The organism is Sulfurimonas crateris, assembly GCF_005217605.1.
Taxonomy (GTDB): domain Bacteria; phylum Campylobacterota; class Campylobacteria; order Campylobacterales; family Sulfurimonadaceae; genus Sulfurimonas; species Sulfurimonas crateris.
Genome location: NZ_SZPX01000001.1, coordinates 1 through 115343, shown reverse-complemented (window position 1 = coordinate 115343; position 115343 = coordinate 1). Strand labels below are relative to the sequence as shown.

Annotated in this window: 111 protein-coding genes, 1 tRNA gene and 1 CRISPR repeat array (1 of these 113 running past the window's edge); of the genes, 39 read left to right on the top strand and 73 right to left on the bottom strand. The window is 38.7% G+C overall.

Annotation, left to right across the window (positions count from 1 at the left end; translation table 11 throughout):
* Nucleotides 1-717: the 5' portion of an MFS transporter gene (locus tag FCU45_RS00545; protein ID WP_137011223.1), read on the bottom strand. 399 nt of this gene lie to the left of the window's left edge; 717 of the gene's 1116 nt are visible here — the first part of the coding sequence; it begins with the start codon at nucleotides 715-717; its stop codon lies beyond the left edge, outside the window.
* 141 nt (nucleotides 718-858) lie between these two features.
* On the opposite strand from FCU45_RS00545, the gene FCU45_RS00540 reads away from it, so the two are divergent.
* From FCU45_RS00540 to FCU45_RS00510, 7 genes are all read left to right on the top strand, one after another.
* Nucleotides 859-1350, top strand: a complete 492-nt coding sequence (locus FCU45_RS00540) for a PAS domain-containing protein (protein WP_137011221.1) — start codon at nucleotides 859-861, stop codon at nucleotides 1348-1350.
* Nucleotides 1316-2626 (top strand): methyl-accepting chemotaxis protein, encoded by a 1311-nt coding sequence (locus FCU45_RS11760; RefSeq protein ID WP_281276857.1) that lies wholly within the window; start codon nucleotides 1316-1318, stop codon nucleotides 2624-2626. The genes FCU45_RS00540 and FCU45_RS11760 overlap by 35 nt, the downstream gene beginning before the upstream one ends.
* Before the next feature lie 189 nt (nucleotides 2627-2815).
* Nucleotides 2816-3301: a PAS domain-containing protein gene (locus FCU45_RS00530; protein WP_137011219.1), complete on the top strand. Its 486-nt coding sequence runs from the start codon at nucleotides 2816-2818 to the stop codon at nucleotides 3299-3301.
* Complete coding sequence (locus FCU45_RS11755; protein ID WP_137011217.1) at nucleotides 3270-4697, top strand: methyl-accepting chemotaxis protein; 1428 nt, start codon at nucleotides 3270-3272, stop codon at nucleotides 4695-4697. Before FCU45_RS00530 ends, FCU45_RS11755 begins: the two co-directional genes overlap by 32 nt.
* A 155-nt stretch (nucleotides 4698-4852) precedes the next feature.
* A complete protein-coding gene (locus tag FCU45_RS00520) occupies nucleotides 4853-6352 on the top strand; it encodes a B12-binding domain-containing radical SAM protein (protein WP_137011215.1) in 1500 nt (499 codons plus the stop codon).
* A gap of 29 nt (nucleotides 6353-6381) precedes the next feature.
* Nucleotides 6382-7002: a transglutaminase-like cysteine peptidase gene (locus FCU45_RS00515; protein WP_137011213.1), complete on the top strand. Its 621-nt coding sequence runs from the start codon at nucleotides 6382-6384 to the stop codon at nucleotides 7000-7002.
* A complete protein-coding gene (locus FCU45_RS00510) occupies nucleotides 6999-8924 on the top strand; it encodes a LapD/MoxY N-terminal periplasmic domain-containing protein (protein WP_137011211.1) in 1926 nt (641 codons plus the stop codon). Before FCU45_RS00515 ends, FCU45_RS00510 begins: the two co-directional genes overlap by 4 nt.
* On the opposite strand, the gene FCU45_RS00505 is transcribed toward FCU45_RS00510, so the two are convergent.
* Complete coding sequence (locus FCU45_RS00505; protein ID WP_137011209.1) at nucleotides 8921-9400, bottom strand: hypothetical protein; 480 nt, start codon at nucleotides 9398-9400, stop codon at nucleotides 8921-8923. The genes FCU45_RS00510 and FCU45_RS00505 overlap by 4 nt on opposite strands.
* Before the next feature lie 129 nt (nucleotides 9401-9529).
* Between FCU45_RS00505 and FCU45_RS00500 the strand changes: the two genes are divergently transcribed.
* Entirely contained in the window at nucleotides 9530-9931 is a 402-nt protein-coding gene (locus FCU45_RS00500) for a hypothetical protein (protein WP_137011207.1), read from the top strand.
* Between the two features lie 113 nt (nucleotides 9932-10044).
* Here FCU45_RS00500 and FCU45_RS00495 read toward each other — a convergent pair whose 3' ends face one another.
* Nucleotides 10045-10398: a HepT-like ribonuclease domain-containing protein gene (locus tag FCU45_RS00495; RefSeq protein WP_137011205.1), complete on the bottom strand. Its 354-nt coding sequence runs from the start codon at nucleotides 10396-10398 to the stop codon at nucleotides 10045-10047.
* Nucleotides 10391-10699, bottom strand: coding sequence for a nucleotidyltransferase family protein (locus FCU45_RS00490; protein WP_137011203.1), 309 nt, complete (start codon nucleotides 10697-10699; stop codon nucleotides 10391-10393). The genes FCU45_RS00495 and FCU45_RS00490 overlap by 8 nt, the downstream gene beginning before the upstream one ends.
* 626 nt (nucleotides 10700-11325) lie before the next feature.
* On the opposite strand from FCU45_RS00490, the gene FCU45_RS11535 reads away from it, so the two are divergent.
* Nucleotides 11326-11499 (top strand): hypothetical protein, encoded by a 174-nt coding sequence (locus tag FCU45_RS11535; protein ID WP_170175804.1) that lies wholly within the window; start codon nucleotides 11326-11328, stop codon nucleotides 11497-11499.
* A gap of 30 nt (nucleotides 11500-11529) precedes the next feature.
* Here FCU45_RS11535 and FCU45_RS00485 read toward each other — a convergent pair whose 3' ends face one another.
* The 14 genes from FCU45_RS00485 to FCU45_RS00420 all read right to left on the bottom strand — a co-directional run bounded on the left by FCU45_RS00485 (nucleotide 11530) and on the right by FCU45_RS00420 (nucleotide 24410).
* Nucleotides 11530-11805 carry a type II toxin-antitoxin system RelE/ParE family toxin gene (locus FCU45_RS00485; protein ID WP_137011201.1) on the bottom strand — a complete coding sequence of 92 codons (276 nt, stop codon included), beginning with the start codon at nucleotides 11803-11805 and terminating at the stop codon, nucleotides 11530-11532.
* Nucleotides 11806-12161: 356 nt separating this feature from the next.
* Nucleotides 12162-13916 carry a DUF3987 domain-containing protein gene (locus tag FCU45_RS00480; RefSeq protein WP_137011199.1) on the bottom strand — a complete coding sequence of 585 codons (1755 nt, stop codon included), beginning with the start codon at nucleotides 13914-13916 and terminating at the stop codon, nucleotides 12162-12164.
* A 62-nt stretch (nucleotides 13917-13978) separates the two neighbouring features.
* The gene (locus FCU45_RS00475) at nucleotides 13979-14497 is read right to left on the bottom strand and encodes a hypothetical protein (protein ID WP_137011197.1); all 519 of its coding nucleotides are present in this window, start codon (nucleotides 14495-14497) and stop codon (nucleotides 13979-13981) included.
* Nucleotides 14490-15356, bottom strand: a complete 867-nt coding sequence (locus tag FCU45_RS00470; protein WP_137011195.1) for a tyrosine-type recombinase/integrase — start codon at nucleotides 15354-15356, stop codon at nucleotides 14490-14492. The genes FCU45_RS00475 and FCU45_RS00470 overlap by 8 nt, the downstream gene beginning before the upstream one ends.
* A complete protein-coding gene (locus FCU45_RS00465) occupies nucleotides 15356-15580 on the bottom strand; it encodes a MerR family transcriptional regulator (protein WP_137011193.1) in 225 nt (74 codons plus the stop codon). Before FCU45_RS00465 ends, FCU45_RS00470 begins: the two co-directional genes overlap by 1 nt.
* A 98-nt stretch (nucleotides 15581-15678) precedes the next feature.
* Nucleotides 15679-16431: a hypothetical protein gene (locus FCU45_RS00460; protein ID WP_137011191.1), complete on the bottom strand. Its 753-nt coding sequence runs from the start codon at nucleotides 16429-16431 to the stop codon at nucleotides 15679-15681.
* Nucleotides 16424-17581: a tyrosine-type recombinase/integrase gene (locus tag FCU45_RS00455; RefSeq protein WP_137011189.1), complete on the bottom strand. Its 1158-nt coding sequence runs from the start codon at nucleotides 17579-17581 to the stop codon at nucleotides 16424-16426. Before FCU45_RS00455 ends, FCU45_RS00460 begins: the two co-directional genes overlap by 8 nt.
* A gap of 163 nt (nucleotides 17582-17744) precedes the next feature.
* A tRNA-Ser gene (locus FCU45_RS00450) sits at nucleotides 17745-17832 on the bottom strand.
* 60 nt (nucleotides 17833-17892) lie between these two features.
* Entirely contained in the window at nucleotides 17893-18531 is a 639-nt protein-coding gene (locus tag FCU45_RS00445; protein ID WP_137011187.1) for a DNA-binding protein, read from the bottom strand.
* Nucleotides 18532-18542: 11 nt separating this feature from the next.
* Nucleotides 18543-19040 carry a YajQ family cyclic di-GMP-binding protein gene (locus FCU45_RS00440; protein ID WP_137011185.1) on the bottom strand — a complete coding sequence of 166 codons (498 nt, stop codon included), beginning with the start codon at nucleotides 19038-19040 and terminating at the stop codon, nucleotides 18543-18545.
* A gap of 210 nt (nucleotides 19041-19250) precedes the next feature.
* Entirely contained in the window at nucleotides 19251-19949 is a 699-nt protein-coding gene (locus FCU45_RS00435; RefSeq protein ID WP_137011183.1) for a succinate dehydrogenase/fumarate reductase iron-sulfur subunit, read from the bottom strand.
* Nucleotides 19939-21546 (bottom strand): FAD-dependent oxidoreductase, encoded by a 1608-nt coding sequence (locus FCU45_RS00430; RefSeq protein WP_137011181.1) that lies wholly within the window; start codon nucleotides 21544-21546, stop codon nucleotides 19939-19941. Before FCU45_RS00430 ends, FCU45_RS00435 begins: the two co-directional genes overlap by 11 nt.
* Entirely contained in the window at nucleotides 21536-24130 is a 2595-nt protein-coding gene (locus FCU45_RS00425; RefSeq protein ID WP_137011179.1) for an ABC transporter substrate-binding protein, read from the bottom strand. Before FCU45_RS00425 ends, FCU45_RS00430 begins: the two co-directional genes overlap by 11 nt.
* A 28-nt stretch (nucleotides 24131-24158) precedes the next feature.
* The gene (locus FCU45_RS00420; protein WP_246032206.1) at nucleotides 24159-24410 is read right to left on the bottom strand and encodes a YqaA family protein; all 252 of its coding nucleotides are present in this window, start codon (nucleotides 24408-24410) and stop codon (nucleotides 24159-24161) included.
* 1 nt (nucleotide 24411) lies between these two features.
* On the opposite strand from FCU45_RS00420, the gene FCU45_RS11530 reads away from it, so the two are divergent.
* Nucleotides 24412-24579, top strand: coding sequence for a hypothetical protein (locus tag FCU45_RS11530; RefSeq protein WP_170175800.1), 168 nt, complete (start codon nucleotides 24412-24414; stop codon nucleotides 24577-24579).
* Here FCU45_RS11530 and FCU45_RS00415 read toward each other — a convergent pair.
* From FCU45_RS00415 to FCU45_RS00390, 6 genes are all read right to left on the bottom strand, one after another.
* Complete coding sequence (locus tag FCU45_RS00415) at nucleotides 24565-25494, bottom strand: D-2-hydroxyacid dehydrogenase (RefSeq protein ID WP_137011175.1); 930 nt, start codon at nucleotides 25492-25494, stop codon at nucleotides 24565-24567. The genes FCU45_RS11530 and FCU45_RS00415 overlap by 15 nt on opposite strands.
* Entirely contained in the window at nucleotides 25495-26658 is a 1164-nt protein-coding gene (purT, locus tag FCU45_RS00410) for a formate-dependent phosphoribosylglycinamide formyltransferase (RefSeq protein ID WP_137011173.1), read from the bottom strand. It abuts the gene before it with no gap.
* A gap of 169 nt (nucleotides 26659-26827) precedes the next feature.
* A complete protein-coding gene (gene flgE, locus FCU45_RS00405) occupies nucleotides 26828-28987 on the bottom strand; it encodes a flagellar hook protein FlgE (RefSeq protein ID WP_137011171.1) in 2160 nt (719 codons plus the stop codon).
* A gap of 148 nt (nucleotides 28988-29135) precedes the next feature.
* Nucleotides 29136-30392, bottom strand: coding sequence for a flagellar hook protein FlgE (locus tag FCU45_RS00400; RefSeq protein ID WP_137011169.1), 1257 nt, complete (start codon nucleotides 30390-30392; stop codon nucleotides 29136-29138).
* A gap of 16 nt (nucleotides 30393-30408) precedes the next feature.
* Nucleotides 30409-31074 (bottom strand): FlgD immunoglobulin-like domain containing protein, encoded by a 666-nt coding sequence (locus FCU45_RS00395; protein ID WP_137011167.1) that lies wholly within the window; start codon nucleotides 31072-31074, stop codon nucleotides 30409-30411.
* Between the two features lie 134 nt (nucleotides 31075-31208).
* Nucleotides 31209-32828, bottom strand: coding sequence for a flagellar hook-length control protein FliK (locus FCU45_RS00390; protein ID WP_137011165.1), 1620 nt, complete (start codon nucleotides 32826-32828; stop codon nucleotides 31209-31211).
* 176 nt (nucleotides 32829-33004) lie between these two features.
* Here FCU45_RS00390 and FCU45_RS00385 point away from each other — a divergent pair, with 176 nt between their 5' ends.
* Entirely contained in the window at nucleotides 33005-33172 is a 168-nt protein-coding gene (locus FCU45_RS00385) for a hypothetical protein (RefSeq protein WP_246032205.1), read from the top strand.
* On the opposite strand, the gene FCU45_RS00380 is transcribed toward FCU45_RS00385, so the two are convergent.
* From FCU45_RS00380 to FCU45_RS00370, 3 genes are read right to left on the bottom strand one after another with little or no spacing between them, the layout of a single operon-like run.
* Nucleotides 33159-33575, bottom strand: a complete 417-nt coding sequence (locus tag FCU45_RS00380) for a hypothetical protein (RefSeq protein WP_137011161.1) — start codon at nucleotides 33573-33575, stop codon at nucleotides 33159-33161. The genes FCU45_RS00385 and FCU45_RS00380 overlap by 14 nt on opposite strands.
* Nucleotides 33576-33627: 52 nt before the next feature.
* Nucleotides 33628-34605: an argininosuccinate synthase domain-containing protein gene (locus FCU45_RS00375; protein WP_137011159.1), complete on the bottom strand. Its 978-nt coding sequence runs from the start codon at nucleotides 34603-34605 to the stop codon at nucleotides 33628-33630.
* Between the two features lie 44 nt (nucleotides 34606-34649).
* Nucleotides 34650-35921 carry a DEAD/DEAH box helicase gene (locus FCU45_RS00370; protein ID WP_137011157.1) on the bottom strand — a complete coding sequence of 424 codons (1272 nt, stop codon included), beginning with the start codon at nucleotides 35919-35921 and terminating at the stop codon, nucleotides 34650-34652.
* A 97-nt stretch (nucleotides 35922-36018) separates the two neighbouring features.
* On the opposite strand from FCU45_RS00370, the gene FCU45_RS00365 reads away from it, so the two are divergent.
* Nucleotides 36019-36843 (top strand): DEAD/DEAH box helicase domain-containing protein, encoded by an 825-nt coding sequence (locus tag FCU45_RS00365; protein WP_137011155.1) that lies wholly within the window; start codon nucleotides 36019-36021, stop codon nucleotides 36841-36843.
* On the opposite strand, the gene dnaG is transcribed toward FCU45_RS00365, so the two are convergent.
* The gene (gene dnaG / locus FCU45_RS00360; protein ID WP_137011153.1) at nucleotides 36833-38485 is read right to left on the bottom strand and encodes a DNA primase; all 1653 of its coding nucleotides are present in this window, start codon (nucleotides 38483-38485) and stop codon (nucleotides 36833-36835) included. The genes FCU45_RS00365 and dnaG overlap by 11 nt on opposite strands.
* 433 nt (nucleotides 38486-38918) lie before the next feature.
* Here dnaG and rpsU point away from each other — a divergent pair, with 433 nt between their 5' ends.
* Nucleotides 38919-39131: a 30S ribosomal protein S21 gene (gene rpsU / locus FCU45_RS00355; protein ID WP_008340937.1), complete on the top strand. Its 213-nt coding sequence runs from the start codon at nucleotides 38919-38921 to the stop codon at nucleotides 39129-39131.
* A gap of 40 nt (nucleotides 39132-39171) precedes the next feature.
* Here rpsU and FCU45_RS00350 read toward each other — a convergent pair whose 3' ends face one another.
* From FCU45_RS00350 to FCU45_RS00315, 8 genes are read right to left on the bottom strand one after another with little or no spacing between them, the layout of a single operon-like run.
* Nucleotides 39172-40269, bottom strand: coding sequence for a deoxyguanosinetriphosphate triphosphohydrolase (locus FCU45_RS00350; protein ID WP_137011151.1), 1098 nt, complete (start codon nucleotides 40267-40269; stop codon nucleotides 39172-39174).
* Nucleotide 40270: 1 nt separating this feature from the next.
* On the bottom strand, nucleotides 40271-41437 hold the full coding sequence (locus FCU45_RS00345; RefSeq protein WP_137011149.1) for a GGDEF domain-containing protein: 1167 nt from the start codon (nucleotides 41435-41437) through the stop codon (nucleotides 40271-40273).
* A gap of 38 nt (nucleotides 41438-41475) precedes the next feature.
* Nucleotides 41476-42033: a PhnA domain-containing protein gene (locus FCU45_RS00340; protein ID WP_137011147.1), complete on the bottom strand. Its 558-nt coding sequence runs from the start codon at nucleotides 42031-42033 to the stop codon at nucleotides 41476-41478.
* Between the two features lie 13 nt (nucleotides 42034-42046).
* Entirely contained in the window at nucleotides 42047-42259 is a 213-nt protein-coding gene (locus FCU45_RS00335) for a hypothetical protein (RefSeq protein ID WP_137011146.1), read from the bottom strand.
* Nucleotides 42260-42263: 4 nt separating this feature from the next.
* Nucleotides 42264-43097, bottom strand: coding sequence for an FAD-dependent thymidylate synthase (locus FCU45_RS00330; protein WP_137011144.1), 834 nt, complete (start codon nucleotides 43095-43097; stop codon nucleotides 42264-42266).
* A gap of 49 nt (nucleotides 43098-43146) precedes the next feature.
* On the bottom strand, nucleotides 43147-43794 hold the full coding sequence (locus FCU45_RS00325; protein WP_188109158.1) for a protein-L-isoaspartate(D-aspartate) O-methyltransferase: 648 nt from the start codon (nucleotides 43792-43794) through the stop codon (nucleotides 43147-43149).
* Nucleotides 43778-44521 carry a carbon-nitrogen hydrolase family protein gene (locus tag FCU45_RS00320; RefSeq protein WP_246032204.1) on the bottom strand — a complete coding sequence of 248 codons (744 nt, stop codon included), beginning with the start codon at nucleotides 44519-44521 and terminating at the stop codon, nucleotides 43778-43780. The genes FCU45_RS00325 and FCU45_RS00320 overlap by 17 nt, the downstream gene beginning before the upstream one ends.
* The gene (locus FCU45_RS00315; protein WP_137011140.1) at nucleotides 44505-45527 is read right to left on the bottom strand and encodes a ribonucleotide-diphosphate reductase subunit beta; all 1023 of its coding nucleotides are present in this window, start codon (nucleotides 45525-45527) and stop codon (nucleotides 44505-44507) included. Before FCU45_RS00315 ends, FCU45_RS00320 begins: the two co-directional genes overlap by 17 nt.
* 194 nt (nucleotides 45528-45721) lie before the next feature.
* Here FCU45_RS00315 and FCU45_RS00310 point away from each other — a divergent pair, with 194 nt between their 5' ends.
* Nucleotides 45722-46609 carry a bifunctional methionine sulfoxide reductase B/A protein gene (locus FCU45_RS00310; RefSeq protein ID WP_223175801.1) on the top strand — a complete coding sequence of 296 codons (888 nt, stop codon included), beginning with the start codon at nucleotides 45722-45724 and terminating at the stop codon, nucleotides 46607-46609.
* 17 nt (nucleotides 46610-46626) lie between these two features.
* Here the strand turns inward: FCU45_RS00310 and FCU45_RS00305 are convergent, their stop codons facing one another.
* Together FCU45_RS00305 and typA are read right to left on the bottom strand one after the other, a co-directional pair.
* On the bottom strand, nucleotides 46627-46893 hold the full coding sequence (locus tag FCU45_RS00305) for a hypothetical protein (RefSeq protein ID WP_137011137.1): 267 nt from the start codon (nucleotides 46891-46893) through the stop codon (nucleotides 46627-46629).
* Between the two features lie 113 nt (nucleotides 46894-47006).
* Nucleotides 47007-48809, bottom strand: a complete 1803-nt coding sequence (gene typA / locus FCU45_RS00300) for a translational GTPase TypA (protein ID WP_137011135.1) — start codon at nucleotides 48807-48809, stop codon at nucleotides 47007-47009.
* A 145-nt stretch (nucleotides 48810-48954) separates the two neighbouring features.
* Here typA and FCU45_RS00295 point away from each other — a divergent pair, with 145 nt between their 5' ends.
* Nucleotides 48955-50190, top strand: a complete 1236-nt coding sequence (locus tag FCU45_RS00295) for a CCA tRNA nucleotidyltransferase (RefSeq protein WP_137011133.1) — start codon at nucleotides 48955-48957, stop codon at nucleotides 50188-50190.
* On the opposite strand, the gene queF is transcribed toward FCU45_RS00295, so the two are convergent.
* From queF to dnaA, 5 genes are all read right to left on the bottom strand, one after another.
* The gene (gene queF / locus FCU45_RS00290; protein WP_137011131.1) at nucleotides 50179-50556 is read right to left on the bottom strand and encodes a preQ(1) synthase; all 378 of its coding nucleotides are present in this window, start codon (nucleotides 50554-50556) and stop codon (nucleotides 50179-50181) included. The genes FCU45_RS00295 and queF overlap by 12 nt on opposite strands.
* A gap of 1 nt (nucleotide 50557) precedes the next feature.
* Nucleotides 50558-51973 (bottom strand): bifunctional diguanylate cyclase/phosphodiesterase, encoded by a 1416-nt coding sequence (locus FCU45_RS00285; protein ID WP_246032203.1) that lies wholly within the window; start codon nucleotides 51971-51973, stop codon nucleotides 50558-50560.
* A 12-nt stretch (nucleotides 51974-51985) separates the two neighbouring features.
* The gene (gene gyrB, locus FCU45_RS00280) at nucleotides 51986-54295 is read right to left on the bottom strand and encodes a DNA topoisomerase (ATP-hydrolyzing) subunit B (protein ID WP_137011129.1); all 2310 of its coding nucleotides are present in this window, start codon (nucleotides 54293-54295) and stop codon (nucleotides 51986-51988) included.
* Nucleotides 54296-54516: 221 nt separating this feature from the next.
* Nucleotides 54517-55584, bottom strand: coding sequence for a DNA polymerase III subunit beta (dnaN, locus tag FCU45_RS00275; protein ID WP_137011127.1), 1068 nt, complete (start codon nucleotides 55582-55584; stop codon nucleotides 54517-54519).
* Nucleotides 55585-55751: 167 nt separating this feature from the next.
* Nucleotides 55752-57059, bottom strand: a complete 1308-nt coding sequence (gene dnaA, locus FCU45_RS00270) for a chromosomal replication initiator protein DnaA (RefSeq protein WP_137011125.1) — start codon at nucleotides 57057-57059, stop codon at nucleotides 55752-55754.
* 151 nt (nucleotides 57060-57210) lie between these two features.
* Between dnaA and ruvC the strand changes: the two genes are divergently transcribed.
* From ruvC to ppnP, 3 genes are all read left to right on the top strand, one after another.
* Nucleotides 57211-57690, top strand: a complete 480-nt coding sequence (ruvC, locus tag FCU45_RS00265; RefSeq protein WP_137011123.1) for a crossover junction endodeoxyribonuclease RuvC — start codon at nucleotides 57211-57213, stop codon at nucleotides 57688-57690.
* A gap of 73 nt (nucleotides 57691-57763) precedes the next feature.
* Nucleotides 57764-58729, top strand: a complete 966-nt coding sequence (locus FCU45_RS00260) for a DUF438 domain-containing protein (RefSeq protein ID WP_137011121.1) — start codon at nucleotides 57764-57766, stop codon at nucleotides 58727-58729.
* Between the two features lie 43 nt (nucleotides 58730-58772).
* The gene (ppnP, locus tag FCU45_RS00255) at nucleotides 58773-59084 is read left to right on the top strand and encodes a pyrimidine/purine nucleoside phosphorylase (protein WP_137011119.1); all 312 of its coding nucleotides are present in this window, start codon (nucleotides 58773-58775) and stop codon (nucleotides 59082-59084) included.
* A 14-nt stretch (nucleotides 59085-59098) separates the two neighbouring features.
* Here the strand turns inward: ppnP and FCU45_RS00250 are convergent, their stop codons facing one another.
* The 6 genes from FCU45_RS00250 to purB all read right to left on the bottom strand — a co-directional run bounded on the left by FCU45_RS00250 (nucleotide 59099) and on the right by purB (nucleotide 66484).
* Nucleotides 59099-60376: a citrate synthase gene (locus tag FCU45_RS00250; protein ID WP_137011117.1), complete on the bottom strand. Its 1278-nt coding sequence runs from the start codon at nucleotides 60374-60376 to the stop codon at nucleotides 59099-59101.
* A 34-nt stretch (nucleotides 60377-60410) separates the two neighbouring features.
* The gene (trxC, locus tag FCU45_RS00245; protein ID WP_137011115.1) at nucleotides 60411-60833 is read right to left on the bottom strand and encodes a thioredoxin TrxC; all 423 of its coding nucleotides are present in this window, start codon (nucleotides 60831-60833) and stop codon (nucleotides 60411-60413) included.
* Nucleotides 60834-60847: 14 nt separating this feature from the next.
* The gene (locus tag FCU45_RS00240; RefSeq protein ID WP_137011113.1) at nucleotides 60848-62233 is read right to left on the bottom strand and encodes a Do family serine endopeptidase; all 1386 of its coding nucleotides are present in this window, start codon (nucleotides 62231-62233) and stop codon (nucleotides 60848-60850) included.
* 90 nt (nucleotides 62234-62323) lie between these two features.
* Nucleotides 62324-62689, bottom strand: a complete 366-nt coding sequence (locus tag FCU45_RS00235; protein WP_137011111.1) for a hypothetical protein — start codon at nucleotides 62687-62689, stop codon at nucleotides 62324-62326.
* A gap of 1 nt (nucleotide 62690) precedes the next feature.
* The gene (locus FCU45_RS00230; RefSeq protein WP_246032215.1) at nucleotides 62691-65054 is read right to left on the bottom strand and encodes a ribonucleoside-diphosphate reductase subunit alpha; all 2364 of its coding nucleotides are present in this window, start codon (nucleotides 65052-65054) and stop codon (nucleotides 62691-62693) included.
* Between the two features lie 98 nt (nucleotides 65055-65152).
* On the bottom strand, nucleotides 65153-66484 hold the full coding sequence (purB, locus tag FCU45_RS00225; protein ID WP_137011108.1) for an adenylosuccinate lyase: 1332 nt from the start codon (nucleotides 66482-66484) through the stop codon (nucleotides 65153-65155).
* A gap of 104 nt (nucleotides 66485-66588) precedes the next feature.
* Between purB and FCU45_RS00220 the strand changes: the two genes are divergently transcribed.
* Nucleotides 66589-67506: an RluA family pseudouridine synthase gene (locus FCU45_RS00220; protein ID WP_137011106.1), complete on the top strand. Its 918-nt coding sequence runs from the start codon at nucleotides 66589-66591 to the stop codon at nucleotides 67504-67506.
* Nucleotides 67507-67929: 423 nt separating this feature from the next.
* Here the strand turns inward: FCU45_RS00220 and FCU45_RS00215 are convergent, their stop codons facing one another.
* The 4 genes from FCU45_RS00215 to hisF all read right to left on the bottom strand — a co-directional run bounded on the left by FCU45_RS00215 (nucleotide 67930) and on the right by hisF (nucleotide 70695).
* Entirely contained in the window at nucleotides 67930-68169 is a 240-nt protein-coding gene (locus FCU45_RS00215; protein ID WP_137011104.1) for a hypothetical protein, read from the bottom strand.
* 137 nt (nucleotides 68170-68306) lie between these two features.
* Entirely contained in the window at nucleotides 68307-69395 is a 1089-nt protein-coding gene (gene rlmN, locus FCU45_RS00210) for a dual-specificity RNA methyltransferase RlmN (protein WP_137011102.1), read from the bottom strand.
* The gene (locus FCU45_RS00205) at nucleotides 69392-69937 is read right to left on the bottom strand and encodes a phosphorylase family protein (protein WP_137011100.1); all 546 of its coding nucleotides are present in this window, start codon (nucleotides 69935-69937) and stop codon (nucleotides 69392-69394) included. Before FCU45_RS00205 ends, rlmN begins: the two co-directional genes overlap by 4 nt.
* Nucleotides 69937-70695: an imidazole glycerol phosphate synthase subunit HisF gene (gene hisF, locus FCU45_RS00200; protein ID WP_137011098.1), complete on the bottom strand. Its 759-nt coding sequence runs from the start codon at nucleotides 70693-70695 to the stop codon at nucleotides 69937-69939. The genes FCU45_RS00205 and hisF overlap by 1 nt, the downstream gene beginning before the upstream one ends.
* Nucleotides 70696-70948: 253 nt before the next feature.
* Between hisF and rsmA the strand changes: the two genes are divergently transcribed.
* The 4 genes from rsmA to FCU45_RS00180 all read left to right on the top strand — a co-directional run bounded on the left by rsmA (nucleotide 70949) and on the right by FCU45_RS00180 (nucleotide 76207).
* Complete coding sequence (gene rsmA, locus FCU45_RS00195; RefSeq protein WP_137011096.1) at nucleotides 70949-71752, top strand: 16S rRNA (adenine(1518)-N(6)/adenine(1519)-N(6))-dimethyltransferase RsmA; 804 nt, start codon at nucleotides 70949-70951, stop codon at nucleotides 71750-71752.
* The gene (locus FCU45_RS00190) at nucleotides 71724-73670 is read left to right on the top strand and encodes a ribonuclease J (protein ID WP_137011094.1); all 1947 of its coding nucleotides are present in this window, start codon (nucleotides 71724-71726) and stop codon (nucleotides 73668-73670) included. The genes rsmA and FCU45_RS00190 overlap by 29 nt, the downstream gene beginning before the upstream one ends.
* Nucleotides 73671-73812: 142 nt before the next feature.
* On the top strand, nucleotides 73813-75444 hold the full coding sequence (locus FCU45_RS00185; RefSeq protein WP_137011092.1) for a putative bifunctional diguanylate cyclase/phosphodiesterase: 1632 nt from the start codon (nucleotides 73813-73815) through the stop codon (nucleotides 75442-75444).
* A 40-nt stretch (nucleotides 75445-75484) separates the two neighbouring features.
* Entirely contained in the window at nucleotides 75485-76207 is a 723-nt protein-coding gene (locus FCU45_RS00180; protein WP_137011090.1) for a PAS domain-containing protein, read from the top strand.
* A gap of 53 nt (nucleotides 76208-76260) precedes the next feature.
* A CRISPR array of direct repeats spans nucleotides 76261-77353; the repeat unit is 36 nt; unit sequence GTTTTAAGACCCCTGCAAACCCCTTTGTGCTAAAAT.
* 171 nt (nucleotides 77354-77524) lie between these two features.
* On the opposite strand, the gene cas2 is transcribed toward FCU45_RS00180, so the two are convergent.
* From cas2 to cas9, 3 genes are read right to left on the bottom strand one after another with little or no spacing between them, the layout of a single operon-like run.
* Nucleotides 77525-77857, bottom strand: a complete 333-nt coding sequence (cas2, locus tag FCU45_RS00175; RefSeq protein ID WP_170175803.1) for a CRISPR-associated endonuclease Cas2 — start codon at nucleotides 77855-77857, stop codon at nucleotides 77525-77527.
* Nucleotides 77844-78767 (bottom strand): type II CRISPR-associated endonuclease Cas1, encoded by a 924-nt coding sequence (cas1, locus tag FCU45_RS00170; protein WP_137011086.1) that lies wholly within the window; start codon nucleotides 78765-78767, stop codon nucleotides 77844-77846. The genes cas2 and cas1 overlap by 14 nt, the downstream gene beginning before the upstream one ends.
* Nucleotides 78767-82114, bottom strand: coding sequence for a type II CRISPR RNA-guided endonuclease Cas9 (gene cas9, locus FCU45_RS00165; protein ID WP_137011084.1), 3348 nt, complete (start codon nucleotides 82112-82114; stop codon nucleotides 78767-78769). The genes cas1 and cas9 overlap by 1 nt, the downstream gene beginning before the upstream one ends.
* A gap of 128 nt (nucleotides 82115-82242) precedes the next feature.
* Between cas9 and folE the strand changes: the two genes are divergently transcribed.
* Nucleotides 82243-82827, top strand: coding sequence for a GTP cyclohydrolase I FolE (gene folE, locus FCU45_RS00160; RefSeq protein ID WP_137011082.1), 585 nt, complete (start codon nucleotides 82243-82245; stop codon nucleotides 82825-82827).
* A gap of 27 nt (nucleotides 82828-82854) precedes the next feature.
* The gene (gene fliI / locus FCU45_RS00155; RefSeq protein ID WP_137011080.1) at nucleotides 82855-84168 is read left to right on the top strand and encodes a flagellar protein export ATPase FliI; all 1314 of its coding nucleotides are present in this window, start codon (nucleotides 82855-82857) and stop codon (nucleotides 84166-84168) included.
* Here fliI and FCU45_RS00150 read toward each other — a convergent pair.
* The 5 genes from FCU45_RS00150 to FCU45_RS00130 form a co-directional block, all read right to left on the bottom strand.
* Entirely contained in the window at nucleotides 84149-86281 is a 2133-nt protein-coding gene (locus FCU45_RS00150; RefSeq protein ID WP_137011078.1) for a WD40 repeat domain-containing protein, read from the bottom strand. The genes fliI and FCU45_RS00150 overlap by 20 nt on opposite strands.
* Before the next feature lie 86 nt (nucleotides 86282-86367).
* Nucleotides 86368-87342 (bottom strand): MBL fold metallo-hydrolase, encoded by a 975-nt coding sequence (locus tag FCU45_RS00145; RefSeq protein ID WP_137011076.1) that lies wholly within the window; start codon nucleotides 87340-87342, stop codon nucleotides 86368-86370.
* A 91-nt stretch (nucleotides 87343-87433) separates the two neighbouring features.
* Nucleotides 87434-88912, bottom strand: a complete 1479-nt coding sequence (locus FCU45_RS00140; protein WP_137011074.1) for an NAD(P)/FAD-dependent oxidoreductase — start codon at nucleotides 88910-88912, stop codon at nucleotides 87434-87436.
* 133 nt (nucleotides 88913-89045) lie between these two features.
* Nucleotides 89046-90647: a single-stranded-DNA-specific exonuclease RecJ gene (gene recJ / locus FCU45_RS00135; protein WP_137011072.1), complete on the bottom strand. Its 1602-nt coding sequence runs from the start codon at nucleotides 90645-90647 to the stop codon at nucleotides 89046-89048.
* Nucleotides 90648-90658: 11 nt separating this feature from the next.
* Nucleotides 90659-92287: a CTP synthase gene (locus FCU45_RS00130; RefSeq protein ID WP_137011070.1), complete on the bottom strand. Its 1629-nt coding sequence runs from the start codon at nucleotides 92285-92287 to the stop codon at nucleotides 90659-90661.
* 165 nt (nucleotides 92288-92452) lie between these two features.
* On the opposite strand from FCU45_RS00130, the gene FCU45_RS00125 reads away from it, so the two are divergent.
* The 5 genes from FCU45_RS00125 to FCU45_RS11525 all read left to right on the top strand — a co-directional run bounded on the left by FCU45_RS00125 (nucleotide 92453) and on the right by FCU45_RS11525 (nucleotide 97332).
* Nucleotides 92453-94072: a cation:proton antiporter gene (locus FCU45_RS00125; protein WP_137011068.1), complete on the top strand. Its 1620-nt coding sequence runs from the start codon at nucleotides 92453-92455 to the stop codon at nucleotides 94070-94072.
* Nucleotides 94073-94077: 5 nt separating this feature from the next.
* Entirely contained in the window at nucleotides 94078-94905 is an 828-nt protein-coding gene (locus FCU45_RS00120) for an HAD-IIB family hydrolase (RefSeq protein WP_137011066.1), read from the top strand.
* Nucleotides 94898-96181, top strand: a complete 1284-nt coding sequence (locus tag FCU45_RS00115) for a sugar MFS transporter (protein WP_246032202.1) — start codon at nucleotides 94898-94900, stop codon at nucleotides 96179-96181. The genes FCU45_RS00120 and FCU45_RS00115 overlap by 8 nt, the downstream gene beginning before the upstream one ends.
* Nucleotides 96178-97014, top strand: coding sequence for a D-hexose-6-phosphate mutarotase (locus tag FCU45_RS00110; RefSeq protein ID WP_137011064.1), 837 nt, complete (start codon nucleotides 96178-96180; stop codon nucleotides 97012-97014). Before FCU45_RS00115 ends, FCU45_RS00110 begins: the two co-directional genes overlap by 4 nt.
* 144 nt (nucleotides 97015-97158) lie before the next feature.
* Nucleotides 97159-97332, top strand: coding sequence for a hypothetical protein (locus tag FCU45_RS11525; protein WP_170175802.1), 174 nt, complete (start codon nucleotides 97159-97161; stop codon nucleotides 97330-97332).
* Between the two features lie 7 nt (nucleotides 97333-97339).
* Here FCU45_RS11525 and FCU45_RS00105 read toward each other — a convergent pair whose 3' ends face one another.
* From FCU45_RS00105 to secG, 9 genes are all read right to left on the bottom strand, one after another.
* Nucleotides 97340-98314 carry a lytic murein transglycosylase gene (locus tag FCU45_RS00105; protein ID WP_137011062.1) on the bottom strand — a complete coding sequence of 325 codons (975 nt, stop codon included), beginning with the start codon at nucleotides 98312-98314 and terminating at the stop codon, nucleotides 97340-97342.
* Nucleotides 98315-98372: 58 nt separating this feature from the next.
* Complete coding sequence (gene murU / locus FCU45_RS00100) at nucleotides 98373-99035, bottom strand: N-acetylmuramate alpha-1-phosphate uridylyltransferase MurU (protein WP_137011060.1); 663 nt, start codon at nucleotides 99033-99035, stop codon at nucleotides 98373-98375.
* Complete coding sequence (locus FCU45_RS00095) at nucleotides 99032-99970, bottom strand: aminoglycoside phosphotransferase family protein (protein WP_137011058.1); 939 nt, start codon at nucleotides 99968-99970, stop codon at nucleotides 99032-99034. The genes murU and FCU45_RS00095 overlap by 4 nt, the downstream gene beginning before the upstream one ends.
* Nucleotides 99963-101069: an anhydro-N-acetylmuramic acid kinase gene (locus tag FCU45_RS00090; RefSeq protein WP_137011056.1), complete on the bottom strand. Its 1107-nt coding sequence runs from the start codon at nucleotides 101067-101069 to the stop codon at nucleotides 99963-99965. The genes FCU45_RS00095 and FCU45_RS00090 overlap by 8 nt, the downstream gene beginning before the upstream one ends.
* Nucleotides 101062-102534: a sodium:solute symporter gene (locus tag FCU45_RS00085; RefSeq protein WP_137011054.1), complete on the bottom strand. Its 1473-nt coding sequence runs from the start codon at nucleotides 102532-102534 to the stop codon at nucleotides 101062-101064. The genes FCU45_RS00090 and FCU45_RS00085 overlap by 8 nt, the downstream gene beginning before the upstream one ends.
* The gene (locus tag FCU45_RS00080; RefSeq protein WP_246032201.1) at nucleotides 102534-103646 is read right to left on the bottom strand and encodes a glycoside hydrolase family 3 protein; all 1113 of its coding nucleotides are present in this window, start codon (nucleotides 103644-103646) and stop codon (nucleotides 102534-102536) included. Before FCU45_RS00080 ends, FCU45_RS00085 begins: the two co-directional genes overlap by 1 nt.
* Before the next feature lie 25 nt (nucleotides 103647-103671).
* Nucleotides 103672-104280 (bottom strand): orotate phosphoribosyltransferase, encoded by a 609-nt coding sequence (gene pyrE, locus FCU45_RS00075; RefSeq protein ID WP_137011052.1) that lies wholly within the window; start codon nucleotides 104278-104280, stop codon nucleotides 103672-103674.
* 6 nt (nucleotides 104281-104286) lie between these two features.
* Entirely contained in the window at nucleotides 104287-104844 is a 558-nt protein-coding gene (gene frr / locus FCU45_RS00070) for a ribosome recycling factor (RefSeq protein ID WP_137011050.1), read from the bottom strand.
* A gap of 95 nt (nucleotides 104845-104939) precedes the next feature.
* Nucleotides 104940-105272, bottom strand: coding sequence for a preprotein translocase subunit SecG (secG, locus tag FCU45_RS00065; protein ID WP_137011048.1), 333 nt, complete (start codon nucleotides 105270-105272; stop codon nucleotides 104940-104942).
* Nucleotides 105273-105369: 97 nt separating this feature from the next.
* Between secG and FCU45_RS00060 the strand changes: the two genes are divergently transcribed.
* From FCU45_RS00060 to FCU45_RS00045, 4 genes are read left to right on the top strand one after another with little or no spacing between them, the layout of a single operon-like run.
* Nucleotides 105370-106281, top strand: a complete 912-nt coding sequence (locus FCU45_RS00060; RefSeq protein ID WP_137011046.1) for a metal ABC transporter substrate-binding protein — start codon at nucleotides 105370-105372, stop codon at nucleotides 106279-106281.
* Nucleotides 106278-107042, top strand: coding sequence for a metal ABC transporter ATP-binding protein (locus FCU45_RS00055; RefSeq protein WP_137011044.1), 765 nt, complete (start codon nucleotides 106278-106280; stop codon nucleotides 107040-107042). The genes FCU45_RS00060 and FCU45_RS00055 overlap by 4 nt, the downstream gene beginning before the upstream one ends.
* Nucleotides 107020-107841 carry a metal ABC transporter permease gene (locus tag FCU45_RS00050; protein WP_342776121.1) on the top strand — a complete coding sequence of 274 codons (822 nt, stop codon included), beginning with the start codon at nucleotides 107020-107022 and terminating at the stop codon, nucleotides 107839-107841. Before FCU45_RS00055 ends, FCU45_RS00050 begins: the two co-directional genes overlap by 23 nt.
* A complete protein-coding gene (locus tag FCU45_RS00045) occupies nucleotides 107838-108530 on the top strand; it encodes a methyltransferase domain-containing protein (RefSeq protein ID WP_137011040.1) in 693 nt (230 codons plus the stop codon). Before FCU45_RS00050 ends, FCU45_RS00045 begins: the two co-directional genes overlap by 4 nt.
* Here the strand turns inward: FCU45_RS00045 and FCU45_RS00040 are convergent.
* Nucleotides 108512-108958 carry an MOSC domain-containing protein gene (locus FCU45_RS00040; RefSeq protein WP_137011038.1) on the bottom strand — a complete coding sequence of 149 codons (447 nt, stop codon included), beginning with the start codon at nucleotides 108956-108958 and terminating at the stop codon, nucleotides 108512-108514. The genes FCU45_RS00045 and FCU45_RS00040 overlap by 19 nt on opposite strands.
* A gap of 270 nt (nucleotides 108959-109228) precedes the next feature.
* On the opposite strand from FCU45_RS00040, the gene soxC reads away from it, so the two are divergent.
* From soxC to FCU45_RS00015, 5 genes are all read left to right on the top strand, one after another.
* Complete coding sequence (gene soxC, locus FCU45_RS00035) at nucleotides 109229-110566, top strand: sulfite dehydrogenase (RefSeq protein WP_137011037.1); 1338 nt, start codon at nucleotides 109229-109231, stop codon at nucleotides 110564-110566.
* A gap of 13 nt (nucleotides 110567-110579) precedes the next feature.
* Nucleotides 110580-111731: a c-type cytochrome gene (locus FCU45_RS00030; protein ID WP_137011036.1), complete on the top strand. Its 1152-nt coding sequence runs from the start codon at nucleotides 110580-110582 to the stop codon at nucleotides 111729-111731.
* Between the two features lie 39 nt (nucleotides 111732-111770).
* Complete coding sequence (gene soxY / locus FCU45_RS00025) at nucleotides 111771-112226, top strand: thiosulfate oxidation carrier protein SoxY (protein ID WP_137011035.1); 456 nt, start codon at nucleotides 111771-111773, stop codon at nucleotides 112224-112226.
* Nucleotides 112227-112280: 54 nt separating this feature from the next.
* A complete protein-coding gene (soxZ, locus tag FCU45_RS00020; protein WP_137011034.1) occupies nucleotides 112281-112571 on the top strand; it encodes a thiosulfate oxidation carrier complex protein SoxZ in 291 nt (96 codons plus the stop codon).
* Between the two features lie 130 nt (nucleotides 112572-112701).
* Complete coding sequence (locus FCU45_RS00015; RefSeq protein ID WP_137011033.1) at nucleotides 112702-113667, top strand: MBL fold metallo-hydrolase; 966 nt, start codon at nucleotides 112702-112704, stop codon at nucleotides 113665-113667.
* Between the two features lie 92 nt (nucleotides 113668-113759).
* Here FCU45_RS00015 and FCU45_RS00010 read toward each other — a convergent pair whose 3' ends face one another.
* Both FCU45_RS00010 and FCU45_RS00005 read right to left on the bottom strand, forming a co-directional pair.
* Nucleotides 113760-114167 (bottom strand): thiamine-phosphate pyrophosphorylase, encoded by a 408-nt coding sequence (locus tag FCU45_RS00010; RefSeq protein ID WP_170175801.1) that lies wholly within the window; start codon nucleotides 114165-114167, stop codon nucleotides 113760-113762.
* Nucleotides 114160-114858, bottom strand: coding sequence for a Bax inhibitor-1/YccA family protein (locus tag FCU45_RS00005; protein ID WP_137011032.1), 699 nt, complete (start codon nucleotides 114856-114858; stop codon nucleotides 114160-114162). The genes FCU45_RS00010 and FCU45_RS00005 overlap by 8 nt, the downstream gene beginning before the upstream one ends.
* Between the last annotated feature and the right edge of the window lie 485 nt (nucleotides 114859-115343).

Below are 115343 nucleotides of genomic sequence, written 5' to 3'. Positions count from 1 at the left end.
CATAAATATCTCGACAACAACTCCAAAGCTCCAGAGATAGACTGCTATATCAAGAGTAACGCCATGATCCGTCACATAGATGGTAAAGAAGTTGTAAAACGAGCCGAAACTCACCTGCATAAGTGTTAGTCCTGCCCAGAGTCTCCAATCCTTTAAAATATTTATATCATTTGTAACATCTTCGCTTCTCTCCAGAAGTGCGTCCGCACGTTTTGCGATCACATAAGCAAAAGCGGATGTGACAAAAGTTAAAACAAGCAAGTAACTAAGTGCGACGCTCGGAGAGCTTAAGAACTTTACCAGAACCATTGCCACCAAAATAAAACCTACAGAGCCAAAGAGCCTGATCTTTCCATACTCCTCTTTGCCCAGATGCTTAAGCGATATAAGCTCGACGTATGGAAGAACAATACTAAGACCTACTCCAAGAGCAATATTTGAGAAAAGAAGTTTATAAAAACTATCAAGTGAGAAGTAAAATGATACGGCGCTAAAACACATTACAAGAAGCGATATATTAAAGCTTGTCACATTTATTTTAAGTCCCTTTATAAATGCAAACGGAACAACAAAACGCACAAGCGGAGCCGCCGCAAATATAATGCCTATATCGCTTGCAGAGTAGCCTGCAATGGAGAGTACCTTCGGCAGAAATATTATATAAACCCCGATGATCGAGAAGTAAAAAAAGTAAAAAATTGCTAATAAAAATGACATGCGAGATTATATCTTAAAGATATAAAGATGTTATACGAGAGTCATTTAAACTTAATTCTATATATAATATTTCACCTTAATGACAATTTAAAGACAATTTTTATATATAATTTTAGAAGCTGCAAAAAAAAGGAGATTGGGATGTTAAAAACTTTACGCGATGAAGACTTTATAGTCTCTAAAACCGATCTAAAAGGACGCATAACATACTGCAACCAGATATTTATGGAGATGGCTGAGTTTGAGGAGTATGAGCTTATCGGCAAAGCTCATAATATAATCAGGCATCCTGATATGCCAAAAGCGGTTTTCAGATACCTATGGGAGACCATCCCAAAAAAACAGGAGGTCTTTGCCTACGTTGTAAATAAGACCAAAAACGACAACGACTACTGGGTATATGCAAACATAACGGCTTCTGTTGATGCAAACGGGAATATTACAGACTACTACTCTATCAGAAGAAAACCAAACCAAAAAGCACTGGACGTTATCACTCCCCTCTATGCAAAAATGCTTGACGCAGAAAAAAGCGTTGGCGTCGATGCCTCATTTAAAATTTTAACGGACATCTTACAAGAAAAAGGGATCGGATACAATGAGCTTATTATCTCTCTTCAAAACCAGCAGTAACAAAACTACGCATCATCGTATGCAGGAGCTTATGATAAATGTGCTAAAAGATGCTGCTGAAGGCAAACTTAGCGGAAGAATCACCAACATACCAAACGACGGCTCTAAAGAGGCTGCCTTTGCATGGACTATAAACAATGTCCTTGATCAGTTTGAAGCATTTATGAGAGATGTAGAGACATCAATAGAGAGCGCCTCTGTGGGAGAGACATATAGAATTACCAATCCGACCGGTCTGCATGGAATATTCCGCTCCACATCCGAGAAGTTAAATATGGCGATCTCATGCATAGCCAACGACTACGAGACAAAGATCAAAGGCAATCTATCATCAAAACTGAGCGAACTGGGCGGCGGCATAGGTGCGGGTCTTGAAGTTATACAAAAAGATATAAATAACTCGCAAAACGATTCAACGGAGATTGCAGAGCTCTCCAGAAAAACAGCTCTCTCATCTGAAAAAAGTCTGCAAAGCGTTATAGAGATAGGCAAAAAATTAACCACTCTTGTAGACTCCATCTCCTCATCGCACAGTGCCATCATAAGTCTTGAACAAAGAAGTCAGGAGATCTCGCATGTAGCGGCTCTGATAAAAGATATAACAGATCAGACGAACCTTCTGTCACTCAATGCCGCGATCGAAGCGGCTCGTGCAGGTGAGCACGGAAGAGGCTTTGCCGTTGTTGCCGATGAGGTAAGAAAACTGGCAGAGAGAACCCAAAAAGCAACTCAGGAGATAGAGATAAATATTTCTACTCTTCAACAAGAAGCAAATGAGATGCGTTCAAACTCTGATAAAATATCTGAAATCGCACAAAGTTCAAGCGAAGTCATCAATGAATTTGAAGAGACGTTTAACGACCTAAACTCCTACGCAAACCAATCATCTGATGCCTCCGTAAAGATTCAAAACAGAATGCTTACAACACTTTTAAAAGTTGATCACGTTCTATTTAAGTCAACAGCCTACAGTGCGGTTTTAGATCAAGATGCACAAAAAACCTTTGTCGACCACGACAACTGCAGAATGGGCATATGGTACAAAGGAGCAGGAAGAGAAGAGTTTGGAGATATAAAAGCATTTAAAGAGATCGAGCCTCTGCATGCAGAGCTTCATAATGCCGTTTTTAAAAATCTGATTTTCATAAAAGAGAACAGTGTACTGAAAAAAGATAATCCTGAATTTATAATCAAAAACTTTATAGATATGGAAAATGCCTCAGACAAGCTTTTTTCAAAACTCGATGAGATGGTTGAAGAGTCTATTAAAAAATAGCATAATATATTTATTAACATACCTACAACCTCTCTAACCCTCTTCTATTCCCTATTTATTATCACTTTTTTTTATAATTTAGTATAAAAATTATCTTAAAAATTTTAAACTTATGCTACAATTCTGACAATATTTCAAGGATTATTGAAAGACAAAGTGGATCGCACTAATTAATTAAAAGGTATTTTTATGCTAAAAGAGATGGCAGATAATGACTTTATTGTATCTAAAACAGACCTGAAGGGTAAAATAACCTACTGCAATAAAATATTTATGAAGATGGCTGAGTACAAGGAAGAAGAACTGCTTGGAGAGCCGCACAATATCATAAGACATCCAGATATGCCAAAAGCTGTTTTCAAATATCTATGGGACACTATTCCTACAAAACAAGAGGTGTTTGCATTTGTCGTAAACAGAACAAAAAATGATAATCACTACTGGGTATTTACCAACGTGACCGCTTCTGTTGATAATAACGGCAAGATCATCGGCTACTACTCTGTTAGAAGAAAGCCAAATCCTGAAGCCCTAAAAGTAATCATCCCTCTTTACAAAGAGATGCTAAGGGTTGAAAAAAGCGAAGGCGTTGAGGCTTCATTTAAAGTTCTAACGGACATATTACAAGAAAAAGGAGTAGGTTATGACGAACTTATCATCTCTCTTCAAAAATAGACAAAGCACCCTACTCTTTTTAACAGTTATATCTGTTGGAGTCTATGCACTAATTATTCAAAACTTTATCCTTTTAGGCTTGATTCTTCTGGCTTTAGCAGCTTCTGCTTTTATAAGAGTGGACAACGACTGCGAGCTAAAATCTCCGACTTACCAGTCGATGATAAAGGTTTTAAAAGAGGTTGCAAATGGAGACCTTGAGGGACGTGTTACTCATATACCCGACAACGACTCTATAGAATCACAGTTTGCATGGAGCCTGAACGATGCTCTTGATCAGCTTGAAGCATTTATGAGAGATGTACACGCATCAGTAGATTACGCTTCACGCGGTAAAAATTACAGGCTTACATACGCATCTGGACTTCACGGAAGTTTCTACAGCACGTCAAAAGAGCTAAACGGTATTATGGGCTATATTGCAGAGGGCTACACTTCAAAGATAAAAGGCGAACTCTCGCAAAAGCTAAACAATCTAAGCGGCGGAGCGAGCAACGCTTTTGAAACCATCCATAGCGATATCGTTCTTGCACAGCAAGACTCGACCGCAATTGCGGACGTATCAAAAACAACGGCGGCTCTCTCATCAAAGAGCCTGCAAGATGTTCAAGAGATAAGTGATAGCTTCAACACTCTTGTAAACCTTATCTCATCTTCTCATGACGCAATCGTAAACCTTGAACACAGATCAAACGAGATCTCGGTCGTAGTAGGGCTTATCAAAGATATAGCCGATCAGACAAACCTTCTTGCACTTAATGCCGCAATTGAAGCAGCTCGTGCAGGTGAGCACGGAAGAGGCTTTGCCGTTGTTGCCGATGAGGTAAGAAAACTGGCGGAGAGAACTCAAAAAGCTACAAATGAGATCGAGATAACGATATCTACGCTCCAGCAAGACTCCAACGACATACGCGCAAATTCTGACAACATCTCGGATATTGCGCAAAAATCCAACAGCGTTGTAAACGAGTTTGAGCAGACATTCTCTCAACTAAACACGTCAGCTGAGCAATCAGCCGATACATCTAGAAAAATCGAGAGCAGACTTATGGCGACTTCAATGAAAGTAGAACTTGCTCTATTTAAAACAGATGCCTACTCATCAATATTTGACTCAAAAGAGTCTTACGTATACAAAGACCATACGAGCTGTAACATAGGTCAATGGTATACCAATGAAGGAGCAGAGTATTTTGGACATACTAACGCTTACAGAGTTATCGGGCAGGTTCATAAAAATATTCATAGCTCAATTGCGGGCAATCTCTCTTTTATCAAGAATAACACGACCTTTAAGAGTGAAAATGTCGATACGATAGTTCAGAATTTTAAAGAGATGGAAGAGGCTGCAGATGAGATGTTTAAACAACTTGACAATATTGTGAAAGAATTTTAAATTATTTACTCGCTATTAACTTATAATTAATATAATTATGCATCTCAATTATGTTCAACCCCTTTCATTTTTGAGACAATACAACCTATAAATTATTTTATTATCCATTCCTTCCTCCCCCCTTTAGGGGTGGATAATTATGCTACACTTCTTTCATGAAAAAAATCATACTGACAACTCTAAACTCAAGATTTACACATACTTCTATTGCACTTAGATATCTATATGCAAACCTAAAAGAGCTCCAAGATGATGCTATGATACTTGAGTTCAGCATCAATGATGCAGTACAAAGCATTGCAGAGAAGCTTCTTGTACATCAACCTGAGATCATAGGCATTGGCGTCTATATATGGAACGTCTCTTATGTAGGTGAACTTATTCACATCATCAAAAAAGTATCTCCGCAAACAAAGATAATCTTGGGAGGACCTGAGGTCTCGCATGAGCCATTTAGAGTAAATCTTGACAGTGCAGACTTTATCATTCAGGGTGAGGGCGATATAGCATTTTATGAACTCTGCATTAAAATCATTAACAACTCTGCCAATGAAAGAGTTGTTAAAATGAGCATGCCCTCTCTTAAAAACATAGAGCTACCGTACAAGTTTTACACAGATGATGATATAAAAAACAGGTATATCTATGTAGAGGCGTCGCGTGGATGCCCATTTGAGTGCGAGTTCTGCCTCTCTTCCATGGATGAGAAGGTAAGAGCATTCGACCTTGATAAACTCCTGGAGGAGTTTGAGCTTCTTTGGCAAAGAGGGGCAAGAGCGTTTAAATTTATAGATAGAACCTTTAATCTAAACATTAAGACCGCCAACAGACTGCTGGACTTTTTTTTAGCAAAAGAGCCTCCATATTTTGCCCATTTTGAAGTTGTCCCTGACCATTTTCCAGATTCGCTAAAGGCTAAGATCGCCCTATTTCCTGAAGGTGCTCTGCAACTTGAGATAGGTATACAGACTCTCAACACACAGATCGCCGCAAACATCTCAAGACCTTTAAAAATTGAGAAGATAAAAGAGAATATAGGCTTTTTGCAAGAGAGAAGCCATGCACATATGCACCTTGATCTGATTGTAGGGCTTCCTGGCGAGACACTTGAGAGCTTTGGAGACAATCTGGATGAGTTGGTAAGGTTGAGCGATAGTGAGATACAGATAGGGATTCTTAAAAAACTCTCAGGCACATATATAAATCGTCACGACATAGAGTGTAAGATGGTATATAGTGATATACCGCCCTACGACGTTCTTCAGACTTCAACTCTGTCATTTATGGATATACAGATAATGAAGAGATTTGCAAGATTTTGGGACCTTACCTACAACAGCGGCAACTTTAAACAGAGCGTTGGAATGATCTGGGAAGATGAGAGCGTGTTTGAAAACTTTTACGACTTTAGCATCTGGATATACTCTCAGACCGATTCCACATGGCAGATCTCTTTGCAGAGACTCGGCGAACTTATGTTTAAATATCTTTGTGAAATAAAAAAAATAGATGAAGAGTTCGTTGCAAAAAATATGCTTGAGGATATGATGAAAATCAAAGGCAGAGCGGTTCCGAGTTACCTAAAGAGATATGCCAAAACTATAACTATACAAAATAGAGAAGGAACGTCCGGTTTCAACAAAAGACAGCAGTAATATCAGAGATTTTTAGATATAATCATCACATGTTTAAACTAAAAGTGCTCTTGATCCTATCGCTGCTGTTTGCATACACAACCCTTGCGGATGCACCGTATGTGGAAGACTCTCTTCTGGAAAAAATAAACAATAAATATAAAATATATGCAAAAAAGAGATTTATTCTGCTTCAAGATACTCTAGATAGTGTAAGGGATAAAACGGACATTGAAAAACTTGAGGCAATAAATGATTTTTACAATGAGGTCAGATACTCCAGCGATATGAAAGTATATGGCAAAAGCGACTATTGGGCGACACCTTGGGAGTTTTTGGGTAAGGATAGAGGGGATTGCGAAGATTATGTTATCAGCAAATATTTTGCTCTGAAATATCTCGGAGTAGACTATAAAAAACTCTTCTTTACATATGTCCGTTCTACAAAATTTAAAGAGCCTCATATGGTTTTAACCTACTTTGAAACACCAAAAAGCGAGCCGCTTGTTTTAGACAACTATAACCGCAAAATATTTCCCGCATCACAAAGAAAAGATCTGACCCCTATCTATAACTTTAACGGTGATATACTCGATGAAATAGGCGACAATGAAAAATCCCACAAAAAATGGGATGAACTAAAACTCAACATGCAAAGGAAAAAAATATGACGCTTTTTAAACAGATGGCTTTACTGCTATCGCTATTTTTACTTATTATTTTGACAACTGTACTTATACTAAACTTTCAAAGTGCGAATAGAGGCGTTCAAGACAGACTCTATGAAGATGCCAAAAATACAGCAACTTCGCTTAGTCTTCCGCTAGGAGGCGCCAATGGAGATCTCTCTATCATGTCTACCATGATAAATGCGACCTTTGATAGCGGAAACTACCGTAAAATATTGCTTGTTGATATTGAAAACAATATACTTTACGAAAGAGTGTTGGAGAGTGATATCATAGTTGTTCCTGAGTGGTTTAGAGAGTTAGTAAGTCTAAAAGCACCTGTTGCATCGGCGAATGTTTCTGCGGGTTGGAGTCAAGTAGGCATACTGAGCGTACAAAGCGACTCGACATATGCATATAAACAACTGTACACAATTTTAATAGACCTGCTCATATCGTTCATAGTCATTGCTTTACTATCTCTTACAGCCCTGAACCTACTCTTGCATGCTATTCTCAGACCTCTTAAAGAGGTGCAAAAACAGGCAGCGGCGATCACCAAAAACGAGTTCATTATCCAAGAGAACATACCTTACACCAAAGAACTTGCTGATGTCGTTCTCGGAATGAACAACATGGTCTCAAAAGTAAAAGCAATGTTCGACAAAGGAAATGAGGAATTAAAAGCACACAAAGAGCTTGAATACACGGATGAGAACACTCAGCTGAAAAATCGCAAATACCTTATCGACAGACTTCCGGCATACCTTAAAGTCGACTCCCCCTATGAGAAAGGCGTAAACATGATCGTAGCCTTTGGAGGGATAATCGAAGCCAACGAGAAGATAGGTCATCAGCAGGTAGACAAACTGCTCATAGCGGTTGCAGAGATATTTAGAAAAAGTACAAAAGATATAAATGATTCCATAGTCGCAAGAATTAATGGTACTGAATTTTCTATCTTTCTTCCTGGTTACACAGGAAGTGATGCAATTGAGCTTGCAAGAAGCATACAAAAAAGCTGCTTTAACGCAATAGACTCTGCAGGGCTTGACCAGCATGAGACTTTTATCTCTATAGGAATATATGAGTATAATCATAAAGACAGTATCTCTGAGCTCTTTTCACGCTCAGACAACGCACTGGCACAGGCAAAGTTCAATCGTGAACATATACATCTGGAGAAAGCCGACACTGCTGTTGAAGTCATGGGCAAAGAGGCTTGGAAGCTTATTATTAAAAACGCCATAGAGAAGAACAGATTTAACTTTGTCTCATGGAGTGTTATAGATACAAAAAACAGAAAATTAGTCCATAATGTTCTAAGCATACATCTTGTTTTAGATAAAAACAGCTCTTATGGATATGCGCAATTTATGGCTCCAGCAATCCAATCCGGTCTTAGCTGTGATATCTACAAAAAAATTGTAACAATGCTCTTTAATGACTCTCATACTCTTCTTAGCACTTCGACATACTCACTAAGACTTCCGCAAGAGTATCTAGAAAAAGAGGATACCTACCTCAATATAAGCGACCTTCTTCGTGCAAATGCGGCTATGCTTCCGTTCAAGCTTATTATAGAGCTTCCAGACAGACTTGTACGTCAAGACTCTAAAAACATCAGAGAGTATATAGAGCTCTTTAGAAGATACAGCATAGATATAGGTATATTTGAGTTCATCGGAGAGAGCGAAGATTATCAATATCTTCAAGATCTAAGACCTTCATATATAAAAGCGGAGAGCAGCTACTTCTTGACGCAAAGCGATCAGTCTATCTCATCACTAAGGTTAATTACCGACAGTGTAGGAATCTCGCTTATTGCAGTCGGAGTAAGCGATATCGACACGCTTGATATGATAAAAGAGAAAGGTGTCTATATAGTACAAGGAGAGGTAACAGAGACTCTAGAGCTGGCTTAAAACCCTCTAGAGTTGAGACCTTTTGCTATCGCCTCGTTTATCTCTTTTTTATACTCTGGATTGAGCCTCTCAAGCTCTCTGTCAAAAGTTATAATCATATCCTTATTGGCGTTTGGATGTCTGCATATCGTAAAGAGGATGTCTATATATGTGTCAAAATCAGGATGAGGTCTAAGACCGAGCTTTTTATGCACCCTTCCATGATGCTTTATAACAAGCTCAAGCGCTTCTGAGAGAGTCTCTGCATTTGATCTTCTGTTTTTGATGACATCGACCAGATGAAACAGATCGGTATTGACAGAAGAGGCTTCCTCTTCTTTCCTCTCCTCTTTACTCTCTTTTTTTACTTCCGGTGCACTCTGTTGCTTTTGCTCACCTTTTGCATCTTTGTTTGGCTCTAAAAAAAGTAAAAAGATTAAAATAGCCAAAACTATAATGAGTCCGATAATCGCTTTTATAATAAACTCTGTTTCCACTGCCACCGCTCTTTTTTAGTTATTATACCCAACAAAAAATAAAACCTATTAAAACAACACCCTATTAAGCAAAATAGAATTCGTACAAAGTTATAATCGTCAAAATAGAGAAAAAAGGAAAGTAACGTTATGGAAATAATAGTATTGATAATAATTTCAATAGGGCTTTTTAGCGCAGGTATGTTCCTTGTTTTTCAGGACAAATATAAGTATATAAAAGAGATAAAAAAAGAGACCGCGAAAATTGAGACCGGTGAATATAAAAACTCCCAAGAGTATCAGGAGAATCAAAAGAAGATAGAAGAGGCTGGCATTATTGAAGTGTCAGTAAATAACCTCTTTGGCATAAGAGAAGAGTCAATGAAAAGACTAAATGCTCCAAATACACTTTTTCTTCATGAAAAAATTCACGACACTGAAACAGACTACCTTTTAAAATTTGCTATGGCTCACGGCTGCGACAATAGTGAAAATATAGATACAATAAACGAGAAGATCAGTTCATTAATGGGCTACTCTTTGGATGATTAAGTAAAAGTTTGAAGTTGTGGTGGACAGCACCACTTCTATATAGCTCTGAAATGCCTTGTTTTAGGTACTATACAAAACAGTACTTAAAAAAAGGTAACATATAGGTAACGCTGCTACTCGTTTATAATGGTTTTGCACTGCTTTTTAAACTTAGGTAGACCTTCTCTTATGATCCACTCGATTATCGCTAGGTTAACACCTTCATAATCATGTGCTATGTAAGTTCTGACATCATACATACCCTTGACATCGTTATTATCAAAAGCACTTAAAATATCATCCGCATGTTCTCTTTTAAGCTTGTTAAACTGTTCTGCTATCGCTGTGAGATGCATCAAGATTGCCGGTCTGCTGGTCACTTGGTCTTCTAACGCTCCGGTAATGCTTCCGCTGTTTTTAACTATCTCTTCAATATACTCTATTTTTTCAAGTATCAAATATACTTTGCTAATAGACTCTTTAGACATATATAGCTCTGTCTATAATAAATTTTTTGCCAGTTTTGCCCATGCCTGTACTATCTGCAAGATCAACAGGAAGCCCTATAGCCTTGCTTATCTCCGCTTGTATCTCTTTGATACGTTTTATCGCACCAAAACCGTACTTACTGGCAAATTCAGGAGTAGCTTCAACAAGGATATCTACGTCGCTCTTCTCATCAGCTTCATCACGAGAGTATGAACCAAAAAGTGCTTTTATCAAAAAGCCCTCTTGAGCATAAACTTCTTTAACATTGATTAAATAATTGATTATTGATTCTTTGTTCATGCCAAAATTATACCATCTTCTTTCTACCATTACACAAGTTTGTGTTTCCTGCTTCACTCCCTTAACCATCCTCTTATCCGCCCCTGTACTAATTCCCTTTCCCGCAAAATCATCTTCCAACACGCTAAACGGTGGGGTTAGGGGCTGTTTTTTTAAAATATGCGACCTTTGTAATATTTACAATTTTACAAGCGGGATACAAAGGAAAAAAAAGGAGAGGCAATATAGATTTCCCCGTTTAAGTTTTCTGATCATACTCTCCTCTTCTCTCCCACACCCTCAAAAAGTGTATAAATGTACCAATCTCAGCCATAAGACTTTACAAAGTCCTAATTTTAGGGCTTTTTATCAAATTCAGATTGATACATCATTGATACATGATGATACAAAGTGTATAAACGTATTGATACAAAAAAGTTGAGATTAATACAAAATGTATAAGTTGTATAAATCTTGTATAAACGAAAAAGGGGTAAAAAGAGTCTATAAAGCCCTATATATAGGAATATATTTATTTATTTTTTTATAATTGGTACATTTATACACTTTTTTACAATGCCCTTTTTTATCCCCCTCTAGTATCTTTAAGAAAAGTCGTTATAATTTCTAAAATATGAGGAAAAAAGATGAACACACTATCTGCCAAATTTAAAACGGTATTGTTTTATTTATCAAGTGTGATAATCGGATTGATTATTGCCGTTAGTTATGATATTTATGATGGAGGCATTACTTTTGCGGGAGAATATCAAATATACTATTGGACTGACATTATTCAGTATGTAAAAGATCTTTTCTAAATAAGCCGGTGCATATTTTGCACCGACCTTTTATAGAGATCTAAAGAGTTGAGCATGCGTGCCTATTCTTATGAGTTCTAGCGTATCTTCACTAATTCTATAGATCAATCTTAGATCCAATCCAAGAGAGATCTCATAAAATCCACTCCACTCATTGCGTAGTTTTTTACATCTTGCTGCAGGGTCAAGTCTATAACCGTTCCTGAGAGCTTGTAAATATATATTTAACCTTACATTTTGAAGTGTTTCTAGCTGTAATTTTCGTATATCTTTGATATACTTCTTTGTTTCTAAAATAGTAAACATAAAACGTCCTTTTCTTATGTTGCTATAGACTTTTACAGTCTTTGTGTTGTCGGATGGCACTCCGACACCTCAAGCTTACTGACAAATCATTTAAATTTATGAACCTCCTCTTTTATATTCAGATGTTTTTAGGTGTTACTCCTCACCATGTTTTATCTATGCAGTACCTAAAGCCCATAAGAATACCTTACTCTACTTAGCTAAACTCCACTATCCCATCCTTTACCCATTTAATAAACCAATCCCTTACTAACGGAAGTCCGAAAAGCTGGGATATGGCACTTTTATATTCTCTCTACAAGCCATTTTTATAACTCAGATGTACACTTACACTTATAAAATGATTTCTAGGGCAATTATGGTTTACTTAAATATTCCGTTCTATCCACTTTGTTTGATATAAGCATTCCAGTTTCAATTAGATAATCAATTATTTGCTTATCTATCCCTCTGATATTATTTGCTTCTGACCTAGTTATTTTTCTGTGCTCCGATCTGTCTATCTTTTTATAAATCTTGACTGCATTATCATCTATTTTGAAGTTAAGCTTATTTGAACTCTCAAATAGTTGCAGTAGCTTATGACTCTCATTTCTAAATAGCTCCATAATCTCTAATGCTTCATCAAAATACTCTTTGCCTATGATCAGCATATTATCACTTGCTACCACATCTATTAAATTTTGAGCATTATTAAATATGTAGCTAATTAACATAAATTTCAATACATACGTACTTAATCTATATGATGCCGTAGCTTCTTCGTCTGTCTCCGTGTCATAAACCGTTTCAGAATACTCATCAAACCACTCCTTATGCTTTAGCCTTGCCTCATCTGAGAGCTTGAAGGTAATCGTCTCCTCACAGTTCTTAAACATTTCAACAATAAACTCTCCTACTTTGGAGTATTTTTTAGTATCTATAAAATTTTCATTTATCTTTAATGGCTTAAAGTCATGTCTTGAATTAACACTAAACAAATATCTAGCCATAAAACCGCTTGCTACGTCATTCTTTTGTGCCACTTCGAGCAACCACGGCTTAGTGATCAATCCAACTTCACTCAATATTGGGCTGTATAAAATTATTGTTCCACCGTTAACAAGCTCTTTGTGATATGTCTCTCCATCAAAGATAGAAGTTTTCAATGCTTTGTATGCTTGATTTGCATTTGTAAGCTCTAGTTCTGCTTTCATTTCATCAAAATAGACTACTCCGCCATTTGGGTTATGTTGAAGACTTTTTATCTTCGCCTCCGGTGTTCCTCCTGCATGAAATATGATTTGCTTCAACGTTGGAGGCTCAGGCTCATCTGTTTGTAATTTTTCTTCTTTTGGCAGAGCCAAATACTCTTTATAACGTGTTTTATGGTTTACTCTGCTCTCTTCATACTCCCTATAAAACTCTTTTTGCATATCTCCAAAAATACAATCCTTTGCCTTTCTGTACAGTGTTGATTTAGCTGCTAATGAAGATGGGGCTACTATCATCGACCATATAACTGGAAAAACTGTTAAATTTATGCCATTGGTTATTTTTGCTCTTGCACCTATTAATCCAGCCATTGAGGGAAGCATCACAGCCCACACCATAGAGTCAGGGTAGTCATTAATGCTTTTTAGATCTTGCAATAAACTTCTCATAAACGGTGTTATATGTTTATATTCATGTTTTGTAACTTGCTGTGCTTCTTCCGTCACATACATATTTTTAGCAGCTGTACATGTAGAGATAAGCTTTTGTATATCTATCTCGCCATTTCTAAAAAGCGTTGTAGCTTCTAATGCCGCTCTTTTTCTGTGTAGCTCCTGCAGCTCTTTTATGTATCCTAAAATATTATGATACGGGTTTTTAGACAGTATATTTAACAAAATTTCAGGGTTGAACTTATTCTGTTTTTCTAGCTCTTTTTTGATAAACTCTTCATCTATAGGCTTACCTTTTGCATCAAGTTCGGCTATTGCTTTATATATGTCTTTACTGGTTGCCATGAAAAACATATCAGGCTCTAACATATCTTTATGCTTGCTATAGTTCTTAGGCTCAAATATAATACTATTTAGTACGGCATATTCTGCCTGTTCGTCATATATGTTATAATTCTCTCGCATTATTACATTACAAGAGCAATTATGGCTTGCTCTTGTTTCCTTTCATAAATTATTTTAAATTACTATTCTTTCTCGCTGCATACCTGTAAATGTTCTTTTACAAACTTTACCAATGCAACTTCTAACTCTTTAACACTCATGCTTTTAAACTCTTCGGGATGCTGTTCTTGCATATATTGTTTGAAACACGCCATAATATTGGCTATATGATGGTTAACTTTTTGATACCCCGGGCTATTAATAAGCTCCGTAAGATAATCACCATATTCATCTACATCTATGCCGTAATAGTTATCCTCCATCAACTTTTTAATATCTTGACTCACACAGCTGCCGCGACTGCTTTTGATGTTGCTTTGCAGCTCGCTTATATATGCAATAAGTATTTCTATCTGTTCAGCTTCACTAAGCTCACTAATGTGTGCACCCTCCCACTTAGTTATGATGATTTTCGCTTTTTCTGTTCCCAAAAAGCTTTTAGCAATAGTTTCAACTTTGCTCCCATTCATAAGACATGCTTCTATATCTTTATTTATGCTCTCCGGGGTCTCTTGCCCTAAGTAAATATCTGTACTATGCATTGATATTCTCCTCTGCCATTGGATGACATGCATTTACGGTTTTTAGTAATTGAGGCTTTTTTATGTGCGTATATATTTGTGTTGTGATTAGACTTGAATGACCAAGCAGTTCAGATACTACGCTTACATCACATCCGTTAATGATCATATGCGTTGCAAAATGATGTCTCATACTGTGCGGATTAAGATCTATGGAGTCTTTGAGGATCTTATAAACTTGAACTCTTGACATTGAAGTGCCTTTATAATTAACAAAGAAACCTTTTCCCAGAGGAAACGGACACGTTCTCATATAAGCGTCAAGTGCTTCTACTGCCTCTTTAGCAATCGGAACGACTCTGTCTTTTAAACCTTTGCCGCTGTCAATCCGTGCCCAACCATTTTCAATATTGTTTCTATCAAAAGCCAGAGCTTCCGATACTCTCATACCAGTTGCATACAGAAGTATAGTAAGCGCATAATTTCTCTTGATCTTCCAACTATTTGACATTTCAGCGGTCTTCTTTAGTTCATTAAGCCTTTTAATAAACTCATCTTGATCTAAGATTTCAGGAAGCTTACGACTGCCCTTAACATAGGGGATGTTGACTTTGTTCATGTTAAAATAGACATTTTTAGAAAGATGTCTAAGAAAAACTCTTAAAGCACTGCCATGCTTGTTTTTGCCATCATTTCCTAAATGAGAGTATTTTTGCAAATAGTTGTAAACTATAGAGTTGTTTATAGACTCTAGATCATCTACAAACTCTATAAAAGACTTTGCTTCTTTTGCATATAACTCTACTGTGCTCTTTGCAAGACCTTTTATAAGTAGATGCTCCAAATAACCGTTATAAACTTTTTCTTTTGCAGCATCCATTATAAAGCCTTTGCAGAGGTCTCTACTTTGGTTTTTTCTATAGCAGCCATAATTTCAGATTGCTTATAAAATATTCTACGATTAAATTTATAGTAAGGGAAGCCTGTTTTACTGCCTCTATGGCTTGCCAATGCTTTTAAGCTATAGCCTGTCAATTCGGAAACTTCCTGTGGTGTCATTAATTCTTTGGTTGGAGGTATTGCCTCTGTTATCTCTGTGCTCATGTCATACCTTTCTCTATTGAAGATATAAAATGATACAGTTAAGAAGCTTAACTGGATATAAATAGTGCTATTTAGTTACACTTAGTAGTCTAATTTGTTTATATTAATATGTTTTGAACTCTTTCTGCCCCTTCTTTAGCTGCCCTATAAACCTGTGATACATTCCCATTATATAAATGTTCAGCTATATATTTGTTTATTAAACCTCTGAACTCTCCTATGCTAATGTTCTCATCATTGGTAAAAATTTGTTGGAACTCTTTATCACTATTAAACATTTGGATAGAATACAATACATCTAAATCATAAATGAACATTCTATCTCTTTCAGCATCTCGTCTTAGCCTTTTATATTCCGATCTGTAATCTGAAATTAGATCTGGATCAAAAGAAACAGTCTTATTAAATATATCTAAAAAATTATATTCAGAACAATTGGCAACTGCCTCTCTTAATATTTTTAATGATTTTTCTTTTATAGGAGAGCCATCTTTTTCTATTAAAAACTTTATCGGTCTTGGTTTAAATAACTCCTCATAGACTACAATATTATTTTCTATGTATGCTCTACCTAATATACCAGCACGAAAAAGCTGTAATGCCATGACATCTTTAATATCTAATTTTTTATAATAACTATAAAAATTTTCATATACTGTTTGCCATTCAGAAAGACTAAGATCATTATGCTCTTTAATAAATGACAATACATTTTTAATGTGAAAACTTGGATACAGCGATATCTCACTCTGTTCATCTTGCTGTATGTAAAGTTCTATCTTTTCCCATTCTTCAATAGGAATGACCGCATGCGTCTTTTTCCCATTCTCATCCATTAAAAAACTAACCATTCTTAACCTCTGTATCTACTCGTTTAATATTTAGAGAAACTTTACTACTCTTTTTAAGTCCGCTCTCAAGCATATCTATATGTCCTTGCATTACAGGTTCTGCAATGTCAATATACCTTTGTGTCGTCTCTAAATTTTTATGATTTAAAAATTCTTTTATTATAGCAGCAGGTGTCCCCTGCAATGCCATTCTAGTACCAACATTATGCCGTAAACTGTGCAAAGGTCTATAATGAGATGGTATTCCCGCCATATCTGCTATTCTTCGTGAATGATAACTTAAGTATTGTGCTCGTACTGGCTCATTTCCATTTTCAAAAATATAAACTTTGGATTTTCCACGCTGCCGTTCAATAATATTAATACTCTCTGAAGATAGCAACTTCCTTTCGTCTCGACCACTCTTTGCATCTCTGATTATTACACTCTTTTCCTCTTTATTGTAATCACTCCATTTTATTTTTAATGGCTCAGATCTACGCATTCCCGTATAATAAATCAATTCTACTATATCGGAAACTATCCTGTATGGATACTGCTCTATAATAGATAAATAATTCTGTAACATCTCATCTGTATATATCTCTGTCAACTTTTCTTTAGCACGTGGTATTGGGATTTTTAAACTTGGTTGAGGCTTTATAAGATTTATTTCACTGGCATACTTTACAACTTTGTTGTAAAACTCCTCTACCTTTATATATGTTATATGCTTTACACCACGAGCCCTCATAACTGCATGTACTTTTTTTAAATCGCTTATAGTAATATCAGATATTTCCATATCATCTAAATGTTTTAGATCATTGTATCTGTATCTATCTTCTCTTATGGATTTTTTAGAGCTATGATCATCAAGGTATCTTTTTGCAGCTTCTTTAAATATTAGCTTTTTAGTGTTTGGAAGATCTCCTCCATGCCTTATAGCTACTATCCTTTCTGCTCTTATATTTTTAGCGAACTCAGCACTATATCCATCTGACTGCCATCCTATCCGTTCATTTTTTGAGCGACCGTTTACACGATAACGAATTTTAAAAGATTTATCTGGTTTTCCATTGTACTTTTTCTTCTTTGAATAGCGGAAATATACCCCATCATACTTAGTTGGATAATCTTTATCATATTGTATATCTTTAGTGTCTGCCATAAAAGAGCCTCAAAAAAAGGTAACACGTATTTCATTAAAAAGGTAACAAATAGGTAACAATGAAATAGTATTTAAGAGATTATAACGGAACTAAAAGGATTTTGCAAACCCTGATTAATGGCTTATATAGGGCTAAATGGGATTAAAAGGATTTCTTTTTATGTGGTGGACAGCGAGGGATTCGAACCCTCGATAGGTTGCCCTATACACGCGTTCCAGGCGTGCGCCTTCGACCACTCGGCCAGCTGTCCATTTAGGAGGTGCAATTTTACCCTCAAAACCCTTAAGGGTAGCTCTAAAGATGCTCTTTTTTAGAGTGAAAAATCGCTATAGTCATATTTTTGCAGGTCAATATAGTACTTTTTGTCTATCTCAATAACCCTTGGATCATTCTGCGCTCTTGCTTTGAACTCATCTTTTATCTTTGCTCTTTTTTTCTTTGAGAAGTTTTTGCTCTTTAGATATTTTCCAAGTGGAATAAGCCTCTTCTCCTCTGCCGTATCCTCTTTTTGAATGTGCTCTATCTCTGCTTCAAGAGGCTCTTGCGGAGCATTTAAGATAAACTTTGAAGAGATCGCGTTTATGATGCCTTTTAACTGCTCATCTTTATCTTTATATATCTGCTCGATCTTTCTTCTCTCTTCTATAAGCATCTGCTCTTTTTGGTCTCTTAGAGTTCTTGTCTCACCCTGCAGGGTCTCAACTTTTTGCTGAAGTTTTGCATTCTGCTCTTCTAAAAACTTATAGTATCTCTCATCTGATTGCGGTGCTGTTTTTCTGGCAGCAGTTCTTAGAGGCTGAGCATTTGAGCTTTTATCTTTGCTAATCAAAACGAACTTTACCCCATCTTCCATAACACTCTCAAGTGAGCCTCTTCTAATGCGGTTATGGATCGCCTCTTTGGAGACTCCAAGTTTCTCGGCGGCATCTGAAATAGTTAGTTTAATCATAAAACACTCCCCTATCTCATATTTTCAAAGACAAGCGGAGCTTCCCACTCCATAGAACGGATAGTTGCAATAACTTTTTGCAAATCGTCCAGCTTAGCCCCCTTGACTCTTATTGAATCGCCCTCTATCTGGGCAGTGACCTTTAGTTTGAGATTTTTTATCTCTGCTGCGATTTTTTTAGCCTCTTTTGACTCAATGTAGTCAACTATTTTAAATGTCACTTTTCTGTTGTTGCCGCTTGAGTCTTCCGTCTTTAGCTCTTCAAGAACTTTTGAGGAGAGGTTTTGTTTTAAAAGCTTAGCTATAACAATATCTTTGAGTGCATCGAGTTTGTTATCGCTTGAGGCAACAAGTACCAGAAGCTTATCCTTCTCCCTGTAGTTGATCTCATAAGCCGTTCCCTTAAAGTCGTAACGGTTTGCAACCTCTTTGTCCACAAGATTTATAGCATTTTTAAAGTTCTGCATATCGATCTTTGCGCTAATATCAAACGAGTGTTCTTTTGCCATCTCTATTCCTTAATTTTATTTCATAAAATGAAGTAACTCTTTATCTATTCATCACGGTATCGGAAGTAATTCCGACACCTATGCTAACGCTTGGTTTTACCCTCAAGGGGCACCTAGTACTCAGCGTAAAACTCAAAGAACTAGTTCTTTTTATTTATATTTATAACAATTATTGCAGATTATAACATATTTTAAAGTGTGTTAGCTGTTTTAAAAAACAGGGCTGCCGTCATTAAAGCCGCCGCCAAAATTGCTAAAACTTGGGTCCATATAGCCGAACATAGAGCTTTTTGACCTTAGTTTTTCAATATCTGCCTTGCTTGAGATTCCCTGCGGGCAGACAAGCGTGCACTCATTACACAGAGTACAGTCCCAGACACCGTTTGTCTGCGCCACGTCTATCTTCTCTTTTGGATCTGACTCCCTTTTATCGCTAACATAGCGCCAAACTCTTGTTAGTGAGAACGGTCCTAAAAACTCTTCGTTTACCGCATATACAGGACAAGCGCTATAACAAGAAGCACACAATATACAGTCGCTTTGAAGTTCGTTTATTTGCTGATTCTCCTCCGAGAGCTCTATATTATCAGCTAATGAACTCTGCCACGCTTTTGCCTTCGCATTAAAAGAGTAAGCCTTCTCCATATCAACGACGAGATCACGAAGAATGGGAGTGTTGCGAAGCGGCTCTACCAAGTCGCCGTCTTTTGCATTATGTGAACACGCCAAAACCTCGCGTCCGTTCACTCTCACTGCGCAGCTTCCGCAAACTCCGCTTCTGCAACCGCTGCTATAAGCAAGGGATGGGTCTTGTGCTCTTTTGATCTCATTTAGCACCTCTAAAAGCGTCGCGCCCTCCATATTTACCTCATAAGTTACAACGCTCTCTCTTTGAATATTAATTTTCATAGCTCACTACCCCCTCCGCATCTACGATCGTATGCGCTCTAAATTTTTTATCTGTAGCAGGAAAATCTACTCTAAAGTGCGCACCTCTGCTCTCCTGCCTGCTAATGGCACTAAGCAGGATCGTCTCTGCAACCGTGAGCATATTTTTAAACTCCAAAAACTCTATAAGATTGGTGTTATACTCTTTTGTTTTATCGCTAACACCCATCTTCGGCAGAGAGCTTTTCATCTCTTGCACCTCTTTTAAAGCCTCTTGCAGTGCCCCTTTGTCTCTCTTTATTCCTACATTTTTATAAAAAATCTCACCCAAAATTGCTTGTTTCTCATAAAAGCTTATCTCATTTGCATATCTCTTTATCTCTGCGATCTCATTCTCAGATAACTCTTTTGCTTCTAAAATAGCTTCATCTTTAGTGGCATTTTTTGCATATTTGGCAGCGTTTATCCCTGCCTCTTTGCCAAAGACCACAATCTCCAACAGAGAGTTTCCGCCAAGTCTGTTCGCTCCGTGAACTCTATGGTTTGCACACTCTCCCGCTGCAAAGAGTCCCTCAATTGATGTTGAAGAGTTAGAATCAACCTCTATGCCTCCCATAGTGTAGTGCGCTGCGGGTTTTATCGGGATAAGATCATCTGCAGGGTCCACATTTTCATAAAGTTTTGCGAGTTTTGCCTCTTGAGGAAGCTCTTTTTCTATAAACTCTACGCCCAAATGACGGATGTCAAGATAAATATTCTCACCCTTTGCAATCTCATCATGGATCGCTTTTGAGACCTCATCGCGCGGCAGAAGTTCATCCACAAACCTCTCACCCTTAGAGTTTAAAAGATGTCCGCCCGCACCTCTGGCACTCTCGGAGATAAGAATTGATGAGCCTTTAAGTGCTGTTGGATGAAACTGCACAAACTCCATATCGCTCACTCTTGCCCCCGCGCGCAGTGCTGCGGCAATTCCATCACCTGTTGAAGATAGCGAGTTTGTCGAGTAGGTGTTATAGACCCTGCTATATCCTCCCGTTGCCAAAATGACGCTTGAAGCCTCCAATATCTCAACCTCGCCGCTTCTTTTGTTAAGCAGACTTACGCCGCGTATATATTTTTTACCGCTCTGTTCAGGTTCGGTAAGAAGTTCAAGCAAATACCTCTCATTGAGTATCTCAATTCCCTCAGCCAGACATCTGTCATAAAGCGTGTGAAGAATCTTCAGACCCGTATAATCCTGAGCGTAACAGGCACGAGCCCCGTAAGCGCCGCCGAGCTTTCTCTGGGCTATTTTGGAGTTTGGCGTTCTGCTAAAAGGGACACCTATGCTATCAAGCCATGCAACAGCCTTTGGTGCTTCTTGGCACATATAGCTAACTGCACTCTCGTCTGCAAGAGCATTTGCAGACTTGAGCGTATTTTGAATGTGTAGCTCCACGCTGTCGCCGTCTGTTTCATTCAAAACAGCATTTATCCCTCCCTGAGCCATACAGGTCTGACTCCTTGTCGGATACTCTTTTGTCACTAAAACTACCTCTGCACCGTTTTGATGGGCATTTAAAGCGGCGACAAGTCCTGCTCCGCCTGCTCCGACAACTACTACTCTACTCTTCATCACTATCCTCGCTTATACCTACTTCGATTGTAAATTTTGCCCCGTCTTTAATATTCTCGACATAGAGCTTTCCGTCCTTGTGCTGCTTGATGATATTTTTTGACATATGCAGACCCAATCCAGTGCCGTTTTTGTCGAACTTTGTAGAGAAGTATGGGTCAAATACCTTATCTATTATCTCTTCGTCTATCCCTCCTGCGTTATCACTTATCTCCATAACCGCAACACCGTCTCTGTCGTAACTTTTTATAGATATCTGAGCATCCTTTATCTCTTTTTCATTAAACTGCTCTCTTGCATTGTTTATAATATTTACCAAGACCTGAACAAACTCATTTTTAAAAAGCTTGACTCTGCTTGTAGAACCGAGTTCTAAGGAGAGGTCAATATTTTCGGATGCCAAACTACCCTCCAACAGCCAGTAGACCTGAAAAACAGGGTCGTTTAAAGTACACTCTTCCTGATGTTTGTTTGGTCTGTAAAAATCACTAAAATCGGTTATGATCTGCCCCATATTATTTGTATAGAACTCAATTTTTTTGAGCTTTTTATCCAAGAAATCCAAAAACTCTTTTCTCTGCTTTTCATCAGAGAGATCATACTGTTCAAGCTCTATTGCCATGATCATAGATATATTAAGAGCCGATATTGTACTAAGGGGCTGTTTCCACTGGTGAGCGATCATACTTACGATCTCTCCGATCTGTGCCAAACGCGATTTATGAAGCATATAGGTATCTTTTTTCTGCATCTCGTTTACCGCATCAGATATCTTAAGCTCCAGCGTTTGGTTGAGCTCAAGCAGTTTGTCCTTTAACTCCTCTAGCTCACTGTTTTTCTTCTTGAGAATATGCTGACGATAGAAAAATATAAAAACAGTGACAAAAATCAAAAAGAGTATCTCTTTTAAATACTCGAACTTTACATTGTTCACATAGTTCACTGATACCCAGTTGTTAAAAAAATTGTGAACATCGGGATGCTTGAGATTTCTTGAGAGTTTTTCATAGATATTAAAAAGAGCAATATCATCGTCTCTTACCCCAAAAGAGATGCCGATCTTATCGTCAAACTGACCGGATATTTTTAGATGTCCGTTGGAGGTGTTCTTAAAAGCGTAAGCAGTACTTATAAGAGTATCAATATAGCCGTAATACTCTCCTCTCTCGACGGCTCTAAAACCATCCTTCAATGAATCTACATAGTTTAGTTTTATCCACGGATGCTTCTTTTTTAGATCCTCTATAAAAGGATTTTCTTTTGCCACGACAAACTCTTTATCTATAGTGCTGTCTACATCAACTATGTAATTTTGAGATTTTCTAGTTACGATAACAAGCGGTTCATTGTGATAAACAGTGGTGTATCTTATATCTTTATATCCTCTATTTGGAACGGACATAGGCAAAATATCGCACTCTTTGTTCGATATCTTTCGCATAGCGTCTTCCCAACCGCTGTTTTGCACAAAGCTGTATTCTAAGTTTATATTCTCTTTTGTAAGCTTTAAAATATCAGCAGCGACACCTATGAACTCATCATGTTCAAGGTCACTAAGAGGGAGCATTGATGATATGGCGCAGACCTTTACCTCTTGCTTGTTTATAAGATACTCCTTCTCCTCTTTTGTTAAAAATGCATCTCTATTGCTAAATATAAGCTCATTTACATCTACATCAGACTCTACAAACCCCATAACTCTGTATATATCTAGTATTCTCTCTATCTTGCTCTTTCTGACACTTCCAAATGGAATATCTTTTACATATGCTAATTTTTTCAACTCAAATGCTTCAAATATCAGAGCGGCTCTTGTCTTTTTTGCTGGGTTATGCTTTTTATAAATAAGCTCAACTGTCTCGTCTATATTTCTAAAGGCATACTCCCACCCTTTTATGGATGCATTGTTAAAACTGTTGACACTCTGGGGATTTTTACGCACATTCTCTTGTGAAGTAAAAAGTATATCGCTGTAAAAATCAAAACCTCTCTCCCTTGGAGAGAAAAGCTTATATTTTATACCTTTTTCTTGCAGCACAAAAGGCTCGTTTGAGATGTAGCCTGTGTAGATATCTACTTTTCCATCAATAAGATCTTCAAGATCAAAAGTATGTCTTGTAAACTCAATACTCCCCTCATCTATTTTTGAAGACTTTATCATAGCATGGACAGATGCTGTCTCAACAGCATCCTCTGTTATCATGATCTTTTTGCCGCTAAAATCTTTTATATTCTCTATATTTAAGGTTTTCAGTGCTATGAGTGTGAGGGGTGAGGATTGAAATATTGCGCTCAGAAGAGAGATCTCTTCTCCTCTTGCATAGCTCCAGATTAGGCTTGAACGCCCTATGCCGTATGTTGTTTTTCCGCTTAAAACATCACCTATTACATCTGTTTCATTAGTAAACTTTTTTATCTCTACATCAAAGCCGGCATCTGCGTAAAAACCCTTCTCTTTTGCCATATAGTATCCCGCAAACTGAAACTGGTCAAGCCATTGAAGTTGCAGAGATACCTTCTGCATAGGTTTTGCAGCGGCACAAAGAGAAGCAACAATTAGCATAAGAGTAAATATATATTTCATCAAATTCCGAATTTTTGAATGTAGTAGATTATACCACAAGAGTCAAAAAGTAGTACCTTGCTATCCTCAAACTTCCTGCAATTAAAACAAACCAAATAAACCTTAGCCTGGCGACACCGGCAACAAGTGTGAGAGGATCGCCGATAACAGGAAGCCATGAGAGAAGAAGTGCATAGTAGCCGTATTTATGTCCGTAACCGTAGGCTTTTGCACCCGTTTTGGATGCCAAAAGCTTTGTTTTACTCTTCTCGTAAAGCAGGTAGCCCAAAAAGTAGTTCACAATGATTGCAAGAATATTTCCGCTTGAGGCAAAAAGGAGTGCGTTTAACTCAGGCATACCACTTGAGAGAGCTGCGACAAAAGCAACCTCAGAACTAAAAGGGAATATAGTAGCCGCTAAGAAAGCGGATAGAAAAAGAGTAAGCTCCGCTATGTTATCTGCTTATTGATGATTTGATATTTTCTATAACGCCCGCTATAAGCTTCTGTCTCGCTTCAACGCTTGTCCATGCAATATGCGGTGTTATGTAGAGGTTGTCTCTGTTTTTTACGCTTAAGAGCGGATGGCTCTCTTCCATCGGCTCACGACTAAGAACATCTAGACCAAAAGAGATATTTTTCTCATCAACTACTCTCGCAACTGCCGCCTCATCGATGATACCGCCACGTCCAAGATTTAGAACCACAGCTTCTTCTCTGCACATTAACAACTGTTCATAACCTAAAAGATTCGCTGTTTTATCATTTAGCGGTGCATGTATGGAGATAATATGAGATCTTTTTAAAAGCTCTTCAAGTTCAACTTGCTTGTACTCTGCATTTGAGTTCTTGCCGCTTGTGGAGAAGTAACAGACATCTGCGCCGAACGCCTCTGCCACCCTTGCAACGCCGCGTCCGATCTCACCCAAGCCTATGATTCCCCATCTTTTACCCTTGATCTCAAAAAACGGTTGTGAGACATCTGTAAAGATTTGGCTTTTTGCGTAAGAGCCATCTTTTACATACTCATCATAATATCTGGGGTGTCCAACAAGGTAAAATAGCATAGAAAAAGTGTGCTGAATAACGGAATCGGTTGAGTATCCTGAGACGTTCTTTACCTCAATGCCTCTCTTTTTTGCGGCATCAATGTCCACATTGTTCATCCCAGTTGCGGCAACACAGATAAGTTTTAGAGCGGGAGAGTTTGAGATGTGCTCAGATGTTATAACAACCTTGTTAGTAACTATAACATCCGCATGGGTTATACGCTCCTGTGTCTGCTGGGGCGAAGTTGTCTGAAAAACATCGACATCTCCAAGCTTGAAAAATCCGCCAAGAGATGTGTCGCCAAAAGTAAGCGCATCAAGGATAACAATCTTCATTTAGCTGTCCTTTATGTTTTGGATCAGCTCTCTTGCTCTCTCTAGTGCTTTATCTGCCTGATCAAAGACAAGTGCGACCGCCAATCTTCTGCCTTTATGCGCTTCAGGTTTAGAAAAAATTCTAACAAAACTGTTGTCACTAAAGAGGCTCTCATCGACACTTATAACAGGAGCGTAACTGTGAACTTCCGATTTAAATGCGGCACTTGCCCCTTCACCGTAGAAGGTAAAACCAAGCGGAAGACCAAGAACGGCTCTTAGGTGAAGTGCAAACTCGCTTTGAGACTGAGTAATAAGCGTTACCATCCCCGTATCGTGAGGACGAGGAGATACTTCGGAAAAGTAGACCTCATCACCTTTTATGAATAGTTCAACGCCAAAAAGACCGCGCCCGCCAAGACCGTCAGTTATCTTTTTAGCGATCTCCTGTGAGCGCTCTTTTGCAAGCGGGCTCATCTGCATAGGCTGCCATGAGAACACATAGTCGCCGCCTTTTTGCTCATGCCCTATCGGCTCGCAAAAAACGGTCTCGCTGCCGTTTCTTGCAGTTAGCATCGTTATCTCATAATCAAAATCTATAAAAGCCTCTACAATAAGCTCGCTTGCATCACCGCGCGCCTCTTTTGCTATCTCCCATGAAGCATCGATATCCTCTGCACTTTTAGCTACACTCTGCCCATGTCCCGAAGAGCTCATAACAGGCTTAATAACACAAGGAAAACCAAGACGCTCGGCCGCATCTTTTAAACCCTCTTTTGTTGTGACAAACTCATAAGGACCTGTTTTTAAACCTAAAACTTCCGCCGCGAATGTACGGATATTTTTTCTGTTCATCGTCTTACTAACGGCACTTGCGTTTGGAATAACGTTATAACCTTTATCCTCTGCCGCAAAAAGGGCATCAATACTTATAGCCTCGATCTCAGGCAGAATATAATCAGGCTTTTCACGGTGGATGATCTCCAAAACTGCATATTTATCCTGCATATTTACAACATAGCTTCTGTGTGCTACATGATGTGCAGGTGCATTTTGATATCTATCGACTGCTATGACTTCAAGACCGAGTCTTTGAGCTTCAATAGCAACTTCCTTGCCGAGTTCGCCTGAGCCTAGAAGCATAATTTTTTTTGAGTTTGATTTTAGAGGAGCGGAGAAACGCATAATAATTCCTTGTAAATATTTTAACTACATGCTATACGAACGATTCTGCAACCTTAGGGTCAAAATCTTTGATTTTGGGGCACCCAAGGTGAAGCCTAAGTTAAGTATAGCAAGAGAGTTAAAACTACTTTGTTGAGTTAAAGGAATTATAACAAAATAGATTTAAAAGTTATCGTTTTAATCCGATAAGTGTCTCAAGAAGCGTATCTGAAGTGGTAATCGTTTTACCGTTCGCCTGATACCCTCTTTGGATGATGATAAGCTGCGTCAAAGAGCGTGATAAGTCAACGTTTGAAGCCTCTAATGCAGCTGCTTGCATAAACCCGCGTCCTGCCGTTGCAGCCGTTCCTATAATAGGGTCTCCCGAGTTGGCGGTCTGAATAAATACGTTTCCGCCCTCAGTTGTAAGACCTTCGTTATTAGTAAACTTTGCCATACCGATCTGTGCCAAACCAAAAGAGCGTCCGTTACTAAATGAACCCACAAGCGTACCGCTCTGATCAATTCTGATACCTACTAAATCTCCTCCGGTAAAACCGTCTTGGCTTATTCCTGAGGTCGATGAAGCAGAGTCAAAACTTGTCATACCGTCAAAAGCATTTGATGTACCGAGACTTATTGCAACCTGCTGATTTGGAGCAGAACCGTTATTTGCCGTAAACGAGACGTTTGGCGGGTTATAAGTAGCCAATGAGCCGTCGCTGTTAAATCTAATAAAACCTGTCTTTTCGTTGTATGGTGTTATCGTATCTATGGTAGCGGGTTCCGGAACACTTATTTTCATATTCCAAGTACTTCCCGTAGAAGGATCAACGGCAACTTTTCTAAACTCTGTTCTTAAAGTATGTTTTGAACCTAAAGAGTCAAAAATATCAATACTAGCAGAGTGTGTCGCCGCATTAAAACCTTGTGAAAATGCAGTTGCAGTACTACCTGAAGGTAGAGTTGCATTAAGCGCTTCCATGCTCCTTGTAAACTTAGTATTTTCACTTATTCCGCCACCGACAACACTGTTTGCGTTCATACCCGTAATAGAGAGATTTATATCATAATCGCCATCTATGGAACCGCCTGGATTTGATAGTTCAAATTTACCCTGCTCATTAATGATTACCTCTATATTGTTTTCAAAAAGACCATCAAGGTCGCCGTCGCCGGCAGTTGCTCTAGCCTCTTTTTCTAAACCTTCGCGAAGATCGGCTATGGTTCTAAATTTTTTGTCAAACCCTTCTGCCGTCGTAGCGCCTGTCGGATCATACTGGTATCTATAAGCCGTAGTAGCTGAATCTCCCACGACAAAACCACTTCCATCCGCTCCACCGACTGCGCTTATTCTAATATTATGAGAAGCATTTGAGTTAGAGTTGCTGTTTGTAAGCGTGATCTCTCCCGTTCCTGCATCATAAACAGCTTCAATGCCCGTTACAGATGTTTGAGCATTGATGGCTGAGACAAATCTTGAAGCGGTCTGAGCCTGAGTCTCTCCACCTGGAGCATTGCTTGTTATCTGCTTTGTCGTACCGTTATCCAGTTCAAATGTAATATCTAGATTGGTATTGGCGGTAACCGGTGCAGAAGCAGTCGTAGTTGTATCTACAAATGATGCCCATATACCTTGACCTGCTTGAAGGCTGAAAGCTTCACCAGATTCGTTGAACATTACGCCCATATCGCCCGATTCTATAGGGTTTCCATTTTCATCAATCGCAGCAGGTGAAGGAATTGCCGTTCCTGCCGGATAACTCTCCACTCTATATGCAGCTGAATAGTTATCGACGCGCGGACCTGAGTTCAGGTTTGCTTTAATAACTACATTCTGCGTAGGAGAAGCAGGAGTAGTAAGCCCCGGCGGTATGTTTATATTTGTAATAGGCGCTGTAGCGTCAACATACCCTGTTACCGGATCTCTCAACCACCCCTGAACAATAAATCCGTTGTTATCAACAAAGTTACCGCCAGCATCAAACTTAAAGTCGCCGGAACGTGTATATTTATAAGTGTTTCCGCCATCTGGAGAGACTATAAAAAAACCATCTCCCTGAATGGCAACGTCTGTATTTTTATCCGAGTTTTGAACTGAACCCTGTGCAAAAATCTTAGTTACCGAACTTGCACTTGCCCCAAGACCTACCTGTACCGGGTTTTTACCCCCAAGAGCGCCTTGCGGAGCAGTAGCTATCGCCTTGGTTTGAGCAAGAAGGTCTGAGAAATTTGCACGTGAATATTTAAAACCTATAGTATTTACGTTTGCGATATTGTTTGATTCTACGTCCATCGCGACTTGATGCGACTGTAGTCCGGATACACCGGCAAAAAGAGATTTTAACATCTTAAATCCTTTGTTATTAAGTAGTTAACGTCAAAGTAAGAAAAACTACCCTTGACCACGCTAGCCGTATCGGCACTCTCGCCTGCCTCAAAAGAGGCAAAATTATTTTTATTAGTAAGAATAATTAGCATTTAATGTTCCAACTTTATTATGCATCCATACTCAATGCTTTTTGAAGCATCTCGTCTGCTGTAGTTATGGACTTTGAGTTTGCATCGTATGATCTCTGCATAATAATAATCTCCGTAAGACCGACTGTCATATCAACATTTGAGCCCTCGAGCTTAAAGTTTGTCATATCCGTTCCTATAATATTTTTACCGTTTTCATCTTGAAAAAATATTGCTCTGCCACTATTTTGCGACTCTGCAAATCTTGAACCGCTTACACGCTCAAGTCCTCTGTCATTTTGAAAATGGTATACGGCAACCATTCCGACTGCACTCTGCATACCGTTTGAAAAGGTTGCTATTACCTCTCCATTTTTGTTTATATCATAACCCAAAAGATCACCTGCTTCAAGACCGTTTGCAGAGCTTGAAGCGCTAAATTCGTCTCCCATCGCTATAACACCGTCATATCCGCTTCCAAGATCTATCGCTACATTTGTTCCGTTATTATTAATTGATGTAAGAGTGTTGGAGATAAGCGCCCCAGCAGCATCAAAGCTTGCAACGCCGCTACTTGTAGAGTAGATCTTAGTGCCTTCTAGATTCTCAACGGTAGCAGTTATATCCCACTGTGAACCAGGAGATACTTGCGGGATGCTCTTTGTAAACTCTAACCTTAAGTTATTTCTGTTGTTTTGTGCATCGATTATTCCTGAGCTTATAACTCTTGTCTCATCCAGCGCGGTCAAATTACCGTAAAATTTCGCCTCTGTCGTAGGCTGAACAGGAAAAAGAAGATCTTCTGGAAACTGAAGTTTTTGTTGCGCATCTACAGCCCCAAGTTCTACCTCGGCCAGCTGTTGTGTCAAAACTCCGTTATTTATATTGTTTCCCATAGTTCCTAAAACATAGTAACCGTCATTTGTAACCAAGTCTCTATTTTTATCGAACGTAAAAGCGCCATCACGTGTATATAGAGGTTTCCCTTCTCCTTGAATACCAAACCAGCCATCGCCCAAAATTGCCAGATCCGTACTTCTATCGCTGAGCTGTAAAACACCTTTGCTCTCATTCATAGCAACTGCATTTAATTTTGTTCCTATCCCTACACCGCTGCTTGCATTTGAAAAAGATGAAGCTGTAACTAGAGCCTCTTCAAAAAGCGATGAGAACTCTGTCGTATAGCCACGAAATCCGACCGTACTTATATTTGCTAAATTATCAGAAATGACATCAATACCATACTGATGCGCTTTAATTCCGTTTATTCCCGTATAAAAAGCTTGGCTCATCATTTGTGTGTACCTCTTTTTAGTAAATCTCTGCTACGTCTGAGAGAGATACATAGCTGGAGCCTACTTTAAAGTAGGTCTCATTACCCTCAAACTTAACCGACTCTATAGGATACGCCCCGATTCTTGTAGTCAGATCATCGCCATTTGGATTTTTATATGAAGCAGTTGCGTAATATATTCCACTGTTTACGGTATTGCCGTTTGCATCGGTTCCGTCCCATGTAAACTGGTAAACACCCTTAGGGTTTGTGCCGACATCCAATGTCTTTAATATGTTTCCGTTTACATCAAGCATCTCAACGCTTCCCTGTTCTATATCATCGGGAAAATAGATCTCAAAAATAGTCTCGCTCCCCTCTTCAAAAACAATTGCGTTGCTTCCTGTATCGGCTGTTTTTCCAATAGCAGATATTGTACTAAACTGCTGTGAAATACCAAGTGATGCAGCCAAATCCGAGAGTGCTTTATTTGTATTTTCAGTAGCTTCTAACGTTGCAAGCTGTGAAGTTTGAGTTAAGATCTTTTCGCTATCCATCGGCTCTGTCGGATCTTGATTTTGAAGCTCAACCAACAAAAGGGTCATAAAGTCATCTTTGTCTAGAACCGACTTGTCCTCGACCGTTGTCGGAGCAGCATACTCCGCATTTGTAGCAGCATTTAAGCCTGTTGATGTGATTGCCATAATTAACTCCTTAATTTTATTTCATAAATTTAAGGGAACCTTCCCCTATTTATTATCCGTAAAAAGAACAAGTCCTTTTTACTTCGCTAGCCGCTGTGGCACTGAAGCTTGCCGCATAAAGCGGCAGGTTTTATTTATATGTATCTAGGGACCACGATCTCTAAAGAGCTTAGTGTCTCTTCATGCATCTCTTCGTTTTCAAAATAACTATACTCTTCATGAGCTCTCTGCTCATTTTGTCTCTGCTGATGTTGTCCACCTGCATTTGTATCGCCACTTTGCCCCCCGTCACTAAAATTTAATGTAGCATTATTTATTCCACTGTTGTTTAGCTGCACTCTTAGCTCATTTGCATTCATTGCCAAAGTATTAACAGCTACGTTATTTGAACTGATGTTTACATGCAGATTCTTGCCTCTTTGCACTACTGTTAGATCAACCTCTCCAAGATGAGCAGGATTTAGTTGGATCTTAACTCTTGTAAAGGGCGATTTGTAATCATCGATTGCATTTTTCACATCATTGGAGAGATACTTGATCATCTGCTTTGCTTCGTTTAGTTTAACTTCAAAACTATCAGCTTTATGCGTTGTAAGTGATTCTGTTTTTGCAGATGATGTGTTCTGTTCAAAAGAAGCAAAATCTCTATTGAGAAGCTGTTCGAGTGTTTTCACACCATCTTGTGTAGGATTTGGTGCAATTACTTTGGCTGTAGCCACTGAAAAATCAGCCGTTAGCGCCATAGTGTTTAGAGACGGCTTCTCTTCCCGAAGAAGGAGTTTAAGTGTCTCGTCCGCTTTTGTTTTAGGCGTTTTTTCTTCCGTTTTATTATGCACAGTGTTTGCTTTGACCTGAACTATCTGCTCTGTCGTCGCATGCTGCTGCGGAGTTTGTGCCTTAAACAGAGGTGTCTCTTTGATCTCTTTTTGCACCTGTGTGAATTTTTCATCTTTACTTATCTCTTGTGAAGCTTGTGCATTTGCAGCTGCTCTTTGTGCATCTTTCTCTTGAGAGTCAGTGTTTTTTATAGATGTTGTTGTCTCTTTTGTTTGAGTTAGCACCTCTTTTAGAGCCTCTTTTGGCATCTCTTGACGCACCTCTTTATGAGCCTCTTTTTTAGAGTTTTCATTTGCTTGCGATACCGCCTCTTTTGTAAGCGTCTCTTGAGTCGGCTCTTTTTGCGAAGCTTGACCTTTAGCAGACGAGATCTCTTTTACGATCTCACTTCGCACCTCTTTAAGGTTTGTATTATCTTTTAGCGTACCTTTTAACTCCTCAAAGCTTATCTTGCTTATATCTATATCAAACTTTTTAGCAACCTCTACCAGTCCGCTTAAAGTCTTTGGCAGCTCTTTTATCTGAGCTTTTTTATAACCGTCACTATTTTGGATCTGATCTTTTAGATAGTTTTTTGCTTCTATGCTCAGTGCCTTCATCTCCTCTTTTGTAAGCGAAGAGAGAAGTTTTGGGTTTAATGCCGATAACTCTTCATCATCTTGCAGGAGAGTTAGATCATCACTCCCTTTTAGATTTATGCTTCTTTCTGCTTTTAGATCAACCTGCAGAGGCTTAACATTTTTTGCTTCACTGCCTAGAGAGAGAATAAGAGAGCCGTTTTGAACACCTTTAGCATCTTTTTTTTCACTGACTCCCTTTAAAAGATCCGAAAAAGAGATACCCTTCTCACTCTTTGGAGTAACTAAAGAAAGGGGTGACGATGAGCTATTTTTACTTTTGCCATCTAACAATATCATTTTGTGCACCGCCTTTATAATCATAGATTTTTAAAAGAGATAGCACAAATTATTCCAATATCGATCATATTAAAAAAATATAGCTATAATTTTGGATTATGAAATTATTATTCTTGCTATTTCCGCTACTGTTAATTGCCGGGAGCCCTTTCGAGTCAAAGAGACACAGCTTTGATATGTCTGCTTATGAGACAAAAAAAAGTGAGCTGAATGTTATGGCAGGGAATAACAGTAAAATAAAATGCAGGTATGTGTGCGATAAAAAAGTATATAAAGAGCAGAAGATATCAGATGCCCTGGAGTTTTATAAAAACTCCAGAGAGTATAGTTTTAGTAAAGATTAAAGTCACCAAGACATTTAAGATCTTTTTTGTATGTGGTACTTATGTTGTTTGCAAGCTCTTCAACAAGCGTTCTTGAACTCTCTCCGTCTACGGGATAACTTACCATAGAGTTGTTTAGATCTCTGGCAAAAAACTCTTCAAACATATCTTTAACGATTCTAGCTCCATATTTGTCGGTGTATGGAAGCAGAAAAAAGTAATCAGATTCACTATGTACTATAGCATCAGAGTTTCTAAGTATATGCTCCAAAGAGCTTTTTATAACAGAAGCCTCAACAGATGAGAAATCGCAATACAAAAGGGTAAAACTCTCAGCACGGTTCTCATCAAGCCTCTCGGCTAGACCTATGCTAAGATCAAGAAGTTGCCTAAAGTTGTCAAATCCAAAATGTATCCCCGCCATATATTGCTCCACTTTTAAAATTTGCCTAAAGTATATCCAAAAATATAAAACCTTACATTATCGTGTATGGCTTTAGCTCATCCCTTGAATCAAACGGCATAGCCTTTAGCTCCTCTTCATCAGAGCTAAGCGTATATGTTTTGCTCTCTTGAGTTTTGCAGTATGTTAAAATTATTCTAGCCGCAAGCTCTTTGTCTTCTTTAGTCGCATTTTTGCTAAGAAGAGAGTGCGGACCCGGCAGACCGATAGTTTTTATGTGGTAATATTTATCATTCTGTATATTTTGCAGATGTGCATTCTCATCTTTGTTTCTCCCTACCACCAGCTTTGCGCCGTCAGGAAGTCTTAGATGGCGTCCAAACTTCATAACCGGTATATCTTTTACCTCAAATGCATCATATTTGATAAAATCAAACATCTTCTTTGCAAAGTTCTCATCTGTTAAAAGACAGCCTCCGCCAGGGCTCTCAAAATCTTCAAGCCCTATCTCTTTTACAAGTTCAAGCTGTCTGTCGCGGCTTCTTCCTGTAATGCCTTCAAGTTTTTCTCTATCTACCCATCCCTCTATCTCAGCAATTGTAGGGTTAAGCGCCTTTGCAGAGAGTGGGCGGAGGAGCAGGCCGTCACAATTACTCTCATTTAAAACGGTTTGAAGCGCATCCTTATTCTGACTCATAGGACGCTGTCCTAAAACTTCACCGCTTATTAAAAATGAAGCTCCCTCCGCTTCCATAACCCTTTTTGCTACCGTAAACATCTTTGCATGGCAATCTATGCACGGGTTGAAATTTTTACCGTACCCATGTTTTGGATCAAATAGAACATCTTGTAAAAATTCACTCTCTATATCTACTATCTTAAGCTCTGCACCGACTTGAGAGCACATATTTTGCATATGTTCAAGTCTGTCTTTAGTACTTCCAAAACCGGTATTGATATTTACTGCCACGACCTCAATACCCTGATCTATTATAAGTTTCATCGCTAAAGTTGAGTCTAATCCACCGCTAAATAGTGCGATTGCTTTCATCTTCTTCCTTCTAAAATCAATAGTTTATTTTATAGAATTATACACTACTTATCTCTTCTTCTGCCAGAAGAGCCTCTTGATGAGCCTTGAGACGATTTGCCTCCCTCTGGTTTACCTGAAGGTTTTTGAGCTCGCTGACCTCTGTTTCCGCCTCTGTTTATCGGCTCCGCTTTAATGCTGGGGTCTGGTTTAAAATCTTTTAACCACACTTTTTGAATATCTTTTTTTATCAGCTTCTCTATATTTGCCAAATACTCATGCTCATCTATACAGACAAGGGATATCGCTTCTCCCTCATTTCCTGCACGTCCCGTTCGCCCTATTCTGTGTACATAATCTTCCGAGACGTTTGGCAGCTCATAGTTTATGACATGCGGAAGCTGGTCAATGTCTATTCCTCTTGCCGCGATATCGGTTGCGACCAAAACTCTTACCTCGCCCGCTTTAAAGTCAGCGAGCGCTTTTGTTCTTGCGTTTTGGCTCTTGTTACCATGTATGGCAACAGCGGTTATGCCATCTTTTTCAAGTTGAGTGCTCAGGCGGTTTGCTCCATGTTTTGTTCTGGTAAAGACTAAAACCTGCTTCCATTTTCCCTCGTTTATAAGATGGGTCAAAAGCTCGCGCTTGCGCTCCCTGTCAACAGGGTAGACTATCTGTTTTACGATCTCAGAAGCTCTGTTTGGACGCGCGACCTCTATAAGCACAGGTGAATTTAGCAGTTTGTCAGAGAGTTTTTTGATCTCATCGGAGTAGGTAGCAGAAAAGAGAAGTGTCTGCTTCTGTTTTGGAAGAATTGCCAATATTTTTTTAATATCGTTTATAAAACCCATATCGAGCATTCTGTCCGCTTCATCGAGTATAAGAAACTCAACATCTCTCAGATCGATGCTCTTTTGTGATATATGGTCCAAAAGTCGCCCGGGAGTTGCTATAACTATGTCAACCCCTTTTTTTAGCTTGACCAACTGAGGATTTATTTTTACTCCACCGAATATAATTGCAGATTTAAAAGGAAGATACTTTCCGTAAACCTCGACGCTCTCGCCGACCTGTGCCGCGAGCTCTCTTGTGGGCGTTAAAATAAGCGCTCTTATGCTCTGCTTTGGCTTTGCGGGTTTTGTGCTGCTTAGTAGTTCAAGCAGAGGGAGTGTAAAGCCTGCAGTCTTACCGGTTCCTGTTTGAGCACCTGCTAAAATATCTTTTTTGCTTAAAATGACCGGGATTGCTTGTTTTTGGATGGGTGTGGGCTCGCTATACCCTTGTTCTTTGACAGCTTTTAGTAAAGGAGCTGATAAACCTAACGTGCTAAATGACATTGTATTCCTGAATTTAATATTAATACATAATAGCATAATTTATGCTAATGTGAGATATAATGCAAGCTAAATTTAAAAACCTCTCCTAGGACATCTTATGCCATTCACTCAAATAACTCTAAAACATAACAAACACCGAGTTCATCCATGTCCCAGCGACAAAAAATTATCGCTTCTTAACTTGCTAATAGAGCAGAACGCCGATCTTGATATTTTGGTTGCAACAGCACAAAAGAGCGATCTTATCAAAGAGGCACTTAACAATGAGAAGATTCAAGTTCTTAGCGATGATGAACTCTCAGGTATGCCTGAGTTAAAATGCGAACTTCTTATAAGTTACGATCTGCCGCAAGATGCCATGACATACCTATCAAGAATGGCAAAAGCTACAGAGGGTGCGGTAATACTGCTTGATGCGAGTGAACAAAAAGAGCTCTATCCCGTAGAGACTCTTCTCAAAAGAGTTATAAGACAGGAGATTGTTGAGGGGTTTGCGTATGAAGAACAGAAGATGAAAATAGCTCCAAAACCTGCTCAAAAGAGAGAGTACGCTTTTAATCCGGATGCAGGCGAAAAACCAAAGTACGAGAAAAAGCAATTCGACAAACCAAAATATGAGAGAGCAAAAAAAGAGGGTGAAAAACCTGAGCGCAAAGCATTTGACAAACCAAAGTATGACAAACCTAAAAGAGATGAAGAGAACAAAGATAAGAAGTTCAATAAATTCGCAAAGTCTGATAAAAAACCAAATAAATTCTTAGGCAAAGATGAGAGCGGAAAGGCGAAATTTTCCGGCAAAAGCGGAGAGAGAAATCACCGTTTTGACGGAAAACCAAAAGATGCCCCTGCTCCTAAAAATGTCGGAAGAGTAATACCGATCAAAGAGCGCAAAGAGAAAAAGAGCGAAGAGCCTAGCTCTTAAAGGCTACGAGCTCGCCTCTTTTAAGCTGCGAGATTATCCCTCTGTACTTACGTATAAAAAAAGCCTTTTGTTCAAAAGAGATATCTTTTTGCATATTTACCTTCTTATACTCCCTCTCATAATGTTTTGTTAAAAATGCGATCAGCTCCGCTTTGAGAGCCTCCTCATCCCTAAGAGGTTTTATCTGTTCATCCACAGAGATCGCCATCAAAGAGGGATCGTCAAATTTTCCTCTAAGCGAGAGAGCAAACTCATATGAGTGAAACTGCAGAAGCGACGGATCCAGTACATCGAGTATCTGATCTACAAATTCTGGATGTTCCAAAACGGTTTTTATAAGCGTGAGCTCCCACATATCTTTATGGCGGCTTCTATCATCCAGAGGTTTGTTATAGTTAGTGTTAGTCTGGTTAGTCAGTTTTACAAAAGAGGGGTTTATGCCGAGTCTTTGCGCCAAATATGTTTTATATCTGTCTTGAAGCATGGCAGATAGCGTTTTAAGATAACCTACCGCCTCTTGCATACAGAGCTCTTTGGATTTTGGGTCACGAAGATTGTAAAGAGATATTATCTCATCTAGTACAAACTCGATAAATGGCTGAGGAGTTCTAAACATCTCCGAGAGCTCCTCAAGAGCACCTTTTTTTACCATGTCCGCAGGGTCGATGCCCTCGCCAAATATAATAACCCCTCCGCTAAAACCACCTGCACTCAGTAGTTTTGACGCTTTAAGAGCAGCTGCGCGGCCGGCTTTATCACCGTCATACGCCATTACGATATCGGGTTCACCCTTTCTTAAAAGCGGAAGATGCTCAGCTGTTAGTGCCGTACCCAGCGTTGCAACGGCATTGTCAAATCCCGCCTGATGCAGCATAATAACATCAAGATACCCCTCTGTTATGATGATCTGTTTTGTTTTATGTATGCTCTGCTTCGCAAGATGATAGGCGTAGAGAAGACGTGATTTGTTAAAGTATGGAGTTTCGGGAGAGTTTACATACTTTGCCTGATGCCCTGTTATGGTTCTGCCTCCAAAACCTACTATGGTCCCGTTTGCAGAGTGTATAGGAAAGATGATGCGCTCAATAAACCTTGCATAGCTCTTTGCCCCGTCGCTCCCCACAACACCCATCTCAATGGCTTCACCCATATTTAAAAATTGAGATTTTATATAGTTTATAGTGCTGTTTGAATCGGGTGCGTAGCCTATAGAGAACTTCTCTATACTGCTGTCATAGATGCCGCGCTCTTTTAAGTATGAGAGTGCAGTTTGGTTATTTGTAAGCAGATATTGGTACCAGCTGCTTATCTTCTCCATAAACTGTGAACGAGGTCTGTCTCTTTTGCCCTCACTGTATGAGAGAGAGAAGTTGTATGAAGAGGCGAGTTTCTCCAAAGCTTCCGGATAACTCAGCTTTTCATACTCCATAACAAACTTGATGCCATCACCGCCGGCACCGCATCCAAAACAGTGATATATCTGCTTTGCGGGACTTACCACGAACGAAGCTGTCTTTTCATCATGAAAAGGGCACGGAGCCTTATAATTAGCACCCGCTTTTCTAAGTTCTACGTATGAACCTACTACATCAACAATGTCAAGGCGTGCTTTTAGGGCTTCAATGGAGTCTTGTGCAATCATAAGAAAATTATACAGAATTGTTAGTTAAAGAGAGTTTGGAAAATATATATAAAGGTCACTAAAACAGGTCATGGTAAGACCTATTTTAGAAGGAGAAATAAAATTTGAGATATCGGTAAATATCTCTACTCTCATGATCCGGTACATCAATCTGAGTATTTGACTTCGGCATTGCGATAAGCAACACTCTAAGCTTGGTGGACACCCAACGCTACAAACGACTAAAATGAATATAATTCATTCAGCTTCCTCTGGAAAGAACGCATTACGCTCTTAATTCTTAAATCGGATGAATTTTATCTGATTTAGAAATTTGACTCATTGACTTGTATCAATTTTAAAAAAAATCGATGCTTTTGCCAAATAAAATCTTAGTTGAAGATATTTATGCTACAATTCGACTCCAAATTTTAAAGAAAGTAGGTGATGTGATATGCCAGGTATCGTACTACGCAGTGATGATAATTTTGATGCATCTTACCGCCGTTTCAAGAAGCAGACCGACCGTAACTTAATCGTTACAGAAGCTCGTGCTCGCCGTTTCCATGAAACGGAAACTGAAAAGCGTAAGAAGTTCAAAATAGCATCTCGTAAGAAAATGCTTAAACGTCTTTATATGATGAGACGTTACGAATCACGCCTATAGTATAAGCCTTCGGGCTTATATTTTTTCAATCTTATTCAAACTACAATTTCCCGTACATCTCATTATAAAACGACAACGCGTGTCTATCGCTCATTGAAGCTATATAGTCGGCTATAACTCTGTGTTTATTTCTGCTTGATAACTGAGTACGATAAAACGTCGGCAACATCTTAGGCTCTTCGTTTAAGCCGCTGTATAGACCACGTATTGCCTGTTTTCCTGCAAACATCTTTACCATTATATCTTTGTGCTGATAGAGTTTTGAGAATAGTATTTTTTTGAGTTTTTTTATCTCTGTCTCTAACTTTGGCTCAAAACCGATAGGGAGCTCTGTTTTGCTATCTATCTTTGCACACATTATCTCAGAGTTATCGACCCTATCTTTTGAGTACTCTATTAGCGAGTAGACAAGGTGGTTTATAAGGTGTGAGACGAAGCGGTACCTAAACATCTCATCATCACGCTGCAGCACACCCTCTTTTTTTACCTTATCAAGTATCTCTATTATCAACTCACTCTCTTGCAGGTCATCAAAACTGATCAAACCAGAATTCACACCGTCATCTATATCATGAGTAATATAGGCTATCTCATCTGCACGGTCAACTATCATCGCCTCTATGCTCGGATGGGTATCTAAATTGAACTGCTCATCTATGATAGGAGGAAGAAAGCTTTTTTTATACGGGTATGAGTGCTTAAGGATCCCCTCCAGAGTCGCGAATGTAAGATTTAAGCCATTAAATCCGTTATATCTCTTCTCAAGCGATGATACAACCCTGAAGCTTTGAAAATTGTGCTCAAAGCCGTTAACAAATCCATCATCCTTCAAGCACTCATCAAGTGTATCTCCGCCGATATGACCAAATGGGGTATGTCCCAGATCGTGTGAAAGAGCGATCGCTTCGGCAAGCGACTCGTTTAGCCCCAAGTGTGAAGTTATAGAGCGTGCAATTTGGGAGACCTCGATGGAGTGGGTCAGACGCGTACGGAAAAAGTCCCCCTCCTGATTTAAAAAAACCTGTGTCTTATACTCCAGTTTTCTAAAACTCCCCGAGTGAATAACCCTGTCTCTATCCCTTGCATACGGATTTCTAAAATCTTTGTCTATCTCGTAAAATCTATAGTTTGCTTCCATCTTATACCTCTTTTATAACTTGGTTTCTTCCCGCTTTCTTTGCCTTGTACAAGGCATTGTCGGCTCTTTTCATAACTGCAAACGGATCTCTGTCTTTTGAGCTTTTTTGCACGATTCCCGATGAGATGTTTATATATATCGTTTTAGAGCTCTTCTTGTTTCTAATTGTAAAAGGGCTCTTTGCGATCGTATCTCTTAAAATATCTGTATGAGTGTATGACTCATCTACATCTTTTGAAGGAAAGAGAAGAACAAACTCTTCTCCTCCGTATCTGTAAGCTTTTCCGCCTCCGCCCACGTTCGCAAGCCTTGAAGCGACCATCTTTAAGACCTCATCACCCGTATCGTGTCCGTACGTGTCGTTAAACTTCTTGAAATGATCAATATCTATCATAGCAAGCGAGTACTTCATCCCCAGTTTTGCCATATCTTCAACAAGCGCTCTTCTCCCCGGAAGAGATGTCAGCTCATCGTAAAAGGCCAAGCGGTAGGACTCTCGTATAAGCAAAATAAAGATTATTATACCGATAGAGAGCATTGAGAGCTCATAAGCATGAGCTGTTTTTATAAAGTAAAAACCTGCATAAAAGGTAACGGTAATTATAAAAAATGAACCGTTGTAGATCAGATACCTGTTAAAGAGCAAAAGCACGCTCATTATAAAGAGTACAAAGATTCCTGCCGCAACAGAGATATCCTGCAGCGGATAAAAAGAAGCGGCAAAGAGCTTACTCTTTAACAGAGCTGTTAGATTATCGTCTGGATAAGCCACAAAATACGCTACAACTCCTATCTCAAGCAAAAAGAAGACTATCTTTAAGATACCCCAGATCGAAAAAAGCCCTCTCTCCCTCAGAGATAAAAATATAAGAAGATGAAGAGGATAGAGCAAAGAGGCGTATAAAAAAAGAGCTGTCGCTTTTTTTGCACTCAGATACTCAAATCCGAGACTTATGAGCAACAGAGGTATGATGATAAATATAAACCTATTGCGGTTAAAGTGCCACGAAACCCATAAAATAAGTGCGCTTATGGCATAAAAAAGGTATGGAACCAGATCAAAGATTATCTCAGGTATCTTGGCTCCGTAGTATGCGATAAATGCGAATATTAAAGATATAAAAAACGGTATCGATATATTTAGGGCTACTGATTTTAAAGAGTTCATATATGCCTTTTATATAAAGCCAACCGCCACAGAGCAGATTACGCTTTTTTCAAAAACTCTGTTTTTAAGTAGATTTTTGTTCCGTTCACACGACCTTCTATGTGGTCTGCAACATCCTGAGGGATCGTTATATTTCTGACCGTAGTGCCTCTCTTTGCAGTAAAGCCTGCACCTTTGACATCTAGATCCTTAATGATAACAACGCTGTCGCCCGCATTTAAAACAACTCCGTTTGAGTCTCTTACGACAACATTCTCAGATGCACTGCTTAAACCTGCTTCGGCCCAGCTTTTGACATCATCTTCCATATACATCATATCAACAAGATCTTCTCTTCCAAGAGCTTTTAGGAGTCTGTATGACATAACTGCAACTGCAGGAACTTCACTCCACATACTGTCATTTAGGCAGTTAAAGTGGGTCTCATCCATCTTTTGAGGGTTTTGTATCTGCTCTTTACACGTTGTGCACACATATATCGACTGCTGGGCACTTCCGTCCGAAGGTGCTACTTCTAAAACACTAAGCCCATCACTGCTTCCGCAAAGTTCACATACGCCACCGCTTCTGTTTTCTAACTCTTTTTCTATACTCATATTCTCTCCTATCTTACTTTTTAAACTCTAATATATCTTCATCGCTTGCAGGTTTTGATTTTGTATTGTCAAAAGCTTTTTGCGCCTCTTCCTCATTATAGTTTCTACACTCCTCAATCTTTTGAGGGTCATCGTTTGGTCCGATATTTTCACACATTGCAGCGTTAAACTCAAAATATGAACATCCGCTAAAGAGAAAACTCGCTACTAAAATATATTTCCACATGAACTCAACCTTTTTTAATTATTAGATCTAAATATTTTGACGGTGTCTTTCTCATCATCTCCTGAGCCAGCCATCTTATCTGAAAATATGCCGCTCCGCTGTCTCTTAGTGTAAGATAGTTTTTCAGACTGCGAAGATTAAACGTTACCACCATATCGACCTTTACGTTGTCGGTTATGATATGCTTAAAAGCATCTCCGACATTGCGCTTCTTTTTTCCCGATTCCAGTGCCCCGTAAAGCGCTTTTGCATCTCCCGCAAACTCTTCTAAAAGCGGCAGTGAGCTTTTTGCTACGGCAATCTCGTTAAAGTTCTCTAGAGTTTTTGATTGATACTTTAGCTTATCGTAAATTGCGCCTATCTCGATTCTGTTGTACTCTTCATCGCAAGTTACTAACATATCGAAGCTCAAAACTTTTTCTATAAAGAACTCCCTCTCTTCTGCCGTCTGCGAAGCGACAAAAGCATTTATAACAGAGCTCATAGTATAACGCGTACTTCTTACACTTATGGCCTGTATGCGGTGGCGTGCATGCTCCTGAAGTACGCCTCTGCTTGTTCCTCTTACAAGAAAGCTGAGATTTGCATGCTCTAAAATAGAGTGATGAAAATGCGTCCAAGCCAGATCATGGAGCAGATTTGACTCCTCTATCTCGTTTATTTTAGAACAGGTAGCATCATCGGGCATATGAGTCTCAATATATTTTATCGCCTCATTTTCACTTTTTGCAAATGAGTCGTAACAGGTTCTAGCCGCAGCTTCAGCCACACCTATTCCTGTCTCTTGCATTAAAACAACTTCGGGCTTTGAGTATTTGATACCGTACATCTCTTCCATAGTCTATCCTGCTTTGTATTCGTATTATTTTACAACAATAAGCTTAGAGTCACTTCTGAACTCCGTCTAAAATCGGAACAAAATCACACTCTTCGAGCTCCTCTTTTTTCAGAGAACCTCCACTCTTTTTAAAACGTGTTATTATCTGCTTTGAGCCGACCTGCATAGGAGCGATCAGAACTCCTCCCTCACCTAGCTGCTCAAAAAGCTTTTGCGGTATCTCTTTTGCGGTTGCCGAGAAAAGGATTCTGTCATAGGGAGCATACTGAGCCCAGCCGTTTTGTCCATCATCCAGACGTGTATGGATATTGCCAATGCCCAGTTTTCTAAAACGTGATTTTGCCTCAAGTATAAGCGGCTCTATTCTCTCGATCGTAAAAACACCGCGGAAAAGATGCGACAAAACTGCCGCTTGATAACCGCTTCCGCACCCTATCTCAAGAACTCTGTCCGCACCTTTTGGCTCTAAATACTCAGTCATCTTCGCAACCGTCAAAGGGGAGCTTATCCACTGTGCAGAGCCCATCGGCAGAGCATCAAGTTTGTAGGCATTGTGTCTAAATCCTGCCGGAACGAACTCCTCTCTGTTGGTTTTTGCAATGGCACTCTTTACACTCTCGCTCAGAGAGAACTTCTTGTGGCACTCCTCGGCCAGTTTTGCGGTCTTTGTTGCTGTTATTCTATCCAATGCCGACATCCATATATCTTCTCATCTTAATTATCTCGTTTTTATTGTACTTCAGCTCTAAGCAAGCCCTATTCTCATTTCTCTCATCTTCACCCTGAGGAGTTATTATGCCGCTCATTTTGGTACATTCGTCGTTTAACGAATCGCTTGCCACCACATAACACTGGTTTATAACAGCCAGTGCCTGAGTTATGATCTTAAAATGCTCTGTTCTTAAAACTCCCCACCATGAAGGAGCCGCTATAACGTCACACCCCTCAAGCTTCTGCCAAAGCTCTTTAAAACGTAGCTCAAAGCAGATCAGGATGCCTATCTTTATACCCTCGATCTCAATGATATTGATCTCATCTGCACTTCCCTCCGACATATATTTATGCTCATCTCCAAAACGAAACAGCTTGACCTTTGCTCTCTCATAGACTATTTCGCCGTTATGAAATATCTTGGCAAAGTTAAAGATCTCTTTGTCTCTTCTCTCTAGCATTGTAAGGATTATTATCTTATCCTCCGACGCTTTTTTAAGCTCTGCGTCTGCTCTGTGTGAAAACTCTACCGCTTCATCGTAATTTTCGTAGTCAAAGCCCGTTAAACAGACTTCAGGAGCGACAATAAGGGATCTATTTTCTCTTTCGTTTACCAGATCTAAAAGTTTTTGCAGATTGGCTTCGTAGTTTTTTGTGGTTTCAAAAAGAAGCGAGCAGAGCTTATACCCGCTCTGCTTAGAAGTCGTCGTCAAAGCTTAAGCTTCCTTTTGAGTAGTTGGCGACCGTTCCCTCAAAAAAGTTTGTCTTCTGGTCATTGAACTTTGAGAAGTCATCAACCCATTTTATAGGATTTGAGACATTGTAAAGTTTTGGAAATCCTACGCTTGAGAGTCTGTCATCCGCCAAATACTTGATGTACTGCTCTATGATCGCGTCTGTTAGACCCAGTACCTGTCCGCCGGTAATATATTTTCCCCAGTCGGATTCGAGTCTGACCGCCTCTTTAAACATCTCTACTACTTCGCTTTTTAACTGCTCTGTAAAAAGATCAGGTCTCTCTTTTCTAAGTGAATTTATAAGGTTTTGAAAAAGGACAAGGTGAGTCACTTCATCTCTTTGGATAAATCTTATCATCTGTGCGGAACCAAGCATCTTTCCGCTTCTTGCAAGCGTATAGATGTATGCAAAACCGCTGTAGAAATAGATCCCTTCTAAGATCTGGTTCGCAAAACACGCTTTTACAAAGTTGTGTTCTGTCGGATTTTTTGAGAGCTCATCATAAACTGCAGCTATTGCGTCATTCTTGCTCTTTAGCATCATATCGCGGCGCCAAAGATCATATATCTCTTTGGAGTTTACAGAGATGCTGTCAACCATTACGGCGTAGCTTTGTGAGTGAAGCGCCTCTTCATAAGCCTGACGAACCAAGATAAGGTTTATCTCCGGAGATGTTACATAGGGATTTATATTGTCCATAATATTGTTTGTTTGAAGAGAATCCATAAAAATGAGTTGTGAAAGAGCTTTATCGTAAGCAGCTTTTTCCACATCGGTTATCTGCTTATAGTCGCTAACGTCACGCGTCATATCAACCTCTTTTGGGAACCATGTATTGTTTAACATCATCTCCCAAAGATTGTATGCCCACTGGTACTTGATATCGTTTAGTTCAAATATGCCGGTTGGATTGCCGCCGAATATTCTTCTATCATTTGCACTTTCATTTGATTCAGGATTATATATCTTTTTTCTGTTCATCTCTTCTCCTAAAATTTAAGTTTATGATTATATCTTTATGAATATTTCGTTTTCATAAAACTAACTTTATAAATCAATATAGTTAAAATAGACTATTTTTTAATATAACTTTACCCCCTATAATTGTGTTAAATAAGTAAAATAAGGAGTAGTGTGTGAAAATTTTTATATTTTTCATGCTTATAATTACAACAATGAATGCATCTGATTTTAAACCATGGACAAAAAAGATAGAACAGCTGAGCGATGAGGAGAAAAACGTACTGATTCACAAAGGTACAGAGAGACCTTTTGTCGGCAAATATACGAATGAAAAGTCAAGAGGTATCTACACCTGCAAGGTTTGTGACGCTCCGCTTTACGATTCAAGCACGAAGTTTGATTCAGGCAGCGGATGGCCAAGTTTTGACGATGCTATAGAGGGCGCCATCAAGAGAATTCCCGATGCTGATGGCAGAAGAGTAGAGATCGTCTGCGCCAACTGCGGAGCGCATCTGGGTCACGTTTTTGAAGGCGAAGGCTTTACGGCAAAAAATACAAGACACTGCGTGAACTCAATATCTCTTAACCTTGTAAAAAAACCGGATGCCAAAGATAACAACCTCTCTTATGCATACTTTGCAGGTGGATGTTTTTGGGGAGTCGAGTACTATTTGCAAAAACTTGATGGCGTAAAAGAGGTTATCTCAGGATTTATGGGCGGGCATGTAAAAAACCCAAGCTATTATGAAGTAGTCCGTACAGATACAGGGCATCTTGAGACCGTAGAGGTAGTTTATGACAGCAGTGTGATCTCATACGAAGAGATTGCCAAAACATTTTTTGAGATTCACGACCCTACACAGACAAACGGGCAGGGTCCTGATATCGGCGAGCAGTATCTCTCTGCAATATTTGTAAGCAGCGATGAAGAGAGAAAAACAGTCGAGTCTCTTATTGAAAAACTTGAAGCCAAAGGATACAGAGTTGCCACAAAAATACTCGATAGATCAGAGTTTTATGCGGCAGATGAGTCTCATCAGGACTACTATGACAAGAAGGGGAGCAAGCCTTACTGTCATGGCTATGTGAAAAGATTTTAGCGCTTTAAAAAGCAGCTCTAATCTTTTACTACCTTTTTTATTATCTTATCCTCATTATACCCCTCTGCTCCGCGGGATTTACTAAAGTCCCGTGCAGACTTATCTAAAGACTCCAACACTTCATCTTTGTATTTTGTGGCGCTATTGCCTGTCTCATGTGAATATATTATATAAACACCCACTGCCAATACAAGCAACATCAACTTAAAACTATTTCCACGATACAGAGCAAAGGCCATTATAGCAACTACAATAAGGGATACTAGATATAGAGTTCCTTCCATTGTCTATCCTTTTGAAGCATTATGTTTAATTTTTATGAAAAATAGTATAGCAGAATTACGATTATTTGAGAGAGAAACCTCACACATAAAGTTAATGTGTGAGTATGTAGAAATTACTTACGTGAGTATCTTTTTCTTTCGTTTTCAGTTAAGTACTTTTTACGAATACGGATACTTTTAGGTGTTACTTCCAAAAGCTCATCATCCTCTATCCACTCTAGAGCGCGCTCTAGCGACATATCACGCGGCGGAATAAGTTTGATCGCTTCATCTGCTCCTGATGAACGGACATTTGATTGCGCTTTTCCTTTAATAGGGTTTACAACCAGATCGTTTGAGCGAGAGTGTTCACCGATGATCATACCCTCATATACTTTTGTTTGTGGCCCGATAAAAAGAACCCCGCGATCTTGAATGTTAAATAGTGAATATGCAAGAGTTTCGCCGTTCTCCATAGAGATAAGCGCACCGTAACTTCTTGATTCAACACTTCCGCTAAACGGACGGAACTCTAAGAAAGAGTGGTTCATAACACCCTCTCCTTTAGTATCTGTCAAGAACTGTCCTCTAAAACCGATAAGCGCACGGGCAGGGATCTCAAACTCTATTCTTTGGAAACCCTGTCCCATTGGAACCATAGACTTCATCTCAGCTTTTCTTTTTCCAAGACGCTCGATTATTGTACCGCCGAACTCTTCAGGAAGATCTATTACAAGGTGCTCGAACGGTTCACATTTTATACCTTCGATCTCTTTAACGATAACTTCCGGACGAGATACACCAAACTCAAAATTTTCACGTCTCATATTTTCTGCAAGAACAGTGATTTGAAGCTCACCGCGCCCTGAAACTTTAAATTTACCCTCGCCTACAACTTCAAGCTTCATAGCAACGTTTGTCGTCATCTCAGCTTCAAGTCTGTCTTTTAGCTTGTTTGAAGTTACGTGCTTTCCTTCCTGTCCTGCAAGAGGAGAGTCATTTACTGAAAATACAACCGTCAAAGTAGGCTCTTCAATGTGCATTGGATCAAGAGGCATAGGATTAGCCGGATCACATACAGTATCGCCGACATCAACAGTCTCTAAACCTGCAAATGCAACTATATCACCCGCTTCAGCTTCTTGGATCTCCATACGGTTAAGTCCGTGAAAGCCTATTAGCTTTGAGATACGTCCTTTTACAAGCTCACCGTCAGCTTTTGCAAGCATAACGTTGTCACCTTTTCTGATAACACCGTTAAATATACGTGAAATACCTATTTTACCTACGTAGTTATCGTAGTCAAGAGTAAATACCTGTGCTTGAGTGTGATTTTCTCTGTCACCCTCAGGTTCAGGGATCTGAGATAAGATAGTCTCAAATATACACTCAAAGTTTCCGTCAGGATCTGCCATATCAAGCTTAGCAATTCCATCACGTGCCGCTGCGTATATAATAGGAAAGTCAAGCTGATCTTCAGTTGCATCCATAGCCGCAAAAAGGTCAAACATCTCATCTACAACACGCTCTGGATCAGCAGAAGGTTTGTCTATTTTGTTAATAACGACAATCGGTTTTTTACCGAGTGCAAGCATCTTTTTAACAACGAATTTCGTTTGAGGCATAACACCCTCATACGCATCAACAAGTACCAAAACACCGTCAACCATCTTTAAAACACGCTCAACTTCTCCACCAAAATCGGCGTGGCCCGGAGTATCTATGATGTTGATCTTATAATCTTTATAGCGAATAGCCGTATTTTTTGAAAGAATAGTAATACCGCGTTCTCTCTCCAAATCATTGCTATCCATAGCACGCTCATCATGATGCTCATGTGAGCCGAATGTTCCTGATTGTTCTAACAATCCGTCAACAAGTGTAGTTTTTCCATGGTCAACATGGGCGATTACTGCAATATTTCTAATCTTTTGCACAAGGCTTCCTTCTTTGGTTTCTTAAAAATATATGAAACCAAGATAAAAATTTTCGCGATTATACCTAAAATAATGTTATATCTACGTAAAAGTAGTGTTATAATACATTCAAAAGCAAGAAAAGCTACTAATTTTTAGGATTTGTATGATCGATTACCCGAGTAAACTAGATACTATATTTGATAAATTAAAGAGTCACGGTATTAGACCTATTATTGTAGGTGGGTATATAAGAGACTACCTTGTTGATATTGAGTCAAAAGATATAGATATTGAGCTCTATGGCATCTCATCTTTTACAGAGTTGCAAAATATACTAAAAGAGTTCGGCAGCGTAAATGTAGTTGGGGAAAGTTTTGGGGTTTGCAAACTATATTTTGAGGAGTATGATCTTGATTTCTCATTTCCAAGAAGTGATAACAAAGTAAAATCAGGGCATCGTGGGTTTGAGATAACTATAGATACGACACTTGATTTTAAAACTGCAACATCAAGAAGAGATTTTACGATGAACTCTGTGGGTTATGATGTTGTAGAGAAAAAGATATTGGACCCCTTTGGCGGTCTTGATGATTTTAAGAACAAAACACTTAAAGCCGTAAATTTGGAGAGTTTTGGAGAGGATCCTCTTAGAGTTTTAAGAGCTGTTCAATTTGCTACAAGATTTGAACTGAAAATAGAGAATGATCTTTTTTCTTTGTGTAAAGATATGGTTACAAATGGACTCTTAGACGAACTTGCAAAAGAGAGAATTTTTGAGGAGATCAAAAAGCTCCTTCTTTATGCAAAAAAACCATCACGCGGATTTGAGCTCTTAAGAGAGTTCGGAAGTGATCTATATACTCAAAATATCTCTGTGATAGATGAAATCGCAAAAGAGCGGACAGCTAACAAACAGACAAACATCGTTTTAATGTTAGCGGCTCTCTGTTATGATTTTTCTCAAAAAGAGGCGCAGGATTTTATAGAAAAACTAACAGATGAGAGAGAGATTTTAAATAGATCTCTTCTGTTAATTGAAAAACATAATGAGATAGATAATATTTACGAAAAAGGTTTAAATGATTACCGATTGTACAAGCTTGCCGCTGAAGTAAATATTGAGGAGCTTCTAATTTTGAGTAGTTCTATCTACTTTTCAAAAAGTGGCTCTAAAATTTACAAGGCAGGCGAAGAGGTAAAAAAAAGGGCTAAAGAGTTAAATATACTCAATAAAAAGCTTCCCGCACTTTTGGCGGGAAAAGATATTTTAGAGTTTGGACTTAAGCCCTCACCCATATTTTCGGAGATTTTAAACAGCGCCTACGAAGCTCAGATGCGTGGTGAATTTAAGAGTCATAAAGATGCTCTTAATTGGTTAAAAAACTACCTAAAGTCTTGAACTGTCAATCTCTATAACGGTGTGAACATTTCCTCTAGGATTGTAATCAGCCACTATTTTCATATATTTTGGCTTTAATTTTCTCTCCAAAACGCTATATATCTCATTTGCGCTGTTCTCATGTGAAATATGTCTCTCTCTAAACGAGTTTATATATAGTTTAATGGCCTTTAACTCGACAACCCACTCATCAGGCGTATACTCCAAATATATTGTCGCATAGTCCGGATATCCGCTTCTTGGACAAAGACAAGAGAACTCCGGAAGCGTCATCTTTATAAGATAGTCTCTTTTGTGCTCATTTGGCCATATTTCCAGATCTTTCTCTACATCAAACTCATTAACTATTTTTTCACCATACTTCATATTAACTCCTGTCATTTTCATTTTTATCTAAAGGCGCAATATATCTGCCCTGCATATAATCAATTTTCAACTCTTTTGCCAGATCCAAACTGCTCTGGCTCTCGATCATCTTTACCCATGTCTTAACACCCTTTTCATGTGCCATAACACTAAAACCGCTTATAATATTTTTATACTCTTTCTCTTCGCTCTCTTTCGTATAGTATGGATCTATTCTTACAATATCAATATCCAGATCACGCAGATATAAAAAGCTTGTATGCAGAGAACCGAGTCTATCTACGGCAACAAGAACCCCTAAACTTCTAAGTTGCTGCAATATAGCGTTAAATTTCTCTATCCTTGGATAGTACTCACTCTCTTCAAATATCAATATAATTCTATTTTTCACACACTCGTTTTTTTCAAAAATCTCTTTTATCTTTGTTAAGACCGTATAATTTCTAAGAGAAGTAGGAGAGATATGAATGGCAAACTTACCTTTATCTGACCTCTTGCACATCTTGAGTGTTTTTTCCAAAACAATAAGATCATAATCACCCATCAATCTCAGTTTATCCAAAATTTTCATATAATTTTTTTGATGGATTATCGTCCCGTCTTCTCTCTTTAGCTTAACAAAACACTCTTTAAAGAGTTCACTATCATTTTCAAAAACACTCTGTGTATAGATCAATAGATCTTCTCTTTTAATTGCATTTATAACACCGTATTCAAGTTCATTCGGATTTACATCATCGGTACTTTCCAGTGCTGATTTGGAGTCTCTGTTCTTAATCTGCAACTCAAAAAGATTCTCTATCAAATAATCAATATCTCTTGAAAATTTTGTATCATTTATAGCTCCAGATATCTGCACTTCAATATCATCGATCTTAAAATCTTCACTCTTTAGACACATCAACTCTATAATGGTTTTATATCTGCTCTTATCACCGCTTAGTCCGATAACAAAATCGCCCCCTTTAATGCGCCCTATTGGGAAGTTGTATATGTCTTTTGATTTTAAATACACGGCTATCCACTCAAGTGTTTTAAATAGTATGTTATCACCGTTCTTAATGCCGTAACGGCTGTTTATCTCATAAAGATTATCAACACTTAAAAGCACGAGCGTATACTCTTTAGAGTCTCTGATCTCATTTTTTAGATACTTGTACATATACTCTCTTGTAAAAGCTTTTGAGACACTCTCTGTTATTTTGGTGTCAAACCCTTTATATATAAGATAAAAGATAAAATAGATGCTAAATACTAAAATAAGGATTGATTCAATGTAAAACGAGGTGCTGATCGTATCTTTACTTGTAATAAAAGTGTGAATAACTAAAGCGAAGACGAGAGCAAAAATAGGAAGCACCATTCTAAGAGCTAACTTAAAGCGGTACTCTCTCTCTTTGATCTCTGGAAGTAGCATATATATTAAATATTAAACATCTAGATGTTTAACGTCTTTTGCATGTGTTTGAATATAGTTACGACGAGGCTCAACTTCATCACCCATAAATAGAGTAAAGGTATCGCTTGCAAGTTCTGCATCTTCGATTGTTACCTGAAGTAAAACTCTATTTTCAGGAGTCATAGTAGTCTCCCAGAGCTGTTCCGGATTCATCTCTCCCAGACCTTTATAACGTTGAATATACGCGCCTTTTTTTGCATAGTCGATAATATTGTTTAAGATTTTTAAAACATCATCTTTAAAATCTAGATTCCAATCTTTTATCTTTTCATAGATATAACTTGCTTCACTAAAGTGAGGAGCTCCAAAGAGCTCATCGTTTATAAGCAGCTCTTCCATTCCGCCTTTTGTCTGTACAAAAATATGAATTGAATCTTCAGTAATAGTTTTAGTAAGAATATTGTTTCCGTTTATAGTTAAAAACTCTTCTACTTTCTCATACATACTTTTTATATCAAGCCCGATAATATCAGGATTTTCTATGAAATGGCGTATAAGACCTACAAGTGCATATCTTCTCTCTAGAGCTTCAAGTGAGCCTCTATAGTGGTCAACCATTCTAAAGTAAGAAACTAGATCGTTGTGTCCTACATTCTCGATCTCTAAAGACTCTATGCCGTTATCAATTAAGAAGTCATTCATCTGGCGATCATCTTTAAAGTAGATCTCTTTTTTGCCTTTTTTGTAGCGGTAAAGAGGCGGCTGAGCCAAATATAGATACCCGTTCTCGATCACGGCACGGAAATGACGGAAGAAAAATGTAAGAAGCAGAGTCTGAATATGTGAACCGTCAACATCGGCATCGGTCATAATAATGATCTTGTGGTAACGAAGTTTTTCTTCATTATACTCATCACCGATACCACAACCCATTGCAGTGATCATATTTGTGATCTCTTCAGACTTTAAAATTTTGTCAAGTCTTGCTTTTTCAACATTTAAGATCTTACCTTTAAGAGGAAGGATAGCTTGAAATACTCTATCACGACCCATCTTTGCAGAGCCGCCTGCAGAGTCGCCCTCCACCAGATAAAGTTCACAGATAGAAGCATCTTTGCTTTGACAATCTGCAAGTTTTCCGGGAAGTGTTCCTACGCTCATAGAATCTTTTCTACGTGTTAATTCTCTCGCTTTTTTTGCAGCTTCACGACCACGCGCAGCCATTAATGATTTAGCAACGATCGCTTTTGCTTCTATTGGATTCTCTTCAAAATATTTACTTAAAAGTTCATATGTTGCTTTTTGAACTAACGGTCTTACATAAGTATTTCCTAGTTTACCCTTTGTCTGTCCCTCAAACTGTGGTTCAGGAACACGAGCTGAAACGATGGCAATAAGACCTTCACCTGTATCTTCACCGCTTATTTTTATATCTTTCTCTTTTGCTGCACCGTTTTGTGAGTTATAGTTTGATATTGCACGTGTCAGAGCTGCACGAAATCCTGCTTCATGAGTACCACCGTTTGGAGTACGGATATTATTTACAAAAGAGTAGACCTTCTCTTCATAAGAGTCGTTGTACATAAGAGCTATATCAAACTCTATATCTTCTATTTTTGAGCTGAATTCAAAAACTTTAGCAACTTCCTGTTTTTTATTCAGATCTGTAACATATTGAGCAATACCGCCCTCAAAATGATATGTTTGTGAAACATTGGTTCTTTCATCACTGAAATTGATAGTTATAAATGGGTTAAGATATGCAAGTTCTTTAAATCTTCTAGCTAAATATTCAAACTCAAAAGTTACTGTTTCGGTAAATATACTAGGATCCGGAGCAAACTCTATCGTAGTTCCTGTTTTACGGGTTTTACCTATAATGCTAAGAGCTTCTTGAGGTATACCTTTTTTGAAATCCTGCTCGTGGATCTCTCCATTTCTGTAAATAGTCATTTTAAGTTCTGAAGATAGAGCATTTACAACAGATACACCGACACCGTGAAGACCGCCTGAGACTTTATATGTATCTTTGTCAAATTTACCGCCGGCATGAAGAACGGTTAGTACAACAGTCGCTGCGCTCATTCCCTCAGTAGGGTGCATATCCGTAGGAATACCGCGCCCATTATCCGAAACCATACAGGTACCCTTTTTTGTAAGAGTAACGTTTATGGTATCACAATGTCCTGCCATCGCCTCATCAATAGAGTTGTCAATAACTTCATAAACTAAATGATGCAAACCTCTATGACCGGTATCGCCAATATACATACCGGGTCGTTTACGAACTGCTTCTAATCCTTTTAGGACTTTAATATTACTAGCGCCGTAATTTTCCATTTAAAACTCCATTATAACTTTGTTACATAATTGGAGATATTTTATCTAATTTATTCTAAAAGAAAGTTTTATACTATCTGATGTTACGCACTAAAACGAACGCGTCCGTTATAGTGGCAGGGACAAATCTCCCTACAACCCCCTGAAGCTACAAAAAAACTTGTTTTTTTGAGAACTATAAAGTATTTTTATGCATTTTTTGTAAAGGTGTATTAAATCAGTTAAATAACTATAGGCATTACGACAGTTTTAAAATTGCCTTCACTTAAAACAAAAGGAAGATTGCTCTCATTTAAACCTATGTTAAACTCTGAGCTGTTTATGCTATTTAAAAAATCTAAAAGATGTTTGCTGTTGATAGCAATGACAAAAGGTGATGAGAAGCCTGTTTCATAATCAATTTCTGTTTTTGCTTCTATGTTGTCATCACTTAGTGATTCAAACGTTATTGTATTGTTTAAGAAGGTTATTTTTACATCTGAAGAGATCGTAGTTATCTGTTTTATTGACTCTATCATAATAGCTTTTGGAAGAGTTAGTGTTTTTGATATCTCTTTTGGAATAATTCTTGAGTATTCAGGAAATTTTCCGTTTATAAGTTTGGTAAAAAAAGTGTACTGCTCAGAGTGAATAATAAGACTTGTATCATCATAATAGAGCTCTAAATTATCAAAAAATAGTTTTTGGATCTCTACTATCGCTTTTTTAGGAATTATTATAGATAACTCATTGCTGTTTTGGTTCTCGATGTTTACAACTGCCAATCTTCTTGTATCTGTAGATGCAAAGTTGATCCCACTCTCTTTTATGTCGATAAGTGCACCGTTTAGTTCAAATTTAGGACTGTTGCTATCGATTGATGGAGTTATTTTTTTAAGAGAATCTATAAGTGAATGAGAATTTATCAAGATACGCGGTTTTCCCTCATAAGCAGGAAAAGACGGAAATTCACTATGCGAGAAAGTAGGCAGTTTAAAGTTAGAGTGTGATTGTGAAATATAGAGCGTGTCACTTTTAAGTTCTAAATTTATATCACCATCTTTTAAGATTCTTACAATATCTAAAAGTTTTTTACCGTTTGCGGTAACTGTACCGTTTCCAATAATATTTACTTTGTCTGTAGATACAAAAAGACCTATCTCGTAATCTGTAGCTTTAACATTTAGTTTTGAGTTTGAAACATCTATTAATACGTGAGATGTAATCTGTGAAGCATCTTTTTTTTCTAGAAATGGTTGAACATGAACCAAGATATTTTCAATGATAGATTTTTGTACTGTTATCTTCATCTGAATCCCTATTTATTATATAAAATTATAGTATTAGTAGTAGGAGGTAGTGATAATGTGAATATTATCAAATAACTCCTATTTCAAGAGCTTTTTAGATGTGACGAACCTACAACGCTTCTTTCACATCTATTCACTTAAGTAATTATATCTTTTTTTTAACTTTTTTAAGAAGATGAAGTTATTTTATTGGTCAATTCTTCTATTTTAACCTTGAAATCTTCATCATTTTGGATTAGTTCGTTTATTTTTTTCAGTGTGTGGCTGATCGCCGTATGATCTTTCATTCCAAAGTATTGAGCAAGCTGCGGCATGGTGTTTTGAGTTAGATCACGGCAGAGATATATTGCAATTCTTCTGGCATATACCAGATTTTTGCTTCTTCCTTTTGAGCGTATTTCACTTGGTTTTATATTAAGATCTTTAGCAACGCTTTGTGTAATGATGTCCAGTGTAAGATTTGCACGATTCTCTTGGAGCTGATCTTTTAGCACGTTTTTTGTAAAAGGGAGATCTATATCTACATGCATGAGCTGTGAATAGGCATGCAGTTTTGATAAGATACCCTCTATTTCGCGAACATTGCTCTCAATAACGGTTGCTATGTAGTTTATGATATCTTTAGAGAGAACAACTTTGTTTATCTTACACTTGTTCTCTATAATCGCTATTTTTGTCTCAAGTTCCGGCGGTTGAATATCTGCAACAAGACCGTGTTCAAATCTGCTTTGAAGTCTCTTCTCAAGTCCCGCTATCTTTTTAGGGTGCTTATCTGCTGTTAGAATGATCTGTTTTCCAACCCCTTTTAGTGCTTCAAATGTGTGAAAAAACTCCTCTTGAATTCCCTCTTTATTGCTTAAGAATTGTATATCGTCAATTAGAAGAACATCGCATTTGCGGTACTTCTCTTGAAATCTCTCCATAGTCTTATTTCTGACATGACGTATAAAATCATTTAAAAACTGCTCAACGGTAGTGTAGATAACTATTTTTCCCTGATTTTGAAAAACATTTCCCGCCGCCTGCATCAGGTGAGTCTTTCCTAAACCTACCCCTCCGTGAATAAATAGAGGATTGTAAAGAACGCCAGCCTTCTCACTTACGCTCTTTACCGCCGCGTAGGCGAACTGGTTGGAGCCTCCGACCATAAAATTTTCAAAAGTGTGTGAAGGATTTAAAAGAGAGTGTTGATGTTTCTGCTCTTTTTTTGGTTCACTCTTTTTAGATTCTAGCTGGTTTTTAAGTAAGATCTTGACATTTACATTAGATGAGTCATGGACTTCGAACAGATGTCTTATTTTTGCGCTGTACTTGTTTTTTATCCAGTTTAGTACCAGAGAGTTTGGAGCGTAAAAAATAGCTGTATCGCTTGTAGATTTTTTTACGTCGTAGATAAGATGCTTTATATATCTGTTATATTCAATTTCCGGTATCTCATCTTTTAGCAGAAGCAAAATCTTTTGGCCTATATTCACAACTTATCCTCTAGTCTCTATTATATTTGTGAATAATAGCGATAGTTCCCATAAATAGAGTTAAAATTATGTGAATAACAAATTTGTGAATATGTGAATAGATTAAAATAGTTGCTATATAATACGAAAATATGACGCTAATAGGATAGAGATGATTATTTTAGGAATAGATCCCGGAACAAGAAATATGGGTTACGCTCTTATCTCTTTGGAAAAAGGCAAAATTGCACTTGTGGAAGCGGGACTTATAAAAATAAAAGCCGAAGAGCTGCAGTTTCAGATACCCCAGATGGTAGAGGCGTTCGAGAGCATATTTAAAAATCATAAGATAGATGAAGTCGCTTTAGAAGATATCTTTTATGCACACAATCCAAAAACAACGATCAAACTGGCACAATTTCGCGGAGCCATTATGCTTATGCTTCTCCAACAGTTCGGTCAGTTCAACGAATATACGGCACTTCAAGTCAAAAAAGCGCTTACGGGAAACGGAAAAGCGACAAAGGAGCAGGTGGCGTTTATGGCTAAGAGACTTTTAAATATAAAAAAAGAGATCAAGCCGCTTGATATAACAGACGCCATCGCAGTTGCCATAACACACTCCCAAAGAGTCAGACTAAAACTGCAATAATCTCCCCTCTTGTTATAAATCAAAGAGTAAAAATTTTAAAACTGTATAATTTTTCTAAAAATCAAGGAAAATTATGAATCCATATGCAAATCTGCCAGAAGGTCACCCTGTAAGAGTTTATCTAGAAGAAAATATGTTAATTAGGGGACTTATCTCAAGCATTAACAGTATTGATATAGTAGAAAATTTTGAAGAGTTTGAAGAGAAGTTTAAAAAACTCTGTCTTGTTGAGAAACATTTTGCAAGAAAAGAGAACCAGCTTTTTCCATATCTTGAGAAGTATGGCTGGACGAGCCCGTCGCAAAATATGTGGGCTTTTCATGACGATATCAGAGCAGAGATAAAAGCTGCAAGAGCTTTGGTTGAAGAGAAAAATATGCCTTCCCTTATGCAGCAGCTGCAGAGAGTTTTTGGCTCTTTAGAGCATATTATGCAGGTTGAAGAGGGAAGGCTTCTTCCAAACGCACTAAGTATGCTTGATGAGGAGGATTGGAAAGAGATGCGTTCAGGTGATGAGGAGATAGGTTGGATGTTCGACACTCCGCCTGCTGCTTATCCTGCGCATGTAGAGGGTGAATATATACATCCGTCTCAGGATAAACAGAAGAGAAAACTCCCTTTCTCTCTTGAGAATAGAATTAGTCTTGAAGAGGGATATATGCTGCCGGAGCAGATCAATTGGCTGCTAAAGTTTATGCCTGTCGATATCACCTATGTCGATGAGAATGACATTGTTATCTTCTATAACCGCGGAGATGAGAGGGTATTTCCCAGAAGTGCCGGAATTATAGGCCGTGAGGTAAAATTTTGTCACCCTCCAAAGTCCGTAGATCAGGTTTTAATGATCTTACGTGAGTTTAAGGCGGGTCGCAGGGATGAAGCTGAGTTTTGGATAACCTTTAAAGGCAAATTTATTCACATCAGATATTTTGCCATCAGAGATGATGAGGGCAACTACAAAGGCGTTATAGAAGTATCCCAAGATGTGACACATATAAGACAGCTTGAGGGTCAGCAGAGATTACTCGATTGGGAATAATTTAGTTACAATGGCGATATTATAAAATAAGGAGATTTGATTAATGTCATATTTAAATAATGCAAATATAAAAAAAAAAGCGAACATCTACCATGATGGAAAAGTAACAAGCAGAACCGTTGAGTTTGCAGACGGCAGTGTGAAATCACTTGGAATTATGTTGCCTGGCGAATACACTTTTGGAACAAAAGAGGCTGAGATAATGGAGATGATGAGCGGAGAGTTGGATGTAAAACTTCCAGGTGAAGATTGGAAAACACTTAGTACTCCTGAGAGCTTCAATGTTCCTGCAAACTCATCGTTCGATCTGAGAGTTAAGACAGTAACAGATTACTGCTGTTCATATATTAAATAGTTTTAAACTCCGGATCAATACTCCGGAGTTCTCTCTTTTGGACCTCTATATAACTGTCTAGGTCTAGCAATTTTTACGCTTTTTTGCTGATTTAGTTCGCTCCACTGTGCGATCCATCCCGGTGTTCTTCCTATAACAAAAATAACCGCGAACATCTCTTTTGGAATTTTAAGTGCCTGAAGAATAAGCCCTGAGTAAAAATCGATATTCGGGTATAGATTGCGGCTGACAAAATATTCATCGCTTAAAGCGATCTGCTCTATCTTATTTGCTACATCAACAAGCTCACTGCTAATGCCGAGCTCACTCATAAGTTCGTTACGTATATTTTTTAAAATGGTAGCTCGCGGGTCAAAGTTTTTATAGACACGATGTCCAAAGCCCATAAGTCTAAAGGGGTCATCTTTATCTTTGGCTTTTGCTATAAACTCATCTACTCTATCAACACTTCCGATCATCTCAAGCTGACGTATAACGCTCTCATTTGCTCCGCCGTGGCTTCTTCCCCATAGAGCGCCAATGCCAGCACTGATAGCGGCATAAGGGTGCGCATTTGTAGAAGCTAAGTTTCTAACCGCGGTAGTCGAGGCATTCTGCTCATGGTCCGCATGAAGAGTAAAGATGGTGTCCAATGCTTTTATCTCTATAGGTTTTAACTCGATGTAGTTATGAGGATAGGAGCGCATCATATAGAGGAAATTCTCTGTAAAACCTTTGTTTATATCCGGGTATATGATAGGCAGCCCGTTTGAGTATCTATATGAAAAAGCTGCAAGTGTAGGGATCTTTGCGACAATTCTGTTTGCCATTTCGCTGTACTCTTTCTCATCTTTTATATTTAAATGGTCAAAGTAAAAAGTAGAGAGCGCAGAAACTCCCGCCGAAAGAATCGCCATAGGGTGTGCGGCATCCGGAAAAGAGTCAAATAGTTTTTTTACTCCTTCATGTACGAATGAGCGTTTTTTCATCTCCAGCGCAAAATCATCAAGTTCACTCTTACTAGGAAGCTCACCGTTTATAAGAAGATAAGCAGTATCTAAAAAGCTTTTTTGAGTTGCAAGATAAGCTATATCGTAGCCTCTGTACATAAGTTTTCCCGCTTCGCCGTCTATATATGTTATGTCGGATTTGCATGATGCCGTAGAGGTATAACCCTCATCATAGGTAAACATGTTAGTCTCTTTGTAGAGTGTTGAGATGTCTATAACCGATGGACCAACGGTTGCGTCGAGTATGGGAAGCTCATAACTCTTGCCGTTACGATTGTTTGTTAGTGTTACCGTGTCTTTCATACTATATACCCCTTTAGTTTTGATGATAATTATACTATAGAAATTGCGCAACCGTTTTGTTTAGTGCCGCCTCATCCAAAGCACCAGAGACTCTGTGAACCTCTTTTGCATCTTTAAAGACGATGATCGTCGGAATGCTTCTTATGCCGAACCTTGCACCGAGACTTTGTTCATTTTCGGTATTTACCTTTGCATAGAGCGCTTTGAGCGGAAAATTTGCCGCGCTTTTTTCAAAACTTGGCGCCATCATCTTACATGGTCCGCACCAAGGTGCCCAAAAATCTACTATAACTGGAATATCGCTATTTACAACAACTTCGTCAAAATCACTGTTAGTCAGTTCGATCGGCTTTGTATCCAGAAGCGAACTCTTACATTTTCCGCAATTGGCTTTTTTGTAAGAGTCTCTCTGTGGAACATTGTTAACACTTTTACAAACGGGACAAACTACTCTCATTTTAACTCCTTAAATTATAGAACAGTGGCAAAGATGCCGCCTCTTCTATAGATGAAAAATCTTTTTTTACTTTCTGTCGCAGTAACATTTTTGAAATCTTCTAAATTTGCTATCTCTCTATTTTCTATCTGAATTATAATGTCACCCTTTCTTATTCCAGAACCAAATGCTTCGCTGCTTTGATCTACATCTTCAACAAGTATACCTTCAATTTTAAGGTTTTGTTGCTGTTTATATGCAGAAGTTATCTCGGAGAGCTTCATCCCTTTATACTCAAACTCACCCGCAATAACTTTGCCCTCTAACGTGGTAAGAGTCACGTTTACAATATCTATCTTCTTGTCTCTTAAAAATTTTATATTTACAACTCTTTGCGGAGCGAAAGAGCCTATAGTGTTTTTAAGCTCGCTTGCACTCTCGATCTTTTTGCCGTTTACAGAGATGATAAGATCGCCTCTTTTAAGTCCGGCTTTTTGGGCAGGAGAGTTCTCCTCCACTCCTGTGATAAGTGCGCCGAAGTTATCATCATAAAAGCTGCTCATATCTTCACTGACGTCTGCTATGGTAACACCAAGATATGCACGTGTAAATTTGCCGCTATCTATCAGACTTGTCGCTATCGAGGTTACCATATTTGAGGGTATCGCAAAACCGATGCCGACATTTCCGCCCGATTTTGAGATAATAGCCGAGTTTATTCCTATGAGATGTCCTGCAGAGTTAATAAGCGCTCCGCCAGAATTGCCGGGGTTTATAGAGGCATCTGTTTGGATAAAATCTTCATACTCTACTATTCCAACACCGCTTCTGCCTGTAGCTGAAACTATCCCTTGTGTTATTGTCTCGCCTACTCCAAAGGGATTTCCAAGAGCAAAGACGATATCGCCTACCTTTACTTTGTCCGAGTCATAAAAAGTTACTGCATTTAGGTTTTTTGCCTCGATCTTAATAACAGCCAAATCACTCTTCTCATCTTTTCCTATGAGTTTTGCCTCATACTCTTTTTTATCTCCCGCCAGATTTACTATGATCTCATCTGCGCCGTCAATGACATGGTTGTTGGTAACTATATATCCATCTTTTGAGACAATTACGCCTGAGCCAAGTGACTTTTGGATCCTCTCTTGCGGAATATCTCCGTAGCCTTTGAAGAACTCTCTAAAAAACGGATCGTTAAAGAATGGATTTGCGCTGTAGAGATTTCCTTTTATCTCCTTTTTTATAGAGATATTCACAATGCTTGTTCTAACGTTTTCGAGGATGTTGTTATAGGAGAGTATCTGGTTTTGTGTTGTTGGAAACTCTCTATCAATATTTTTTGGAGCATATTTAAACTCTACGCCTTCTTTTGCATAAACAAATGTTAGCGTCAATGCAAACAGTAAAAATAGTTTTTTCATTTTGAGGTCCTTTTAGTTTTTTGTAGTTGACAAAATTTTATAACTAAATGGTTTATGAACTGCTAACGGGGGAGTAATGAAAAGTAAATGTTAAAAAGCGCCTTGCGAATATTTTATAGAATCAGCTTTTATGTAGCAGAGGGAGTCTGTTATGTTAGAGAGAGTGTTATAGCTGCCTATGCCAAAGGCAAAGAGGTCGTTTTGAGATGTTATGGTTATTCCCTCACCCATATCTATATGAGGAAGTTTTGAACTCTGCGGCAGCAGGGCATCGCTAACACCATCAAATTCAAGATCAACTGTTATCCAGTCAAATCCTCTAGCGCTGTCTTGAGCTGCTAGAGTAATTTTAACGCTGTTTGGAGACAAGATATCTATAGATCTGAACTCGGAGTCTACAAAACGTCCAAATCTGTCTAAAAAGGTATCTATCTCTTTTTTTAGCAGCGGTCTCATCCTATTGACAACCTACGCACTCCATACTTCTGTCTTCAACATCGCTTGCCATCTCAGGAGATTGTGAACGGAGATAGTATGTAGATTTAAGTCCCAGCTTCCAAGCAAGCATATATATCTCGTTTAGATACTTTCCGCTTGCCTTATCGAGCGTTATAAAGATGTTAAGACTTTGACCTTGGTCCAGCCACTTTTGACGAATAGCAGCTGCTTTAATAAGAACCGTCTGGTTTAGATCGTACGCAGGAGTGTAGTACGCCCAAGTATCAGGAGAGAGTTCAGGAACGACAACCGGAATAAGTCCAGAGAGATTCTCTTCATACCACTTTCTTTTAAACACCGGTTCTATAGCTTGCGTAGTACCTGTTAGGATAGAGATAGAACTTGTAGGTGCGACTGCCATTAGATAGCCGTTTCTCATTCCCTGCTTTTTAACTTTAGCACGAAGCTCTTCCCACTCATAAGCAGATGCAAAAAGTCCGCCGCGGTCAACAAGTTTTTTGACCTCTGTATTGGCATGATCCATAGGCATAATGCCTTTGCTCCATTTAGAACCATCGTACTCTGGATATGAGCCTTTTTCGAGTGCTATGTCGCTAGATGCAGAGATAGCGTTAAAGCTGACAGACTCTAAAAGCTCATCTATCTTGTCAAAATGATCTTGGCTTCCCCAAGAGATACCTTTTTGTGCAAGCATCTGTGCTTCACCCATAACACCAAGACCGATCGCGCGAGTCTTCATGTTAGTGCGTTTTACTTTTTCAAGAGGATAGAAGTTAAGGTCTATAACATTATCAAGCGCACGAATTGCGATAGGGACGATTCTGTCAATGTCCTCTTTTGTATTGATTCTAGAGAGGTTGACCGAAGCCAGATTACAAACTGCGGTGTCGCCGTCTATCTTCTCTTTTTCTACCATATATATTTCACGTCCGCCAATAGCGTCAAGTGCTGTTACTTTTTTAGCAGGCTTCTCTAAGCCGCTGTCAACTTTGATGATCTCTTCCTCTTCATAACTAACGCTATCACCATTTTCAAAAATGAACTTTATCTTGTAGTGGTTAGGGTTTGTGTTTTGAAAGATCTCCGTACAGAGGTTAGAACTTCTTATAACTCCTGTATGGCTGTTAGGGTTTGCACGGTTTGCGTTGTCTTTAAAACATAAGAAAGGGCTGCCGCTCTCAAAGTATGATGTTAGTATTTTTTTCCAAAGCTGTTTAGCTTTTACTTTCTCTTTTATTATGCTCTCATCTTTTTCAAACTCTTCATACTTTTTGTTAAACTCTTCGCCGTAGAGAAGTGTCAGCTCTTTACAATCGTAAGGGTCAAAAAGCGTCCAGATGCCATCCTCTTGAACTCTCTGCATAAAGAGGTCGTTTATCCAGAGCGCAGGGAAAAGGTCATGGGCACGGCGGCGCTCCTCGCCTGAGTTCTTTTTAAGATCCAAAAAGTCGTTCACATCTATGTGCCAAGGTTCCATATAGACAGCGATAGCACCTTTTCTCGTACCAAGTTGGTCAACCGCTACTGCGATGTCGTTCGTGATCTTTAGAAACGGTATTGTTCCGCCTGCGGCATTTTTATGTCCGTCTATGTAAGAGCCCATTGAACGAACGTTCGTCCAATCCCAGCCGATACCTCCGCCGAATTTCGAAAGAAGCGCCATCTCTTTATATGAGTCAAAGATCCCTTCAATGTTGTCGGGAGTTGAACCGATGTAGCATGAGCTAAGCTGATGTCTAGGTGTTCTTGCATTACTTAGAGTAGGTGTTGCAAGCATAACCTCAAATTTGGAGATCATGTCATAAAACTTTATAGCCCACTCTTCTTTTTTCTCTTCTCTTTGAGCCAAGAACATAGATATCGCCATAAACATATGTTGAGGAAGTTCGATCGGGTTAGAGTTTCTATCTTTTATGAGGTATCTGTCATAGAGTGTTTTAACACCAAGATAGTTAAACTGCATATCGCGCTCAGGCTTTATATGTTTTTCCAGTTCATCAAGGTTGTACATCTCTTTTAGCCCAAGAAGAACTTTTCCCTCTTTTTCACATCTCTGGAAATACTCTTTTAGAGATGAGTACCCTGTATATCCGTTTACCTGATGGTAGAGGTTGAAGAGAAAGAGTCTTGAAGCGACAAAGGTCCAGTTTGGAGCGTCTATGTCTATCTTATCGACTGCAGTTTTGATGAGTGTCTGCTGTATCTCTTTTGATGTTATGCCGTCGCGGAACTGTATCTGCGCATCAACTTCAAGTTCACTTTGAGAAACATTATCCAGATCTTTTACCGCCGCGGATGTATACTTTTGTATCTTTGTAATATCCAGCGGTTCTGTTCTGCCGTTTCTTTTTATAATTGTTATCATATTAACTTCCTAAGTCATACAAACGGTGTTGCATTTGTAATTTTGATCTTTTCATACTTTGTTATGCTAAATGAATATTAGCAGAATTTTGTCATTTATTTAATAAAAACTCTAGCAAATATTTTATCTACATTTTTAGTGTAGTAATCATAGTTGAAACATTCACGAATTGCCTCTTCGCTTAGACTCTCTCTTAGCTCCTCATCTGCCAAAAGGTGGTTAAGATAGAGCGACTCACCTTTTTCGTTCGTGGTAGGTTTGCCCTGCTGTATCTCCTCCCATACCTTCATCGCATTTCTCTGTACGATCCTGTATGCATCTTCACGGCTGATACCTTTTAAAGGAAGTTCCAAAAGAACTCTTTGAGAGAATACAAGCCCGCCTGTAAGATTTAGGTTTTTCATCATATTTTCAGGATAGACCGTCAGGTTTGCTATAACGTTATTCATACGGTGAAGCATAAAATCACTTGTTATAAACGAGTCAGGCAGCCAGAATCTCTCAGTCGAAGAGTGCGAGATATCTCTCTCGTGCCATAGTGCTACATTCTCCATAGCAGGCATTGCATAAGCTCTGATCATTCTGGCAAGACCTGTTATGTTTTCTGTTAGTATCGGGTTGCGCTTATGCGGCATTGCCGATGAGCCTTTTTGACCCTTTGCAAAATACTCTTCACACTCGTAAACTTCAGTTCTTTGCCAGTGGCGGACTTGAACCGCAAACTTCTCAATAGAGCTTGCCATAAGAGCTAACGCGGTAGCAAGTCTTGCGTATCTGTCTCTCTGTATTACTTGATTAGATGCAGGTGCAGGTTTTAGTCCTAGCTCTTCACATGTATACTCTTCAAGCTCTAAGGGAGCGTGAGCAAAGTTGCCCATTGCTCCGCTAACTTGTCCAACACTTATAACATCAAGTGTTTGTTCAAGATTCTCCAAATGTCTTGTCATCTCATCGTACCAAACAGCTAACACAAGACCGAATGTTATAGGCTCTCCATGTATGCCATGGCTTCTTCCAACCATAAGAGTCATCTTATGTTCCATCGCCCTTTTTTTGATAGACTCCATCAGCATCTTTACATCTTCTATGATCAACTCCAGAGAGCTTTTCATCTGAAGTGCAACTGCTGTATCAACAGTATCAGAACTTGTCATGCCGTAGTGGAACCATCTACTCTCTTCACCCAGTGTTTCAGATACGCTTGTCGTAAAAGCTATAAGGTCATGACGTGTTACAGCCTCTATCTCATCTATTCTTTTAATATCGAATCCGGCGTTGTCAATAATTTTCTTGGCATCTTCATCGGGAATAAGTCCCAATCTGTTCCATGCCTTGACAACAGCTTTTTCTACATCGAGCCAAGCCTGATATTTTGCCTGCATTGTCCATTTGGAACTCATCTCTTCTCTTGCGTATCTTTCGATCATATATATTGCCTTTGTGTGGTTATTGTCTTATGTTGTTTGTGTTAAAATTCGCACAATTAAAAGTGCTTTATTTTACATAATCTAGACTTACAAAGGATTAAAATTTGCCATTTGTTTTGAAAAAAATGTTTGTTAAGCAAAAGCAGAGGGCTTTTGTTTTTCTTATAAGAGAACTGGGCTATACACAAAAAGAGGCACAGCGTTTTATAGCCAAAGGACGTTTGCTTATTAACGGCGAAATAATGGACGTCTCATCCAGAGAGATCGAAGGTGAAATAGAGTTTATAACTTTTGAACCTCTCACAAAAGGTTTAAAAGCATATGCAGAGTATGAGAACTTTGTAGTATTCGATAAACCAAGCGGAATGCTTATCCATCCTCAAAATAGATATACACCCTACTCTCTTATAGATGAGCTAAAAGCTCAATACGGCAGAGATGCAAACATCGCCCATAGAATAGATCAGGAGACGAGCGGATTGGTTCTGTGTGCCAGAGACAAAAAGAGCGAGATAGATCTAAAGATGATGTTTCAAGAGAGAGAGATGAAAAAGAGATATCTGGCAATGGTTCATGGAGAGCTAAAGGATGAGCTTAAAATAGATGCTCCTCTGCTTAGATATGATGATGAAAAGAGTGCACTTATAAGAATGGTAGTAAAAGTAGATGAGAGCGGTAAAGAGTCACTGACATACGTAAAGCCTCTGAAATACTTTCCCGAGCTTAATACTACTCTCGTAGAGTGTTCTCCGCACACGGGAAGACAACATCAGATCAGAGTGCATTTGTTTCATGTGAAACATCCTATAGTCGGTGATCCTGTTTATGGACAAAGCGAAGAGTATATAGTTAAGTATCTGGATAGAGAGCTTGATAGAGAGATAAGAGTTAAAATGAGCGGTGCTAAAAGATTGCTTCTTCATGCCAATGAGTTAGAGTTTGAGTTTAATGGCAAAACATATAATATAAAAAGCAGTATTGATTTTGAAAAAGTCTGTTTAGAGAACATGAGGCTTACTTAGGATTTTATAGCAATATATATAGCTATAAATTTTACTATGTGAATAACTATTTGTATCTTTCAAAGACATTTTTAATAATTATATAACAGCTTTTGCTTTTATTATCAAATGCCCCTAAAATAGGGAGTTTGAGCAATATGTAAAAATTAAGAATTCAGCGATTTTTTATATAAATTAATTCTTAAAGAAGAAGAAAATTTTAAAATTTGTTCTATGTTATAACTCGCTATATTCACACATTAGAACAATGTGTGAATAGTACACATTTGCAGTAAATTTATAATAATTTTTTATGATAAAATTTTTTTTAAGAATGTAATTAATTTTTTTATGAGTTATTTATATATGTAGGGTATCATTATGCTTATAAACGACCTCCCTGGTGTGTTGGTCGTTTTGTTATTTAGATTTTAGCATCTTTGATCATACAGAGTTGTATCTTTTGATGATCTTTTTAACGCGGTTCTTTAGGTTTTTTAGAGCTTCCGTACTTGTCTCACCATCTGCAGTCAGATTTTCAAAACTTCCGTCAAATTGTGCTTTTGCTATCCAGCCTATTTTCTTATGAAATTTTACACCGACAAAAACTATGCCGCCGAAGTGATCCTCACAAAGTTGATAAATTCTCTTTATTCTGTCTGAATTTGTTTTTTTATAAGCCATTACTCTCTCCTTTAGTAGATTACAGTTGAAATGATAACATTTTTAGTCATCTTTTGTCGCGGCTTTAATAAAGCCAATAACTCCTACTGCAAAAACAGCTACCAAAAACACAATTTGAAATATCTCTACATAACCCATTATTCTCTACCTTTTGTTTTAGCCTTGCTAAATTCATCTTGTTCTTTTAGTTGACCGCAAGCAGCGCTTATATCTATGCCCTTAGAATCACGAATAGTGCATAAAAGTCCATGGTTAACCAGATACTCCTGAAAAGCTATCATATCGCTTTTATCGGGTCTTTCATACTCTGTTCCCGGATATGGGTTAAAATAGATAAGGTTTACCTTCGCTTTTATGCCAGAGAGAAGTTTAATTAGTTTTTTTGCCGATGCTATATCATCATTTTTATTTTTAATGACCAGATACTCAAACATAACTCTTTTTCTGGTGTCAATCGGAAAGCGTTTAACCGCTTCTATAATAGAAGAGATATTATGCGCTTTGTTCATGGGAATTAGCTCGGTTCTTAGTTCGTCATCGACTGCATGAAGTGAAATGGCTATATGAACGCCAAGATCCATCTCTCCAAGCTTGTCTATCTTGCTGCTAAGACCGCTTGTTGATACTGTTTGTCTTTTGCCTGATATTGAGAGCCCGTCACTCTCTTTGAAAATCTCTATGGCACGCGCTAGATTCTCAAGATTGTCAAGCGGTTCACCCATTCCCATATAGACGATATTTATCATTCTGTTGTGTTTATGGTCATTATCTCTCTTAAGGGCTACAACCTGCGCTACTATCTCCCCTGCGGTCAGATCTCTTGTAAAACCGCCTTTTGCTGTTAGACAGAACGCACAACCTACTTTACAACCCACTTGCGTAGATACACAGATGGTATATTTTGCTTCTTGTATCACTTCTCCGGCTTCATCTGTAAGCGTTTCTTTCATCTTTAGCCATACTGCTTCTACTGTTTTGCCGTCTTGAAGTTCAAAAAGGTACTTTATAGTGCCATCGCTTGAGATCTCTTTTTTTACAATTTTGAGAGGATTTACAACATACTTTTCTGAGAGCTCATATTTGAGCGCTTTTGGTATATTGCTCATCTCATCATAACTTTGAGCGTAGTTGTGATAAAGCCAACCGTAGATCTGTTTTGCTCTAAAAGATGGTTTTACGATCTCTTGAAGCTCTTTTAGTCTAAAATCAAGAAGTGATTGTTTCATCTGCTAGTCAGCTCCTTGATTCTTTTTTTTACGTGAATCTCTAGAATTTTTTTTGCTTCTTCATGGTTTTTTAAAAAATCTTCATGAGCATTTTTGTTAGTGTAGTTAGTAATGCAAAACACTCCGCCTGCAGGAATATCAAACTCTTGAGCAACTTTTAAAACAGCGAAAAACTCCATATTTTCTATGCCTACGTCTAGTTTTAGAAACTTTTTACTTAGCTCTTCATTTGTTGAAATATAGTTTGACGAGTTGACTATAACATCTCTTTTTGTTTGGTCTGTGTTAGTAGAGACCACATTGTCCAAAGGGGTGTATGCATCATTATTTAAAAAAGCAAGCTCTATATTTGAAGCCGTTTTTGACTCTACAATGTCAAATATTTTATGCTCTCCATAACTCCCTGCACTTCCTATAAAGAGTAAAAACTCAGGTTTGTCGAAGAGGCAGAGCCTTGTAAGATTTATGGCTGACTCTATCAGCCCTACTCCCATCGGAGTTGCAAAATCAAAGGTCTCGTTGTTTCCTGCGCATATTATCATTAGAGTCTTACCGGTATATTGTTATCGTGTAGATAGCGTTTTAGATCCATTATGTCGATCTCTTTATAGTGAAAGATGCTTGCTGCCAGTGCCGCATCTGCACCGTGCAAAAATGCCTCTTTTATATGCTCCATACTCCCTGCTCCACCGCTTGCAATAACTGGGACATTAACGGCACGGCTAATTTGTTCGGTTATGTTTAGCTCAAATCCAGCCTTTGTTCCGTCTGCATCCATTGAGGTCAAAAGGATCTCACCGCTTCCGCGATCAACTACCTCTTTAGCCCACTCCACTGCATCTATACCTGTATCTACTCGACCGCCGTTTAGGTATACATTATATCTGTTACCAGTTTTTTTAACATCTATAGCAGTGACTATACATTGAGAGCCAAATCTTTTTGCACCCTTGTTTATAAGCTCAGGTCTTTTGATCGCAGCGGAGTTTACGCTTACTTTGTCACACCCGACATTTAGCAGTTTATATATGTCTTCGAGTTTTCTTATCCCGCCGCCTACTGTCAGAGGTATAAAGATTTCACGAGCAACTTCTGCGACAATATCTACAATTGTGTCGCGGTTGTCGCTAGATGCAGTTATATCTAAAAATGTGATCTCATCTGCACCCTCTTCGTTATATCTCTTTGCAACTTCAACAGGATCTCCTGCATCTTTAAGACCGACAAAATTAACGCCTTTAACAACGCGTCCATCTTTTACGTCTAGACACGGAATAATTCTTTTTGCAAAATAGTTCAAAATTCTACCTTGTGGGTTAAAAAGTACCCTTATATAATATAGTGAAATTATACACATAATGGCTTATAGTTAGTTTTGGTACTTTTAATGTTTCACATGAAACATAACTATTCGTCTGTAGTTATAATTATTATATAAATAGATAATAATAGTTTTTAACTATATATTCAGTTTTAAAAAAGTACTATACACCAAAGTTATTTTTTATTGATATTAATCAACTGTAAGCAAAATTATTATATTATGTCGGTTAATGGAAAATATTACAGCAAAGAAGAAGTTCGGACAGAATTTCTTAAAAGACGAGACAGTTTTACGAAAAATCGTCGAAGCGATGCCCAACAATGACAATAAGATTGTCGAGATTGGGCCTGGCTTAGGTGATTTAACTAAATTTTTAGTAGATGTCAAAAGCGTAGATGCTTTTGAGGTCGATACCGATTTGTGTAAACTGTTACAAAAAAAGTTTGAAAAAGAGATCGCAACCAAGCAACTCCGCATACATTGCGGGGACGTATTGACTGCTTGGAAGAGTGAGCTTATAGATGAGTCGTATGATCTGGTGGCAAATTTGCCATACTATATCGCGACTAACATAATCTTAAAAGCCCTCGCAGATCCAAAATGTAAAAACATACTTGTAATGGTACAGCTTGAAGTAGCAGAGAAATTTTGCGCTCATGAAGGCGATAAGGTATTTGGAGCATTGAGTATTATAACTCAAAGCGCAGGAGAGGCACGATTAGTCGTGAAAGTTCCGCCAACTGCTTTTGAACCACAGCCAAAAATTGACTCTGCAGTTTTTTTGATACAAAAACAGAGTGATAGATTTGATAAAGATTTTGAGAGTATGCTTAGAGTTGCATTTACGCAGCCTCGCAAAACCCTTATGAAAAATCTCTCTGCCGTTTATGAAAAAAATATACTTCAAGAAGTTTTTGAGAAACTTAGCCTAGCACAAACGATTCGTCCTCATCAGGTCTGCACGGATGACTATCACCAACTCTATAAACTAACAAGGAGTTTGGATGGAACAAGAGAATCAGGAAAGCGTTAAAAGCACTTCTCAAGAAAATCGTAAACAATATAACAACAACAAAAGACACAACAACCCCAGCAGACCAAGTGGTCAAAACAGCAACAAGCAGGCAGGTACTACAGGTGCAAACCCTTCAAATGGCTCTAAAAGCAAGAGTGCATCAAGAGGGCGTAGACGCCAAAGCACACCTGTAAACGACAGCTTAAAAGCATTTGTAGAGATAAATCAAGAAGCTCATAAGCAGAGACTTAACCCTCACTATAAGCTTGATCTTAACTCAAAAGAGAAGATCCGTATAACTCCGCTTGGAGGTCTCGGTGAGATCGGCGGAAATATCACGGTATTTGAAACTGAGAAAGAGGCGATACTGATAGATGTCGGTATGAGTTTTCCGGATGAGGATATGCACGGTGTCGATATTTTGGTACCTGACTTTACATATATTCGCGAAATAAGAAATAAAATTAAAGCGGTAATCATTACCCACGCTCACGAAGACCACATCGGGGCTATGCCATACCTATATAAAGAGATGCAGTTTCCTATATACGGCTCTCCGCTTCCTCTTGCGATGATAGGCAACAAGTTTGATGAACATCACATAAAAGACTTTAAACAGTACTTTAATCCTATCGAGAAAAGAAAAGTATATAAAATAGGTGAGGATTTCGAGGTAGAGTGGATGCATATGACACACTCTATCATTGACTCATCTTCACTGGCTGTTACGACTAGTGCAGGAACTATTATTCACACGGGTGACTTTAAGATAGATCACACTCCGGTAGATGGATACACGGCAGACTTGCACAGACTCGCTCATTATGGGGACAAAGGTGTGCTATGTCTTTTAAGTGACTCTACAAACTCTTACAACACAGCTCCGACACCTTCGGAACTAAGCGTTGCACCGGCACTCGACAGAGTCTTTGCAAAGGCTGAGGGAAGAGTAATACTCTCGACATTTAGCTCAAATATTCACCGTGTTTATCAAGCAATTCAGTATGGTGTAAAATATGGACGTAAAGTATGTGTCATCGGTCGCTCAATGGAGAGAAATATTGAAGTGGCAATGCAGTATGACTATATAAAACTGCCAAAAAATATTTTTGTAGAGCCTGAGCAGATAGCACATCTTAACGATAAAGATGTTCTTATAGTAACGACAGGTTCACAAGGTGAGCCAAGTTCTGCACTATTTAGAATGTCGATTGGCGAGCATAGACATGTCAAGATCAAGCCGACCGATCTAATTGTTCTCTCATCTCGCCCTATTCCGGGCAATGAGGGTTCTATCTCAGGAATGTTGAACTACCTTCAGCGTGCAGGAGCAAAAGTGGCTCAGGACAGAGAGCTTCACGTATCGGGTCACGCTTCCATTGAAGAGCAGAAGCTTATGCTTCGTCTTGTGAATCCTAAGTTCTTCTTGCCTATCCACGGTGAGTATAACCATGTTATGAGACATAGAGATACTGCAATGTTGTGTGGTGTTCCTGAGAGAAATATATATATTATGAACGATGGAGACACTGTCGAGATCGCTCCTAAATATATGAGAAAAGTAAAAACGGTAAGAACCGGTAAGACATATATTGACAATCAAAATAACCACAAGATAGACGATGACATCGTAATCGATCGTCAAAAACTTGCAACGGACGGTATTGTAATGATAGTCGCTCAGATCGACGGACAGCACTCTACAATGCTTTCAAAACCGATAGTTACATCATTTGGAATCGTTGCGGATAAACAGGATAAGTTTTTCGCAAAAGAGATGGAAGATGTCCTAGAACACTTCTTGGCAAATATAAAAGAGGGGCTTCTTGAGAATCCAAGAGCACTTGAAAACGATCTTCGCCAAGCGGTTAGAAAACATATCTACAGAAAAATGAAAAAATACCCGCTTATTGTTCCGCATATTTTTATTATGTAGATCATATTTTTGATATGCGGAAGAGATCCCGCATATCATTTTTATACAATAGTAGTAATTTACTAGACACTTTTTCGATAACATTACCCAAATTTAGCAAAATAGTTTAATCTCTTTAAATTTTTAAGATAACGGGGTAGTTTTGAGTATAAATAATGTTTTTGTAGATATTGTAGATTTACATCCCTCAAGAATAGCCGTTTATGATGAAAATGGGAATTTTTTCTATGCAAATGGCAACTACACAAAAGCTTACGGAATTGATCTCTCAGAGAAAGAGAATTTAAATTTTGACAAGATAAAGCCTTATGATATTACATTTGAGTATATAAAATCCCAGTTAGCTATATCAAAGAGTTTTAGTATGCAAAAACTAGAAGATTCCGTCTTGTTTGAATCTCTTTTTTTTTACACAACTTCAAAATATCTCATCCACATCTCTTCAAATATCACAACACTCAAAGACACAGACAAAAAAATCTACTATCATGCAAACTATGATTCGCTGACCACTATCCCAAATAGGGCTTATTTTAAAAAACAACTCAAAAGCATACTCCAAGAATCTTCACAAAACGGCTCTAAAATAGCTCTTCTTTTTATAGATATAGATAAGTTTAAAGAGGTAAATGATACATACGGACATGATGTGGGTGACAAGATGCTCGTCACCATAGCCAAGAGGCTTTTAAACAGTGTCAGAGAAGATGATACAGTGGCTAGGATAGGCGGCGATGAGTTCGTATTAATAGCTAAAGATATAAAAAGTATAGAGATAGTAGAGCAGTTAGCGCGTAAGCTGCAAAGAAAAATCAGGGAGCCTTTGGAGATAGATACGCACATCTTCAATGTCACTCTCTCCATAGGCATAGCGATATACCCTCAACATGGAACAACAAGGCAGGAACTTTTGAAAAATGCCGACATCGCCATGTATGAAGTCAAAAAAACAAAAAGAGATGATTTTAGAATTTATGACAAATCTATGTCAAGCGAGGCGGCTACAAAACTCTCAATGAAGGCAGATATAAGAAGGGCTCTTGAGAAAAACGAATTTGTTATGCATTATCAGCCGGTTATAGATTTTAAAACCAACTCTATTGTCGGTGCAGAGGCGTTTGTAAGATGGCATCATAGTAAAAGAGGCATACTGGAACCTAGTGAGTTTTTGGAACTTGTCTTATCTGGAGATATGGACAAAGAGTTCAACTGCATGGTTGTCTCAAAAGTTTTAAATGATTTGGTGATAATGAATAAAACTTTTTTAAATAAAAAGCTGGTCGTATCTGTAAATATATCAAAAAATCAGTTTTTTAATCCCACTTTTTCTTCAAATGTATCGGAGGCATCCAAAAGCTACTCCATAGATAAATCGCAGATAGAGTTTAAAATCGTAGAAAATCAGATAATGAAAAATAGTTCTGTGGCAAAAGAGAATATAGAAACTCTCCATTTGATGGGATTTAAGATAGCTTTGGATGATTTTGGAGTAGAGCACTCAAGTTTGAATAATCTAAAAAATTTCAAAGTTGACAAGTTAAAGATAGACAGATCGTTTATAAAAAACATAGCTCAAGATGAAAATGATCTGAATATTGTAAAATCTATAGTAAATACTGCAAAACTGTTTAATCTCAAAGTGCAGGCAGAGGGAATAGAGACTCAGAAGCAGTATATGGAGTTAAAAAAAATCGGATGTGACTTTTCGCAAGGTTTCTATCACTCAAGCGCCTTAAGTATGGATGATTTTATAGACTATTTTAACAGAGCTTGATACTACCAAAAAAAGTAAAAAATTTAAATAAGATTGAAAAATGAAGAGTAATGATTTAATACGTCTAACAAACAGCTGCTATTGGAGCGTGCAAACAGAGTCACTTTTTGTAGATGGGGAGTATGCCAAGTTATCTATTTCTCAGAAAAAGTTGTTTAAATTTTTAGTTAAGAATATAAATAGACCTGTTCTAAATCTAGATATATTGTATGAGCTCAATGACTCACAGGAGAGAGAGTTCAATGAAAAAAGCGTACGTAATTTTATAACGGGGCTTAGAAAATCACTACCGTGCGTCAACATTGTAAATATATACGGCGGATACTATATGCTAAAGAGTGAGCAAATAAGTAGATCTTTAAAAATTAAAGAGCAGTTTTTTGAGATAATAGAGCAATCAAAAAATCCTATAGTTGTCACTAACCCAAACGAGTATGACAACCCAATAATTTATGTAAACGAGGCGTTTTGTGAGCTGTTTGGGTATGAGTATGAAGAAGCGGTAGGTCAAAACTGCCGCTTTTTACACGGCAACGACACGAAACAAGAAGCTCTTAAGCAGATAAGAGAAGCCCTGAGTGCGCAAAAGCCCGTAGAGGTAAATATATGTAACTATACCAAAGAGGGAAATATGGTTTATGAAGATCTTACGATCAGCCCTATTTTTGATAAACAAAAAGAGCAGCTTAGCTACTTTTTAGGCATATACAAAGATATTAGATCGGTACCGCTGTTTTTGGAACAAGTTCAAAAAGTTCTTTAGGAGAGTTTTTATTTTACTAAAACATCTGTCAGTTACAGAGTCATAGAGAAACTGTTTTAAGACCCCTGCAAACCCCTTTGTGCTAAAATCAACTTTTTTGGATAAGTCGCCAATGTCCTGTTTTAAGACCCCTGCAAACCCCTTTGTGCTAAAATACCAAGCAGGCATTAAAAACTGCTGTTGCTAGTTTTAAGACCCCTGCAAACCCCTTTGTGCTAAAATTTCGCTTAGTTTTGTGTTGTTTTGAAATATGTTTTAAGACCCCTGCAAACCCCTTTGTGCTAAAATCGATGGAGTGTTATTGTACTCTGCCCACCAGTTTTAAGACCCCTGCAAACCCCTTTGTGCTAAAATTGATAAGATTAAAGAGCAAGCGTCTTGTTAGTTTTAAGACCCCTGCAAACCCCTTTGTGCTAAAATTGTAAAAATGGCATTGACATATAGATTACTGTTTTAAGACCCCTGCAAACCCCTTTGTGCTAAAATGAGCTTAAAGCTTGATGCTGCTCCAATCGGGTTTTAAGACCCCTGCAAACCCCTTTGTGCTAAAATTTAAGAGAACAGCAGAATGCGATAAGAGAAGTTTTAAGACCCCTGCAAACCCCTTTGTGCTAAAATGGGATCGGTGCAGACCATCCACCCCATGTCGTTTTAAGACCCCTGCAAACCCCTTTGTGCTAAAATTCTTATTTGATGCGGTGCTAAATGGAATTAGTTTTAAGACCCCTGCAAACCCCTTTGTGCTAAAATCGAACAAAGAACGCAATGCTAAGATAAATGGTTTTAAGACCCCTGCAAACCCCTTTGTGCTAAAATAGTACCAAAAGAAATGAGATACATCCACAAGTTTTAAGACCCCTGCAAACCCCTTTGTGCTAAAATGGTCTTATCATCGCCAAATTCGTCGAGCTTGTTTTAAGACCCCTGCAAACCCCTTTGTGCTAAAATTGAGGGTGTTTCTTCGTCTGCTTATGGCGAGTTTTAAGACCCCTGCAAACCCCTTTGTGCTAAAATGAATTGTTCAAGTTACGCGTGCGAGGACCCGTTTTAAGACCCCTGCAAACCCCTTTGTGCTAAAATGCGGAGTTTTGTTTCCAATATCCACCCGTAGTTTTAAGACCCCTGCAAACCCCTTTGTGCTAAAATAGGGTTTTATGCAGCCCTGTATAGCATGGCAAAAGAGAAGGTTTTGTATATGAAAATTTGACTTTTTGTCTTGTTTTTAAGTACAATATCTACGTTTTAGCACAAAGGGGTTTGTGTAGCGGGACTTAAAATAATTGATTCGATTTAAATCGATGATAGATTTTGAATGTTTCAAAACAACAATAGTTGTTTTGGTGCATTTTTTTCATTTTCTTCTTGTATACCTACTATTATATCCATGCTTCCAAACTGTTTATCTGTAAACATTATCATCCGTATACTTCCTTTTGCTATGTTTGAAGCTATAAAATCTTTTATTCTTTTTTTCCCGCTTAAAGCTGATTCTTGAGAATGAAATGAGCGGATATAGATAGAAAACTGCATCATTATATAGCCCTCTTTTAAAAGCTTTCCTCGCAGGTATCTATACTTTTTTCTTGCTTTTTTTGTATCGGTCGGCATATCAAACATTATCATAAGCCACATAAATCTATAAGCACTCATCTTCATACTTTTCAAAGTTAATGCTCGGGAGCATTAAATGAGAGATCTCTTTTTGAAGTACACATTTTTGCAATGATTGGATTGTGGTATCTACTGCGGTTCTTAGATTACTTAGTCCACTGTCTATTTCTGCATACTCTAAGTTTAAAATATTGACGAACTCTTGTTTGATTTGGCTTGTAAGTACCTCATCGTCATATTTTAAAAGTATTAGTTTCACATGCAGATCGACAAAAGGTCGATACGGCTCTATCATATCATCTGCAAGATTAAAAGCGTTGAAGTAGTTTTGATGATGGATTCCAAAAGATGGCATAAGCCCTGCATTTGTAAGTGAGCGGGCAACCGCACTCCTTACAATCGCATAGCAGTAGTTAAGTGAAGCGTTTCGTACATCATCTGCTCCTTTTTGAACTCTTGCAAAGTTTTCAAAAAGCTCACTCCAGTAGATTCTTGCTGCTTTTGCTTCTACATTTTCCTCATCGTTAGATTTGACACTTTTTGCATATTCGTAAAGAATTTTAGAAGATCTTTCTCTATTAAAATAGTTCAAAACTGCTGCTTGGTTTTTTACTTTTGACTTAACAATTTCTTGCCAAAGTTGCTTTTTGAGTGGTTTAGATATATCTATTTGCGAGTGTACGATTTTTGAAAAAGTAGAGTGTGTATGAAAGGGGAGGGTGATGGCGTTTAGGTTGTACTTTTTATCGACATACAAAACAGCCACACCTGCTTCGGCGAGTTTGGAGATGGCATAGGTGGTGATAGTCGCTCTTGTTGTCTCTATTACGATAGAAGCGATGCTGTCAAGAGTTACTAAGTTTTCTCCATCATCATTACTAATAATGAGGTTGTCGTGTTCTATATGTATCTTACAAGGTTTTGTGATGAAGATAGAACGCCAGCTCATCACAAAGCCTTATAGCTCAGTACTTTGGCAAAAAGTTCTTTTTCGTTATTTAAAACTTTGCCTAAATAGTAAAATCCCAAAACTTTTCCTGTGGCATCTGTTTTGTATTTTTTGATTCCACACGTAGAGCCTATGGAAAATTCATTTTGAAATACAAAAGGCTGTTTTTCTTTTAAAAGTGGATATTTAGGATGCCTTAAATTTGATCTACCTCCTTTACTTTCAGTAAAGCCCTTTAGTAAGCCGATAGCTTTTGATTCTAATATTTTTGACTTTTCAACAAATATTTCAACTAAATCATTATTAAATATATCCATTTGATGATGTTGTGTAATTTTATTTTTGACGTAAGTTCGTATATCGACTCTTTGAAGTTTTAACTTTTTCTCTCCTGTAAAACCGCATCTCAGAGAGACAAGAGATGGCGCAGTGTACGCCAAACCTCCCCTCACTTCTATTGATGCATCTTCTCCCACCCTTTTTACTCTTCGTATCTCATTGCTGTTTACGTCATATAGAGGCTCACTCATAACATCTCGCAGTTTTTTATCAAGCTCGGTTTTTTCATCTTTTGTGCTTGAAAAAGCCGATAGGTTTAAAATATTTACTACAGTGTCTCTTTTTTTAGCAAATGCTATTGCCGTATAGTCATTGGGATTGTCTTGTACGACTTGTATCTTTTCATAAATTTCTTTGTTGAATTTTTGATAAAACTCGTCAGAACTCATTTTATGACTCGGTTTAACTTTATCTAGTAGAGAAGTGACAGGTACATAGTAGGCTAGATTTTTTTTAGACTGAATCGTCTCATTATGTGCTTTCGTTCCTATCGGTTTTTTAGAGACCCAAAAGGTAGGGGTTTTGAGAGTTCCGTCAAGTGCTTTATAAAACGGACTCTCTTCTATGTTTTCCATATAGCTCTCTCGTATGTGAGCAAATATTTGGTTTGGTGATGCACCTTCGATTAGAGGGATAATCTTTTTAAAGTTCTCTTTTGCATTTTGTTCAGTAAGTTCATAGTTTTTTTCAAAATTTGTGGAAATATTTTGTAAGTAAGTTTTGCTCATAACTCCTAAAAGTATGGCATCTTCTGCGTGGTGGAAGTTTGTATCGCGAGACTTGTTATCTATGCTTAGTATACGTCGTAGATAACTTGTTGCACGCCCTGAGATAGACATCACTCTTTGATTTTCTTTTAGTTTGTCTGTAAAAGGGTAGTAGCGTTTTAAAATCTCGCCTAAAAGCTTTTCTGTGTAGCTTGTTGCATGGAGTGAAACATCATCTTTTACCTCTTTAAAAGTTTTGTCTAAACTCTCTGCCAAGAGATTTATTTTTTTCTTCATATTTATCTTGTAGCTTTTTTTCAACTCTTCAACAAAGTTGATGTAGATCTCTCTTTTTTCTCCGCTGAGGTAATCTAGCGGAAGTTTATTCCCTTTTTTGGCGTTTTCATCTTTTAAGTCGATTGCTTTGTTGTACTCGGCATTGCTTCCGCCACATGCTCGCGGAACAATGTGTTCTATCTCTGTTTTATCACTTAAAATTTCATCAATACCAAGTACTTTATGGGAGTAGATTCCAAGTTCATTTTGCTGTTCCCAAAGTTTGAGTTTTATTAGATATTCTTTGTTGTTTTTCGGATTTAGTCCTTTTGCTTCAAAGTGTTTTGTGTATTTAGTTATTAGGTTTTGCCACTCTTTTTCATTTTTGTCATTTGCTGATTTTATATCTCTTTTTACATCATCTGGCTGAGAGAGTTCTCTTGTCGATTCTAATTTGATAATATCAAAAGGTCCATACTTGTCGTGCAAGTCGGTTATAACTCGAAGTGCCCATGATACTAAAGATTTTACTATATGGTTTGAGATGCGGTTCTCATCTATCTCATATTGAAGTTGCCCCTCTTTGTTTTGAGGTTTTAAGTACTTTATACCTTTAAGAAAATGGGAATAACTTTCACTTTTACTAACTCCCAAAATCTCTTTTGCACTGCTTTCATTTTTTCCGTCTTTCATTAATGCAGTTAAATCTTTCAATGCTTTTAGTGAATAATTTGAGGTTCCTTTTGATTTATGCTTATGAAGTTCAAGAGTAAAATCACGAATTTCATCTTTGGTAAAATCAAGATTATGCTTTTTTAAAACTTTCTCAATCTCTTCAATTAACATTTGAGGGTTTATGTTTAAATGCAACTCCGTAGCAATCTCATCCAAAATTTCAACAAAATTTTCTTCTTTTAAAATAGTGTTTAAAATCTCATGATTGAGTTTTTTAAAGCTTGGTAAAAAATTGAATTTTATAAGGCTGTTTTGTTCTTTTTTCCCTTTTATGGTTTTATAATCTTGAAAATTATTTATTTTGACATGCTCATTGTCGATCCCTAGTATCTTTTTAAAATCTTTAACGCTATAAGAAGTTTTAGATGTAAATTTTTTTATATCATTCAAAATTGTCGATAACAACTCCTCTTTTTGTTCGTCATAAGCATTAATGCCATCAATTTTTAAATCAGCTATGAGTTTATAAAGATTAAAAATATCAAACGAGTATGAAAAAGTTGGTGCACATTTTTTATCTTTATAAATAAGACAGTTATTTATGTTATCTGGATTTAAAGTAACTGCTTCTTGAGGAAGAATGATATTTTGAAGTTTTTTCGTAAACTCGTCAGCTTTTTGTTTTTCGTCAAAAAAATTGAATTTTTGTTGTGCCTCTATAATTATTTTTATCTCTTTTTCTATGTCTTCTCTTCTTATCATATAACGGTAGTTACCGTGGTTTCTAAAAGTTGGACTCTCTTTTTGAGATTCCAACTCCCAGATAATCTGTACGGCTGTTTTCTCTTTGTTTTTACATTTTAGAGCATCTAAATACGCCAATGTTTCAGAAAATTTCTCCAAATCTTTAGGCTCTTGGATTTCATCGCTTTGGCAATCACCTATTTTCTCTTTTGCTTCAATTTCTGCTATTAAATCTTCTATTTTTAGTGATTTATAACCTCTGTGTTTTGCCATAAATCTAAATATTGCAAAGAGTTCATCATTGTCAAGTTTTCTCTCAAACGTATCTATCGCTCTTAACTTCCAAATGTCATATTTGTTTTTTTCTTGATAAATAAGATTGTAATAAGTAAAAAGTTGTTTTATATCTTTAATTCTCTTTTTTTTCTTATCAAGCAGATTTCGAGACTGTTTTTTCTCTCGCCTTTCTTGTTGTGTGCCACCATCATAAGGATTGTCACGCATAACTACGCCGTAATCTAAAAGAGAATAACTGTTGCTTTCAAGTTCTTGCATTACGGAATACCCACAAGAAGTCACACCTAGGTCTAAAGATAAAATTTTCATTTTTTACAACCTTTTTCGTTAATAATGTATTTTAGCTAAATTTAAAAATATTTAAAAAATAACCACATCATTTTCTCAGCTATTTCTTGATACTCTATCGTTATAAAAACCTTACAAAGGCAGTGAAATTGTCCGATAAACAAGATACAAAATTTGAAGATGCCGTAAAGACCATGATGTTTCATGTCGGGGAAGACCCGAGCAGAGAGGGGCTTTTAAAGACTCCTCAACGAGTCAAAAAGGCATACGAGTTTATATTTGGCGGTTATAAAGAGGACCCAAGAGAGATACTCAAATCTGCGCTGTTTACAAGTTCAAACGATGAGATGGTACTTTTAAAAGATATAGAGTTCTACTCCACTTGCGAACATCATCTACTGCCAATAATCGGGCGTGTGCATGTGGCATATATTCCAGATGGAAAGGTGGTCGGGCTCTCAAAGATCCCGCGTGTAGTGAATGTTTTTGCCCGTCGTATGCAGATACAAGAGCAGCTCACCGAGCAGATAGCCGATGCTATTATGGATACTATCCAGCCAAAAGGCGTAGCCGTTGTTATTCAGGCAAGACATATGTGTATGGAGATGAGAGGTGTAGAGAAGATAAACTCGACGACGACATCATCGGCTCTGCGCGGACTGTTTAAAAAAGATGAGAAAACAAGAAGCGAGTTTTTCTCTTTGATAAACTCTCCTACAGGTTCACGTTATTAGACGAGCTCAAATGCAAGGAGATTTTCAGTGCCTTTTTCTTCACTAAAAGATAAAATCTCAAATAAAAAGTACTCGGTCTCATTCGGTGAAGTAGTCAAAATAAACGCAACCGTTATTACCGCTCGCGGGCTAAAAGTAAGCATAAGCGATATAGTAAAGATCATCTCAAACGAGACCAATCAAGAGACTATCGGGATGGTCACGGAGATAGACGGTGCCACATTTTTTATTACGCCTTTTAGTTTTGTGGAGGGGTTTTGTTCGGGAGATAGAGTCTTTTTGGACCAAACTGGTTTAAGCATTCCGGTGGGACAATCTCTGCTGGGACGTGTTGTCGATCCTTTTATGAGGCCTATTGACGGCAAAGGCAATGTTAACGGCTCAAAACTTATGCCGATAATCAAGCCGCCGATAGCCGCTATGAAGCGCGGCATGATAGATGAGGTCTTTAGTGTCGGGGTAAAGAGCATAGACGCTCTTTTAACCTGCGGGAAAGGTCAGAAGCTGGGTATCTTTGCGGGAAGCGGTGTCGGAAAATCAACACTTATGGGAATGATTGTAAGAGGCTCGGATGCACCCATAAAAGTTGTCGCACTTATAGGCGAGAGGGGCAGGGAGGTTCCTGAGTTTATAGAGAAAAACCTTGGCGGAAACCTCGAAAACACGGTCATAGTGGTAGCTACGTCGGATGACTCTCCGCTTATGAGAAAGTATGGCGCTTTTGCGGCTATGAGCGTGGCTGAATTTTTTAAAGATCAGGGACTTGACGTCCTTTTCATTATGGACTCCGTAACCAGATTTGCAATGGCTCAAAGGGAGATAGGTTTGGCTCTTGGAGAGCCTCCTACCTCCAAAGGCTACCCGCCCTCATCACTCACACTTCTCCCGCAGCTTATGGAACGCGCGGGAAAAGAGGAGGGCAAAGGATCAATTACGGCATTTTTTACGGTCTTGATCGAAGGTGATGATATGAGCGACCCGATCGCAGACCAGTCCCGTTCTATTTTGGACGGGCATATAGTGCTCTCACGCGAACTTACCGATTTTGGCATCTATCCGCCTGTTCACATACTAAACTCTGCTTCAAGGGTTATGAATGACATCATCTCGGATGAGCATTTAAAGGCTGTTTTGAAATTTAGAAGACTCTACACCATCCTAAAAGAGAACGAGATGCTGATCCGCATAGGTGCATATACAAAAGGCGGAGATCCGGACTTGGATGAAGCGATAGCCAAAAAAAGTGAGATGGAGAAGTTCCTGATCCAAAATTCGATGCAAAAGAGTGATTTTAACGATACCCTAGAGACGCTTTTAAAACTTACAGCCCCTTCATTATAATATCGTTGTATCTCCAACTGTCTCTTGTGGGTCTCTCTTCATTAGTCTGCGTTATGGCAAGTTTACAAGACGATATTTTTTCAAACTTTTTCATAAGATGGCTGATCTCGCTGTCTACACCGAATATATCTATATAGGTATAGATGATAGCTTCTGCACCTTTAAAATTGTTTTTCTGCATCAGTATGCCTATCCTTGTGTGAAAACTTACTCTTAGCAGATCCCCGATCTTGTTGCTTCTACTAGGTAAACCAAGAAGCTGACCTAACTCTTTTTTAATATCTTTTATATTTCCATCTAGTGCGTACTCTTCGCATTTTTGCATAAGTTTTGACCAGTGTTTCTCAAGAAGCATTCCAAGCTCTGTGCTTCGCAGAAATTTATAGATATCTAAAAGTTCGTAGCAGCTCTTAAAGTCGTTCTCTTCATACGCATTTTGAAGCAAGACGGCATATTTGCACTTTAGCTGCAGCTCTTCTCGTCTTTTTCTTACATGAGGAATCTTCTCAAGCGTAAGCAAAAGAGTCTCTGCTTTTCCAGTCTGAGCTGCTTTTATATTCTCTTCTATCTCTAAGAGGGTCTCTTCTATCTGGTTATTCATGGCTATGTAGTTAGGTATCTGCTTAAATAGCTCATTTTTGTCTACAAGCTTGTTGATGGTTTGAAAATCTCTCTTTTGTATGGCTCTTAGCAGGTCTACAAACTCTTTGTTTTGAGTGATAAGAAGCTTTATAAGAGGCTTTTTTGAGATCACGGTGTTGTACTCTGTAAGAAGTGCTCTGGCACCGGCTATATTGTTTTGTACTATATGTCTTTGTGCGTTTGAGAAGGCGAGTCTGAAGATCTGCTCCATCTTTTTATACTGTACAGTTCTCTTAAGAGGTTCATATTTTGAGCACATACTATATGCCAGAGCATACTTTTTTTCTAAAAATAGCGCTTGAAATCTAAGGTAGTTTTCAAAAGCGCTAAAGAGCTCTTTTATAAGAGTCTCTTTTGATCTTATATCTTTGTATGGTTTTAGGATCTGCATAGCGTGAGCTCTGTTTTGGTTGATAAGTGCCTTTAGAGCGATCTCATAACTCTTTTCAAACTTCTCTTCAAGCACTCTGTGCTCATTTGATCCTTGAAGCATTGGCTCTTTTGCTATTAGTTCAAAAGCCTCTTTTAGTGAATTATGCGCAATTAGAGATTTTAATCTTGTGATACCCGGAAGTTCAATATGCAATATCTCGTTGTTTTGAAGTGCAACAACAAGCGAATCACTGTTTACAATATCTACAAACTTTATTTTAGATTCCACTTCAATATATTTGCTATGCGCGATCTTGGAGTTTTTTATATCAATTATCGTAATTATATTTGAGTTGCCGCTTACTAAAATATAGTTTGGATTTGGCATTATGATTATTGTCTCAATTGATGAGATGGGCGTATCTATGCTTTTGTGGCTCTCTTCATCTAAGAGTGAGACAATGTCTACTTTTCCGTTATCTTTTGCGCATACAAGCGTATCTTCATCCAAGAAGCAAAGAGCGTTGATGCGGGTTTTATTGTATGTGATAACGCTTCTGTTCGTCTGTGTATAGAGGTCGATTATATAGATGGCACCTCCATAACCGCTGCATGCAAAAGAGTTGTTGTGAAATGCAAACGAGCTTACGTAGTTTTTTCTATCTATTGTTATGTTCTTTCTGTTGTGCGGAAAAGAGCAAAGCCTAGAGAGAAGTGAGGTCTGGTTTGTTTTGTACTGTAGAACTCTGCCGTTCTTGCTTCCGGCAATAATATAGCTTGAAGATGGGTCAAAACTTATAATCTCTACATCTTCGTCATGAGTCTCAATAGTGTGTATTATCTCTTTAGATTGTATCTCTAAAATATAGATAGTTCGATTGTTCACAAAAGCAAAAAACTCGTTGTTTGGACTAAAAGCGCAGGCACTCACGGTTGAATTAAGATAAGCGTTAGCAATACTTTTTTTTATTTCACACTCATAAAAGTCAAATATTTTAATTCCGTGAAACTTAGTGCTATAGGCAATAAGTGAATCATCAAGTGTTTTTAAGATGGTAATATCTGATTTTGCTCTTTGGCATTTGTATATTTTAGGCATAAAATATTATAGATAAAAAAGGTAGTTTTTGAACTGAAATTTTTTGTAAAAAAAGAGTAAGAACCGCCAAAGAGCGGCTCTATTTTTTAGAAATCTAGCATCTCTACTTCGGAGTAGGCTTTTATTAGGTGTTTACCCATTTGACCCTCATAAGCATCCCAAGAGTGGTAATCTTTTAGATTCTCATCTACTTCAGGCTTTATTTCATAACTTGCCATACCTTCATCATATGCTTTTTGAGCGCCTTCGAGAACAATTTTTAGATATTTTAAAAATGGATCTACAGTTTCGCTTATTTCACTGCTTGATTGTCCGTGACCTGGAACATAAAGTGCGTATTGTTTAAATCCATCCTCTTGATTTTTGATCTTCTCAAGAACTTTTATGTTTTCAATGATGCTTGATGACTCGTCAAATGCTCCAAAACGGTTCGTAATAAGGTTGTCACCTATAAAAAGCGTGTTTGAGTTCGTATGCTCTATAAGTATATCAGTATCTGTATGCCCTTTTGAGTAGTGACGCATTACAAAAGTCTCTCCATCCACAACAACGGTCTGCTTGTTCTCAATGCCGTCACTTGGAAATGTAAATGGTTTTGTACCTTCAAGATTTCCTGTCAATCTATCTAAGATGCCGTACCAAGTCTCAGCCGCATTGTCTTTAACTTGCTCGATCATATATGTAAGTGCATAGATAGGAACTTCAGGGTACTTCTCTTTAATGTTTTTATTCGCAAACCAGTGGTCACCGTGCTTATGCGTATTGAAAATAGCGATTATCGGTTTAGAGCTAAGTTTTTCTATCTCTGCAAGAATTTTTTTACCTACGTTGTAGTTTCCGCCCGGATCAATTACGATCAGTCCGTTCGCGCTCTCAATAACGGCAGGGTTGTTCATAAACCCTTCATTCTCTTTGCTTGGTTCTGTCTCCGGTCCATGCATAACGTAAACGTTCTGGTTCATCTTCTCAAATTTAAACTCACCCAAATTTCCCAATGTAAAGGCATTTAGTGATATTGAAAAGAGCATGGCAATGGAGGCTATAATAGTAGCTTTTTTCATCTTCTCTCCTATGTTGTGTAAAATTAATAGTGGGGATTATTATACTATGTGCGGTGTAAATCCTCCATAAGGAGGATTAAGTAGTTTTCTTTTACGCTCTACCTGAAAGCATACCGTGGATCGTCATTGGCTTAAGCATATAAACTTTTAACAACCACATAATCCATCTCTCTTTAGTAGGATCAAGAGGGAATGAAGGTGTAGGTTTTTTAGTCCAGTTAAATTCTGCCATCATAACAGTTCCAAGTCCTGTAATAAGTGGACAAACTGTATAACCGTCATATTTAGCAGTCGGCTCTTTACCGCCCATTACAGATACTACGTTATCAACAACAACTTTATACTGCTTACGAGCAGAACCACCGGTTTTACCCATTGGAACGCCTGCACAGTCACCTACAGCCCATACGTTAGGGAAGAAAGATGATTGAAGAGTCTCTTTATTTACAGTAACCCAGCTGCCAGCTGAACCAATTTTTGACTTACCTACAACATCAGGTGTCTTTTGTGGTGGAGCAACATGGATAAAGTCATACTTAAATGTAACAGGCTCGCTAACTTCAACCTCTTTGAAGATTGGATCACCCATTTCATCTTCAAACTCTTTTTTCTCCATCCACCATTTGTTGAATGTAGCTGTTTTAGCAACAGGATCTATCTCGGCAAGGTTATGCTTGTAGTTTGCTTTGAAACCTCTCTCTTCAAACTGCTTAACAATTGGAGCGTTGTAATCAGGAATACCAAATAGAGCCCCGTTGTTTGTATTGAATGTCAGTTCAACTTTATCACGTACACCCGCTTCTACAAGACGCGCATGTGTTAAATACATGATTTTAAGCGGAGCACCACCACACTTAAACGGCCCTCTTGGGTTAGAGAAAAGTGCCTGTAGTTTTTCAGGTCCTTTATGCGCTTTTGCTTTGTTTATAAGCTCTTGAATACCTGCCCATGTTGCAACTGCACCATCTTGGAAGTATAGAGAGTGTACACCGTTTTGAGTAACTACTTTTTTTGTAGCCGCATTGTCTTTCCCAGAAGATGTGATCTCACCCTCTAAGCCTTTGATAGCTGCATAGTTAAGGTTTGCTCCCGCTGCAACTATAAGTTGATCGTAAGTTACATCTTGGCTTCCGTCAACTACAACTTTGTTGTTTTCAGGATCTATAGAAGTTACGCTGCCTTTGATTAGCTTAACGCCGCTTGGAACAAAGTCGTCTCTTTTGTAGATAATATCATCAATTTCCCAAACACCACTAGCTACTAGTGTCTGACCAGGCTGATAAGAAACAGATATTGGATCCGGCTCAATAACAGTTATATCTGCATCCGAGATAGTATTATTAAGACGTGCAGCTGTACTCATACCTGCCAAACCGCCACCAATAATAACTATTTTACCCTTTACGTCCGCAGATGCAGATGCAGCAGTAGTGCCGACAGTAGCACTTGCAATAACAGATGCCGCCAATGGAGACATTGTTAGGTATTTTAAAGCTTCACGACGAGACATAATCTCCGGATGCTTATCTACTTCATTTAAAATCTCTTCTAAGATCTCATTCTTTCTCATGATTTTCCTTTTTTTGTGATAAAGTTATCAATTTTACATCTTTGCGCCTTAAGGGAGTTTTAAAATATACTACTTTTTAATACTTTAGTGCTATTTAAGGCGTTTATGTGTTATTTTAGGGGGTGAATTTTACTTAATAATTATATATTTTATTTATAATAAGTTGAGCTGATACTCGTGAGTTAAACTCATTCTTTGTAATTCTGTAACTGCACGTTAACTTTTTTTCACTAGGCATCTCAAGAGTTTTCTTAAATAGTATTAGCTCAATAGATTTTCTTTCATGGGCAAACTGCTTTAGCACTACTTTGGTGTGTGATTTATCTTTACCGAAATACTTTATCTCTACTATTTGTGCATCTTTTATTAAAAAGAGCGGACGAGAGTTTGCTTCTCCGTACGGTTCAAAACTATCCAGAAGATCCAAGAGTTCAAAGTCTATCTCACTGCTTGGAAGAATGCCGACAACCTCATCTAATGATAAGAAGTCTGATGGATTGAGTGTTAAAGCACTTTGGTTGATGGCAGCTTTGAAGAGATCAATATTTTTCTCTTCAAGTCCAAGCCCTGCTGCCATCTTATGCCCGCCAAACTTTGTTAAAAATCCGCTGTTCTCTTTGATAAGTTCATATATATTTATGTTTCCTATACTTCTGGCACTTCCTTTTGCAACACCGTTTTTTATGCTCAGAACAATTGCTGGTTTAGAGAAGTGATCTACAAGTCTGGATGCTACGATCCCTACAACACCTTCGTGCCACCCCTCTTTTGCAACCACTATAATGTCATCATCTTTATTTACAAGAGCGATTGCTTCATCCGTAGTTCTTGCTTCTGTCTCTCTTCTTGTTTCATTTAATGTGTTTAGCTTTTCAAATTGAGTGTAGGCTTCATTCGTTGTCTGCGCAGTCAAAAACTCTAAGGCAATACTTGCATCTTCTAGTCTTCCCGCGGAGTTTATGCGAGGTGCTATGGCAAAACCTATATCTTCGGAAGTGATGGAGCTCTTATTTAGAAAATCTCTTATTATAATGGAAGAGGGTCTCTGCGAGCTCATTAAAATTTTGAGCCCCTCTTTTACTATGGCTCTGTTTATATCCGTAAGAGGCATAATGTCTGCAATTACGGCAATGCATAAAATATCCAGAAACGCTTTCATATCTATGGATACAGAGAGCTCTTTTTTCAGCAGACCTAGCAGAAGCCAGGCGACTTGTGCTCCGCAGATCTCTTCAAATGGGTAGCTGCAGCTTGAGAGCTTCGGGTTTACTATTGCATAAGCATCGGGAAGTGTCTCAAGCGGAGTATGGTGGTCGGTGATGATAAGTTCCATGCCGCGCTCTTTGCAGATCTGGGCAGCTTCTATGGCTGTTATGCCGTTGTCGACTGTTATGACGATATCTGCATCTACTCTTTTTAAGACGTTCGGACTTACTCCGTACCCGTCACTAAAACGGTTTGGGATAATTGCATGGAGCGGGTAGGGGATCTGCCTGAAAAAGTCGATCATTATAGCCGTTGCACTTACGCCGTCAACGTCATAGTCACCCACAAGGGCTATCTTTTTGCCCTCTCTTATGGCATCTGCTATCTTTTTGGCAGCTTTTGGCGCATCGTGAAGCATTTGTGGGTTTGGGATCTGCGAGAGTTTTTTCTCTTCGTTATTAAATCTCTGTGAGAGCAGCTCAAAAAGAGCCGACTTGTCTAGCGTAGGCAGATCATCAAGAAGATGCATATTTTGGCGGGTTACTTCTGTTGAGAAAGATTTAGAGTTGCCTCAACAAATGCCAAAATAGAAGGGTTTGGAGTTTGAAGTCTTGATGTAAACTCAGGGTGAAACTGAACTCCTAAAAACCATGGATGATCTTTTATCTCTACTGCTTCTATAAGTCCGTTTGACTCACCTGTTACGATCATGCCGGCATCTTCAAGCTGCGCTCTGTAAGTAGGGTTTGCCTCATATCTGTGGCGGTGTCTCTCATAGATGGTCTTTGCTCCGCCGTAAGCTTTGCGTATGATAGAACCCTCTTTAGTATCGCACGGATACTCTCCAAGACGCATTGTTCCGCCCATTGGAGATTTGTGTGTTCTAAGCTGCGTATTGCCGCTTTGATCCATAAAGTTGTCAATAAGATAGATCATAGGATGAGGAGTGTTCTCATCAAACTCAACCGAGTTTGCATCCTCTAAGCCGAGCACGTTTCTCGCATACTCTACAAGTGTCAGCTGCATACCTAGACAGATACCAAGGTATGGGATCTTGTTCACACGTGCGTACTCTATGGCTTTGATCTTGCCCTCAACACCACGATTTCCAAATCCGCCTGCAACCAAGATGGAGTCACAATCACTTAGAAGCGCTTCCGTGCCTCTTGTCTCGATCTCTTCACTATCCACCCAGTGAATATCTACACGGGTATCAAGATGCGCACCTGCATGAATAAGAGACTCTGTTAATGATTTGTAAGACTCTTTAAGCTCAAGATATTTGCCGACAAAGCCTAACACTATGCGGTTCTTCGGTTGAACTATCTTTTTGACCAGAGAGTCCCATCTCTCCATGTCTGGATTTAGCTCGCCCAGCGAGAGCTCTTTCGATATAGGTTTTAAGATATTTTGTCTTAGAAACGAGATCGGAACATCATAAATTGAAGCCGCATCAAGCGCTTCTATAACGCTGTCAGCCGAGACGTCACAGCTCATCGCCAGTTTTTTCTTGAATGTCTTAGGCAGTGCGTTCTCGCTTCTGGCTATTACCATCTGCGGAGTGATACCGATACGGCGAAGCTCCTGAACAGAGTGCTGTGTCGGTTTTGATTTAAGCTCACCTGCAGCTTTGATGTAAGGGATAAGTGTTACGTGAACAAAAAACGTCCCCTCTACCTCTTCATCATGCTTCATCTGACGGATCGCCTCCATAAACGGAAGGCCCTCGATGTCTCCTACCGTTCCGCCAAGCTCCACGATAAGTATCTCGTGACCCTCACCAGCCTCTTTTATACGCTTTACGATCTCGCCCACAATATGAGGGATAACTTGGATGGTCTGTCCAAGATAACCGCCTGCGCGCTCTCTCTCGATTACGCTGGAGTAGACCTGACCCGTAGTGAAGTTACTTGATTTGAGGTAAGAAGTATCTAAAAATCTCTCATAGTTTCCGATGTCAAGGTCCGTCTCTGCGCCATCTCTTGTCACGAACACCTCGCCGTGTTCAAGCGGACTCATAGTTCCAGGGTCAACATTGATGTATGGATCTATTTTTAGCATACCGACTTTTTTGCCGGCATGTTTTAGCAGCGTGCCTATGCTGGCTGCTGTTATCCCTTTTCCAAGAGAACTTAAAACTCCACCGGTCACAAAAATATATTTAGTCATAAAATAGCTCCAAAATGTCAAACATAGTCGCGATTATATTATAGAATCTCTTAAAATTAAGTATATGACTTTTTTAAAACACATAAGCTAAAAGTTTCTTTTGCTATAATAACAAAACTTCAAGGGCTCTCTTAAAACCCTTAAAATAATATCTGAAAGAGTTTTATGGATTCAGCACTTTTATATATTGTCATGGCTTTAGGTGTCTCTACCGTTTTAAACCTATTTTTAAAACGTTTTGGCATCTCGCAGATAATAGGCTACATATTTACCGGTACTATAATGGTTTATGCGCTTGATCTGAGATATATGAACGATTCGGCGACTCTGGAGCATATAGGTGAGTTCGGTATAGTCTTTTTGATGTTCACGATAGGTCTTGAGATATCTTTGACTAAGATGAACAGCATGAGAAAGGAGATATTTTTCAACGGTTTTTTGCAGGTAGGATTTACGGCTTTGGTCGTTTACACTATAAGCCACTATCTCTTTTCGCTTGAATCGACTTCGGCTCTTATCCTCTCACTTGCCTTTGCGCTCTCTTCAACAGCCGTGGTTCTTAGCTATCTAAAGAGTTCAAAAGAGATACACAACCCTTACGGTCAGCGTGCAACAGGGATATTGATATTTCAAGATATTGCCGTAATCCCTATACTTATTCTTTTGGGATTTTTAACAAGCAACGGCGATCAGTCGGTTCCTGAGATACTTAGGAACACTTTTATAAGCGCCGTTTTTGTTATAGGTTTTATGTTTATAGTCGGCAAAAGAGTTATGACATGGCTTCTTCACTTCTCGGCGTCGAGCGAGGTTGATGAGCTTTTTATGGGCTCGGTTCTTTTTATAGTGGTCTCTGCCGCGCTTTTAGCATCATATGCAGGCTTTACATACTCTCTTGGGGCATTTGTTGCGGGGATGATCATTGCCGAGACAAAGTATCACCATAAGGTAGAATCGGACATCGCACCGTTTAAAGATATACTTCTTGGAACATTCTTTATTGTTGTGGGCATGAAGATAGATGTTCTCTTTTTTATTGACAACTTCTGGCTTATTGTCGGCATCTTCTTGCTTGTTTTGGTCTTAAAGACGATAATCACCTATCTTGTGGTGCGTATAACATCTTCCCATGTGCTCTCCTTAAAAACCGCACTTGCGATCTCTCAGGTTGGGGAGTTCTCTTTTGTTATTTTTGCGGTTGCAAGCATGGGCGGCCTTTTGGAAAAAGAGCTTGAGTCTCTTTTTGTTCTTGTGGTCATCTTCTCTATGATAGTGACTCCATTTTTTATCTCAAAGATCAACAGGTTTGTAAGCTATGTAAGCCATCATCAATATCTTGGACTTGATACATCCGCATTTGTCTCTAGAGAGAACCATGTTATCGTGTGCGGTTATAGTGCAATAGGTAAATTTGTTGCTAAAAATCTTGATGAACTTGGTGCTCACTACGTTATAATCGACAACAATCCAAAACATGTCAATGAAGCTTTATCTGCGGGGAAAGAGGCATATTTGGGAGATATGTCAAAGCTTTCGCTATTAGAGGCGCTTCATGCGGAGAGTTCAGCCGCGGTAATAGTAACGCTTGATAATATAGAGAAGAAAAGAGCTATTTGTGAGGCTATATTAAAACACACCAAAGATATTAACCTCATAGTAAAAGTAGCTACGCTTGAAGATAAAGAGAATCTTCAAGATCTCGATATTACCTCTATCGTAGATACTAAAGTAGAAGTTGGGCGCCTGCTTGTTGAGAAAATGATTACATGTAAAATGCGGTACTAAGTAAAATGAAAAATGCTTATATTACAGATTTGGACCACACTTTTTTGCGGACGGATCTATCTGTAAGCCCCTTTACAAAAGAGGTATGGAACAGTTTTTCAAGCGACTCTGTCCTTAGTATCGCAACTGCCAGAACATATAAAAAGACGGCACAGTTCTTAAAAGATGTAGATGTTAACGCTCCGATGATACTGCTTGACGGTGCACTGATAGCTACTATGGATAAAAAGATAATCGATACGAAGTTTATAAACAAAGAGATAGGGGATGCCATCATAGATGAGGGTGCAAAGTTCGGTATCTACCCTTTTGTTCTCTCTTTGGCGGATAAAAATCTTAGTGAAGCCTTCTCTTTCTCTACCGTTTTAAATGCGTATCAAACAAAGATACTTAAAAACTACAAAAAAGACGATTACCATCATCAAGAGAAAAACCTTCGCGCAATGAGTGATAATTTTAAGATAGTCTATTTTGGCGAAGAGGAGCTTTTAAGAAGAGTGGCATCTCATCTAAGAGCTGTTTTTGGGGATACTATAAAGTATATTTTGGCTCCAGAAGCCTATGCAGGCTGCTACTTTTTGACGCTGCTTCATAAAGATGCGGACAAATCTCACGGCATAAGAAGTGTGAGCGAAGCGATCGGTTTTGACCTTAAAAAGCTTAGTGTTTTTGGAGACAACTTCAATGATATTGGAATGTTCGAGTTGGCAGGAACATCAATTGCCGTTGCAAACGCACAAGAGGGCGTAAAAAAAGCGGCGAAAATAGTTCTGCCGCACACAAATGATGAAGACGGCGTTGCAAACTATCTTAAGAGCCTCAAAAATGTTTAAGCGCTTTAAAATATTAAACACTCCTACCATAGTTCCTATGACAATAATAGGGGTGCTTTTTTTTATTTTCGGTTTTGTAACATGGCTAAATGGGTCGCTTATTCCCTTTTTGAAGGCAATATGCGATCTTAACGAGTTTGAAGCTCTCTTTGTAACCTTTGTTTTTTATATCGCTTATACGGTAATGGCTCTGCCTATGTCTTACGTGATTGAAAAGATAGGGTACAAAAATTCAATGGCACTCGGTCTGGCGATAATGGCACTGGGAAGCCTTCTCTTTATACCGGCAGCGCAGAGGGAGAGTTTTACACTTTTCTTGATAGCTCTTTTTGCACTTGGATCGGGTCTTACCATCTTGCAGACCGCATCAAACCCCTACATAGTCTGCATAGGACCCATAGAGAGCGCGGCGACACGCATAAGCATTATGGGGCTTATAAATAAGGGGGCAGGGGTCATCGCACCACTTCTCTTTACTGCATTTATACTCTCAGGCATAGGTTCGTTGGAGGATCTCTCCGCAGAGTCAAAAGAGGAACTTGCTTCAAAACTTATAGCTCCCTACATTATTATGGCTCTGTTGCTTAGCTCTCTGATTGCTCTTGTAAAGTTCTCTAAACTTCCCGAGCTTGAGTTCGAGAAAAATGCGGAGGCAGAGGAGAAGAGTATCTTCGCATTTCCGCGCGTGGTCTTAGGTGCAGCCGCGCTCTTTTTCTATGTCGGCATAGAGGTAATAGCAGGCGATACTATCGGTCTTTATGGACAGCATTTAGGCTTAGTAAATGTTACCTCCCTAACCTCTTATGTAATGTTTTTTATGGTACTTGGATACGCACTCGGTGTCGCACTTATACCGAAATATATCTCGCAAGAGAGAGCGCTCATAGGCTCCGCACTTTTGGGAATACTGTTTTTGTTCGGAGTAGTCTCTTCATCTCAAAGTCATGGAATTTCAGAAATTTTATGGGGATGGAGCGGCATTAGAACTCTTCCAAATACCGTGACTTTTGTAGCATTCTTAGGGTTTGCAAATGCTCTTGTATGGCCGACGATCTGGCCGTTGGCACTTGAAGGGTTGGGAAAATATACGGCGCAAGGAAGCGCGCTTTTGATAATGGCAATAGCGGGCGGTGCGATCCTTCCGCTTATATTTGGCAAGATATCTTACGTCAGCGGAGATATGCAGTCAACATACCTTATGGGGATAATCTGTTATCTCTTTATACTCCTTTACGCTCTTAGATGGCATAAGATAAAGTCTTGGGATGAGTTGTGATAACTCACAAAAAACTGCCAAACGGCTTTGTATATATTGAGATAAAAAACTCTGCCGCAGAGGCAAAAATAGCGCTTCAGGGCGCACATCTTTTTCACTATGCAAGAGTCGGCGAGGAGCCGATTTTATGGCTTAGCGAAGTAAGTGATTTTGAGACGGGCAAAGCTATCCGTGGTGGAGTTCCAATCTGCTGGCCGTGGTTTGGTTTCAGTGAAGACAAAGCTCTGCCTCAGCACGGTTTTGCAAGAACGGCCATGTGGGACTGTGTGAGCTGCAGTGAGGCAGATGAGAAGAGTTCATCTGTTATTTTAAGGCTTACACACAGCCAAGAGAGCTTAAAGATGTGGCCCTATTTGTTTGAACTGGATTTACATGTAACTATTTCAGATAAGTTAACGATGGAGCTTAAAACCACAAATCTTGATTGCAATCCTTTTAGTATAACGCAGGCTCTTCACACATATTTCTCACTCTCTCATATTTCAGATGCCGTTATAAAAGGGCTCGATAAAAAGCCATATCTTGATGCGCTGACATGGAAAGATGAGGTGCAAGAGGGCGATATAACCTTTAATCAAGAGGTTGACAGAGTTTACCAAGAGGTAGATAGGGAGATAACTCTGTATGATAAAAATAGAACGCTACATGTTAGAAACGAGAACTCATCTTCTGTCGTTGTATGGAACCCGTGGATAGAGAAAACTTCTAGAATGAGCGCTATGAATAAAGATGCCTACGAGCATATGCTCTGCATCGAATCAGCAAACGCTTTTGATGATGCGAGAGTTGTAAAACCACAAAAGTCACATACTCTTAAAACTGTAATTTTTTAATAAAGTAAAGTTTGAGAGAGAAGTAGATTTTATTGTTTAGGGCAAATTAAGAGAAAAAGAATAGAGTATAGCTGTGAGAGTAACATTTATGAACTAAATGTAATTTCTCATAAATTCCTACCTACATGGGGTGTTACACCGCTTTTGGCAAAAGGTACAAAAGAGAAGACTATGTATCAGGATAGTCCAAAAGATGGAAAAAAATGTATAGACTGCCTCCATTTTTTGCCAGAAACAAACGAGTGTAAAATAGTCGAGGGTTCCATAAGTCCAGATGGCTGGTGTGTGCTCTACTTTAAAGACGCGAGAAAAAAGTAGCTAAGCTTTACTTCTCAAGCATTATGTGTGCATCATACGCCAGACGCATTACGCCGATGGCGTAATTTGAAGAGTTGTTGTAGCGCATTATCTTTTTGGCATACTCTCTTAGATATTGAAGCTCTTGTTTGTCACATGCGAAACAGTCGTAAGTTTTGTCAGATTTTGAGTTTTTCTCATAGACAAGTGAAGCGTTATCATTTTTAAACTCATAGTCGTACCACTTGGACTCAATGCTTACGATATCGGGTATTTTACTCCAATCAAGAAGCTCAGAAAAATCAGCCTTTTTATGTAAAAATTTGCTGGCAGAAACAATAGCATCCTCCATTTTTGTTAAATCTGCAATCTCTGTTTTATACCCCTCGGCATAGACAAAACTGTTTGGCATAAATTGAGGTATGCCGACCGCCCCCGCGTAGGAGCTTGGTAGATTGCACTCTTCGGGGGTCACCCCTTTTTTGTAGCAGTGGGTGATTATAGAAGCCATATTTGTTTTTCCCATATTTAAAAGCCACTTTTCTCTGGGGCTGTTTGGCTCTGTTCTAACCACCAGAGTGTTAAAGACTATAAATGCGTCATGGGTCGGTTTTATCTTTCCGAGCTTTGTCTCTTTTATCAAAATAGCGGCGATTATCTCACGGTTTACGCCATATTTTTTCTCTGCAAAATCATAAACTTCGGCATACTTTTTAAGATGTGCAACCATGTCCGGTACATATTTTACAAGTACGTTATTTGCTTTTTTCTCATTTTTTTTATGGGTTTTAATATATTTGGGCTGCAGATATTTATAGCTGACTTCATCAAACTTTTTTGTTTTAAAATAGGAGAGCAAAAACTTGTTTGCATATTCATGTGAGACGCCATTCTTTACTACTTTATTGCATATATCTATATAATCTTTGTTTTTAAATTCGCAGTTGTCATACTTTGCAAAAAGGGGCACGCTCAGTAAAAGGGCAAGCAGTAGATTTTTCATAATTAACTCTTCTATAATTTTTGCCCCAAGTATAACATCTTATACCAAATAGGGCTAACTATAAAGAAGCAGCGTTTATCTCTTTTAATCTTTCAGGCGTGCCTATATCGTACCATTTTCCGTCGTAGAGCGAGCCGCTTACTCTGCCATTCTCTGCTGTTTCTCTAAGAATTGGAGCAAGAGGCATTTTTTTGTTCTCCAGTCCCTCAAAAAGTTTAGCAGAGTAGTATCCAATGCCTGAGAATGTATATCTTCCTTTTGTGTCGTTGCTGACTCTGTTCTTGTGCAGAGCAAAGTCTCCGCTCGGATTATGCCCTGGATTCTTAACCAAGATAAGATGAGCCAGATCATCCCCTAAGTCATAGCCGGTTTCAAACTCATAGTCGCACCAGATATCGCCGTTTACTACCAAAAATTTCTCGCTATCCAAAAGAGGGAGCGCGTTTATGATCCCGCCCCCGCTCTCTAACGCTCCGCTTTGTCTCTCGTCCGAGTAGAGCAGATTGACTCCCCATTTTGAGCCATCCCCCAAGCTTTTTATTATCATATCTCCAAGGTGATCTATATTTATGACTATTTGGCTAAATCCTAGTGAAGCAAGCCGCTCTATATGCCAGACAATAAGGCTTTTACCGTGAACTTTTAAGAGCGGTTTTGGGGTCTTGTCGCTAAGCGGGCGCATCCTCTCTCCGCGGCCTGCAGCCAGGATCATTGCATTCATTTTATATTTCCTAAAAAAGCGGCGAACTCTTTTGTCTCGTTGTATCTGCCGGCCGTATCTATAATATACTTAAGAGTCAGAGGTATATCCTTTAGATAGCCACTCTTTTTATCTCTGATATGAAGTCGGGAGAAGATCCCAAGCACTTTTATGTGTCTTTGAAGTCCCATAAAGTCAAACCATTTTATAAAGGTCTCATTGTCTACTTTGAGCCCCTTTTTGTCGCGAAATTCAAGAGCCAGCTCTTTTATATTTCTTCTGTCGTAGGCGACGTAGCAATCTTTTAGCAGTGAGACCAGATCATAGGTGACAGCTCCGCACATTGCATCCTGATAGTCGATAATTCCGAGTTTGTTGTTCTCTTTTAACATTATGTTTCTTGAGTGAAAATCACGATGTACAAATGTATCTTGCGGCTGTTCCAAGACAACGCACGAGATCGCCTCAAGAGTATCTGCTATAAGCTTTGCCTGTGCATCGCTCGGCTTTAGATTAAGATGTTTTTCTATGTACCACTCCTGCATCAGATCCATCTCCGCATGCAAAAACTCTTTGTCGTATAGCGGAAGTCCTGCAGCATCGGCTTTTTGCATCTTTAAGATAGTGTTCATCGCCTTTGTATAGTATGCTTTAAAGTTGTTCTGATTTAAAATATCCAGATAGTGAGAAGTTCCGAAGTCCTCTAGTATCAAAAAGCCCTCATCTGGGTTGTGTTCAAATATTTTAGGCACACCTACATCCACGCTTTGAAGTCTTGATGTTATATCCATAAAAGCATTTAGTGAGGCTTTTTCAAGAGATGAGTCCATTAAAAGTGCTGTTTTACTGCCGTCACGCAGCCTGTAATATTTTCTAAAACTTGCATCTGCAAGAGCAGACTCAATGATATAGTTTTTAAAAGAGGTTGTTTTTAACCAAGTTTGGGTTTTACTCATAAATAGCACCTAATATAGAATCTTTTGACGCTCCTGTTATGGAGGATAGTTTGACACATTTTCTGTGCACTCTCTCATGGGCAAGCCACGCAAACGCCATAGATTCCATGAACTCACTGCTTACGCCGCATTCATCGCTTGGAACTACCTCAGTCCCTTTTAGCTTATCTCCTAATCTCTGCATAAGGTAGCTGTTCTTAACGCCGCCACCGCAAACTATCAGCATATCTGCACCGCTCTTTTTGACCTCATTTGCAATGGTTACAACGCTGAGCTCTAAAAGCGTTGCCTGCACATCCTCTTTTTTTATGCTCAGTGCACCGCTCTTTTTTGGGGAGAATTTTCTCAGCTCTCTCTCAAGCCAATCTGCGTTAAAGAGTTCACGTCCGGTACTCTTTGGAATAGCTTTTGAAAAATATGGCTCTTTTAGCATCTGCTCCAAGAGGTCTCTGTCAAAAGTTCCAGATCTTGCCCACTCTCCGTCTTTATCGTAGGTCTCTCCCCTGTTGAGTGAGATCCAGTAGTCCATGAGAACATTTCCGCACCCAGTATCATACCCTCTAAGCCTCTCTCCCAAGATAGATAGATTCGCCATTCCGCCTATGTTTACAACGGCTATCTTGGCTTTTAGCCTTGAGAAGAGGTATTGGTGAAAAGCTGGAGCAAAGGGAGCGCCCTGACCGCCAAGAGCAATATCTTTTCTTCTGAAATCGCTAACAACGCTAACGCCTGTTAGTGCCGTTATAACATTTGGATTGCCAAGCTGCATGGAGAAAGGGTTTGCGCTGTTCGGCTCATGCCACAACGTCTGACCGTGAAGACCTATAGCGGTTATCTGCTTTTTATCTATCCTCTTTTGAGATATAAAACGCTCTATCGTATTTGCGTACATCTCCCCCAAGCGGGTGTCAAGCTCGCCAATCCTCTTTAGTGTCATTGGAGTGTTTATAGCTTTTAATATCTCCTCTTTTATCTCTTTGTCAAAGGGGTAGGCATCTGAGTGCAGCAGCTCAAAGCTGTGCTCTTTGATCTGGCAGTATGCTATATCGATCCCGTCAAGGCTGGTTCCCGACATTACGCCTATATAATACTCACTCATTTTTTGCTCCTCCTAGCTGAACAATAAAAAATGCTACAGCGGTACCGATTACTATCTGCCACGAGAAGGCAAGCTCTATGCCAAAGCTATATGGCTGAAGTGCTAAAACGGTTGCAAATCCGCCAATAAGCCCCCATAAAACACTACTCTTGTTTCCGCGCGACGTAAATATTGCCGAGAAGTATACACCCAAAAGCCCCGTATATGCAAATGCCATAACACCAAGCGCAAAACTGATAAGCGATAGGTCGCTGTAGCGCTGCCAGAAGTAGCTTACCATTGCCATAAGGGAGAGAACTACTGCGAAGATGAGCACCGCAAATCGTGAGGCTTTTACAAAGTGCTGCTCCTCTATTTGGCTCTGTTTTAATCTCCAAGGCTTGTAGATGTCCTCAACCGCAATAGAAGCCATAGCGCCAAGAACGGAGTTGGTACTTGAGAGTGCCGCCGCAATAGCTCCCACCGTGACCAAGCCTCTAAGTCCATCAGGCATCTCATTTAGTATGTAGTACATAAAAATAGTGATCTTCTCACCCTCAAAACTCTGATCTACGCCGCCTTGCATATAAAAAAGGTACAGAAGCGCTCCTATTGCCAAAAAGAGGAGTACAACGGGAATGGTCAGTAAAATGGAGATAATAAGCGATTTTGCAGCCTCATTTTTATCTTTGCAGGCAAGTACCCTTTGAGTCATATCCTGATCAAGCCCGAATGCCGCAATGTTTAACAGAAGCCAGCCGCTAAGAAGCCCTATAATGCTAAAGTTGCCATCAAATGAACTGTCGATGAAGTTTAGTTTGTTATTTTCGCTAAGAGTTTTTATGATCTCGATATGCTCAAGCGAGTAGTAGAGATATATAAGAACAGCGACCCCCGCTCCTATGTATGTAACCGCCTGAATAACATCGCTCAGTATGACGGAGCGCACACCGCCGAAATAAGTGTATGCAAGGGCTCCAAGCATTAGGATCAATATAGAGAGCGCAACATGCAAGAAGATAATATCGCTAAATATTATCATCGATATTGCCAGTGCTCCAATGTAGAGTCTTGCTCCGCTGGCAAGGACTCTTCCTATAAGAAACATAACCCCCGCCTGCTTTTTTGCGCTCTCTCCGTATCTGGACTCCAGGAGCTCATAAACGGTAACTGCCTTCATCTCGTAATATTTTGGAATGAGAACATACGCTACGAAGATAACGGCTAAAAGTGCGGAGAAGTAGAACCCTATAAAGGTAAAGTCCTTTGTATAAGAGTATTCTGGAGCACCCAAAAAAGTAGCGGCTGATTGTGATGTTGCCAAAACAGATATAGCAACGGCAAACATAGGCATCGCATGCGGAGATAAAAAATAGTCTCGTGAAGAGTTTATCTTGGTGCGGCTTAAAACAATAGAGGTAATAGCAAGCAGTATAAAGTAGGAGGCAAATACGATCCAGTCTAGAGTTGAAAAAGCACCTTGCATTATTTTATTTGTATCTTGGTGAACAACTGTTCTACTCTTGAGTTTGATTCTACAATTCTATCCATAGATATAGAACCGTTTTTTACTTGTGCCATAATCGTCTCTACAAGTTCACGGGTATCCTGCTTGGCGAGCTGATTGCCAAAGAGCAGCATATCCACTCCAGAGTTTATAGAGAGTGTCACTATTTCTTCAAGAGTGTAGTGTTTAGCGATAGCTCCCATCTGTAAATCATCACTCACAATCACTCCATCATAGCCCAGTTTCTCTCTAAGCAGCTCCGTGTTTACTCTGTATGATAGAGTTGCTGGATAGAGCTCATCAAGATATCTGTTAAAGACGTGAGCCGTCATTATCATAGAGACGCCGCCTGAGTGGATAAGCTCTATGTATGGCTCCAGCTCGGTCTCGCCCCATGTTTCGCTTATATCTACAAATCCGTTGTGGGAATCTTCAAGTGAGGAACCGTGACCCGGAAAATGTTTTAAAACAGAGATAATATTTCTCTCTTGAAGTGAATCCATAAATATCTTTGCGTACTTTGCGACCTCTTTTGGCTCGCTTGAGTAGGAGCGCTTAAGCCCTGATATAACTCTGTTTTGAGGATTTACGGCCAGATCGACAACGGGTGCAAAGTTACAGTTTATGCCTGCGTTTTGGAGTGTTTTTGCAAGATTGTCATAGACACGTTTTGTCATGTAGGCATCCATCTCCGAGACTACTTTAGCCGAGGGTGTGGCTTCAAAACCATAAGCAGGCTTTAGTCTTGCGACCTTTCCTCCCTCTTGATCTACCGAGATAAGAAGCGGTTTTTTGGCAAATGAGTTGAGTGATGAGGTAAGAGTTTTTAGCTGTTTAGGCGAGCTGATGTTTTTTGTTTTTGTTCTGTCGTTGAAGTGGCGGTCAAATAGAATGACACCGCCGAGGTGATATTTTTGCATATCTTTTACAATTTTGGAGTCTTTAGTAATGCTCTGGCTCTCAAAACCGACGATAAGCATTCTGCCTATCATCTTTTTAAGCAGCTCATCTTGAGGCATCTCAGAAGCATATGCATTTTGAAAAAAGAGCGTCAATGTAAAAAAAAGAGTGGCTAGTTTCAAAAACAACACCTTTTAAGTAAGCTCTTTTTGGATTTTAATTTCCTCTTGAGCCGGGTTTTATAGCTTCGCTTCCTGCTTTGCACATAGGGCACTCATCGGGCGAGTACATCTCAAAAGTAAAATCCTCCAGCGCAAAAAACGGGATATCCTGCGGAAGTTTGCAGTTTGGCTTTGTTGTTATATCGCTGTTTTGGCGCTTACAAAAGCCGCGGTTGGCAAGTGCGGCAACGCCTACAATCTCTCCGCCAAGGCTCTTTACGACCTCTGCGGCTTCCATGGCAGATCCACCTGTTGTAATGATATCTTCACACATCAAGACTCTCTCGCCCTTTTTTATCTCAAAGCCGCGGCGAATAGCCATCTTGCCATCTACTCTCTCCGCAAAGATAGAGCGTACATTAAGTGCAGTAGCTAGAGCAAAACCTGCAATAAGACCGCCAAGAGCCGGAGCACAGACGGTATCTACTTGCAAGCCGCTTTTTTTGATCTCAAGTGCGAGTGCATCTGCGAGAAGTTTTGCCGTTTTTGGATTCTCTAAGACCTTTGCGGACTGGAGGTAAAATTGTGAGTGGTTGCCGCTGCTTAGTTTAAAATGTCCCTCTAAAAGAGCATCTGAATCCATATATTTTTTTTTAATATCCATAGTAAGTTATACCTTTAGTATCTCTGCTTCTTTTGTCTTAAGTATGCCATCGACTTCTGCAATAAATTTATCTGTAAGTTTTTGTATATTGTCTTGAGCAGATTTGGACTCATCTACCGTTATCTCTTTATCTTTTTCAAGCTTTTTGATCTTGTCGTTTGCATGTTTTCTGTCGTTTCTGATGGCAATTTTTGCAGTCTCGCCCATCCCCTTCATCTGCTTTACAGACTCTTGTCTCTGCTCAACCGTCATTGCCGGAAAAAATAGCTTGATCTGATCGCCGTCGTTATTCGGGTTTGCACCTACGTTTGCTTTTGATATAGCGCCCTCAATAGCTGAGAGAAGATTTTTCTCCCAAGGATTAACAACAATAGTCGTCGCATCTGCTACTAAAATAGAGCCTACTTGATCTAGTGAAGTCATAGTACCGTAGTAGTCGATTTTAACATTGTCCAAAACAGATGTGGTTACTTTACCTGTTCTTAGGGTTTTAAAATCTTTTAGCATATGATTTACGCTCGATCTCATCTCTGATTCGCATTTGTCGAATATTTCATCTAACATTTAGTTTCCTTATATATCAAAAATAGTGGCGTTATTGTAGCGAGAAATCTCTAAAAATAAGATTTTACGAGGTGTGTAGTTGCAAAAAAATGCAACTATTTTGGAGGTGTAGTTTCGCTCTGCTGCGGTGCAGGAGTTATAGCAGATGGAGCTTGAACGTCTGTTGATTCGATCATATTGTCAACGACAGATTCAGTTGCAGCTGATGCGTACATATAGCCCAGAGCAATTGTGTTTACAACAAATAAAAAGCCTATGGTAAAAGTTGTTTTTGCCAAGAAACTACTAGGACCTTTTGCTCCAAAAACAGAGTCGTTTGAGCCGCTGTATGCTCCTAGACCGATACTTGAGCTTTTTTGCAGAAGCACTGCTATGATAATCATTACGACTAAAATTATTTGAACAATAAGTAGAAAACTAGCTGTCATTATATATATCCTGAGTTTTAAAAGTTGCGAATTATACCCAAAAAAACCAATTGTTGCAAAATAAGATATAATTTCAAAAAAAATATTGGAAACATTAATGAATTTAAAAAACAGATTTTTTTTAGCAGTAATCCTGCTAGTTACGTCAATATCTCTAGCAGCTGAGCAAAAGAGTAGTGAAAAAGCGACGGTTGCGGCGAGTACCTTCTCTCTCTATGATATAGCAAAAAATATAGCTTCCGATACGGCAGAGACTTTTATGATCCTTCCATTTGGAGTGGATGCGCACAGTTACGAGCCAACTCCAAAAGATATGATAAAAATATCAAGAAGCGATCTCGTTCTCTACAGCGGTGCAGGTCTTGAGCCTTGGATAGAGGGTTTTGAGTTTAAAAACAGAGCAGTAGATGTAAGTCAGCATGTAAAACTGATGGAGCTTGGCAAGGATAAACATGAGCATCATGATGACCACCACCATGACAGGGTGGATCCTCACTACTGGCAAGATCCACACAATATGATGCTCGCAGCAGAGCGCATAACAGAGGAGCTTATTGCGCTCTTTCCAAAAAACAGAGAATTATATTTGAAAAACAGAGAGAGCTACGTAGCAATGCTGAAAAATCTTGATGAAGATTATAAAGAGAAACTATCGCAATGCCAGCTCGATACTATCATCGTAAATCACAACGCATTTTCATATCTTGCAAATAGATACGGCTTTCATACTGAGGCTCTAAGCGGGCTCTCTCCGGAAGCCGAGCCGAGCGCAAAAACTATGATAAAGCTCATCAAGTTTATAAAAGAGCACAGAGTGGAGACTATCTTTTTTGAGAAATTCGCAAATGAAAAAACTATAAAAAGCATAGCAGAAGAGGCGGGAGTGTCTTACGATGTTCTTCAGCCGCTTGGCAATATCACTGCAGATGAGGCAAAAGAGAAGCTCGGCTATGAGGATATTATGAGAAGAAATCTGCAAAAAATATCAAAAGCCATGAAGTGCCGATGAAATTCACAGTTCCGATATTTGATGTCAAAAATTTGAGTTTCATTCTAAAAGAGCAGACCATTTTATCAAACATCTCTTTGGAGATATTCTCCTCTGAATATATCGCTATTATAGGACCAAACGGCGGGGGCAAGACGACGCTGATCAGAATGCTTTTGGGGCTTGAAAAACCGACAAGCGGAGAGGTTAGAATATATGGCAAAAAACTCTCACACTTTAAAGAGTGGCACAAGATCGGTTATGTTCCACAGCGTGCCGCACAAATAGACAGCTCTTTTCCCGCGACTGTTTCAGATATTGTAAAGATGGGAAGAACATCACAAAGAAGTCTGTTTGGAGCTTTTAGCAAAGTAGATAAACAGCTTGTAGATGATGCAATGGCAAAGATGGATATAAGTGATCTAAAAGATAAGATGGTAGGAACGCTCTCTGGCGGGCAGAGACAGCGTGTTATGATAGCCCGTGCACTTGCTTCAAAGCCTGAGATCTTGATACTGGATGAGCCAAATACGGGCGTAGATGTCGCCTCTCAAAAAAGGTTTTATGCACTGCTTAGAGAGTTAAATCAAAAAGAGGGTATCACTATTGTTTTTATAACACATGACATAGGGGTGATCGCGGATGATATAGCAAGACTCTTTACAATAAACCAAAAAGCCATCATCTGCAACAACCCAAAACAAGCATTAAGCTGTGAAGAGATGAGCGAACTATACGGAATCGACGCGCATCTTCTTCATGTACATAAGCACGAGCATTGATGTGTTAGAGATGTTTGAATATGATTTTATGCAAAGAGCGCTTTTAGCGGGAGTTATAATTGCCGTCCTGGCTTCCATCAGCGGTACATTTGTTGTTCTAAGAAGATACTCTTTGATCGGGGAGACCCTTGCACACTCGGCTCTTTTAGGTGTAGCTGTCGGTCTTGTTGCAGAGTACAATCCTCTCTGGTCGGCGGTGCTTTTTGCTGTTTTGTCGGCTTGGCTGATCGAGTATCTAAGAAGCGCCTTCGCACTATATAGTGATGCGGTTCTTGCTATTTTGCTCTCAGGCTCTTTGGCAGTAGCGATTATAATCGTATCTCTTGGGGGAGCATTTAACAACTCACTTTTTTCATACCTATTTGGCTCAATTCTCTCTGTGAGCAGTGAGGATATTGTTGTAATCGCGATCTTTGGGGTCATCTCTTTATCGGTGCTGCTGCTCTTTTCAAAAGAGTTCTATTTTATCGCCTATGATGAAGAGGTGGCAAAGACAAGCGGTATAAGGGTAAATGTTTTAAATTTTGTGCTTGTAAGCGTTGTTGCGATCATTATTGCTCTCTCCATCAGAGTGGTCGGAAGTCTTCTAATCGGCGCTCTTATGATCATTCCAACTATTGCCGCACTGCAGTTTAGAGTCGGTTTTTTAAAAACGGTACTCATCTCTCTTGCGTTCTCGCTATTTAGCGTACTGCTGGGAATGTTCCTATCATTTCATTTTTCACTCCCTTCAGGAGCGACTATAGTGCTATGTATAATCGGGGTTTTTATTCTCTCTTTGGTCGCTAACAGAAGATGAAGATAAGCTCAGAATTTTCAAAGTATGCGCTTGATTATAACAGTTACAATGTTATACAAAAAAAAGTGATAGAGAAGCTGCTATCTCATGTAAAGCAAAAACCGAAAAATATTTTGGATCTAGGGTGCGGTAGCGGAAATCTTTGCAGTGCAATAGATTGGGAGTATGAACACTTTACCGGAGTAGATTTTGCAGATGGTATGTTAAAGTTGCATCCAAGATCACCAAATATAGAGCTTATCTATGCAGACTTCAATGATGATGCTCTTTTTGAAAATATGCTTACATATATATATGATTTCATCTTTTCAGCTTCTGCTCTTCAGTGGGCAGATGATCTACAGAGAATATTTAGCAATATCAAGAAACTAAACGCTCCTGTCGCTCTGGCAATATTTACCTCAAATACATTTAAGACCATAAACAAAACGGCATCCATCAGCTCTATACTTAGAAGCTCTGATGAGGTGCGTGAGCTTGGAGAAAAATATTTTGATGCAAAAACTGAGGTCGTAAACTACAGACTTGAGTTTGAATCGACAAGAGATATGTTTAAGTATATAAAAAAAAGCGGTGTCAGCGGATCGAGAAAAATATTAAATTATAAAGAGAGTAAAAAGCTTCTGCGTGAGTACCCTTTGAGCTATCTGGAGTTCGAGGTAACTTTTATCTACTCTTCTAACATATAGAGATCATCATTTTTTGATATTCTACCCGGTTTAATAACCTTTGCGAAGATACCTCTGTCATTTTTTAAAAGTTTCGGTATGCGCTTGTCAAGCACTGAGAGGTGATTGCATATAGTACAATTTTGACTTATCTCAAGCACGACAGTGCCGATTTGGAATCTGCTTCCCATACTTAATGCGTAGGGATTATAGTCCATTAGAATATTTTCACCCAAATATCCGTATGGCATCTCTATCTCATACTCTTTGATTAAATTGTAACTATCCGTAGATGTGATTAAGATTGAGCGGATGTTGTCTTTGTCGTAAAACTTGTCTCCTACAACTCCAGCCAGATCCAGTTCTATAGTAGGCTTATTGATTCTTGTGGAACTCTCTTTTATAGAGATAAAAAGTTCTATAATTTTTCCGACGCATTTTTTTGACATTTTTTTCACCGTTTTAAGCAACTTTATAATTTCGTAATTTTAACATATTTTTAGTATCAATTATAAAAACTATAAGTCAGGTTGATTTTTTCATAAAGTGTGAAGAAATATAAAAATGTGAGAAAATTATTACATTATTGATAATATTGCTTGACAATTTAATTTAATTTCATATATAATCTCCGTCTTGCATTTTGTACTATGCATAAAGAAGTTTGTACTGTGCATACTATAAAATCTACAAGATAAAGAGAAGGAGGTAGATGATAAATGAGTAAAATTTCTGAAAATAACTTAGAAACTACTACAAATGTAGAGCAATCGAGTAGAAGAGATTTCTTCAAAAGAACTGCTGCTTATTCTGTAAGTGCTATCGCTGCTACAAGTATCTTAGCACCTGCTAAGCTGTCAGCTGACGATGAAAATATTATTCACCATGTGGAGTGGGGAACAAGTTTAGGTGATGAGCTTAATAAGTATCCATATGGTATACCGTCAAAGTATGAGCACAATGTTGTAAGAAGAACATCAAGTCTTCTTTCATCTGCTGGAGACATGCATGCTGCTGTTTCAATGACGCCGCTACATGAGCTAGAAGGTATTATTACGCCAAACGGATTGCACTTCACTAGAACGCACAACGGTGTTGCACATGTTGATCCAAATAAGTTCAGACTGATGATTCACGGTCTTGTTGAGAGACCGATTGTTTTGACTTTAGATGAGTTAAAAAAATATCCGTCTGAGAGCAGAATTCTTTTCATGGAGTGTCCTGCAAATGGTGCTGCTGAGTGGAAAGGTCCTCAATTCAACTCTTTACAATTCGTAAAAGGTATGATGAGTAATGCAGAGTGGACAGGTGTTCGTCTAAAAACTATCCTTGATGAAATCGGTCTAAAACCGACTGCAAAATGGATGTTGGCTGAAGGGTCTGACGGTTCAGAGATGAGCAGAACGGTTCCTGTTGAAAAAGTTTTAGATGATGCAATGATTGTTTGGGCTCAAAATGGTGAGGCAATCAGACCTGAGCAAGGGTATCCCGTTCGTTTGATGTTACCGGGCTGGGAAGCAAACCTATGTGTTAAGTGGCTTAAGCGTTTAGAGTTCGGTGCAGAGCCATGGTACTGTAAAGAAGAGACTTCTAAATATACGGTTCTTACTGCTAGCGGTAAAGCTATCCAACACTTCTACCCGTTAGAAGTTAACTCAATTATCACAAACCCTTGTCCTGAAAAACCATGGTCTGACCTTAAAAAAGGCGACTTGGTAGAGGTTGAAGGTATTGCGTGGAGTGGTCACGGAACTATTACGGCTGTAGATATATCATTTGATGGCGGAGACAACTATGTTGAAGCAAGTCTTAAAGGACTCGTTCTTCCTAAGTCATGGACAAGATTCTCATATATGTACAGATATGAGGGTAAACCTCTACTGATTCAATCTCGTGCTATAGATGATGCAGGATTCGTTCAGCCGTCTGTTACTCAAGAGAAAGAGATCATTGGTGTAGAGGGTGTTTATCATAGAAACTCAATTTGTACTTGGGAAGTAAGACAAGATGGTTCAGTTCATAATGTTCAAGTTAGAACAGACAACTGTCCAAGTTAGGGAGATGAAGAAAATGATAAAATTAAATAGTAAACTAATTATTCTTGGTGTTTCCGTAGTTGCTAGTAGTGCGCTGTTCTTCACAGGCTGTTTCGCTTCAAGCAGCTCTGCTGGTGCATCATCTGCAAAAGTAGAGTCTGCTGCAAACGGTATGTACAACCCGACTAAAGATGCTTTGGACGGCGGTGTTACATATAAGAGAGAAAATGGCATGTATACTGCATATGCCGTTAATGAGCAGCCGACAACAGGCGTTAACTTCGGTAGAGCTCCGACTCCAAATGAGCTAAAGGCTTGGGATGCGGATATTATGCCGGACGGTACAGGTTTACCGGAAGGTAGCGGTACTGTTGAAGAGGGTGAAGTTCTTTATGATAGAGACTGTGCAGTATGTCACGGTGAGTTTGGTGCAGGCGGAAAAGGGTACCCAACACTTACGGGTGGTTCAATGGACTCACTAGCAAATCAGAGAACTTGTCCAGGCAAAGATGCTCCAAACAGAACTATCGGTTCTTACTGGCCGCAAGCTAGTACACTTATCTGGTATATCCGTGATGCTATGCCATACGCAAACCCAAAAAGCTATACACCTGATGAGATGTATGCTATGACGGCTTACCTTCTTTATGAGAATGGTGTACAAATTGATGGTGAAGATATTGAAGAGTTAAATCAAGATAACTTCAAAAAGATCGTAATGCCAAACCGTGACGGCTTCTATCCGAATATTGACGGACCAGAGGGTGTTGAAAATGTTAGAGCGTTTTTTGCTGAGCCTAAAAACTTCGGTGCAGTTGGAACTCGCTGTATGACTAACTGTGGTAAAGAGTCTGTAGCAAGAATTGCAAATGAGATTACCGCTGTAGTTCCTCCGTACTCTACAGAAAGAGATCTTCCTCCTGTAAGTGAAGATGCTGGACCGGTATCAGAGGCTGAGAAATTGTATGAGAAATCTTGTGCAGTTTGTCATAAAACTGATGCAATGGGTGCACCTGCAGTGGGAGACAAAAATGCTTGGGCTACAGTAATGGAGCAAGGCATAGATAGAGTTAACCATAACTCTATAAACGGTATTGGTGGCATGCCTCCAAAGGGCGGTGCTATGGACCTTAGTGACGATCAGATTAAAGACATTGTTAAATTTATGGTAGAATCTAGTAAGTAAGACTTATTAGATCTACTAACACTATATAAAGGAAAGAAAATGCAAAGAAGAAAATTTTTAAGTTTAGGTGCGACAGCGGTAGCTGCAGCATCAGTATTACCAGTAAGTTTAAGTGCTACTGATTTTAGAGCAACTGCTCCAAAAGCTTGGGATGCTCCTAGTTCTAAAGAGGCTATTGAGGCACTATTCGGTTCATCAGAGATGATAGACGGACAAATTGAGATCAAAGCTCCAAAATTAGCTGAAAATGGTGGCGCAGTGCCAATCGGTATCAAGTCTAAGTTAGATTTAGCTGTAGTTGCACTATTCCAAGATGCAAACCCAAGAAGTGCTGTTGTAGTTATGGAGCTTCCTGAAGGTAGCGTTGCTGATCTTATGACTAAGATCAAAATGAGAAAAACTGCTAACGTAACAGTAGTTGCAAAGGGCAGAGACGGTAAACTGTACTCAGCTGTACAAAAAGTAGAAGTTTCAATCGGTGGTTGTGGAGGTTGATTTAAACCCAAACAGATTGCAGATATAAACAAAAATAAAAAAAAGGATTAAATTATGAAAATAAAAGCAAAAGAAAAAAAAGGTTTAGTTGAAGTTAAGATCTTACTTGACAGCCCGATGATCGGTAAAGAAGAAGCTGAGACAAGAAAAGCAGAGGTTGATTTTCTTACTCATGTTACTGCTAAAATAAACGGTAAAGTTGTATGGGAAGCGTCAACAGGGCCATTCCTATCTAAAAACCCTTACTTCATGTTTAACGTGCAGGGTAAAAAAGGTGATGAGCTTGTTATCGAAACTATCGATAACAAAGGCAACACTGACAGCGATAAAGATAAAGTAAAGTAATTTTTCGCACTTCTCTCTTTTTGAGGGAAGTCCCTATCATTCATAAAAGAGTAAATTTGATGTGTTGTTAAGCAACACTTCAACTATATTCTTACTACAAAGAGTAAATTAAACAAAAAGGTAAACAGATATGTTAAACAAGATGATTAAGCCATTGCTTGTAACTGCAGTAGCAATGTTACCGCTTGCAACAGCTTCTTTTGCAGACGGTCATGATGCTGAGGCAGATTTTCAGTATAATCTAAAGCCAAAACAGGTAAGTGAAAATGTCTGGTGTTTTTTTGGAGCACTTGAGATTCCTACAAAAGAGAATGGCGGAAACATGGTAAATACATGTTATATTAAAGGTGACAACAGTTATGTTCTATGGGACACCGGACCATCTTATATATACGCAAAGCAAGCTTATGAAGCGGTAAGCAAAATAGCTGGAAAACTTCCTGTAAAACATGTTATCTTAAGCCATGAGCATGACGATCACTGGTTAGGTAACAACTACTATAAAGATGTTCACGGAGCAGAGATTATAGGGCCTGAATCTATTAACAAGAACTACCCTATCGGTCATGAAGATTCTAGAATGTTTTTAACTCTCTCAAAAAATGCTATTAGAGGCACGAAAATCATTCATGTTGACAAATGGTACAAAGAGACTATAAAGTTTAAGGTTGCAGGCGTAAATCTTGAGTATGTTCCTGTTGGAATGGGACACTCGGTTGAAGATTATTTCTTATATATGCCGGATAATAAAGTTATTTTGGCTGGCGACTTGGTTATGAACGGAAGAGTTACATCAAATAGAGATGGTTCTGTTGTAGGCTCTTTAGCTGCTTTAGAAGCAATCAACTCTAAAGAGTGGACAACTCTTATACCTGGTCACGGTTTTACTATAGATAAAACTGCTACTGATGAGTATGTACAATATTTTACTCTTTTACAAGAGAGAGTTGAAACCGCAATGGATGATGGTGTAGATAGCACTGGAATCGTTGAGGCAGTTCCTCTAGAAGAGTTTAAAGACAAAGCTCTTTATGATCTACTTCATGCAAGCAACGTTACTAGAGCATATCTAGAATTTGATATGGGCCTCGACTAAGATACTACTACTAAAATAAAGATTTGGCTTTATGCCAGATCTTCTTCTCTCTAATTTTAACTTCTTAAAAAACAAGCTTCAACAAAATATTTTTATTTATTACCGACCAATATAGTTTTCTCTAAAGTATAAAGCTCATATCTGATCTGTTTAAAGTTCTCGCTATATTCTGCGTTGTGAAGTTTATAAAGCTCCTCTAGTACTCTTGCGGACTCTTGTGCTCTTTTAAAGTTAGCAAGGATGATCGCTGATATATCTGTGCGGTTAAGTTCGCTTTTTATTGTAGTGCGAAGTACATCATTTACGCTATCGCGCTCTTTAAGCAGTTCTAGTGTCTCTTTGATTTTTGCTTTGTGTCTTAGCTGTTTTAATTTGGAGGAGAGGTCTTTGTTGTTGTCTCTGTATCTTACTATGTCTTCAACAACTCTAATACCTTCTTTGAGGCGGTTTAAGTTAGCATCAATCACCCGATAAAGATCGGGTGAGAGTTGGTTATTCATCACTTCCAAATATACCAAAGAGGTGTAGAAGAGAAGTGAATATGTTTAGAAAGTCTAAGTAGAGCGCAATAGCACCATCAATTGGTGTTTCATATGCACCTTTGATGATGTTTTGAGTGTCGTAAACTACTAATATACTAAATAGTAAAACAACAGCTCCTGAGATAGCTATAGCCATCAGTGGATTTCCCAAAAATATGTTAATAATAGAAAATGCAATAATAACCACAAGAGCTATCATTAGCGGTTTTCCATAACCAGAAAAATCCTTAGTTGTTTTAATGGCATAAAAACTCATAGCCCCAAAAACAAGTGCCGTCATTGCAAAAGCATTTCCGACAATAGCTCCACCACCATTCATTCCAAGTGTGTGTGAGAGCAGAGGTGATAACATTAAACCCGTCATAAATACAAAGCCAAACATTACAGCCAAGTTAATTCCCGGCTTATGTTTTACAAAGTGCAACCCTATTAAAAGCCCAATCTCCAAAATTAGTAGAGGGAAAAAGTTAGCTGCGATAGTCCCAGCCATAGGTACACCAACGTAAGCACCAGCTGCACCTGCCATCATTGAAGCTGCAAAAAGCTTGTAAGTCTCTTTTACAAAAGATACAATTTGTGTATCGCTTCTAGATTGAGTGCTGTATGCAGATGCATTTCCTCTCGCATAATCACGATTGTAAAGTCCCATATTATTCCTTTATATATGTAATACAAAATGATTTACATATTTGTATGTTTAGGAATTTTATAGATAAAGAGTTAATAAATAGCAACATCCTGCTATTTCATAATGAAACTATATATTAGTAAAAATTATTAAAACAGATAGAAAACTTAACAGATAGAAAAAAGTTTTAAAATTCTCAAGCAAAAGTATTGACTTCTAAGATTGATTTGTCTATAATTCCCCTCCACAAACAAAGAGACCTAAAGTTTAGGACAAACAATCTAAGTTTGAGATCATTGAAAACTAAGCAAGTAAATAGACTTTAATAACTAGAAATAGTTAGATAGTCGTTAATAAGTTTACTTAGAAATAACTAAACAACATAACCGTCTATTCTATTTATACCCAAAAGGTATTTATAGCAATAGATACTTTACAAAAGTCCACAGACTGTTCACGCGGTTTGTGGCAACAAAGCCAATGATTTTTAAATCTTGGGCAAAGAT

Coding starts and splice junctions, on each gene's coding strand:
- FCU45_RS00540 (WP_137011221.1), top strand. CDS start 859: ATGTTAAAAACTTTACGCGATGAAGACTTTATAGTCTCTAAAACCGAT.
- FCU45_RS11760 (WP_281276857.1), top strand. CDS start 1,316: ATGAGCTTATTATCTCTCTTCAAAACCAGCAGTAACAAAACTACGCAT.
- FCU45_RS00530 (WP_137011219.1), top strand. CDS start 2,816: ATGCTAAAAGAGATGGCAGATAATGACTTTATTGTATCTAAAACAGAC.
- FCU45_RS11755 (WP_137011217.1), top strand. CDS start 3,270: ATGACGAACTTATCATCTCTCTTCAAAAATAGACAAAGCACCCTACTC.
- FCU45_RS00520 (WP_137011215.1), top strand. CDS start 4,853: ATGAAAAAAATCATACTGACAACTCTAAACTCAAGATTTACACATACT.
- FCU45_RS00515 (WP_137011213.1), top strand. CDS start 6,382: ATGTTTAAACTAAAAGTGCTCTTGATCCTATCGCTGCTGTTTGCATAC.
- FCU45_RS00510 (WP_137011211.1), top strand. CDS start 6,999: ATGACGCTTTTTAAACAGATGGCTTTACTGCTATCGCTATTTTTACTT.
- FCU45_RS00500 (WP_137011207.1), top strand. CDS start 9,530: ATGGAAATAATAGTATTGATAATAATTTCAATAGGGCTTTTTAGCGCA.
- FCU45_RS00495 (WP_137011205.1), bottom strand. CDS start 10,398: ATGTCTAAAGAGTCTATTAGCAAAGTATATTTGATACTTGAAAAAATA.
- FCU45_RS00490 (WP_137011203.1), bottom strand. CDS start 10,699: ATGAACAAAGAATCAATAATCAATTATTTAATCAATGTTAAAGAAGTT.
- FCU45_RS11535 (WP_170175804.1), top strand. CDS start 11,326: ATGAACACACTATCTGCCAAATTTAAAACGGTATTGTTTTATTTATCA.
- FCU45_RS00485 (WP_137011201.1), bottom strand. CDS start 11,805: ATGTTTACTATTTTAGAAACAAAGAAGTATATCAAAGATATACGAAAA.
- FCU45_RS00480 (WP_137011199.1), bottom strand. CDS start 13,916: ATGCGAGAGAATTATAACATATATGACGAACAGGCAGAATATGCCGTA.
- FCU45_RS00475 (WP_137011197.1), bottom strand. CDS start 14,497: ATGCATAGTACAGATATTTACTTAGGGCAAGAGACCCCGGAGAGCATA.
- FCU45_RS00470 (WP_137011195.1), bottom strand. CDS start 15,356: ATGGATGCTGCAAAAGAAAAAGTTTATAACGGTTATTTGGAGCATCTA.
- FCU45_RS00465 (WP_137011193.1), bottom strand. CDS start 15,580: ATGAGCACAGAGATAACAGAGGCAATACCTCCAACCAAAGAATTAATG.
- FCU45_RS00460 (WP_137011191.1), bottom strand. CDS start 16,431: ATGGTTAGTTTTTTAATGGATGAGAATGGGAAAAAGACGCATGCGGTC.
- FCU45_RS00455 (WP_137011189.1), bottom strand. CDS start 17,581: ATGGCAGACACTAAAGATATACAATATGATAAAGATTATCCAACTAAG.
- FCU45_RS00445 (WP_137011187.1), bottom strand. CDS start 18,531: ATGATTAAACTAACTATTTCAGATGCCGCCGAGAAACTTGGAGTCTCC.
- FCU45_RS00440 (WP_137011185.1), bottom strand. CDS start 19,040: ATGGCAAAAGAACACTCGTTTGATATTAGCGCAAAGATCGATATGCAG.
- FCU45_RS00435 (WP_137011183.1), bottom strand. CDS start 19,949: ATGAAAATTAATATTCAAAGAGAGAGCGTTGTAACTTATGAGGTAAAT.
- FCU45_RS00430 (WP_137011181.1), bottom strand. CDS start 21,546: ATGAAGAGTAGAGTAGTAGTTGTCGGAGCAGGCGGAGCAGGACTTGTC.
- FCU45_RS00425 (WP_137011179.1), bottom strand. CDS start 24,130: ATGAAATATATATTTACTCTTATGCTAATTGTTGCTTCTCTTTGTGCC.
- FCU45_RS11530 (WP_170175800.1), top strand. CDS start 24,412: ATGATTGCAAGAATATTTCCGCTTGAGGCAAAAAGGAGTGCGTTTAAC.
- FCU45_RS00415 (WP_137011175.1), bottom strand. CDS start 25,494: ATGAAGATTGTTATCCTTGATGCGCTTACTTTTGGCGACACATCTCTT.
- purT (WP_137011173.1), bottom strand. CDS start 26,658: ATGCGTTTCTCCGCTCCTCTAAAATCAAACTCAAAAAAAATTATGCTT.
- flgE (WP_137011171.1), bottom strand. CDS start 28,987: ATGTTAAAATCTCTTTTTGCCGGTGTATCCGGACTACAGTCGCATCAA.
- FCU45_RS00400 (WP_137011169.1), bottom strand. CDS start 30,392: ATGATGAGCCAAGCTTTTTATACGGGAATAAACGGAATTAAAGCGCAT.
- FCU45_RS00395 (WP_137011167.1), bottom strand. CDS start 31,074: ATGGCAATCACATCAACAGGCTTAAATGCTGCTACAAATGCGGAGTAT.
- FCU45_RS00390 (WP_137011165.1), bottom strand. CDS start 32,828: ATGATATTGTTAGATGGCAAAAGTAAAAATAGCTCATCGTCACCCCTT.
- FCU45_RS00385 (WP_246032205.1), top strand. CDS start 33,005: ATGTCTGCTTATGAGACAAAAAAAAGTGAGCTGAATGTTATGGCAGGG.
- FCU45_RS00380 (WP_137011161.1), bottom strand. CDS start 33,575: ATGGCGGGGATACATTTTGGATTTGACAACTTTAGGCAACTTCTTGAT.
- FCU45_RS00375 (WP_137011159.1), bottom strand. CDS start 34,605: ATGAAAGCAATCGCACTATTTAGCGGTGGATTAGACTCAACTTTAGCG.
- FCU45_RS00370 (WP_137011157.1), bottom strand. CDS start 35,921: ATGTCATTTAGCACGTTAGGTTTATCAGCTCCTTTACTAAAAGCTGTC.
- FCU45_RS00365 (WP_137011155.1), top strand. CDS start 36,019: ATGCCATTCACTCAAATAACTCTAAAACATAACAAACACCGAGTTCAT.
- dnaG (WP_137011153.1), bottom strand. CDS start 38,485: ATGATTGCACAAGACTCCATTGAAGCCCTAAAAGCACGCCTTGACATT.
- rpsU (WP_008340937.1), top strand. CDS start 38,919: ATGCCAGGTATCGTACTACGCAGTGATGATAATTTTGATGCATCTTAC.
- FCU45_RS00350 (WP_137011151.1), bottom strand. CDS start 40,269: ATGGAAGCAAACTATAGATTTTACGAGATAGACAAAGATTTTAGAAAT.
- FCU45_RS00345 (WP_137011149.1), bottom strand. CDS start 41,437: ATGAACTCTTTAAAATCAGTAGCCCTAAATATATCGATACCGTTTTTT.
- FCU45_RS00340 (WP_137011147.1), bottom strand. CDS start 42,033: ATGAGTATAGAAAAAGAGTTAGAAAACAGAAGCGGTGGCGTATGTGAA.
- FCU45_RS00335 (WP_137011146.1), bottom strand. CDS start 42,259: ATGTGGAAATATATTTTAGTAGCGAGTTTTCTCTTTAGCGGATGTTCA.
- FCU45_RS00330 (WP_137011144.1), bottom strand. CDS start 43,097: ATGGAAGAGATGTACGGTATCAAATACTCAAAGCCCGAAGTTGTTTTA.
- FCU45_RS00325 (WP_188109158.1), bottom strand. CDS start 43,794: ATGTCGGCATTGGATAGAATAACAGCAACAAAGACCGCAAAACTGGCC.
- FCU45_RS00315 (WP_137011140.1), bottom strand. CDS start 45,527: ATGAACAGAAAAAAGATATATAATCCTGAATCAAATGAAAGTGCAAAT.
- FCU45_RS00310 (WP_223175801.1), top strand. CDS start 45,722: ATGAATGCATCTGATTTTAAACCATGGACAAAAAAGATAGAACAGCTG.
- FCU45_RS00305 (WP_137011137.1), bottom strand. CDS start 46,893: ATGGAAGGAACTCTATATCTAGTATCCCTTATTGTAGTTGCTATAATG.
- FCU45_RS00295 (WP_137011133.1), top strand. CDS start 48,955: ATGATCGATTACCCGAGTAAACTAGATACTATATTTGATAAATTAAAG.
- queF (WP_137011131.1), bottom strand. CDS start 50,556: ATGAAGTATGGTGAAAAAATAGTTAATGAGTTTGATGTAGAGAAAGAT.
- FCU45_RS00285 (WP_246032203.1), bottom strand. CDS start 51,973: ATGCTACTTCCAGAGATCAAAGAGAGAGAGTACCGCTTTAAGTTAGCT.
- gyrB (WP_137011129.1), bottom strand. CDS start 54,295: ATGGAAAATTACGGCGCTAGTAATATTAAAGTCCTAAAAGGATTAGAA.
- dnaN (WP_137011127.1), bottom strand. CDS start 55,584: ATGAAGATAACAGTACAAAAATCTATCATTGAAAATATCTTGGTTCAT.
- ruvC (WP_137011123.1), top strand. CDS start 57,211: ATGATTATTTTAGGAATAGATCCCGGAACAAGAAATATGGGTTACGCT.
- FCU45_RS00260 (WP_137011121.1), top strand. CDS start 57,764: ATGAATCCATATGCAAATCTGCCAGAAGGTCACCCTGTAAGAGTTTAT.
- ppnP (WP_137011119.1), top strand. CDS start 58,773: ATGTCATATTTAAATAATGCAAATATAAAAAAAAAAGCGAACATCTAC.
- FCU45_RS00250 (WP_137011117.1), bottom strand. CDS start 60,376: ATGAAAGACACGGTAACACTAACAAACAATCGTAACGGCAAGAGTTAT.
- trxC (WP_137011115.1), bottom strand. CDS start 60,833: ATGAGAGTAGTTTGTCCCGTTTGTAAAAGTGTTAACAATGTTCCACAG.
- FCU45_RS00240 (WP_137011113.1), bottom strand. CDS start 62,233: ATGAAAAAACTATTTTTACTGTTTGCATTGACGCTAACATTTGTTTAT.
- FCU45_RS00235 (WP_137011111.1), bottom strand. CDS start 62,689: ATGAGACCGCTGCTAAAAAAAGAGATAGATACCTTTTTAGACAGATTT.
- purB (WP_137011108.1), bottom strand. CDS start 66,484: ATGATCGAAAGATACGCAAGAGAAGAGATGAGTTCCAAATGGACAATG.
- FCU45_RS00215 (WP_137011104.1), bottom strand. CDS start 68,169: ATGGCTTATAAAAAAACAAATTCAGACAGAATAAAGAGAATTTATCAA.
- rlmN (WP_137011102.1), bottom strand. CDS start 69,395: ATGAAACAATCACTTCTTGATTTTAGACTAAAAGAGCTTCAAGAGATC.
- FCU45_RS00205 (WP_137011100.1), bottom strand. CDS start 69,937: ATGATAATATGCGCAGGAAACAACGAGACCTTTGATTTTGCAACTCCG.
- rsmA (WP_137011096.1), top strand. CDS start 70,949: ATGGAAAATATTACAGCAAAGAAGAAGTTCGGACAGAATTTCTTAAAA.
- FCU45_RS00190 (WP_137011094.1), top strand. CDS start 71,724: ATGGAACAAGAGAATCAGGAAAGCGTTAAAAGCACTTCTCAAGAAAAT.
- FCU45_RS00180 (WP_137011090.1), top strand. CDS start 75,485: ATGAAGAGTAATGATTTAATACGTCTAACAAACAGCTGCTATTGGAGC.
- cas2 (WP_170175803.1), bottom strand. CDS start 77,857: ATGAGTGCTTATAGATTTATGTGGCTTATGATAATGTTTGATATGCCG.
- cas1 (WP_137011086.1), bottom strand. CDS start 78,767: ATGAGCTGGCGTTCTATCTTCATCACAAAACCTTGTAAGATACATATA.
- cas9 (WP_137011084.1), bottom strand. CDS start 82,114: ATGAAAATTTTATCTTTAGACCTAGGTGTGACTTCTTGTGGGTATTCC.
- FCU45_RS00150 (WP_137011078.1), bottom strand. CDS start 86,281: ATGCCTAAAATATACAAATGCCAAAGAGCAAAATCAGATATTACCATC.
- FCU45_RS00145 (WP_137011076.1), bottom strand. CDS start 87,342: ATGAAAAAAGCTACTATTATAGCCTCCATTGCCATGCTCTTTTCAATA.
- FCU45_RS00140 (WP_137011074.1), bottom strand. CDS start 88,912: ATGAGAAAGAATGAGATCTTAGAAGAGATTTTAAATGAAGTAGATAAG.
- recJ (WP_137011072.1), bottom strand. CDS start 90,647: ATGCATCTTCTTGATGATCTGCCTACGCTAGACAAGTCGGCTCTTTTT.
- FCU45_RS00130 (WP_137011070.1), bottom strand. CDS start 92,287: ATGACTAAATATATTTTTGTGACCGGTGGAGTTTTAAGTTCTCTTGGA.
- FCU45_RS00125 (WP_137011068.1), top strand. CDS start 92,453: ATGGATTCAGCACTTTTATATATTGTCATGGCTTTAGGTGTCTCTACC.
- FCU45_RS00120 (WP_137011066.1), top strand. CDS start 94,078: ATGAAAAATGCTTATATTACAGATTTGGACCACACTTTTTTGCGGACG.
- FCU45_RS00115 (WP_246032202.1), top strand. CDS start 94,898: ATGTTTAAGCGCTTTAAAATATTAAACACTCCTACCATAGTTCCTATG.
- FCU45_RS00105 (WP_137011062.1), bottom strand. CDS start 98,314: ATGAAAAATCTACTGCTTGCCCTTTTACTGAGCGTGCCCCTTTTTGCA.
- murU (WP_137011060.1), bottom strand. CDS start 99,035: ATGAATGCAATGATCCTGGCTGCAGGCCGCGGAGAGAGGATGCGCCCG.
- FCU45_RS00095 (WP_137011058.1), bottom strand. CDS start 99,970: ATGAGTAAAACCCAAACTTGGTTAAAAACAACCTCTTTTAAAAACTAT.
- FCU45_RS00090 (WP_137011056.1), bottom strand. CDS start 101,069: ATGAGTGAGTATTATATAGGCGTAATGTCGGGAACCAGCCTTGACGGG.
- FCU45_RS00085 (WP_137011054.1), bottom strand. CDS start 102,534: ATGCAAGGTGCTTTTTCAACTCTAGACTGGATCGTATTTGCCTCCTAC.
- pyrE (WP_137011052.1), bottom strand. CDS start 104,280: ATGGATATTAAAAAAAAATATATGGATTCAGATGCTCTTTTAGAGGGA.
- frr (WP_137011050.1), bottom strand. CDS start 104,844: ATGTTAGATGAAATATTCGACAAATGCGAATCAGAGATGAGATCGAGC.
- secG (WP_137011048.1), bottom strand. CDS start 105,272: ATGACAGCTAGTTTTCTACTTATTGTTCAAATAATTTTAGTCGTAATG.
- FCU45_RS00060 (WP_137011046.1), top strand. CDS start 105,370: ATGAATTTAAAAAACAGATTTTTTTTAGCAGTAATCCTGCTAGTTACG.
- FCU45_RS00055 (WP_137011044.1), top strand. CDS start 106,278: ATGAAATTCACAGTTCCGATATTTGATGTCAAAAATTTGAGTTTCATT.
- FCU45_RS00050 (WP_342776121.1), top strand. CDS start 107,020: ATGTACATAAGCACGAGCATTGATGTGTTAGAGATGTTTGAATATGAT.
- FCU45_RS00045 (WP_137011040.1), top strand. CDS start 107,838: ATGAAGATAAGCTCAGAATTTTCAAAGTATGCGCTTGATTATAACAGT.
- FCU45_RS00040 (WP_137011038.1), bottom strand. CDS start 108,958: ATGTCAAAAAAATGCGTCGGAAAAATTATAGAACTTTTTATCTCTATA.
- soxC (WP_137011037.1), top strand. CDS start 109,229: ATGAGTAAAATTTCTGAAAATAACTTAGAAACTACTACAAATGTAGAG.
- FCU45_RS00030 (WP_137011036.1), top strand. CDS start 110,580: ATGATAAAATTAAATAGTAAACTAATTATTCTTGGTGTTTCCGTAGTT.
- soxY (WP_137011035.1), top strand. CDS start 111,771: ATGCAAAGAAGAAAATTTTTAAGTTTAGGTGCGACAGCGGTAGCTGCA.
- soxZ (WP_137011034.1), top strand. CDS start 112,281: ATGAAAATAAAAGCAAAAGAAAAAAAAGGTTTAGTTGAAGTTAAGATC.
- FCU45_RS00015 (WP_137011033.1), top strand. CDS start 112,702: ATGTTAAACAAGATGATTAAGCCATTGCTTGTAACTGCAGTAGCAATG.
- FCU45_RS00010 (WP_170175801.1), bottom strand. CDS start 114,167: ATGAATAACCAACTCTCACCCGATCTTTATCGGGTGATTGATGCTAAC.
- FCU45_RS00005 (WP_137011032.1), bottom strand. CDS start 114,858: ATGGGACTTTACAATCGTGATTATGCGAGAGGAAATGCATCTGCATAC.